Annotated in this window: 96 protein-coding genes, 1 tRNA gene and 1 riboswitch (1 of these 98 running past the window's edge); of the genes, 57 read left to right on the top strand and 40 right to left on the bottom strand. The window is 64.8% G+C overall.

From position 1 onward, the window contains the following. Positions 1–210: 210 nt before the first annotated feature. From EWV37_RS02555 to EWV37_RS02570, 4 genes are all read right to left on the bottom strand, one after another. Positions 211–1,080: a glycerophosphodiester phosphodiesterase family protein gene (locus EWV37_RS02555; protein WP_129699653.1), complete on the bottom strand. Its 870-nt coding sequence runs from the start codon at positions 1,078–1,080 to the stop codon at positions 211–213. A 36-nt stretch (positions 1,081–1,116) separates the two neighbouring features. Next, positions 1,117–1,911, bottom strand: a complete 795-nt coding sequence (locus EWV37_RS02560; RefSeq protein ID WP_129699654.1) for an HAD family hydrolase — start codon at positions 1,909–1,911, stop codon at positions 1,117–1,119. Between the two features lie 46 nt (positions 1,912–1,957). Continuing rightward, positions 1,958–2,479 (bottom strand): YbhB/YbcL family Raf kinase inhibitor-like protein, encoded by a 522-nt coding sequence (locus EWV37_RS02565; RefSeq protein WP_129699655.1) that lies wholly within the window; start codon positions 2,477–2,479, stop codon positions 1,958–1,960. Between the two features lie 119 nt (positions 2,480–2,598). Further along, positions 2,599–3,528 (bottom strand): carbohydrate kinase family protein, encoded by a 930-nt coding sequence (locus EWV37_RS02570; protein WP_129699656.1) that lies wholly within the window; start codon positions 3,526–3,528, stop codon positions 2,599–2,601. A 212-nt stretch (positions 3,529–3,740) separates the two neighbouring features. Between EWV37_RS02570 and EWV37_RS02575 the strand changes: the two genes are divergently transcribed. After that, positions 3,741–5,156, top strand: coding sequence for a glyceraldehyde-3-phosphate dehydrogenase (locus EWV37_RS02575; protein ID WP_129699657.1), 1,416 nt, complete (start codon positions 3,741–3,743; stop codon positions 5,154–5,156). 361 nt (positions 5,157–5,517) lie between these two features. Here the strand turns inward: EWV37_RS02575 and EWV37_RS02580 are convergent, their stop codons facing one another. From EWV37_RS02580 to EWV37_RS02595, 4 genes are all read right to left on the bottom strand, one after another. Next, entirely contained in the window at positions 5,518–6,798 is a 1,281-nt protein-coding gene (locus EWV37_RS02580; RefSeq protein WP_129699658.1) for an acyl-CoA dehydrogenase family protein, read from the bottom strand. A gap of 103 nt (positions 6,799–6,901) precedes the next feature. After that, a riboswitch (SAM riboswitch) is annotated at positions 6,902–6,993 on the bottom strand. 52 nt (positions 6,994–7,045) lie between these two features. Further along, the gene (locus EWV37_RS02585; protein WP_129699659.1) at positions 7,046–8,374 is read right to left on the bottom strand and encodes a M18 family aminopeptidase; all 1,329 of its coding nucleotides are present in this window, start codon (positions 8,372–8,374) and stop codon (positions 7,046–7,048) included. A 10-nt stretch (positions 8,375–8,384) separates the two neighbouring features. Further along, complete coding sequence (locus EWV37_RS02590) at positions 8,385–9,818, bottom strand: CPBP family intramembrane glutamic endopeptidase (protein ID WP_238663022.1); 1,434 nt, start codon at positions 9,816–9,818, stop codon at positions 8,385–8,387. 146 nt (positions 9,819–9,964) lie between these two features. Next, complete coding sequence (locus tag EWV37_RS02595) at positions 9,965–10,732, bottom strand: glutamine amidotransferase (RefSeq protein ID WP_129699660.1); 768 nt, start codon at positions 10,730–10,732, stop codon at positions 9,965–9,967. A gap of 198 nt (positions 10,733–10,930) precedes the next feature. Between EWV37_RS02595 and uraD the strand changes: the two genes are divergently transcribed. The 7 genes from uraD to EWV37_RS02630 all read left to right on the top strand — a co-directional run bounded on the left by uraD (position 10,931) and on the right by EWV37_RS02630 (position 19,775). Then, the gene (gene uraD / locus EWV37_RS02600; RefSeq protein WP_129699661.1) at positions 10,931–11,425 is read left to right on the top strand and encodes a 2-oxo-4-hydroxy-4-carboxy-5-ureidoimidazoline decarboxylase; all 495 of its coding nucleotides are present in this window, start codon (positions 10,931–10,933) and stop codon (positions 11,423–11,425) included. Further along, the gene (gene uraH / locus EWV37_RS02605; RefSeq protein WP_129699662.1) at positions 11,422–11,748 is read left to right on the top strand and encodes a hydroxyisourate hydrolase; all 327 of its coding nucleotides are present in this window, start codon (positions 11,422–11,424) and stop codon (positions 11,746–11,748) included. The genes uraD and uraH overlap by 4 nt, the downstream gene beginning before the upstream one ends. Positions 11,749–11,824: 76 nt before the next feature. Then, positions 11,825–12,709, top strand: coding sequence for a factor-independent urate hydroxylase (gene pucL, locus EWV37_RS02610; RefSeq protein ID WP_129699663.1), 885 nt, complete (start codon positions 11,825–11,827; stop codon positions 12,707–12,709). 87 nt (positions 12,710–12,796) lie between these two features. Continuing rightward, the gene (locus EWV37_RS02615; RefSeq protein WP_129699664.1) at positions 12,797–14,347 is read left to right on the top strand and encodes a nucleobase:cation symporter-2 family protein; all 1,551 of its coding nucleotides are present in this window, start codon (positions 12,797–12,799) and stop codon (positions 14,345–14,347) included. A 150-nt stretch (positions 14,348–14,497) separates the two neighbouring features. Further along, entirely contained in the window at positions 14,498–17,236 is a 2,739-nt protein-coding gene (gene aceE / locus EWV37_RS02620) for a pyruvate dehydrogenase (acetyl-transferring), homodimeric type (protein WP_129699665.1), read from the top strand. A 100-nt stretch (positions 17,237–17,336) separates the two neighbouring features. Next, positions 17,337–18,218 carry a glucose-1-phosphate thymidylyltransferase RfbA gene (gene rfbA / locus EWV37_RS02625; protein ID WP_129699666.1) on the top strand — a complete coding sequence of 294 codons (882 nt, stop codon included), beginning with the start codon at positions 17,337–17,339 and terminating at the stop codon, positions 18,216–18,218. Positions 18,219–18,440: 222 nt separating this feature from the next. Then, complete coding sequence (locus EWV37_RS02630; protein WP_129699667.1) at positions 18,441–19,775, top strand: aminotransferase class V-fold PLP-dependent enzyme; 1,335 nt, start codon at positions 18,441–18,443, stop codon at positions 19,773–19,775. Here the strand turns inward: EWV37_RS02630 and EWV37_RS02635 are convergent. Next, a complete protein-coding gene (locus EWV37_RS02635; protein WP_238663040.1) occupies positions 19,772–20,968 on the bottom strand; it encodes an acyltransferase family protein in 1,197 nt (398 codons plus the stop codon). The genes EWV37_RS02630 and EWV37_RS02635 overlap by 4 nt on opposite strands. A gap of 270 nt (positions 20,969–21,238) precedes the next feature. Between EWV37_RS02635 and EWV37_RS02640 the strand changes: the two genes are divergently transcribed. The 9 genes from EWV37_RS02640 (at position 21,239) to EWV37_RS02680 (ending at position 32,333) form a co-directional block, all read left to right on the top strand. Continuing rightward, the gene (locus EWV37_RS02640) at positions 21,239–21,871 is read left to right on the top strand and encodes a hypothetical protein (RefSeq protein ID WP_129699669.1); all 633 of its coding nucleotides are present in this window, start codon (positions 21,239–21,241) and stop codon (positions 21,869–21,871) included. A gap of 63 nt (positions 21,872–21,934) precedes the next feature. After that, positions 21,935–25,465 carry a fibrinogen-like YCDxxxxGGGW domain-containing protein gene (locus EWV37_RS02645; RefSeq protein WP_129699670.1) on the top strand — a complete coding sequence of 1,177 codons (3,531 nt, stop codon included), beginning with the start codon at positions 21,935–21,937 and terminating at the stop codon, positions 25,463–25,465. After that, entirely contained in the window at positions 25,462–26,220 is a 759-nt protein-coding gene (locus tag EWV37_RS02650; RefSeq protein WP_129699671.1) for a CDP-alcohol phosphatidyltransferase family protein, read from the top strand. Before EWV37_RS02645 ends, EWV37_RS02650 begins: the two co-directional genes overlap by 4 nt. Continuing rightward, a complete protein-coding gene (locus EWV37_RS02655; protein ID WP_129699672.1) occupies positions 26,217–27,143 on the top strand; it encodes a glycosyltransferase family 2 protein in 927 nt (308 codons plus the stop codon). Before EWV37_RS02650 ends, EWV37_RS02655 begins: the two co-directional genes overlap by 4 nt. Beyond that, positions 27,143–28,420: an O-antigen ligase family protein gene (locus tag EWV37_RS02660; RefSeq protein WP_129699673.1), complete on the top strand. Its 1,278-nt coding sequence runs from the start codon at positions 27,143–27,145 to the stop codon at positions 28,418–28,420. Before EWV37_RS02655 ends, EWV37_RS02660 begins: the two co-directional genes overlap by 1 nt. Next, positions 28,417–29,868, top strand: a complete 1,452-nt coding sequence (locus EWV37_RS02665) for an oligosaccharide flippase family protein (protein ID WP_129699674.1) — start codon at positions 28,417–28,419, stop codon at positions 29,866–29,868. The genes EWV37_RS02660 and EWV37_RS02665 overlap by 4 nt, the downstream gene beginning before the upstream one ends. Positions 29,869–30,035: 167 nt before the next feature. Next, on the top strand, positions 30,036–31,205 hold the full coding sequence (locus EWV37_RS02670) for a Wzz/FepE/Etk N-terminal domain-containing protein (RefSeq protein WP_129699675.1): 1,170 nt from the start codon (positions 30,036–30,038) through the stop codon (positions 31,203–31,205). Next, entirely contained in the window at positions 31,202–31,651 is a 450-nt protein-coding gene (locus tag EWV37_RS02675) for a glycosyltransferase family protein (protein WP_129699676.1), read from the top strand. The genes EWV37_RS02670 and EWV37_RS02675 overlap by 4 nt, the downstream gene beginning before the upstream one ends. A gap of 28 nt (positions 31,652–31,679) precedes the next feature. Continuing rightward, entirely contained in the window at positions 31,680–32,333 is a 654-nt protein-coding gene (locus EWV37_RS02680) for a glycosyl transferase (protein ID WP_129699677.1), read from the top strand. 75 nt (positions 32,334–32,408) lie between these two features. Here the strand turns inward: EWV37_RS02680 and EWV37_RS02685 are convergent, their stop codons facing one another. Next, positions 32,409–33,173, bottom strand: a complete 765-nt coding sequence (locus EWV37_RS02685) for an IclR family transcriptional regulator (RefSeq protein ID WP_129699678.1) — start codon at positions 33,171–33,173, stop codon at positions 32,409–32,411. Between the two features lie 202 nt (positions 33,174–33,375). Here EWV37_RS02685 and EWV37_RS02690 point away from each other — a divergent pair, with 202 nt between their 5' ends. The 4 genes from EWV37_RS02690 to EWV37_RS02705 all read left to right on the top strand — a co-directional run bounded on the left by EWV37_RS02690 (position 33,376) and on the right by EWV37_RS02705 (position 38,803). Next, the gene (locus EWV37_RS02690; RefSeq protein WP_129699679.1) at positions 33,376–34,767 is read left to right on the top strand and encodes an NAD-dependent malic enzyme; all 1,392 of its coding nucleotides are present in this window, start codon (positions 33,376–33,378) and stop codon (positions 34,765–34,767) included. Between the two features lie 138 nt (positions 34,768–34,905). Then, positions 34,906–36,513, top strand: coding sequence for a malate synthase A (gene aceB, locus EWV37_RS02695; RefSeq protein ID WP_129699680.1), 1,608 nt, complete (start codon positions 34,906–34,908; stop codon positions 36,511–36,513). A gap of 92 nt (positions 36,514–36,605) precedes the next feature. After that, positions 36,606–37,949: a DUF6986 family protein gene (locus tag EWV37_RS02700; RefSeq protein ID WP_165189214.1), complete on the top strand. Its 1,344-nt coding sequence runs from the start codon at positions 36,606–36,608 to the stop codon at positions 37,947–37,949. Beyond that, positions 37,946–38,803: a bifunctional allantoicase/(S)-ureidoglycine aminohydrolase gene (locus tag EWV37_RS02705; RefSeq protein ID WP_095797637.1), complete on the top strand. Its 858-nt coding sequence runs from the start codon at positions 37,946–37,948 to the stop codon at positions 38,801–38,803. The genes EWV37_RS02700 and EWV37_RS02705 overlap by 4 nt, the downstream gene beginning before the upstream one ends. A gap of 299 nt (positions 38,804–39,102) precedes the next feature. Here EWV37_RS02705 and EWV37_RS02710 read toward each other — a convergent pair whose 3' ends face one another. After that, the gene (locus tag EWV37_RS02710) at positions 39,103–39,822 is read right to left on the bottom strand and encodes an aspartate/glutamate racemase family protein (protein WP_095797636.1); all 720 of its coding nucleotides are present in this window, start codon (positions 39,820–39,822) and stop codon (positions 39,103–39,105) included. A 135-nt stretch (positions 39,823–39,957) separates the two neighbouring features. Beyond that, positions 39,958–41,502: an NCS1 family nucleobase:cation symporter-1 gene (locus tag EWV37_RS02715; protein ID WP_129699681.1), complete on the bottom strand. Its 1,545-nt coding sequence runs from the start codon at positions 41,500–41,502 to the stop codon at positions 39,958–39,960. Positions 41,503–41,718: 216 nt separating this feature from the next. On the opposite strand from EWV37_RS02715, the gene EWV37_RS02720 reads away from it, so the two are divergent. From EWV37_RS02720 to EWV37_RS02760, 9 genes are all read left to right on the top strand, one after another. Further along, entirely contained in the window at positions 41,719–42,504 is a 786-nt protein-coding gene (locus tag EWV37_RS02720) for a hydroxypyruvate isomerase family protein (protein ID WP_129699682.1), read from the top strand. Then, positions 42,477–43,475: a 2-hydroxy-3-oxopropionate reductase gene (locus EWV37_RS02725; RefSeq protein WP_238663023.1), complete on the top strand. Its 999-nt coding sequence runs from the start codon at positions 42,477–42,479 to the stop codon at positions 43,473–43,475. The genes EWV37_RS02720 and EWV37_RS02725 overlap by 28 nt, the downstream gene beginning before the upstream one ends. 54 nt (positions 43,476–43,529) lie before the next feature. After that, complete coding sequence (gcl, locus tag EWV37_RS02730) at positions 43,530–45,305, top strand: glyoxylate carboligase (protein WP_129699683.1); 1,776 nt, start codon at positions 43,530–43,532, stop codon at positions 45,303–45,305. A gap of 94 nt (positions 45,306–45,399) precedes the next feature. After that, the gene (locus tag EWV37_RS02735; protein WP_129699684.1) at positions 45,400–46,554 is read left to right on the top strand and encodes a glycerate kinase; all 1,155 of its coding nucleotides are present in this window, start codon (positions 45,400–45,402) and stop codon (positions 46,552–46,554) included. Positions 46,555–46,983: 429 nt separating this feature from the next. Then, the gene (gene allB / locus EWV37_RS02740; RefSeq protein WP_129699847.1) at positions 46,984–48,336 is read left to right on the top strand and encodes an allantoinase AllB; all 1,353 of its coding nucleotides are present in this window, start codon (positions 46,984–46,986) and stop codon (positions 48,334–48,336) included. Between the two features lie 226 nt (positions 48,337–48,562). After that, positions 48,563–49,393 carry a metal-dependent transcriptional regulator gene (locus EWV37_RS02745; protein WP_129699685.1) on the top strand — a complete coding sequence of 277 codons (831 nt, stop codon included), beginning with the start codon at positions 48,563–48,565 and terminating at the stop codon, positions 49,391–49,393. 385 nt (positions 49,394–49,778) lie between these two features. Continuing rightward, positions 49,779–51,044, top strand: a complete 1,266-nt coding sequence (locus EWV37_RS02750) for a M24 family metallopeptidase (RefSeq protein ID WP_202976172.1) — start codon at positions 49,779–49,781, stop codon at positions 51,042–51,044. Between the two features lie 4 nt (positions 51,045–51,048). Next, the gene (locus tag EWV37_RS02755; RefSeq protein WP_129699686.1) at positions 51,049–52,335 is read left to right on the top strand and encodes an aminotransferase-like domain-containing protein; all 1,287 of its coding nucleotides are present in this window, start codon (positions 51,049–51,051) and stop codon (positions 52,333–52,335) included. A 114-nt stretch (positions 52,336–52,449) separates the two neighbouring features. After that, positions 52,450–53,664: a M20 family metallopeptidase gene (locus EWV37_RS02760; RefSeq protein ID WP_129699687.1), complete on the top strand. Its 1,215-nt coding sequence runs from the start codon at positions 52,450–52,452 to the stop codon at positions 53,662–53,664. A 17-nt stretch (positions 53,665–53,681) separates the two neighbouring features. On the opposite strand, the gene EWV37_RS02765 is transcribed toward EWV37_RS02760, so the two are convergent. Next, positions 53,682–55,073, bottom strand: coding sequence for an MFS transporter (locus EWV37_RS02765; protein ID WP_031272991.1), 1,392 nt, complete (start codon positions 55,071–55,073; stop codon positions 53,682–53,684). A gap of 171 nt (positions 55,074–55,244) precedes the next feature. On the opposite strand from EWV37_RS02765, the gene EWV37_RS02770 reads away from it, so the two are divergent. After that, the gene (locus EWV37_RS02770) at positions 55,245–55,907 is read left to right on the top strand and encodes a GntR family transcriptional regulator (RefSeq protein WP_095797628.1); all 663 of its coding nucleotides are present in this window, start codon (positions 55,245–55,247) and stop codon (positions 55,905–55,907) included. 115 nt (positions 55,908–56,022) lie between these two features. Here the strand turns inward: EWV37_RS02770 and EWV37_RS02775 are convergent, their stop codons facing one another. From EWV37_RS02775 to EWV37_RS02785, 3 genes are read right to left on the bottom strand one after another with little or no spacing between them, the layout of a single operon-like run. Beyond that, the gene (locus tag EWV37_RS02775) at positions 56,023–57,513 is read right to left on the bottom strand and encodes an NAD-dependent succinate-semialdehyde dehydrogenase (RefSeq protein ID WP_129699688.1); all 1,491 of its coding nucleotides are present in this window, start codon (positions 57,511–57,513) and stop codon (positions 56,023–56,025) included. Positions 57,514–57,571: 58 nt separating this feature from the next. Continuing rightward, on the bottom strand, positions 57,572–60,724 hold the full coding sequence (locus EWV37_RS02780) for an FAD-binding and (Fe-S)-binding domain-containing protein (protein ID WP_129699689.1): 3,153 nt from the start codon (positions 60,722–60,724) through the stop codon (positions 57,572–57,574). Between the two features lie 8 nt (positions 60,725–60,732). Then, positions 60,733–62,010: an aspartate aminotransferase family protein gene (locus tag EWV37_RS02785; RefSeq protein WP_129699690.1), complete on the bottom strand. Its 1,278-nt coding sequence runs from the start codon at positions 62,008–62,010 to the stop codon at positions 60,733–60,735. A gap of 225 nt (positions 62,011–62,235) precedes the next feature. Between EWV37_RS02785 and EWV37_RS02790 the strand changes: the two genes are divergently transcribed. The 3 genes from EWV37_RS02790 (at position 62,236) to EWV37_RS02800 (ending at position 64,369) form a co-directional block, all read left to right on the top strand. After that, complete coding sequence (locus EWV37_RS02790) at positions 62,236–63,186, top strand: D-2-hydroxyacid dehydrogenase (RefSeq protein WP_129699849.1); 951 nt, start codon at positions 62,236–62,238, stop codon at positions 63,184–63,186. Between the two features lie 489 nt (positions 63,187–63,675). Then, positions 63,676–63,855 carry a hypothetical protein gene (locus EWV37_RS02795; protein ID WP_095797624.1) on the top strand — a complete coding sequence of 60 codons (180 nt, stop codon included), beginning with the start codon at positions 63,676–63,678 and terminating at the stop codon, positions 63,853–63,855. A 40-nt stretch (positions 63,856–63,895) separates the two neighbouring features. Further along, the gene (locus tag EWV37_RS02800; RefSeq protein ID WP_129699691.1) at positions 63,896–64,369 is read left to right on the top strand and encodes a peroxiredoxin; all 474 of its coding nucleotides are present in this window, start codon (positions 63,896–63,898) and stop codon (positions 64,367–64,369) included. Between the two features lie 170 nt (positions 64,370–64,539). Here EWV37_RS02800 and EWV37_RS02805 read toward each other — a convergent pair whose 3' ends face one another. From EWV37_RS02805 to EWV37_RS02820, 4 genes are all read right to left on the bottom strand, one after another. Next, positions 64,540–65,484: a glycine betaine ABC transporter substrate-binding protein gene (locus EWV37_RS02805; protein ID WP_129699851.1), complete on the bottom strand. Its 945-nt coding sequence runs from the start codon at positions 65,482–65,484 to the stop codon at positions 64,540–64,542. Positions 65,485–65,594: 110 nt separating this feature from the next. Then, a complete protein-coding gene (locus tag EWV37_RS02810) occupies positions 65,595–66,323 on the bottom strand; it encodes an ABC transporter permease (RefSeq protein ID WP_371514696.1) in 729 nt (242 codons plus the stop codon). Positions 66,324–66,373: 50 nt separating this feature from the next. After that, entirely contained in the window at positions 66,374–67,879 is a 1,506-nt protein-coding gene (locus tag EWV37_RS02815; protein WP_129699692.1) for an ATP-binding cassette domain-containing protein, read from the bottom strand. Then, positions 67,872–68,555, bottom strand: a complete 684-nt coding sequence (locus EWV37_RS02820; protein WP_380097592.1) for an ABC transporter permease — start codon at positions 68,553–68,555, stop codon at positions 67,872–67,874. The genes EWV37_RS02815 and EWV37_RS02820 overlap by 8 nt, the downstream gene beginning before the upstream one ends. A gap of 241 nt (positions 68,556–68,796) precedes the next feature. Between EWV37_RS02820 and EWV37_RS02825 the strand changes: the two genes are divergently transcribed. Then, positions 68,797–69,351 (top strand): type 1 glutamine amidotransferase domain-containing protein, encoded by a 555-nt coding sequence (locus tag EWV37_RS02825; RefSeq protein WP_095797620.1) that lies wholly within the window; start codon positions 68,797–68,799, stop codon positions 69,349–69,351. Positions 69,352–69,521: 170 nt separating this feature from the next. Here the strand turns inward: EWV37_RS02825 and EWV37_RS02830 are convergent, their stop codons facing one another. Both EWV37_RS02830 and EWV37_RS02835 read right to left on the bottom strand, forming a co-directional pair. Then, positions 69,522–70,619: a pyridoxal-phosphate-dependent aminotransferase family protein gene (locus tag EWV37_RS02830; protein WP_095797619.1), complete on the bottom strand. Its 1,098-nt coding sequence runs from the start codon at positions 70,617–70,619 to the stop codon at positions 69,522–69,524. 48 nt (positions 70,620–70,667) lie between these two features. Beyond that, positions 70,668–71,906 carry an MFS transporter gene (locus EWV37_RS02835; protein ID WP_129699693.1) on the bottom strand — a complete coding sequence of 413 codons (1,239 nt, stop codon included), beginning with the start codon at positions 71,904–71,906 and terminating at the stop codon, positions 70,668–70,670. Between the two features lie 221 nt (positions 71,907–72,127). Here EWV37_RS02835 and EWV37_RS02840 point away from each other — a divergent pair, with 221 nt between their 5' ends. Both EWV37_RS02840 and EWV37_RS02845 read left to right on the top strand, forming a co-directional pair. Then, positions 72,128–72,517, top strand: coding sequence for a hypothetical protein (locus EWV37_RS02840; protein ID WP_129699694.1), 390 nt, complete (start codon positions 72,128–72,130; stop codon positions 72,515–72,517). Continuing rightward, on the top strand, positions 72,514–72,993 hold the full coding sequence (locus EWV37_RS02845; RefSeq protein ID WP_129699695.1) for a hypothetical protein: 480 nt from the start codon (positions 72,514–72,516) through the stop codon (positions 72,991–72,993). The genes EWV37_RS02840 and EWV37_RS02845 overlap by 4 nt, the downstream gene beginning before the upstream one ends. Before the next feature lie 171 nt (positions 72,994–73,164). On the opposite strand, the gene EWV37_RS02850 is transcribed toward EWV37_RS02845, so the two are convergent. From EWV37_RS02850 to EWV37_RS02865, 4 genes are all read right to left on the bottom strand, one after another. After that, positions 73,165–73,629: an SRPBCC family protein gene (locus EWV37_RS02850; RefSeq protein ID WP_129699696.1), complete on the bottom strand. Its 465-nt coding sequence runs from the start codon at positions 73,627–73,629 to the stop codon at positions 73,165–73,167. Between the two features lie 81 nt (positions 73,630–73,710). After that, complete coding sequence (locus EWV37_RS02855; RefSeq protein ID WP_129699697.1) at positions 73,711–74,475, bottom strand: glycosyltransferase family 2 protein; 765 nt, start codon at positions 74,473–74,475, stop codon at positions 73,711–73,713. After that, on the bottom strand, positions 74,472–75,809 hold the full coding sequence (locus EWV37_RS02860) for a PIG-L family deacetylase (RefSeq protein ID WP_129699698.1): 1,338 nt from the start codon (positions 75,807–75,809) through the stop codon (positions 74,472–74,474). The genes EWV37_RS02855 and EWV37_RS02860 overlap by 4 nt, the downstream gene beginning before the upstream one ends. After that, positions 75,803–76,861, bottom strand: coding sequence for an acyl-CoA dehydrogenase family protein (locus tag EWV37_RS02865; protein ID WP_193554291.1), 1,059 nt, complete (start codon positions 76,859–76,861; stop codon positions 75,803–75,805). The genes EWV37_RS02860 and EWV37_RS02865 overlap by 7 nt, the downstream gene beginning before the upstream one ends. A gap of 114 nt (positions 76,862–76,975) precedes the next feature. Between EWV37_RS02865 and EWV37_RS02870 the strand changes: the two genes are divergently transcribed. After that, a complete protein-coding gene (locus EWV37_RS02870) occupies positions 76,976–77,362 on the top strand; it encodes a GntR family transcriptional regulator (protein ID WP_129699699.1) in 387 nt (128 codons plus the stop codon). Between the two features lie 215 nt (positions 77,363–77,577). Here EWV37_RS02870 and EWV37_RS02875 read toward each other — a convergent pair whose 3' ends face one another. Continuing rightward, entirely contained in the window at positions 77,578–78,189 is a 612-nt protein-coding gene (locus EWV37_RS02875) for a TetR/AcrR family transcriptional regulator (RefSeq protein ID WP_095797611.1), read from the bottom strand. Positions 78,190–78,285: 96 nt separating this feature from the next. Between EWV37_RS02875 and EWV37_RS02880 the strand changes: the two genes are divergently transcribed. Then, entirely contained in the window at positions 78,286–79,608 is a 1,323-nt protein-coding gene (locus tag EWV37_RS02880) for an NtaA/DmoA family FMN-dependent monooxygenase (protein ID WP_129699700.1), read from the top strand. A gap of 331 nt (positions 79,609–79,939) precedes the next feature. Here EWV37_RS02880 and EWV37_RS02885 read toward each other — a convergent pair whose 3' ends face one another. From EWV37_RS02885 to EWV37_RS02905, 5 genes are all read right to left on the bottom strand, one after another. Continuing rightward, positions 79,940–81,193, bottom strand: a complete 1,254-nt coding sequence (locus EWV37_RS02885; RefSeq protein WP_129699701.1) for an MFS transporter — start codon at positions 81,191–81,193, stop codon at positions 79,940–79,942. Positions 81,194–81,280: 87 nt separating this feature from the next. Next, on the bottom strand, positions 81,281–82,087 hold the full coding sequence (narI, locus tag EWV37_RS02890; RefSeq protein WP_129699702.1) for a respiratory nitrate reductase subunit gamma: 807 nt from the start codon (positions 82,085–82,087) through the stop codon (positions 81,281–81,283). Beyond that, on the bottom strand, positions 82,084–82,779 hold the full coding sequence (gene narJ / locus EWV37_RS02895) for a nitrate reductase molybdenum cofactor assembly chaperone (protein WP_193554295.1): 696 nt from the start codon (positions 82,777–82,779) through the stop codon (positions 82,084–82,086). Before narJ ends, narI begins: the two co-directional genes overlap by 4 nt. After that, positions 82,779–84,521: a nitrate reductase subunit beta gene (gene narH / locus EWV37_RS02900; RefSeq protein ID WP_129699704.1), complete on the bottom strand. Its 1,743-nt coding sequence runs from the start codon at positions 84,519–84,521 to the stop codon at positions 82,779–82,781. The genes narJ and narH overlap by 1 nt, the downstream gene beginning before the upstream one ends. Continuing rightward, positions 84,521–88,255 carry a nitrate reductase subunit alpha gene (locus tag EWV37_RS02905; protein WP_095797605.1) on the bottom strand — a complete coding sequence of 1,245 codons (3,735 nt, stop codon included), beginning with the start codon at positions 88,253–88,255 and terminating at the stop codon, positions 84,521–84,523. Before EWV37_RS02905 ends, narH begins: the two co-directional genes overlap by 1 nt. Before the next feature lie 282 nt (positions 88,256–88,537). Here EWV37_RS02905 and EWV37_RS02910 point away from each other — a divergent pair, with 282 nt between their 5' ends. Genes EWV37_RS02910 through EWV37_RS02920 form a run of 3 tightly spaced genes read left to right on the top strand, consistent with a single transcriptional unit; the run spans position 88,538 to position 90,911 of the window. After that, positions 88,538–88,930 (top strand): hypothetical protein, encoded by a 393-nt coding sequence (locus EWV37_RS02910; RefSeq protein ID WP_129699705.1) that lies wholly within the window; start codon positions 88,538–88,540, stop codon positions 88,928–88,930. Continuing rightward, on the top strand, positions 88,931–89,512 hold the full coding sequence (gene mobA / locus EWV37_RS02915; RefSeq protein WP_238663026.1) for a molybdenum cofactor guanylyltransferase: 582 nt from the start codon (positions 88,931–88,933) through the stop codon (positions 89,510–89,512). It abuts the gene before it with no gap. A gap of 22 nt (positions 89,513–89,534) precedes the next feature. Continuing rightward, a complete protein-coding gene (locus tag EWV37_RS02920) occupies positions 89,535–90,911 on the top strand; it encodes a molybdopterin molybdotransferase MoeA (protein ID WP_095797603.1) in 1,377 nt (458 codons plus the stop codon). A 149-nt stretch (positions 90,912–91,060) separates the two neighbouring features. Here the strand turns inward: EWV37_RS02920 and EWV37_RS02925 are convergent, their stop codons facing one another. Continuing rightward, a complete protein-coding gene (locus EWV37_RS02925; protein WP_095797602.1) occupies positions 91,061–91,564 on the bottom strand; it encodes a DUF456 domain-containing protein in 504 nt (167 codons plus the stop codon). A gap of 74 nt (positions 91,565–91,638) precedes the next feature. Here EWV37_RS02925 and EWV37_RS02930 point away from each other — a divergent pair, with 74 nt between their 5' ends. Continuing rightward, a complete protein-coding gene (locus EWV37_RS02930) occupies positions 91,639–94,506 on the top strand; it encodes a multicopper oxidase domain-containing protein (protein WP_238663027.1) in 2,868 nt (955 codons plus the stop codon). A gap of 279 nt (positions 94,507–94,785) precedes the next feature. On the opposite strand, the gene EWV37_RS02935 is transcribed toward EWV37_RS02930, so the two are convergent. The 4 genes from EWV37_RS02935 to EWV37_RS02950 all read right to left on the bottom strand — a co-directional run bounded on the left by EWV37_RS02935 (position 94,786) and on the right by EWV37_RS02950 (position 102,229). After that, the gene (locus EWV37_RS02935) at positions 94,786–95,604 is read right to left on the bottom strand and encodes a LysM peptidoglycan-binding domain-containing protein (RefSeq protein ID WP_129699706.1); all 819 of its coding nucleotides are present in this window, start codon (positions 95,602–95,604) and stop codon (positions 94,786–94,788) included. Positions 95,605–95,729: 125 nt separating this feature from the next. Continuing rightward, a complete protein-coding gene (locus EWV37_RS02940) occupies positions 95,730–100,775 on the bottom strand; it encodes an NAD-glutamate dehydrogenase (RefSeq protein WP_095797600.1) in 5,046 nt (1,681 codons plus the stop codon). Positions 100,776–101,066: 291 nt separating this feature from the next. Then, positions 101,067–101,639 carry a histidine phosphatase family protein gene (locus EWV37_RS02945; RefSeq protein ID WP_129699707.1) on the bottom strand — a complete coding sequence of 191 codons (573 nt, stop codon included), beginning with the start codon at positions 101,637–101,639 and terminating at the stop codon, positions 101,067–101,069. A gap of 146 nt (positions 101,640–101,785) precedes the next feature. Then, positions 101,786–102,229, bottom strand: a complete 444-nt coding sequence (locus EWV37_RS02950) for a YsnF/AvaK domain-containing protein (protein ID WP_129699708.1) — start codon at positions 102,227–102,229, stop codon at positions 101,786–101,788. A 106-nt stretch (positions 102,230–102,335) separates the two neighbouring features. Between EWV37_RS02950 and EWV37_RS02955 the strand changes: the two genes are divergently transcribed. The 3 genes from EWV37_RS02955 (at position 102,336) to EWV37_RS02965 (ending at position 104,678) form a co-directional block, all read left to right on the top strand. Continuing rightward, the gene (locus tag EWV37_RS02955; RefSeq protein WP_095797597.1) at positions 102,336–102,992 is read left to right on the top strand and encodes a tetratricopeptide repeat protein; all 657 of its coding nucleotides are present in this window, start codon (positions 102,336–102,338) and stop codon (positions 102,990–102,992) included. After that, positions 102,989–103,945, top strand: a complete 957-nt coding sequence (locus tag EWV37_RS02960) for an aldo/keto reductase (RefSeq protein WP_095797596.1) — start codon at positions 102,989–102,991, stop codon at positions 103,943–103,945. Before EWV37_RS02955 ends, EWV37_RS02960 begins: the two co-directional genes overlap by 4 nt. Before the next feature lie 178 nt (positions 103,946–104,123). After that, positions 104,124–104,678: a DUF2617 family protein gene (locus EWV37_RS02965; protein WP_129699709.1), complete on the top strand. Its 555-nt coding sequence runs from the start codon at positions 104,124–104,126 to the stop codon at positions 104,676–104,678. A gap of 13 nt (positions 104,679–104,691) precedes the next feature. Here the strand turns inward: EWV37_RS02965 and EWV37_RS02970 are convergent, their stop codons facing one another. Next, entirely contained in the window at positions 104,692–105,168 is a 477-nt protein-coding gene (locus EWV37_RS02970; protein ID WP_129699710.1) for an acyl-CoA thioesterase, read from the bottom strand. A 106-nt stretch (positions 105,169–105,274) separates the two neighbouring features. On the opposite strand from EWV37_RS02970, the gene EWV37_RS02975 reads away from it, so the two are divergent. The 10 genes from EWV37_RS02975 to EWV37_RS03020 all read left to right on the top strand — a co-directional run bounded on the left by EWV37_RS02975 (position 105,275) and on the right by EWV37_RS03020 (position 112,274). Next, positions 105,275–105,904, top strand: a complete 630-nt coding sequence (locus EWV37_RS02975; protein WP_238663028.1) for a YdcF family protein — start codon at positions 105,275–105,277, stop codon at positions 105,902–105,904. Between the two features lie 7 nt (positions 105,905–105,911). Beyond that, the gene (locus EWV37_RS02980; protein ID WP_129699711.1) at positions 105,912–106,235 is read left to right on the top strand and encodes a hypothetical protein; all 324 of its coding nucleotides are present in this window, start codon (positions 105,912–105,914) and stop codon (positions 106,233–106,235) included. Positions 106,236–106,331: 96 nt separating this feature from the next. Then, complete coding sequence (locus EWV37_RS02985) at positions 106,332–107,174, top strand: metal-dependent hydrolase (protein ID WP_129699859.1); 843 nt, start codon at positions 106,332–106,334, stop codon at positions 107,172–107,174. A 103-nt stretch (positions 107,175–107,277) separates the two neighbouring features. Then, positions 107,278–107,364: transfer RNA gene (locus EWV37_RS02990), tRNA-Leu, on the top strand. Between the two features lie 402 nt (positions 107,365–107,766). Beyond that, a complete protein-coding gene (locus EWV37_RS02995; RefSeq protein ID WP_129699712.1) occupies positions 107,767–108,666 on the top strand; it encodes a macrolide 2'-phosphotransferase in 900 nt (299 codons plus the stop codon). Positions 108,667–108,672: 6 nt separating this feature from the next. Further along, on the top strand, positions 108,673–109,314 hold the full coding sequence (locus tag EWV37_RS03000) for a maleylpyruvate isomerase N-terminal domain-containing protein (protein ID WP_129699713.1): 642 nt from the start codon (positions 108,673–108,675) through the stop codon (positions 109,312–109,314). Between the two features lie 4 nt (positions 109,315–109,318). Continuing rightward, positions 109,319–110,083 carry a VldE C-terminal domain-containing protein gene (locus EWV37_RS03005; RefSeq protein ID WP_238663030.1) on the top strand — a complete coding sequence of 255 codons (765 nt, stop codon included), beginning with the start codon at positions 109,319–109,321 and terminating at the stop codon, positions 110,081–110,083. 29 nt (positions 110,084–110,112) lie between these two features. Then, positions 110,113–110,775 carry a GNAT family N-acetyltransferase gene (locus EWV37_RS03010; protein ID WP_129699714.1) on the top strand — a complete coding sequence of 221 codons (663 nt, stop codon included), beginning with the start codon at positions 110,113–110,115 and terminating at the stop codon, positions 110,773–110,775. Between the two features lie 57 nt (positions 110,776–110,832). Beyond that, entirely contained in the window at positions 110,833–111,540 is a 708-nt protein-coding gene (locus EWV37_RS03015) for a DUF899 family protein (protein ID WP_129699715.1), read from the top strand. Between the two features lie 68 nt (positions 111,541–111,608). Next, on the top strand, positions 111,609–112,274 hold the full coding sequence (locus EWV37_RS03020) for a hypothetical protein (RefSeq protein ID WP_129699716.1): 666 nt from the start codon (positions 111,609–111,611) through the stop codon (positions 112,272–112,274). Between the two features lie 225 nt (positions 112,275–112,499). Here EWV37_RS03020 and EWV37_RS03025 read toward each other — a convergent pair whose 3' ends face one another. Together EWV37_RS03025 and EWV37_RS03030 are read right to left on the bottom strand one after the other, a co-directional pair. Continuing rightward, positions 112,500–113,903 carry a hypothetical protein gene (locus EWV37_RS03025; RefSeq protein WP_129699717.1) on the bottom strand — a complete coding sequence of 468 codons (1,404 nt, stop codon included), beginning with the start codon at positions 113,901–113,903 and terminating at the stop codon, positions 112,500–112,502. A 209-nt stretch (positions 113,904–114,112) separates the two neighbouring features. Further along, on the bottom strand, positions 114,113–114,940 hold the full coding sequence (locus EWV37_RS03030) for an arylamine N-acetyltransferase family protein (RefSeq protein ID WP_158222955.1): 828 nt from the start codon (positions 114,938–114,940) through the stop codon (positions 114,113–114,115). Positions 114,941–115,131: 191 nt separating this feature from the next. Here EWV37_RS03030 and EWV37_RS03035 point away from each other — a divergent pair, with 191 nt between their 5' ends. After that, positions 115,132–115,343, top strand: the 5' end (the start) of a protein-coding gene (locus tag EWV37_RS03035; RefSeq protein ID WP_129699718.1) for a multicopper oxidase family protein. 1,993 nt of this gene lie beyond the right edge of the window; 212 of the gene's 2,205 nt are visible here — the first part of the coding sequence; it begins with the start codon at positions 115,132–115,134; its stop codon lies beyond the right edge, outside the window.

Below are 115,343 nucleotides of genomic sequence, written 5' to 3' on the forward strand. Positions count from 1 at the left end.
CACCCCAGGGAACTACGCGGACATTCTTACGTGAGGCACCCGCTCCCGTTCCCGGACCTTTTAGCTGAGTCTCGTCGGCGGATTGAATCTGATGCATCTCCGCCTTCGTTCGATTGTGGGCGGCGCATTCCGGAGCCGAGCTCACGGATCAGTGCGCCGCGTGTTTCACCTACTTATGACATTAGAAACATCACAGGTGTGAGTCAAAGCTCACACGCGAGATGACGCGGATCGAGGTGGCCACTGACCGCTGTCGGCCAGCACCCGAGCCAGGATGTCTGCGCGGTCGGTCACCAGACCGTCCACTCCGATGGCCAGTAGCCGGCGCATCTCCTGGGCGTCGTTGATCGTCCACACGTGAACGGCAATGCCCACCCGATGTGCCACTTCCACGAACTTCTGGTTAGCCACCGCCACGGGCAGCTTGAAGCCACCCGGCAGGGAGAGTTCGTAGCTCACCGGTAGCTGAACGGTGTTGAACTCCGCGATCTTGGGGGCCCACAACTTGGTCAAAGCGGACCAGATAGAGCTCACGATCCTGGGCGAAATCTTGTCCGTCACCCGCGCCACCTTGGACAGAATCGTCAGCCCCGCGCAGCCGACGGTTCCCGCCGAAGTGAGCGGGCGTTTCCCGGTGAGCTGCGCGATCGAGGCGAGCGTGCGGCGTCGGCGAGACTCAGAGAACGAAGTCACCCGCACCCGGTCCACCGCGCCCTCGTCCGCGATCACCCGAGGAAGGGCGGCCACGGATGATTCGTCCTTGACGTCGATATTGAAGTGCAGCTCGGGCAGTTCCCGCAGCAGCTGCGCCAGAGTTGCCAGAGGCTCGGTGCCGCCGATCCGCACGTCCTCCAGGGAGGACCACGGAACGTCACTGACATCCCCGGAGGTGTCCGTCACGCGATCCAGGGTGGGGTCGTGGAAGGCGAGCACCACGCCGTCGGAGGTGGTGTTCACGTCCGTCTCGGCCCACACGAAACTCAGATCCGCGGCCGCGCGGAACGCTCGGAGCGTGTTCTCGTGGCCGTCCAGTGAGAATCCACGATGGGCAAGTGCTGTGACCTGGGGTGCAACTGACATGTACTAAACAGTAACTTGTCATTAGGGCATTAAGCGTCAGTTGCTGTTCAAGTAACTTTCAATCACCTGAGCCACGCCGTCCTCATCGAAGGGCGGGGCTGTACGGCCCACCGCGGTCACCACGCCCGGGTGGCCATCCGCCATGGCGTAACCGTGGCCGGCCCACGTGAGCATTTCCAGGTCATTGGGCATATCGCCGAAGGCCATTACCTGCTCACTGGCAATACCGTGCTCTGCCGCGAAGCGTTCCAGCGTGCGAGCCTTGGTCAACCCGCGCTGACCAATCTCGACCAGCGGCGCAGCCGCGACCGAGTGGGTGACAGCCAACCGCCCGTCCACCAGGTCACGCACGTGTTCGAAGTACTCGTTGGGCACTGCCCCGTCCAGCTTGGCCAGCAGTTTCACCACACCGGCGCCGTGGGGCAGACAGTCCCTGATGGGGGCTTCCTCGACAGGAAAAATTTCCATGCGGTCGCTGCGGGACCAACCGGGATCGGTGAATACGCGGTCCAGGGTCTCCGCCGCGTAGAGCGTCTTGGGGAAGAGCTCGCTGATCTCCCCCATGATCCCGAAGGCTTCGCGCACATCGAACAGGCTGGTTTCAATGATGCATTCGGTCCGCAGGTCGTAGACAACCGCCCCGTTGGAGCAGATGACCACACCCACGTCCTCAAGTTGTTCGTGGAGAGGGTGCAACCACCGCTTGGGACGCCCGGTCACGAAAACCACGTGGATCCCGGCGTCCCGCGCGGCGGTAATGGCTTCAACGGTGCGCGGCCGGAAACGAAAATCGGGTCCCAGAACCGTCCCGTCCAGATCGCTGGCGATCATTCGGACAGGTTGGGATTCCTCGATTCCACCGCGGGCCACTGCTGGGTTACTTGACTTCGTACACGGGGGTCAGGAAGGCCCGCCCGATCGCGTGCGAGAACAGGTTGAAGTTCACCACGGCGGGGCTGGTGTTCTCGTCCACGTCCATTTCCTCCACGTCCACGGCGGTCACGCACAGGATGTAGCGGTGCGCTCCGTGTCCCTCGGGCGGGGCCGCGCCCAGGAACTCGTCCGTGCCTGCGTCGTTGCGGTGCTTCACGGCTCCCTGGGGCGGGTTCGATGCGGCACCGGTGGCCAGTTCCGTGACCGAGGCCGGGATATTGGACAGGCACCAGTGCCAGAAACCGCTCGGTGTGGGAGCATCCGGGTCGTACATGGTGACCACGTAGGACTTGGTGCCCTCGGGTGCGCCGGACCAAGACAGTTGCGGGGAGATATCCTCTCCGCCCGCGCCCATGATTCCGGAGACCTGGGCGGTGGCCATGGTCTGGCCCTCCGCAACATCCGTTGAAGTCAGAGTGAACGTGGGAAGGTCGGGCAGGTCTGCGTAAGGTTTACGGTCAAACATCGGTATTCCTTTCGTTGAACGATTCGTACTCACGGACAATTCGTTGCCGACGGCGCTCGGCCGGGTTCACGGCCTCATCTCACCGAGCTTGCCGCTCGCCTATGAGCAGACTGGACGCATTAGTGAGCGGGCAGGTCCGCCTTGGTCGGCAGATCCGCTCCGGAGCGGGACACGGTCACGCCCGCTGCGGTGGCCGCGTAGCGCAGGATCTCGAGCACCTGGTCCTTGCTGAGTGCATCCAGTCCGCGACGAGCCTCGGCCCCCGTGAGACCGCGGTCGGTCAGTGCGGAGATCAACGCGGCCATGAAAGAGTCACCGGCACCCACGGTGTCCGCCACGTCCACCTTGGCGGCGGGGGTGTCCATGCCTTCTCGTCCGGTGCCACGACTGACTGCCCACGGACCCAGGGCACCGCGGGTCACAACCACCAAGCGAGCTCCGGCCTGCAACCAGGCACGGGCGCTGTCCTCGATGGAACGGTTCGGGTAAAGCCACAACAAGTCCTCGTCCGAGGCCTTTACGATGTCCGCAGATGCCACAATCGCCTCCGCGCGGGCGCGGGCGTCCGAGGAATCCGGGATGATGGTCGGCCGGCAGTTGGGGTCATACGAGACCAGAGCATGATCGTGGGCGCGTTCCACGGCCTTGCGGACCATGGTGGCCCCGGGCTCGAGCATGGCGCCGATGGAGCCGACGTGCAGCAGACCGGTCTCGTTCAGGAGCCGATCGATCTGCTCGTCCGAGACATCCAGGGACCAGTCCAGCTGAAAGTCATAGGTCGCAGCACCCGCCTGATCCAGCGTGGCCTGGGCGACGGAGGTGGGTTTGGAATCCGGATTGAACGGCAGATTCACGTTGTTGTCCCGCAGGTGAGCGGCCACTTGCTCGCCGTACTCGTCCTGACCGTAACGGCCCAGGAACTGCACTTCTTGATCCAAGCGGGCGAGGCCCACGGCCACATTCATGGGGCTTCCGCCCACGTGCGCGCGGGGTTCTTCACCGTCGCGTGAGACCACATCCACGAGAGCTTCACCGATCACCGTCAACATGGCACCACGGTAGCAAAGGCGACCGACAAGAAGAGGCCACCGAGCGGCGTCGTCACCTTAAGAGACACGTGCGCGAGGGGTGCGCGAGCCACGTACACTGGCGTACGACGAGCCGCCTCATCTTGTGCGGCGCCATCACGCTAGACCGCACAACGAAGCGCGGCACAACACGGCCCTCACGACGAAGTCCGGGTCGAGGAAGAAGGATGCTGATGAGCACCACCTGGTCCGATCGAGAAGCACTTGCTGAAGCACTGGTCCCCCTGGTGGGCCGTTTGCACCGCGAGAACAAGGTGGTCACCACCGTGTTCGGCCGGTCGCTGGTTCACAAGTCCGTTACCGAAATCATCAAGGCGCACCGCTTCACCCGCCGCATCCTGGGCGAAGAGCTGCCGCTCAAGGACACCCTGGACATCGTCGAGACGCTGACCAAGCTCAAGCTGGGTACCTGCAACATCGACGTGGCCAAGCTGGCACAGGGCTACAAGGAATCCGGTAGCAACGACCTCGAGGCGTACCTGCGTGAACAGCTCGCGTCCGTAGTCGATCACCAGGGCGAGAACGAGCCCGAGTCCCAGGACGTGGTGCTCTACGGTTTCGGTCGCATCGGCCGTCTGCTGGCTCGCATCCTCATCAACCGTAATGACGGCACCGGTCTGAACCTGCGCGCCGTGGTGGTTCGCAAGAAGCCGGGCAACGACCTGGTCAAGCGCGCATCCCTGCTGCGCCGTGACTCCGTGCACGGTTCCTTCGACGGCACCATCACCGTGGACGAAGAGAAGAACGTCATCACCGCCAATGGCGTGGACATCCAGTTCATCTACGCCGGCTCCCCGGCCGAGGTGGACTACACCGAGTACGGCATCGACAACGCCCTGGTGGTCGACAACACCGGTGCGTGGCGCGACGAAGAGGGACTCTCCCAGCACCTGCAGTCCAAGGGTGTCGCGAAGGTCCTGCTGACCGCTCCCGGCAAGGGCGATCTCAAGAACATCGTGTGCGGCGTGAACGACAAGGACATCCTGCCCGAGGACAAGATCCTCTCCGCAGCATCCTGCACGACCAACGCCATCACCCCGGTCGTCAAGGTCCTCAATGACCAGTACGGCATCAAGCAGGGTCACGTCGAGACCGTTCACTCGTACACCAACGACCAGAACCTCATCGACAACTGGCACAAGGGCGACCGCCGCGGCCGTTCCGCAGCGCTGAACATGGTCATCACCGAAACTGGTGCCGCCAAGGCTGTGGCCAAGGCTCTGCCGGAGATGAAGGGCAAGCTCACCGGCAACGCCATCCGCGTGCCAACCCCGGACGTCTCCATGGCCATCCTCAACCTGCAGCTGGACAAGGCACCCGAATCCGCTGACGAGGTCAACGAGTTCCTCAAGGACATTTCCATGAACTCGGCCATGCGCAAGCAGATCGACTACGTGGACTCCCCGGACGTCGTCTCCACCGACCTGGTCGGCTCCCGCCGCGCCGGCGTGGTGGACGGTCTGGCCACCATCGTCAACAACAACTCGCTCGTGCTCTACGTCTGGTACGACAACGAGTTCGGCTACTCCTGCCAGGTGGTGCGCGTGCTCGCTCGCATGGCAGACATCGCCATGCCGCAGCTCCCGTAAGCTGCCCGGCCACTACGACGCAGCCCCGGCCCCTTCCGCGCGAAGGTGCCGGGGCTGCGTCATTGGTTGTGAGGCGCGTTGGTTGTGGGGTGCTTCGGTTGTGGGGGCGTTGGGACTGTCGCGGGGCTTGCTGCGCATCTCAGGCGCCGTCCCGACCCCGCCGGGCACCTCGTGTGCCGTTAGAGCCTTTCTGAGCCTCGCCAAGGGTTCTAATGACGCATGGCGTGCGCACGGAGGTTCTAACGACGCCCGGTGCTCGTCGTTGCAGCACCCTTACCGCCGACGACGCCGCTTCGGCCGCGTAGCCGCGCATCTCAAGCGCCCTCAGGGCCCTGCCGCGCACCTGGTGTGTCCCACAGGTCTACTGGAGTTTCTCACCGGCCTGCTTGACCTCACCAATCGCGTTGAGGCCGAACATCGGGGTGCAGTTGACGCGGTAGTCGCCCACGATGCGTGCTTTGTAGATGGTCGGGTTGTGCGTGGCCACGGTGCGGGCGTTGCGCCAGAAGCGGTCCAGGGACTTGGACTTGCCCACGGCGGAGGCGCCGAGCAGGTCGAAGATCCCGTCCGTCACGTCGCGCACGAGTTCCGGAACGACCACCTGGGCATGTGCCACGGGCAGTTCGCACGCGTTGGTCAACTCCTGGGGGTTGTCGAGAAGGGGGTCCCCGCCGAGAACGCCGACGGCGGCGTCGAGCTCCCGGGCCGCTTGCAGAACGATTGCCCGCGCGGCGGCTGCTTTGGCACTGAGCTCTCCTACGCGCTGCAGGACCTGCGGATCCTCGCGCGCAACGGAGCCTGTGCCGGTGTTGAATCCGCGGGTGCGCGAACGCACCAGGTGAACACCCTCATCGATGGCGGCCTTGGCGATGCCCGCTTCAACGGCAAGGAGGACGAGCTGGAAGACAGCGGTCTCCTGGGTGGCTCGGCCATCGCGGTTGCGCACGTTGGCCGCCGGAACCTTAACCCCGCGGAAGTGCGTGGTGCCTGTGCCGGTGAGTTGCTGGCCGAACCCATCCCAGTCGTCGACCAGTTCGATGCCATCCCACGAGCTCTTCACCAGCGCATGCGAGCGCGCCTCCTGACCGGGAATCTGCGCGGTGACCTGGATCCAATCGGAGAAGATGGAACCGGTGGAGTAGTACTTGGTGCCGTTGAGCTCCCAGTCACCGTCTGCGGTCTGGATCTGGGTCAGGGTAGTGGCCGCGGTGCCCAGCGCGGCCCCGGAGCGCTCGGTCGCGGCATTGCCCACGGTCTCGCCGGCGGCGATCCGCGGGAACCAGACGTCGGACTCCTCCGAGCTGAGGCTCGCGATGAATCCCAGGTGCGAGCGGTAAACATGCGCCACATTGGAGTCCGCCGCGGCCAGGGCAATCAGCAGCTCCGCCACCTGCTCCAGCGAAGCTCCGTAACCACCCCGCGAGCGCGGAACGGTCAGCGCACCGAAGTGCCGTTCGTTGAGCCACTTGAACTGTTCGAACGGCAGAATCCGCTGCTGTTCGCGTTCCACAGCACCGGCCGCAATCCGGTCGAACACCGGTTGGAACACGTCAAATAATTCGCGGGTGCTCAGGGACCGCTGTGGGAACCCATAGTCGGCGGCGGTGTCTAATTCTTCCTTGATCCCGGTGTCAGTGCTCATGTTCTCGGTAGTCCCTCGCGTTCAGTCGCGGTGCACGCACCCGACCGAGAGGAACACAGCGCGTGCGCGGGCATGACCGTGCGAACCGCAGAAGCTGAAAAGCTGTCCATCGGTCGTGGCGGAAGCACCGTCCCGGTATCCGGGTGGTTGCTGCGGCGTTGACGAGCCACGTCTCTCGGCCGCTCTTGATGGCGTTACGGGTTCAGAGCATCACGGGCCCCGGGGGACTGTCAACGCGCGTGACGGTTTATGACCGCCAGAACGCTCCGGTCACTCGGGACAGCGCGTGAAGGTCGTCCACGTGGGCGAGTTCGCGGGCCGAATGCATCGACAACAAGCCCACGCCCACGTCCAGGGTGCGCATGCCCAAGCGGGTGGCCGTGATGGGCCCGATAGTGGAACCGCACGGCACGTTGTTGTTGGAGACGAATTCCTGATAGCTCACGCCGGCGCGATCACACGCATCCGCCCACAGCCCGGCGCCCATGGCGTCCGTGGTGTAGCGCTGGTTGGCGTTGATCTTCAGGAGCGGTCCGGATCCCGGTTCGGGAGTGTTCACGGGATCGTGATGACCGCGGTAGTTGGGGTGGACCAGGTGACCGGCGTCCGCAGACAGGCACACCGATTCAGCCAGAGAACGCCGGTAATCGTCCTGTGATTCGCCCTGCGCCGCGCTGATACGCACGAGCACGTCCTCCAGGAACGGGCCCGCCGCGCCGGAACGCGTGGCTGAACCGACTTCCTCGTGGTCGAACGCGGCCAGCATCGAAACCTGCGACGCGGATTCGAGCTCCTCCGCGTGCTCGACGAACGCATGAAGCCCCGCATAGACGGAGGACAGGTTGTCCAGTCGACCGCTCGCGAGCAGTTGCCGCCGCTGCCCGATCAATTCAGGTTTCTGGGTATCCGCGAGCACGATGTCGAAGCCCACGATGTCCTCCGGGGACACCGATGCCTCGGCCATGTCCGCGAGCAGTCCCAGCACGTCAGCGTCCTGCGCCGAGCCCGTTCCCCAAATGGGCTGCACGTGCTGCTGCTTGTCCAGCTTGAGCCCGTCGTTGGCCCCGCGGTCCAGGTGGATGGCCAACTGCGGAATCCTTGCGATGGCCTCAGTCGCGCATAAGTGTTGCGTGAGTTCGCCGTTCTCACCACGCACCACAATGCGCCCGGCGAGCCGCAGATCCCTGTCCAGCCAAGAATTCAGCAGTACCCCGCCGTAGACCTCCACTCCCGCCTGATACCAACCGTTGGAGACCGTGGTCGGCTTGGGCTTGAGCTTGAACCCGGGCGAATCCGTGTGCGCGCCCAAAATGCGAGACCCGGCGCCCGCGCGATAGTCGCGAGGGGCCACCCAGGCGATCAGAGCGCCGTCGCGAATCGTGAAGTGCCTCCCGACGACGTCGCTCCACGCCTCGGACCCGTGCAGTTCCGTGAATCCCGCGCCGCGCAGCAGCTCTGCGGCGGCCGCGACCGCGTGGTAGGAACTGGGCGAGGCCATGACGTAATCACCCAGGGCACGGGCATAGCCGAACGGGGCGCGGTGGGAGTCCAAGTCAGAAACGCTGTGATGGGCCATGCAGCACAGTCTAAGGAGTGCGGTCCTGGTTGGTAGCTGAACCGTCGCCCTGCGGTCCCAGGTTCTGGCCTTGCGGCGAGCCGTAGCTCGTGTGTTGGCTCGATGGCTGCGCCCCCGTGAACTGGCGGTCCCGCGGGTCGCCACCCTGCGACGGGCCGTTCTGCCAAGGCCCGTTCCCGGATGGTCCGTTCGGTGACTGCGGGCCCGATGTCTTCCGCACGTCCAGCAGACCCACCGGACGCCCCTGGCCGTCCCGCACGGTGTACGGGCCGTACTGCTCGGGCAGGGAGAGGTAGTTCTGGGTGCGCGGGTCCACCACGAACGCCGCGAGCGCGGTGCCGTTCTGGCCGACCACACGCTGTCGTTGCGCGAGTGCGGGCAGGCGCGGCGGAGGCGGCAGGATGATGGTGCGGGAGGTCGCGATTCGAGTCTTCCGAGCCATCCGGAACACCACCAACAGGAAAATCCCGTTGATGGCCAGGGTGAACAGCACCTCGATGGGCCCACCACTCGTATCGTTCAGGTCCGCCAATCCGACCATGGCCATGAGCGTCACCGTGCAGTTGTTGACCACGTGCAGGGCAACGGCCGCCTCCAGCCCGCCGGTGCGCCAGGTAATGACGCCCATGGTGATCGCCATGACGGCGATGGAGGCCTGTCCCCACACATCGTAGAGATGCCCGGCCACGAACAGCGGGACGGGCAGAAGAATGGCCCAGGCCGGGTGCTTCAACCAACGACCCACCGTCTGCATCAGATAGCCGCGGAAGACGAGTTCCTCCGCGAAGCACTGGATGGGCACCAGCAGGATCACCATGAGCAGCAGCCAGCCCCACTGGGGCGCCAGGGTGAACTCGATCGCTTCACCGCCGGCCACGATATCGAACAGGATGGACAGGCCGTTGATCACCACAAAGATGGCCAGTGCCGCGAGCCCGCACTGAAGCATCCATTTCCAGCGCAACCGCCCCGTCACCGAGTGGAGTAGGCCCAATGGCCGCGGGCCCATAATCCATCTGGCCAGATAAGCCGCCGGAGCCATGAGTGCAACTGAGCCGAACAGGAGTAAGAAGACCAGCGGGTCCAGCTGGTTCATGGTCTCCAGATTGTCCATGTCCATGGGGTTGTCCACGAACAGGACAAGCGGGATGGTGAACAGCACCGTAAGGACGATGTACAGGAAGAAAAAGATGGCGCCCTCAACCAAGGGCTTCCACCACTCGTGTTTGGGATCCGCGAATCCCAGGCGGTGATACGCCAGCGTGCGCAGCCGCTCCGGCGGCACCTGGGACGGGCCGGGAGCAGGAACCGGCGGGGGTACGCGACCGCCGTTCATGGTCGACGACGCCGCTGCCCGACCATCACCTCTCCCCTCACCGGGCCGCGTGGCCGGGATCGAGTGAGGTGCGGGCGGTTGGCTCCAGGGAGCGGGGTGCTGGCTCATGGTTCCACGCTATCGGTCGCCGGTGTTCTGCGAGGTGATTGTGGAGTGTGTGTACCGTGTGCCAACCGGGCAACCGAACAACCCGGCAATCCTGCAACTCACGCGGCGCAGCGAGGCAGACGGGCCCACGCGCGGCACGAAGTTCCTTAGACGGAAGCCGATTGGTGGGCCGTTGTTGCCCGCACCGCGTAACGCTCCACGAAGGCCGCCAGAATTTTCTTGGGTTGATCCACCTCAGGCCCGTCCTTGACGCGATCGATCACGGTCTGAGTGTCTTCCGGCCGGAAGTAACCCAGGTCCTTGTAGGCGATGACCCGGTTGATCAGGCCGTTCGGGTCCAGTTCCGGGTGGAACTGCGTGGCGTAGAGGTTCTGCTTGACGCGGTACATCTGCACCTCGCACACGGTTCCGCTGGCCAGCAACACTGCGCTGGCGGGCAGCGAACGAGTGCCTTCCTTGTGCCCTACGTAGGCGGTGAACTCCCCCGGCAACTGGGACAGCAGTGGATCTTTGGCGCCCTCTTCGGTCACCGTGACGGTGATCGGACCCACCTCTTCGCTGCGGGTCCGGTCCACCACTGCACCCTGATGGATTCCCAACGTACCTACGCCATAGCAAGCCCCGAGGAACGGGAAGTCCCTGGCCACCACCTCATCCAGGAGAGCACTGATCCACTTCTCGGCCCGGTGTTGCGTGGCCGATTTCTCCTCCGCGGGGTCGGATGAATTGAAGGGCGAACCGCCCACGATGATTCCGCTGTACCGGTCCAGGTCCAGCTGCGGGACCGGGCCTTTCTCCAGGCGCACGTGTTCGAGCTCCGACTCCTGCAGGCCGCCGAAACGCCGGACGGCGTCGTATTCCTCCAGTGCCACATCGTCTTCGGGCCGGGTGGCCAGCAGTACAAACGGTTTCATGACCTCATCGTAGGCACCGTTTCAGCCGCCAAAGTGCGCCTCCCACTGTGCGTCACACCACGTCACGCGTTACAGCGGCATGACACTTGGTTTCAGTTCTGAAAACTCCGGCTCGGCCCCTTGACTTCCGCCCTGTGATCCAGTTCACTATCTTTATATGGAATTTAGATTTCACATAGCGAAAAAGTAAGGGAAGCAATGACGCTCAGCGAGTTCAACGAAACGGATCGACAGACGGCGGTGGAAACCGTTCGCCCCGCTCTGGACATCCAGCGCTGGATCGAAGAGATCGTGGACGGTCGCCCCTACGAAAATACCGAGGATGCGCTGGCCGCCGCACGCGATGCTGCCAACCCTTTCACGGATGCAGAGGTCGACCAGGCTTTGTCGCACCACCCCAAGATCGGTGAGCGCGCCGCTGGGAAATCCAAAGAAGCCGACCTCTCACGCAACGAACAAGCCGGCCTGGGTGAGTCCACGGAGGTCATCAAGGCCGAACTCGCTCGCGGCAACGCCGAGTACGAAGAGCGCTTCGGCCAGGTCTTCCTGATCCGCGCCGCCGGCCGCTCACTACCCGAAATTTTGTCAGAGCTGCAGCGCCGTCTGCAGAACACCCCGGAGGACGAGCGCACCGAAGTTGCCGATCAACTTCGTCAGATTGCCCTCCTCCGCATCGAAGGGATCCTGTCATGAGCTTCATTTCCGCACACGTCCTTGATTCCGTGCACGGCTGCCCAGCCCAAGGAATCGACGTCACGCTCCTCACCGGTGAAGGCCAAGAACTTGGCACCGCAACCACCAACGAGGACGGCCGAGTCACCGAACTCGGCCCAGAGACCCTGGAGTCCGGCCATTACCGGATCATTTTCGCAACCGAGCAGTACTTCGCCGGGCGCGAGCTTGAGACGTTCTACCCGTTCGTCTCGGTGGATTTCTCGGTGCAACAGGAGCAGGGCCACTACCACGTGCCCTTGCTGCTGAGCCCGTTTGCGTATTCCACATACCGCGGCAGTTGACCCAGGAGCCGACCCAGTCGACGATTGCCGATCCACTCAGACAGCACATCAATTTTCTACACAGGAGTAGATGAAAATGACCGAAGTAGTTCTCGGAAAGAACCAGTACGGCAAGGCGCAGAACCACGTGGTTCGCATCAACCGTGACAACGACCGCCACATCATTCGCGACCTGGTGGTCACCTCCCAACTGCGCGGTGACCTGACCGAGGTACACACCAAGGGCGACAACGCCCACTGTGTCCCCACCGACACCCAGAAGAACACGGTGTTCGCGTTCGCTCAGAAGTACGACGTCAAGTCCCCTGAGAACCTGATCCTCAAGCTCTCGGACCACTTCACGAGCGAGTTCGACTGGATCTCCGGTGGCCGTTGGGCAGCCGATGAGTACCGCTGGGACCGCATCAACGACAACGATCACTGCTTCGTCCAGAACAAGCAGGAAGTCCGCACCTCGGTGCTGGTCACCGATGGCGACAAGAAGACCGTGATCTCCGGCTTCAAGGACCTCACGATCTTGAAGTCCACCGAATCCGGGTTCGAGGGTTACCCCAAGGACCAGTACACGACCCTGAAGGAAACCACGGACCGCATCATGTCCACGGACGTGGCAACCCGCTGGCGTTACAACACCACCGATGTCGACTTCGATGCCGTGTACGACAGCGTCAAGAACATCATCCTCACCAAGTTCACCGACCACTACTCCCGTGCGCTGCAGGAGACCCTGTACCTCATGGGCAAGGCCGTGATCGAGGCTCACCCAGAGATCGACGAGATCAAGTTCTCCTGCCCGAACAAACACCACTTCGTCTACGACTTGAGCTTCTGCGATCTGGGCAACAACAACGAGACCCACTACGCGGCTGACCGTCCCTTCGGCCTGATCGAGGCCACCGTGCAGCGCAAGGGCGCTGCCGAGGACGAGCACGCCTGGATGGGCATCACCGGCTTCTGCTGAGCCATCTGCTCTACCGCCGATGTGTCCCCGCCTCTTGAGGCCGAGGCGGGGACCCACCAGCTCATTCATTCTTAGGAAGGCTTCCCAATGTCACAAACCGCTACGACCGAGGTCAAGCGGCCCGAGGACGAGTACCTCGGCGCGGGTCCGAGCTTAGGCTACGGATTCCAGCACGTTCTGACCATGTACGGCGGCATCATCGCTCCGCCGTTGATCGTGGGTGGCGCAGCCGGTCTGTCCACCAATGAGCAAGCGCTCCTGGTCGCTTGCTGTCTCTTCGTTGGCGGTCTGGCGACCATGCTCCAGTCCTTCGGCATCAAGTTCTTCGGCTCCCAGTTGCCCTTGGTCCAGGGCACCTCGTTCGCCGGTGTGGCCACCATGACCGCGATCGTCAACGGTGACGGCGGTATTCAGGCGGTCTTCGGCGCGGTGATGGCATCAGCGGCCATTGGCTTCCTGATTGCACCGTTCTTCGCGCGCATCATCAGATTCTTCCCGCCGGTGGTCACCGGCGTGGTCATCACGACCATCGGTCTGTCCCTGTTCCCCGTGTCCGCTCAGTGGGCCATGGGTGGAGCCGCCGTCGCGAATGGTGGGGATGAGAACGCGATCTTCAAGAACGTGTGTCTGGCCGGCGCAACGCTGCTGATCATCATGCTCCTGTCCAAGGTGCGCAGCGCGATCATCTCGCGGCTGTCCATTCTGTTGGGCATTGTTCTGGGCACGGTCTTCGCACTGGCTATCGGCATGGCCGACTTCTCTCAGGTCATGAACGGCGCGATCTTCGCGTTCCCCGAGCCCCTCGCGTTCGGACCGCCCACCTTCCAGCCCGCCGCCATCATCTCGATGACCATTGTGGTGCTGGTGATCCTCACGGAAACCACCGCGGACATCATTGCCGTGGGTGAGATCGTGGACACCAAGGTGGACCGCCGCCGTATCGCTGACGGTCTGCGTGCCGATATGGGCGCTTCCTTCCTGGCTCCCCTGTTCAACGGCTTCACTCAGTCCGCGTTCGCGCAGAACGTTGGTCTGGTCGCCATCACGGGTGTGAAGAGCCGATTCGTGGTCACGGCCGGCGGCCTGATCATGTTGATCCTCGGCCTGCTGCCCATCCTGGGTCGCGTGGTTGCTGCGGTCCCCATGCCGGTCCTGGGTGGCGCGGGCATCGTGCTCTTCGGCACCGTGGCCGCTTCCGGTATCCGTACCCTGGGTAAGGTCAAGTACCAGGGCACTCCCAACCTGGTCATCGTCTCCACCGCCATTGGTATCGGTATGCTGCCGATCGCAGCTCCGGATATCTACAGCGGCTTCCCGACCTGGTTCGAGACCATCTTCCACTCCGGTATTTCTTCCGCCGCCGTGGCAGCCGTCCTCCTGAACATTCTGTTCAACGAGATCAAGCTGGGTAACCCGCCCAAGGGCGAAGGTTCGGTCTTCACCGCAGCCCCACCTCGCTACGTTCGCCAGGAATCGCTCGAGCATCTGCAGGGATCCTTGCGCGAGGGCGACACCATCAAGAACGGCAAGCTCGTGGATGCCGAGGGCAAGGAAATTCCGGCCATTACGGCGTCGGGCGAGGTCGTCCAGGCCCCGGTCGTGGAGAATCGGTCAGGGCCCACAGCCGGCGACCACTAGCCAGGCCGACGACGCCGCTCGCGACCTTCGCGATCGACCGCGCCGAGCGGCGTCGTCACCCGAAAAATACTCGCGGCTGCCAGGCCCCCACCGGAGCCTGGCAGCCGCACTGCCACATCGGTGAACCACCGTGACACTGCAGGAGAAACTGTGCAGCCTTCAAGTAACCACCACATTCTGAGTGGGTTGACCAACAACCTCAAAGACGCCAACTCCGAGGAAACCCAGGAGTGGATCGAGTCCTTCGACGGGCTGATCGCGGCGCAGGGAACGGAGCGCGCGGAGTACATCATGCGCGCTCTGTTGCAGCACGCGGGCACCCATTCCGTGGGCGTTCCGATGGTGACCACCTCGGATTACGTGAACACCATCCCGGTCGACCAGGAACCGGAATTCCCCGGCGACGAGGAGATCGAGCGCCGATACCGCGCGTACCTGCGGTGGAACGCCGCGGTTATGGTGCACCGCGCTCAGCACCCGGAGATCGGCGTGGGTGGCCACATTTCTTCGTACGCCGGCGTGGCCACGCTCTACGAAGTGGGCTTGAACCACTTCTTCCGCGGCCCCGAACACCCGGGCGGCGGCGATCAGGTGTTCTGGCAGGGTCACTCCTCCCCCGGTAACTACGCGCGAGCGTTCCTCGAGGGTCGAATGTCCGAAGCGGATCTCAACGCGTTCCGCCAAGAAAAGACCAAGGCTCCTCAGGGGCTCTCGTCCTATCCGCACCCGCGTTCCATGCCGGACTTCTGGCAGTTCCCCACGGTGTCCATGGGCATCGGCCCGATGAACTCGATTTACCAGGCACAGTTCAACCGCTACATACACAACCGCGCCATCAAGGACACCTCCGAGCAGCACGTGTGGGCCTTCCTCGGCGACGGTGAGATGGACGAGCCGGAAAGCCGCGGGCTTCTGCAGCTGGCCGCCAACGACAAGTTGGACAACCTCACGTTCGTGATCAACTGCAACCTGCAGCGCCTGGACGGACCCGTTCGCGGTAACGGCAAGATCATTCAGGAACTCGAGGCGTTCTTCCGCGGCGCGGGTTGGAATGTCATCAAGGTCGTGTGGGGTCGCGAGTGGGATGACTTGCTCGAGAAGGACAAGACCGGCGATCTGGTCCGCATCATGAACGAGACGCTGGACGGTGACTACCAGACGTACAAGGCCGAGAACGGTGGCTTTGTCCGCGACCACTTCTTCGGCAAGTCGCCTGAGACCAAGGAACTCGTGGCGGAGATGTCCGACGACGAGATCTGGAAGCTCAAGCGCGGCGCTCATGATTACCACAAGGTCTACGCGGCCTATAAAGCGGCCACGGAACACAAGGGTCAGCCCACGGTGATCCTTGCGCAGGCTGTGAAGGGCTACGGTCTGGGCACACACTTCGAAGGCCGCAACGCGACCCACCAGATGAAGAAGCTGACCCTGGATGACCTCAAGGTCTTCCGCGATCACCTGCGGATCCCCATCAGCGACGAGGAACTTGAAAAGGACCTCTACAACGCGCCGTACTACCACCCCGGCGAGGACTCCCCGGAGATCAAATACCTCCTGGAGCGCCGAAAGAAACTGGGTGGCTTTGTGCCGGATCGCCCGCACGAGCAGAAGGACATCGTGCTGCCCTCCGACAAGGCCTATGCCTCGGGCAAGAAGGGTTCCGGCAAGCAGCTGGCCGCCACCACCATGGCGTTCGTGCGTATCTTGAAGGACCTCATGCGCGAAAAGGAGTTCGGCCACCGCATCGTGCCAATCGTCCCGGACGAATCGCGCACGTTCGGTATGGACTCGTTCTTCCCGACCTCCAAGATCTATAACCCCAACGGGCAGAACTATCTGTCGGTGGACCGCGAGCTCATGCTGGCCTATAAGGAATCGCCGCAGGGCGTGCTGTTGCACCCCGGCATCAACGAGGCCGGTGCCACCGCAGCGTTCACCGCGGCAGGCACCTCCTACGCCACCCACGGCGAGGCCATGATCCCGTTCTACGTGTTCTACTCGATGTTCGGTTTCCAGCGCACCGGCGACTCCTTCTGGGCCGCCGCGGACCAGCTGGCACGCGGGTTCATCATCGGCGCCACTGCAGGCCGCACCACGCTCACCGGCGAGGGTCTGCAGCACGCCGACGGCCACTCCCCGCTGCTGGCCGCAACCAACCCGGCCGTGATCCATTACGACCCGGCCTACGGCTACGAAATCGCGCACATCATCAAGCGCGGCATCGAGCACATGTACGGGTCCAAGGACGAAGACCACAACGTCATGTACTACCTGACCGTCTACAACGAGCCGATCCGCCAACCAGCGGAACCGGAGAACGTGGACGTCGAGGGCATCATCAAGGGCATCTACCTGCTCAAGCCGGCCGAGAACGAGGGCACCAAGGCCCAGCTGCTCTCCTCCGGTGTGGGCGTCGCTTGGGCACTCGAGGCACAGCAGATCCTCGCCGATGAGTGGGGTGTCTCCGCCGATGTCTGGTCGGTGACCTCGTGGACCAACCTGCGCCGCGATGCCTTGGCCGCGGAGCGGGACGCGTTCCTCAACCCGGGCGAAGCTCGTCGCGTGCCCTACGTGACCGAGAAACTGGGCGCAACCCAGGGACCGGTCGTAGCGACGTCGGACTTTGCCTCCGATCTGCAGGACCAGATCCGCCAGTACGTGCCCAACCAGTGGGCGTCCCTGGGCGCGGACGGGTTCGGTTTCTCGGACACCCGTGCCGGTGCACGCCGCTTCTTCAACATCGATGCCCACTCCATGGTGGTGCGCACGTTGGAGATGCTCGCGGATTCCGGTGAGGTGGATGCGGAAGCTCCCAAGCAGGCCATTGAAAAGTACGACCTGCTCAACCCCAAGGCCGGAACCTCCGGTAACGCCGGCGGAGACGCCTGATCCCACCCGGTTCAGCTGTGGCCCCCGCCCCTCGTCGGACGGGGGCCACAGCTGTGTCCGAATCCATTCGTCTGCACGGACTGCTGCGAGAATGGGCGGTATGAAGGGGATTATTCTGGCGGGCGGCACGGGCAGCCGGCTGCATCCGATCACCATGGGCATCAGCAAGCAACTGGTCCCCATGTACGACAAGCCCATGATCTACTACCCCCTCTCCACCCTCCTGTTGGCCGGAGCGCGCGAGATCCTGATCATCACCACACCGCAGGATTTGGAGCAGTTCCAGCGTCTCCTGGGCGACGGCTCGCGGTTCGGGGTGTCGGTCACCTACACCGTGCAGGCCTCCCCCGACGGGCTTGCGCAGGCCTTCACGCTGGGTGCCGACCACATCGGCAATGACCCGGTGTGCCTGGTGCTGGGCGACAACATTTTCTATGGCCCAGGCCTGGGCACGCAGCTACGCCGTTTCAATGAGATCGACGGCGCAGCAGTGTTCGGTTATCGCGTGGCCGACCCCACCGCATACGGCGTGGTGGAGTTCGACGCCGCCGGCCGGGCCATCTCGCTCGAGGAGAAACCGTCCCAGCCGCGTAGCCCCTACGCCATCCCGGGGCTGTACTTTTACGACAACAACGTGGTCGAGTACGCCCGATCGCTGAAGCCCTCCGCTCGCGGAGAACTGGAAATCACCGACCTCAACCGCATGTACCTGGAACAGGGGAAGTTGCAGGTTCAGGTCCTGGACCGCGGCACCGCATGGCTGGACACCGGGACGTTCGACTCCCTGGCGGACGCCACGAACTTCATCCGCACCGTCCAGGCCCGTCAGGGGATGTCGATCGGCTGCCCCGAAGAGGTCGCGCGGCGAATGGGGCTGCTCTCGAACGACGACCTCCGCGAACGCGCAGCAGGGCTGGTCAAGAGCGGGTATGGCCAATATCTACTGGACCTGTTGGAGCATGAGGGAACGCATACTGAGTGAACTCGGCCCCGCGAGCGAGAGAACAGGCAACGAGAGCAGACCTTCGCGGCTAGCGTGCTGGGCGTGACGCGGAGGCGACGGCTGAGCGAACCGTGGCGGAGCGGCGTCGTCACTGAAATTTCACTCGAGGCTCCCTTACCCGCAAGTTGCCGTCCGACTGGGCGTGATGTCGGCCCGCAAGAGTGTGCTGGTCAACAAGCACACCGGGGAAGGCAGCGGGTCATGGAACTCAATCGTAGAAATCTGGTCAAGGGAACTGCGGGGCTGGGCACTCTGGCGGTCGGCGGTCTCGTGGCCTCCCCCGCACACGCCCACGAGGGCCGCGGGCACGGACGCGGTGGTCCCAAGCTACCCAACGCACCCCGGACTCCCGCGGATCGATTGGCCCGTGACGAGCGCTATTGGCGCGGCGTGGCCCGGCACTTCCGCATGGACATGCCAGTGATCAATTTTGAGAACGGGTACTTCGGCGCGAATCCGCAGAACGTGCGGGACACCTACGCGGAGAAGAACCGGATCATTCAGGAACAGAATTCGTGGTTCCTGCGCAACGACTACGAAAAGCACATCACCGAGGTGCGCGCCCGACTGGCCAAGGCCGTGGGATGCTCCGTGGACGAAATCGCGATCACCCGCGGAGCAACCGAGGCGCTGCAGGTCATGATCGGCGGGTACAACAAGCTCAAGCCCGGGGATGCCGTGGCCTACGCGGATCTCGATTACGACTCCATGCAGTACGCCATGAACTGGCTCAAAGATCGCCGCGGCGTTGACGTGATCACTACCGCGATTCCGGAACCGGCCAGGTACCAGAACGTGATCGATCACTACACCAAACTGCTCTCGGACAACCCACGCATCAAACTGCTCCTGCTGACCCACATCTCGCAACGCACCGGCCTTAAGGCCCCGATCGCGGAGATCTCCCGCATGGCCGCCGAGCGTGGAGTAGACACCATCGTCGATGCGGCCCACTCGTGGGGTCACGTGGATTTCGAGGTCAAGGACCTCAACAGCCCGTTCGTGGGATTCAACCTGCACAAATGGATCGGCGCACCGCTAGGCTGTGGATTCTTGTACATCCAGAAGGATCGCCTGGGAGACATCGACAGGCACTTCGCCGACGAGGATTTCGACGCCGACGACGTGCGGTCCAGGATTCACACCGGCACCGCCAATTCGGCCAATTACCTGTCTATCCCCGCGGCCTTGGACTTCCACCACGCAGTAGGTGCCGCCAACAAGTTCGCGCGGCTGCAGTACCTGCGCGACCGCTGGGTTCAACAGGTGTTGGACGTGCCCAATCTGACCATCCTGACCCCGGAGGACCGCCGCATGTATGGTGCGCTGACCTCGTTCCGGATCGACGGCAACACGACTCGCGAGCAGAGCGTGGCCATCACCGACTACCTCACGAACGAGTGGGGTGTGTTCACCGTGCGCCGCGGTGGGGTGACCAAGGGAGAGGTCATTCGCGTGACACCGGCCTTGTACAACACTCCGCAGGACAGCGATCGGTTGGCACGCGCGTTGAAGGCTGCGGCGAAGCGGTTCTAACCCTTCGGGTTCAACGCGGTCGTGGCTGCGGCACTCTTGGCCTTCTTACGTTGCCGCCACTTCACCACGGGTTCTTCGACACCCCACCAAACCAGGACTCCGGCTCCGGTTCCGAGAACTACTCCCAGCACAATGGTGATGGGCTCGGGCAGCCCGGCAGTGACCGGCTCGAGGGCACGAATCACGATCAAGTGGACCAAGTAGATGCTGTAGCTCGCCAGCCCCAAGAGCTGAACGATCTGAAGTTTCATGAACCGGTTGAGGGCGCGGCCCATGGGTCCTCCGGCACCCACAAGACCCCACATGATGACGAGTGCCGCAGCGACCGCTTGCATCGAGTAGCGAAGCGTTTCACGAAAAAGATCGTCGCGAATGATCAAGGACACCAGATACAAGACCAGTGCTACCCATAGGACGACATCCTTCCCCAAGAGATCGTCCTTGCGGGCAGCTACTGCTCGGGCACCCGTTGCCTCATGAGCTCGCAACCGTCTTGTCCTGAACCACAAGGCCACCAAAATGCCCATGGCAATGGCCTCAGAACGAGTATCGGTCCCGAAGTAGATACGGTCCGAGGTGGCTCCGGAGAAGAAAAGAACCGCACGGGCCAGTACCGAATAAACGATGATGGCCCAGGCCAGAACGCGCAACCCCGCTACCGGACGACGCCCCCGCACCAAGAGAAGCCAAAGAAAGGCGACCGCTAAATAAAACTGCTCCTCAATGGAAAGGCTCCAGACGACAATGGTCCCGGGGAGCACTGAGACGTCCGAGTCCACATACACCCAGTTGAAGAAAAACAGCAGCTGACCTGCGACATCCACCCAGTTCAGTGATTTGAACAGCCCGTAGACCAGTGACGGAAGAATGACGATGACCAAGAGTGGCGGAAAGATTTTCAACGCTCTACGAAGATAGAAACCACGAATATCAAAAGAATTCGTTTTTTCAAGTTCTCGCAGTAACAGGTGAGTAATAATGAATCCGGAGATGACAAAGAAAATGGTCACTCCACTGCCACCCGGGACCGCGGTGAGACCAGCGTGTGAAAACACGACCAGCATCACCGCGCCAGCGCGCATCGCGTCGATGTGGGCAAAGCCCCGCAACGGAAGCCGACGTCTCTTGGCCTCCTGCGGGGTGTTGATAGCCCGATGCTTCGAAACAGAACTCCCCATTACACTCTCCCCCATAGACACACACATGTGTCATTACGGCATCCCCCGGCGCCTCGTGACACTTTTCTTGGGCCGCAAAGCCACTTACCCCAAATGGAGTACATACACCAGCCTGTGTGCATGGTAACGTGCCAGCAAGATGTCAGCGAGTTTTAAGGGAATAGGCGTTGACATGCGGCGCTAACACACAGCGCTGCAGGACTGAGCATCCAAGGGGGCTTGCGGTGCGGTCCGTTATCTCACTGGGGAGGGATAAGTGTGGGCACTCAATCAACACGTCAATCGATGACGCGATCCACCAAGCGCACCAAGGCGATCATTCTGGGTTCCGTGGTCACGTTGGGCATCAGCGGACTCGGGTTCATGGGGCTCGCGGTGGCTCAGGACGATCCAGAAGGCAACGAGCCTTCAGCCGCGCAAGCGGAACAGGGAGAGATCAATCCGCATTTGACCACTGATTCTTTCGCGGCCGACTACGTGGTCGACAGTAAACCGGCCAATGCTCTCCCCAAGTCAACCAAACTCAACCGTAATGCTCCGCAAATGAAGGCCGTCTCCTCGTGGCTCGCGGTACCGACCACCACTGAGCAGGACAGCTCTGAGATCGCTGTTGGTCCAGCAGCTGAGCAGATGGCAAATCTCTCCGATGAATACGAACGCGAGGGCTGGAAGCAAGTTGGTGAGCCCAAAGTGGTCGGCTCACCAACCAGCGCGCCGATCACGATCGACGGTAAATCCGGCCTGCGTGTCACCGCGTGTTTGAACGACGCATCGGTCAGGGTCATGGGCCCGAACGGCCGTGTAGTGCGCCCCGAATCGCAGGGAAAGCGCGTCCTGAACACCTTTGACCTCATCGAGGAACCCGACGCTGGCTGGAAAGTTGTCGCCACCGGTTTCCCTTCTGATCCCCGCTGCTGATCCCAGCTCCACTTCACACATTCGTTGGTTGACATCATGAATATTCTGCGTCGCTTTCTTTCGATGGCCACACCCTCGGCAATGGCTGCCGCGCTCATGGTCACTTCACTGACACCCATGTCCCCCGCGGCCGCTGCACCGGCCTCCGTGGACGGGAAGACTCAACAAACTGCTGCCGCATCCTGTTTCGAAATCAAACAGCAGGATCGCAATTCGGAATCCGGAATCTATTGGTTGCTCACACCGGCCATGGATGCCCCTCAGGAGTTCTACTGCGACCAGACCACCGATGGCGGTGGCTGGGTCATGGTGGGCCGTGGCCGTGAGGGCTGGGCCGAGAACTACGAAGGTCAGGGCGATCCCGCTGCTGTTCGCAACACGGTCACCGGGCCCGAGGCATTCAAACCAGCCCAGTTGTCATCCGAAACCGTGGACGAGCTGCTGAACGGCCAGCGCCCGGACGAGTTGTCCGAGGGTCTGCGGATCCGTCGCGCCAAGGACCAGGCTGGCCGGAGTTGGCAGGAAGTCCGGCTGGACACCACCAATCAGCCGCGCTGGTCCTGGACACTCAGCGCGAGCATTCCCGTTTCCAACGCGTACTTCGACGGCGAGCGCGTAACCAACCAGCTGACGTCGTGGGCGCAGATTCCACGCCACTGGCTCTTTGGAGCCGATCCGCTCAAGGCGTTGCGCTTCACCGATCGTGAGCAGCAGGGCTACTTGCGTGGCTTTGCCTTCAACGACGGCGTGCGGGGCACTACCGACCCCAATTCCTACTTGTGGGCCCGGGACTCCAGGACGGGAGCCATCCCGTTCGCTCAGATGTATATCCGACCGCAGGTCACACAGGAGGCCTTCGCGGGCCAGGAGATTCCCGCCGCCGGAACTACTGTGCAAGAACGCCGAAACCTTCCCAACTCGGGTGCTGAGCCCACACGCTGGGGCGCGGTCGGGCGAGCCGATGGGAGCGACGGCGAATTGAACACCGAGGTGCAGGCCTTCGCCGAATCCGCGGGGTCGGTCTTTGCCGGCGGCAACTTCGCACGCATGCAACGCGACGCCAACGGTGCCGAAGCCGTCGACCAGAAGTACTTGGCGGCCTTCGACGTCAACACCGGTGAACTCCGGAAGGACTTCCGTCCCGAGCTGAACGGCCAGGTGAAAGCCCTGCAGGCGCTCCCTGGTGACCGGGTAGCAGTCGGGGGTCAGTTCTCGACCGTGAACGGTGTCTCCACACCCGGTTTGGCTGTGCTGGACGCCCGGACCGGCGAGCTGGACCCCTCGTGGAAGCTCAAGATCGAGAACCTCTTGTCCGGCGGCGTGACTCAGGTCCGTGGTCTGTCGTTGCGTGACAATGACCTCTACCTTGCAGGTTCGTTCACCCACCTGACCGGTGGCACCGATCCGTACCAGGTATATGCCCGCGGAGCCGCAAAGATCAATGCCACCAACGGCACCCCGGATCGCGCGTGGAACCCGAACTTCAACGGAACTGCAACCGATGTGGACGCTTCCGAGCGAGGTGACCGGGTCTATGCCTCCGGCTATTTTTCCCAGTCCGGACCCAATCCGGCCTTCCGCCTGGCGGCCATGTCCGCCCAAGGCCCCGCCACGTTGACCCCGTGGTCCTGGACTCCCTCCATGCCTCCTCGTGCCGGTCGTGTGGACGGTTTCCAATTCGCAGTGAAGGAGCACGGTGACACCGTGTGGGCCGGCGGCGCTGAGCATTCTATGTTCGGCTACAACCGGGACTCCCTGACCCGCACCCGGGAAAACATCACCATGGTCGGTGGCGACTTCCAGTCCATCTCGAGCAACGAGAACACCGTGTTCGGTTCGTGCCACTGCGGTCACTTCAATTACTCGGGGGCCAACCAGTATTCGGTGCCACGCGGTGCCTTCAGTGTGGCCGACCGCATCGACTTGATCGGTGCTTGGGACTCCGCGAGCGGTTCCTACCTACCCGAGTTCAACCCGCGCCTCAAGGGCCACGGTGGCTGGGGCATTTGGGGATCCATGGTCGACAGCCGCGGTGTGCTGTGGGCCGGTGGCGACATCGCCCGCGCGGACACCCAGGCCGGGTGGTCCCAATGGGCCGGCGGGTTCGTTCGCTTCGCACCCCGTGATGCGAGCGCTCCGGGCACACCCACCGAGTTCCGGGTGACACCGGAAACCGTGAACGGAACCGCGTCGCACAAGTTGAGCTGGAAGGGCACCGGCGAATCCGGAACCGTCTACCATGTCATGAGCGGGGACCGCACCGTGGCCACCACCACGGAGACGACGTTTACTGTGCCCGCAGTCGAGGGCGCGACATACGCCGTGCGTGCGGCAGATTCGAGCGGGAATCTCTCAGCCAGCACGCCGCTGACCGAGGTGGGCGCTGAGCCGACTCCGGAACCTACACCAGAGCCCACGCCTGAACCCACACCGGACCCCACTGAGGAACCCACTCCGACACCCTCGCCGGAACCCTCTGAGACAACCCCGGGCACCACACCGTATTCGGTGCTCGACGCCAAGCAACAGTGGCGTTACCGGTTCGATGCCACCGCGCCCGATAGCAACTGGCGTGCCGTGGACTTCGACGATTCGTCCTGGTCCGAGGGCGCGGCTCCGCTGGGCCGCGGTACCGCGGATCTCGGTACCCAGCTGACGGCGCCGGAGGGAACCACACCCCGGTCGTTCCAGGTCCGCCGCGAGGTGAACATTGACAAGGCCGAGGACGTGGAAAAGCTGACGCTGACCACCCGCGCCGATGACGGCATCGTGGTGTACGTCAACGGTGTTGAGGTGACTCGATCCCAGCTGCCTGACGGTCCGATCAATCACAACACCTACGCTTCGACAGCACCTCGCACCGCGGCCGCCGTCGAGAATCCGGTGACCGTAGAGGTTCCCGGTTGGATGCTCCAGGACGGCAAGAACGTGGTCTCCGCCCAGGTACATGCCAACTGGGGAGCTTCCCCGGATCTGTCCTTCGAGCTGACCGCCCAGGCCACACCGGGTGAGGCTCCCGAACCGCCCACCGAGTCCAGCGGCAACCAGCCCCTGGTTGCAGCGGGCTCCAAATGGTCGGTGCGCCATGTGAATTCGGCACCGGCGGAGAATTGGTTCGAGGGGCCCGTGGATCCCGAATGGGCTGTCCTGACCGCTCCCGTGGGGTGGGGCCAGGGTGTCAGTTCGGTGCTCAAGGCGGATTCGACGCGCCCGATCAGCACGCAGCTGATCCGTGAGTTCGATGTCTCGGATCCGGACGAGCTCCACGAGCTGCTGCTGACCACCCGCGCAGATGATGGCGTGATCGTGTGGATCAACGGCCAGGAAGTAGCCCGGGCCGGCCTGCCCACCGGGACGGTCAACTGGAACACCTACTCGACCCAAGCGCCGAGGACTGCCGCCGCCACGGAGAACCCGGTGAGCGTCGTCGTCCCCGCGTCTGCCTTGAAGGCCGGTAAGAATACGGTGGCCGTACAGATGCACGTGAACTATCGAAGCACCCCTGATGCGAGCGCAGACGTGACGCTTCAGGCCGTTCCCGAAGATGCAGCCGAGGCTCGCATGGCCGAGGCAGCCGAGGAGGAGAATCAGTGACAGTGGCCCACCGGCTGACCTTTACCGATGCCTATGAGCAATTGCGGCGCGCGCAGAAACCCGGAGCGGGAGTGCCCGCTTACACACGCTGGGTCAACCGCTCTCTGGCCCGTTACGCAGCTGCGTTCTTGGCCTCCAGGGGGGTCAGTGCGGACGGCACTACGGCGCTGAGCGCAACGTTCTCCGCGGTCGGGCTGTTGCTATTGGCCCTGGGGCCCATCTCGTGGTGGACCGGGCTGGCGGTGGCCGTGTTGTTCGCCATCGGGTACGTGCTGGATTCCGCGGACGGTCAGGTGGCCCGCTTGACCGGCACGGGCTCCCCCGCGGGTGAGTGGCTCGATCACGTGGTCGATGCGATTCGCACCCCGGCCATCCACCTCTGCGCCCTGGTCTCCTGGTACCGGCACGAACCGTTGCGTGACGATGTGAGCACCTGGATGCTCGCGCTTCCGGTGGTTTTCACGCTGGTGGCCGTGGGTCACTTCATGAGCCAGATTCTCGCGGAGCAGTTGTTGTTGCGAGTTCGCGGGGTGCGCACGAATGTCGCCTCCGACGCCGGCCCCGTGCGCTCGTTCGTCAATCTGCCCATGGATGCAGGCGTCACGTGCTGGATCTTCGTCCTGTGGGGTGCGCCCTTGGTGTTCGTTGCGGCGTACGCCCTGCTACTGATCGCCCACATCGGTATTGGGGCCGTGTCCATGCGCCGTAAGCGCCGCGCCCTGCACGCACTCAAGAACCAGGAGACCACAGCATGAGCACCCCGCCAACAATCACCGGGATCATTTGCACCATCGGTGGCCGCCCGGAAATGCTGCGCGACGCCGTGCGCGCAATCGCGGCGCAGGACATCCGCGCTGACCTCGAGATCCTGGTGGTCTTCGACCATGTAGCGATCGATGAGCTCACGGACGTTGACCTGCCTGAGAACGTAAGTCTGCGAACCATCGTCAATGACGGTCCCCGGGGCCTGGCCGGCGGTCGCAACAGCGGCGTGCGCCACGCGCGCGGTCAGTTCGTGGCCTTCTGCGATGACGACGACGCCTGGGAACCTGCCAAGCTTCGCCTCCAAGTAGCCGCCCTCGAACGGCGCCCGGATGCGGTTGCCGTTGCCGGTGGAATCGCGATCGTCACGGACTCGGGGACCGTCCGTCGTGACCCGCCCGCAGAGGCTTCCTTCAATGATTTCCTACGTTCACGGATCACCGAGATCCACCCGTCCGCGGTGCTCTATCGCACCGCGGATCTGCGCCCCAGCGGGACGATCGGCCCCGTGGACGAAGACCTGCCCCACGGCTACGGCGAGGACTACGACCTGCTACTGCGCGCCACGCGCAACGGTCCGGTGATCTCGGTTCCGGAAACCGTGTTGACGGTGCGCTGGGACCGTCCGTCCTACTTCGCGGGGAAATGGGATTCCCTGGCCGAGGGCCTGACCTACATCCTGCAGAAGTTCCCGGAGTTCGAAAGCTGCCCGCCCGGCCTGGCCCGGATCACCGGGCAGGTGGCCTTTGCGCATGCGGCGCGCGGGCGGCGTCGTACGGCCGTGGACTGGGCCCGTGCCACGCTCCGCAGGAACCCCCTGCAGCTGCGCGGTTGGGCCGCGCTTGTCGTGGCCATGACCCCCGTGCCCGCCGATGCGCTGCTGAACGTGGTTCAAAGCACCGGCCGAGGGCTGTAATGACCCAACTGCACGACCGACCAGCATTGCCCGCAGATTCGGCACCGACCTCCCAACGGTCGCTGCCAGCGTGGCCGATCCTGATCTTGTTCCACGGATTCCCGGTCATTTGGGCCATGGGCGCCCTGCAATTCGTGCCGTTCGCCCTGGCCGTCATCATGGCCGCGCTCATGGTGTTGCGCGGCCGCATGACGGTCCCGCTACCGGCATGGTTCTTAGCGGCCTTGGTCGTGTGGGCGCTCGCATGTGCCACTCAACTACCCGACGCGGGAGCTCTAGTGGGCTTCGCGCTGCGCTGGGGTAACCTTCTGGCCGCGTTGATCATCCTGCTCTACGTGGTCAATGCGCGCGACCGGCTGGGACACCATGCAATTCTGGCCGGATTGATGACCGTGTGGGCCACGGTGGTACTCATGGGCACACTGGCTCTCTTCATTCCCGAGGTCCGGCTGACCACCCCGGTGGGCATGATCCTCCCGGGATCACTGACTTCCAACGAACTGGTCAAGGACCTGGTGTTCCCGCCCATGGCGGAAGTGCAATTGCCGTGGGGAGCCCCGGAACCCTACATCCGCCCGTCGGCCCCGTTCCCCTACGCCAACAGTTGGGGGGTCGCTTACGTCATGCTGACCCCGGTGGCACTGGCCACGCTACTGACCGTGCGCACGTGGTGGGTCAAGCTGCTCATCTGCGCCGGATTGGTGCTGTCCCTGGTTCCAGCCGTGGGCACCAGCAACCGTGGCATGTTCCTGGGCCTCGGTCTCGCCTTGGGGTATGCGGTCTTCCGTCTCACTCTCTCCGGGTACTGGAAGGTGGGTCTGGCCGGCCTGCTCGCCCTGACCGCCGCGGTCATGTGGTTGATCCTGGGCGGTGTTGCGGAACAGATCCTGGGCCGCCAGGAATACAGCGACAGCACTGGCGGTCGGCTCAACCTCTATCAGCAGACGTGGGAGGCCTCCTTGGAGAGCCCGCTTCTGGGCCACGGCGCGCCCCGCTTGGAGGAAAGCGTTGGCGTATACATGGGCACCCAGGGGTACCTCTGGTTCTTCCTGTTCAGCTACGGACTGGTGGGATTGTTACTTTTCATCGGCTTCTTGTGGGGCTCCACGTGGTGGACCCGCGGCGTGAAATCACCGGCGAGCATCTTGTTGCACTCGGTCCCGCTGGCGGCGAGCGCCATTTTCGTGGTCTACAGCTTTGACATCATGCAGACCTGCATCCTGGTCGCGGTCCTAGGACTGCTCATGCGTGAGCGGATCGCCAAGGCCCGTTCATGAGCCGGGCGGGAGGCGCACGCAGCGCCGCAGTGACTTTCGGGTTCGTCATGGCCGGCGCGGTCATGGCGTTCGGCATCACGCTGAGCATGACGCACGGCTCCGGAGCCGCGGACGCCGGCAGACTCTTCCAGCTCACAGCAATCCTCGCCATCGCGACCACCGCGTGCACCGTGGGCGCCGACGTCGGGCTGGTACGCACCCTGCCAGCGCTCGCCGCACGACGCCGCTCGGACCAGCTGCGCACGGCGGTCCGAGCTGCCGTGCCGCCGCCGCTGATCGTCTCGTTGCTCGTTGCTCTCACCGCGGGAGTGGTTGCACTGGTGGGCCTGCTGGATCAGGACACGGGGTCCGCCATATTGATTCTCGGTACTGCTCTGGTGGCGGGCACCATCCTGAACCTGTGCTTTGGCGTGCTGCGTGGCCTGCACAAGGTTCCGTGGTTCTCGTTCCTGCAGAACGTGGCGCTGCCCTCCCTGCGATGGGCGGGTGTGCTGGTGGTCATTTGGGTCGGGACCTCACTGCCCGCACTGACCCTGGCGTGGTGCGTTCCCGTAATCATCGTTCTGGGATTAGCGCTGATTGTGGTCAAACGCGCGTGGCCCGACCAGGAGATCGCCGAGGATCCGGACGCTGAAGGCTTCGACAAACGGCAGTTCTGGGGTTTCTCGTCCGCCCGCGGTGTCACTGCCATGATCGAGACCCTGCTCGAATGGATCGACGTTCTCCTCGTGGGGGTCTTCCTAGGACCTGTGGCAGCAGGGGTGTACGGCGTGGTGAATCGGTGCGTGCGCGCAGGCACCATGTTGGACCACACCGCCCGCATGGTGACCGGCCCGGGCATCAGCGCGGCCATGGCCGTCAAGGATTTCGCGGCAACCAACCGGATTTACACGGTGGCCACGGCGGTTTTGGTTGCGGCAGCTTGGCCCCTGTATCTCACCCTGGCGCTGCACGGTGGGACGGTACTGAACCTGTTCGGCGAGGGTTTCGATTCCGGACACACCGCCATGGCCATCGTGTCGTTGAGCATGCTGTTCGTGGTTTCAGCCGGCGGGGTTCAATCCGTTCTCTTGATGGCCGGGCGCAGCCTGTGGCAACTGGGCAACAAGTTCTCGGCACTCATCGTGGCCGTGACACTTAACCTCTTGCTGATCCCGGTCTGGGGCATCACCGGAGCCGCGGTGGCTTGGTCGGCAGCACTCCTCACGGACGCGGGCCTGGCGCTGTGGCAAATCACCACGAAGTTGGGGATCCGCCCCGATGTGGGCCTCATCCTGCGCACCGGTGCCCTTACCGGCGGGTGGACCCTCCTGTTGGGCATCGTCACGGTCTGGTTCGGAGCTGGAACTCTGACCGCCCTGCTCATCCACGTGACATTGCTGGCGCCGGTGGTCGGCTGGGTGCTTCTGCGCCTAGCGCGCCGCTCCCCCGCCACGAAATCCGCATAAGGGAGGACACGTGTCGTCTTGATCAAATTCACAGAAATTTACTAGTCTGTTAATACACAGCTCACTTTCAAGTCACTAGGTATTTCGCGGGCGCTTGATGCCAACAGGACTTGACACGGTCGGGGGATCGTGCGGGTGGCTGTACTGCTTTCACGGGGGAGAAACATATGGGGTCGAGTACCAAGTCTCAATTCACGAGGCGCCGGAAACGCACCGGTTCACACGAAACTGCACCGCTGGAAATCAGCCAACTCGTGACGCGTGTCCTGCGCCGCTGGCCGACCGTTCTATTTACAGCTCTGCTTGTCCTGGGCCTTGTGGTGCTCGCCAGCCTTCTGGCCCCCCGCTCCTACACGGCGACCGCTTCAGTATCGGTCTCGCCCATAGTGACCGCCTCCAACCTGGGGGGCGCTACGGCCAATGACGTGGACATGCCCACGGAAATCGCCACGGCCACGTCCCGGGTGGTGGCCGAACGCGCCGCACAAGATCTGGGCGCCGGTGATGACCAGGATTTGGTATCCGAATTGCTCGAGAACACCGAGATCGGCTCGCCGTCGCAATCAAGCGTGATGCGCATCAATGTCACGGCGAACTCCGCGGAAACCGCCGCAGACCGCGCCAATGCCCTGGCCGACGCTTATCTGACTGACCGCCAGGACACCGCTGAGACACGAGCCAAGGATGCCGCAGATTCGCTGCAGGACTCACTGGGCGACATGTCTTCCGACGATCCGTCCAGGCAGTCACTGGAAGAAACCCTTATCGAACTCCGCTCGGCGTCGCCATGGCCGGGTCGTATCATCAGTTCCGCACTTCCCCCTGCGACCTCCACCGGCCCCGGCCTCAGCGCCGCAGTCCTGGCCGGTGCCCTGGGTGGTCTCATGCTCGGCCTGGTGGCCGCGCTGATTCGTGACCGGATCGCCCCGCGCGTCGGATACGCGGATCGGTTGGAGGACCGCGTTGGAATGGCCGCCGTCGATGCTAACGGTGAACCCGTACACGTGGCCGTATCGGACGCCGTTTCCGCACTCGATGACCGCTTCGGACTGGCTTCCAAGGGTCGGCTGGCCGTCACCTCTTTGAACGGTGAGACACCGGAATCCGCGGTGGAAGAGTTCGAACATCAGTTGACCACGTGGTCCGTTGCCGCCACCCCCATGGCCCAGTCCCGCTCCGACGTGCGACAGACACTACAGTCCTTCGACGCGGTAGCCGTCCTGGTGGATCCCCGCGACGACCTGGACGATACGGCCCAGCTGCTGGCCTCCCTGGATCGTGGCACCGCGAGCATCCTGCCCGTGGTCTGGAACCACACGGGAGAAGGTCGGTTATGAAAATTTTGCTCGTCGCATCCGCCGGAGGCCACCTCGCCCAACTGCAGAATCTACGCGGTCTGTGGGAGGGCCACGAGCGTAGCTGGGTGACCTTCGATCTCCCGGAGGTACGTGCCGGCCTCCACGGTGAGGACCTGCACTGGGCTCACTTCCCGACCACTCGCAACATCCCCAATGCCATCCGCAATGTGGAAGTGGCTCGAAGGGTGATCAAGGAGATCAAGCCGGACGTGGTGATGTCCACGGGTGCCGCCGTGGCCGTCCCCTTCTTCTTGGTGGCCCGCCGCCGCAGGATCCGCACCGTGTTCATCGAATGTTTCGACCGCATCACCATGCCCACCATGAGCGGCCGCATGTGTTACCCGCTGTCAGACGTTTTCGCCGTCCAATGGGACGAACAGAAGCGCCATTTTCCCGACGCCGTGAATATCGGCGCGCTGATGTAATTCGCCCCCAACGCTCGAGGAGCTCGCCATGAAGCACACCGAACAGTCCTCCGCCCAACACGTTCCGCTGCGCAGGGGCACCGCCGCCCCGGACATCGTGGTGTCATTGGGCACGGATCATCATCCGTTCCCGAGGCTTGTGGAATGGTTGGACCAAGCCTTGGAGCAACTGCCCGAGGTCTCGTGCCTGCTCCAGCATGGTTTCACCCGCCCGTCCGAACGAGCCATGAACACGCACCGCATGCCGCGGACCGAACTACTCGAGATGTACCACTCGGCCCAGGTGGTCATCGTCCAGGGCGGCCCGGGGTCCATCCTGGACGCTCGTTTGACCGGTCATATCCCGTTGGCGGTTCCGCGTCTCGCGCACCTGGGGGAGGTCGTGGACGATCACCAGGTAGCGTTCACCCGGCACATGGTTGAAGACGGAGAGGCCAGGCTCGTCGAGGGCCCCGATGAGCTGCTCACGGCCATCAAGGCCATCATGGCGCGGCCTTCGAAGTTCCGCACCGAGCCTCGGATACCTCAGCCCGAGCTGGCCTCTCAGGCACTGTTGTCCACACTGGATACCCACAAAGAACCGTGGCGCCTGCGCACCATGGGTCGCAGGTCACTGCAGACCGCCGTGGACCTGATCGGTCCGCGTTTCCGACGCGCGGGTCACCAACAGCACACGGCCTGAGCCGCTTCTCCACTCAGATACGCCGCGGCCCCGAGAAATCGGGACCGCGGCGTCGTCGTCTGTACGGGCGGTGCGTCAGGAAGCCGCCGGAACAAACTGGCTCGAGAGTTCCTGAGCAGCCTTGCGCAGCAGCGGGACGGCGCGATCGCCGAAGTCCCAGTCCACGCGCGTGGTGGGCCCGGAGACCGAGATCGCGGTGGGCGTGGGGGCGTTGGGCAGGGCCATGGAGAAGCAGCGCACGCCGATCTCCTGCTCCTCGTCGTCAATCGCGTAACCGCGTTCGCGGATCTTCTCGAGATCGGCCAGCAGATCGTCCACGGTGCCCAGACTCTTGGGCGTGGGGGTGGTCATGCCCATTGAATGCACGATGGAGACCACTTGCTGATCCGGGAGCGTGGCCAGAATGGCCTTCCCCACGCCGGTGTTGTGCATGGGTGCGCGGCGGCCCACTTCGGTGAACATACGCATCGAGTGCTGAGACTGTGCCTGACCGACGTACACGACCATGCGGCCGTCGAGCACTGCCATGTTGGCGGATTCGCCCAGTTCCTGCACGAGTTGTTGCAGCACGGGTTGCGCGTAGGTTCCCAGCTGCAGGCTGGCCGTATAGCCCAACCGGATCAGACCGGGGCCCAGCGCGTAACTGCGATTGGGGAGCTGGCGCACGTACCCCAGGGGCACCAGGGTGCGCAGCAAACGGTGAATGGTGGGTAGCGGGAGTTCGGCCTTGTTGGCCAGCTCGCTCAGGGAGGACTCTCCCCCGGAGGCAGTGATGATGTTCAGCAGGTCGAACACTCGCTCAACCGACTGGACTCCTCCCCCAGTTTTACCTTCTGCCATGGTGCCAACTCGCTTTCCGTGATGGACGGCAGCCCCTGTCTGGGGCGGCCTCTCCAATGTCACCATGTGAAATAAGTCTCACACGGGTCTTGTCTTTCGCCCTAGACTACATCTACGATTCAAGAAGTGGAAACTTTTTTCCACAATGCGGATAACGAAGTGGAGCGAGGGTTCCGCTCAGCCTGAAAGGAACTTCATACAGATGTCTACTCCCAGCCCCGGTTACTCCATGGTCCTGCGAGTTGAAGCGCCCGCCACGTTCAACTCGACCAGTGAAATCACCACCGCGGCCTCTGCGGCCGGCGCCCAGGTGACCGCATTGGACATTGTCGAATCGCACCCCACCAGCGTGGTCATCGACATCAGCTGCAACGTTTCCAACGCAGAACACCGCGACGAGGTCCGGGACGCGCTCAACGCACTGGACGGCGTGACCGTTCACAAGATCTCCGACCGCACCTTCCTGATCCACCTGGGCGGCAAGATCGAGGTCACCCCGCGCGTCTCCCTGCGTAACCGTGACGACCTCTCCCGCGCTTACACCCCCGGCGTGGCCCGCGTGTGCACGGCCATTGCCGAGAACCCGGAGGACGCTCGTCGTCTGACCATCAAGCGCAACACCGTGGCCGTGGTGACCGATGGCACCGCCGTGCTCGGCCTGGGTGATATCGGCCCCGCCGCCGCCTTGCCCGTCATGGAGGGCAAGGCCGCGCTCTTCAAGGCCTTCGCTGACGTTGACGCCTGGCCCGTGTGCTTGGACACCAAGGACACCGAGGAGATCATCAGCATCGTCAAGGCCATGGCTCCGGTCTACGGCGGCGTGAACCTTGAGGACATCGCAGCCCCGCGCTGCTTCGAGATCGAAGCCCGCCTGCGTGAAGAGCTCGATATTCCCGTCTTCCACGATGACCAGCACGGCACCGCCATCGTGACCCTGGCCGCCCTCTACAACGCACTGCGCGTGGTGGACAAGAACATCGAGGACGTCAAGGTTGTCGTCTCCGGTGTGGGCGCTGCCGGTAACGCCATCATCCAGTTGCTGCTCGCCAACGGCGTGGCCAACGTGATCGCGTGCTCCCGCAACGGCGCCATCCACTCCGGTGAGACCTACACCGATCCCCACCGCACGTGGCTGGCCGAGAACACCAACAAGGACAGCTTCTCCGGCTCGCTCAAGGAAGCCGTGGCCGGTGCTGACGTCTTCATCGGCGTGTCCGCTCCCAACGTTCTGGATGGCAATGACATCGCCACCATGGCCGACGGCGCCATCGTGTTCGCCATGGCCAACCCCGACCCCGAGGTGCACCCGGCCGAAGCCGCCGAGCACGCCGCCGTGGTCGCGACCGGCCGAAGCGACTTCCCGAACCAGATCAACAACGTGCTCGCCTTCCCGGGCCTGTTCCGCGGCCTGCTGGACGCCGCAGCCTCGGACATCACGTCCGACATGCTCGTGGCCGCGGCCAAGGCCATTGCGGACTGCGTGGAACCGGACGAGCGCAACGCGAGCTTCATCGTCCCCAGCGTGTTCGACCCCAACGTGGCCCCGGCCGTGGCGGAAGCGGTCAAGAACACCGCGCTGGGCATCGAAGGCTAGTCACGCGAAAAACCTCAGGAGCGGCGTCGTCGTTCATTCATGACGACGACGCCGCCCACCCGCCGCTTCGAGCGCAACGCAGCGATACCGGCGAGACCAAGCACTACCAGCACTACACGTACTTTCCAGGAGGCAATCATGACCATTACCCACAACAGCCCGCAGAACGTGGCCGCGGCCGGCGAGATCCTCAGCGACGAGGCACTCGCGTTCGTCGAGGCGCTGCACGAGAAGTTCAACGACCGCCGCGAAGAGCTGCTGGGCAAGCGCGAGACCGCTCGTGAGCAAGCAGCCTCTACCGGCACGCTGGACTTCCCCGAGGAGACCCGCGAGGTCCGCGAGGGTGACTGGCAGGTTGCCCCGGCTCCCAATGCACTGCAGGACCGCCGCGTGGAAATGACCGGCCCCGCCTCCCCGGCCAAGATGGCCATCAACGCGCTCAACTCCGGCGCCAAGGTGTGGCTGGCCGACCTCGAGGACGCAGCGAGCCCCAGCTGGGCCAACCAGATCGACGCGATCGCCAACCTGCGCGACGCCGCCCGCGGCACCCTGGCCTTCACATCGCCCGAGGGCAAGGAGTACAAGCTGCGCGAGGACGCGCCGCTCGCCGTGGTTGTGACCCGCCCGCGCGGCTGGCACCTTCCCGAGCACAACATCACCGTGAACGGCAAGGAAGGCTCCGGCTCCCTCACGGACTTCGGCCTGCACTTCTTCCACACCGCCAAGCAGCTCATCGAGAATGGCCAGGGCCCCTACTACTACCTGCCCAAGATGGAGTCCTACCTCGAGGCTCGCCTGTGGAACGACGTGTTCACCTTTGCCGAGGAGTACCTGGGCATCGAACACGGCACCATTCGGGCCACGGTGCTCATCGAGACCATCCCCGCCGCGTTCCAGATGGACGAGATCCTCTACGAACTGCGCGATCACGCCTCCGGTTTGAATGCCGGCCGCTGGGACTACCTGTTCTCGATCATCAAGTACTTCCGTGACGCCGGTGACAAGTTCATCCTGGCCGACCGCTCCTCGGTCACCATGACCGCACCGCTCATGCGCGCCTACACCGACCTTCTGGTGCAGACCTGCCACAAGCGCGGTGCCTTCGCGATGGGTGGCATGGCCGCTTTCATCCCGTCCCGCAAGGACGAAGAAGTCAACCGTGCGGCCTTCGAGAAGGTCCGCAACGACAAGACCCGCGAAGCCAACGACGGTTTCGACGGCTCCTGGGTCGCCCACCCGGACCTCGTGCCCGTGTGCAAGGAGATCTTCGACGGCGTACTGAACGACAAGCCCAATCAGTTGGACCGCCAGCGCCCGGAGGTCGAGGTGACCCCCGAGCAGCTGTTGGACGTTCCCTCCGCCGGCGATCAGCGCACCGAGGAAGAACTCAACGCCAATCTTTACGTGGCCATCCGCTACATTGCGGTCTGGTTGTCCGGCAACGGCGCCGTGGCCATTCACAACCTCATGGAGGACGCTGCCACTGCGGAAATCTCCCGCTCCCAGATCTGGCAGCAGATCAAGAACGGTGTGGTCTACACCGACACCGGAAACATTGCAACGCGCGAGCTGGTCTCCGCCGCTCTGGACGAGCAGCTGGAGGTCCTCAAGCAGGAAATCGACGCGGAGAACTACGAGAAGTGGTTCGTCCCGGCCGGAAAGCTCATCTCCGACATGGTCCTGAGCGACAACTACCCGGACTTCCTGACCCTGCCCGCGTATGACCTCATGGAAGGGGCCAAGTGACACAGTCCATTCTCGGGGCGCGAGTCGCCTCCGCTGCTCCCGCCGACGCCGCTCTGAGCGGCTCGGCGGGGGCCGTCCCGGTCGGCGCGAGCCTGCCCACCACGTTCTACCAGCGGGCCGACCTCGTGCTCGCCGGCACCGACGCGGACCTCGCCCGGTTCTTCCCGGGTGATTCCGGGGTCCGCCAGCCCGTGCACACGTGCTACATCCCGGCCGACCTGGTCACCGTGGACACCCCCGCCGAATGGGGCCGCGCCGCACAGGCCGCCGCCGATGAAGCGGGTGGGCTCCAGGTGCTCGCCGAACTGGCGGGGCTCACCGGGGACGGCGTGAGCGACGTCGTGAACCGTGTGGCCGCCAAGCTGCAGACCGAGCCGATCGAGGACCTGCGACTGGATCTCGAAGACGGCTTCGGCAACCGCTCGGACGGCGAAGAAGACACCGCAGCAGCCCAGGCCGCCCGCACCGTGGCGCAGTTCGCGATCAACCGGGCCAACGGATCCGCACCGGCACCGGCCTTCGCGGGCATCCGCTTCAAGTGCTTCGAAGAGGCAACTCGTGCTCGCGGTCTGCGTTCCCTGGACGTGTTCGTGAGCACCCTGGTGCGCGAGGGCGGCCTGATCGAGGCCGGCGTGAGCGCCGACGGATTGCCCGCCGGACTCGTGCTGACCCTGCCCAAGGTCTCCTCCGTGGAGCAGGTGCAGGTCATGGTCGAGGCGTGCCAGGCCCTCGAGGATGCGCTGGGTCTGCCCAACGGCCGACTGCGCTTCGAGATCCAGATGGAAACGGCCCCCATGATCCTGGGGCTGGACGGCACGTGCCTGATTCCCGCGATGCTGCGCGCTGCCGAGGGCCGCGCCACCTCGCTGCACTACGGCACCTACGATTACTCGGCGTCCCTGGGGATCTCCGCGCAGTTCCAGTCCATGGAGCACCCCGCCGCGGACTTCGCCAAGAACGTCATGCAGGTGGCCGTGGCCGGCACGGGTGTGCACCTGTCCGACGGCTCCACCAACCAGTTGCCCGTGGGTGACGCCGAACAGCGCCGCGATTCCTGGGCACTGCACGCACGACTGGTCCGCCGGTCGTTGGAGCGCGGCTACTACCAGGGCTGGGACCTGCACGCCCACCAGCTGCCCACGCGCTTCCTCACCAATTACGCGTTCTACCGCGACGGGTTCGACGCCGCCGCCCACCGCCTGGAGGTCTACTCCCGTCGGTCGGTGCCCGGCATCGAAGCCGCCGACGTGGCCGATGAACCCGCCACCGCTCGCGCCCTGGCCCGCTACATTCTGCGCGGCACGCTGTGCGGTGCGGTGACCGAGGACGAGCTGCGCACCGCCGGCTTGTCCCCGGAAACGGTGAGCTCGGTCGCGAAGACGGGCGTGGCGGCGCCGTCGAACGCTGAACATTCCGAAACAGGAGAAACACGATGAGCGAACGCACGTACTGGGCCACCCACGGTGGCCACCCGCCGCAGACCGATCTGCTGACCGACCGGGCCATGTTCAAGGAGGCCTACGCGGTGATTCCGCGGGGTACGCAGCGGGACATCGTGACCTCGTTCCTACCGTTCTGGGAAGGCACCCGGCTGTGGGTGCTCGCGCGACCGCTGACCGGTTTCGCGGAGACGTTCTCCCAGTACCTCATGGAGGTCTCCCCCGGCGGCGGCTCGGACAAGCCCGAGGACGACCCGGATGCTGAGGCAGTGCTGTTCGTCATGGAGGGCTCGCTCGAGCTGACCCTGGGCGACGAGCCCGGCGACGACGACGTCCACACCCTCAACCCCGGCGGCTACGCGTTCATCGCCCCGGGCGAGACGTGGACCGTGCACAACCGCGGCTCCGAGGAAGCCCGCTTCATGTGGGTGCGCAAGCGCTACCAGAAGGTCGCGGGCATCGAGAAGCCGGAATCCTTCGTGACCAACGAGCAGGACGTGGAACCCACGCCCATGCCCGGCACCGAGGGCCGCTGGGCCACCTCGCGGTTCGTGGACCCGGCGGACGTGCGCCACGACATGCACGTGACCATCGTGACCTTCCAGCCGGGCGGGATCATCCCGTTCGCGGAGACCCACGTGATGGAACACGGGCTCTACGTGCTCGAGGGTCAGGCCGTGTACCGCCTCAACGAGGACTGGGTCGAGGTGCAGGAGGGCGACTTCATGTGGCTGCGCGCCTTCTGCCCGCAGGCCTGCTACGCCGGGGGTCCCAAACCCTTCCGCTACCTGCTGTACAAGGACGTCAACCGGCACGCTCCCCTGTCCCTGGGAGGGCATGCGGGGCGCTGATTTCGGCCCCATGACGATTTAAGGTTCCTTATCCCCGATTTCCGCTGTGGAATCGGGGATAAGGAACCCTATTTCATGTGTAGCGCTCATGCTGCGGGACGCAGCTACTCTGCGTCGTGGCGCTGCTCGCCGTCGGCCAGATCTGAGTCATCCTTAGGCCACGGCCAAGAACTCGGGCACCTATAAGCCACTTCCACGGAGGAAATGTGGCTTATAGGTGCCCGAGTTCTAGTTGGTGGCGTAAGAGTGTCTCAGATCTTGTCCCGCTCCAAGCATCGCGGGCAGGCCGCACCGACTGCTCAGCTCAACGGGAAGCCCTTGAGGTCCTTGGGTAGCGGCGGGGCGTAGGTGCGGGACTTGGATGTGGTGAGTCCCAGGCGCACGAGCGACTGCGCAATGGTCACCGCGGCGGCCACTCCGTCCACCACGGGAACACCACACTGTTCACGCACCGCGGCTTCAAGTGCTGCCATGCCGCCGCAGCCGAGCACGATCACTTCCGCGCGGTCCTCGTCGATGGCCAGTTGTGCCTCGGCCACGATCGACTGGATCGCAGCATTCTCATCCGCCTCCAATTCCAGCACCGATGTATTGGACGCCCGCACGGACGCGCAGCGGTCCAAGAGCCCCGCCAGCTGCAGCCGATCCTCGATGAGGGGAACCGTGCGGTCCAGGGTGGTCACCACCGAATAGCTGCGCCCCACGAACGTGGCCATGGAGGCAGCGGCCTCGGTGATGTCCACGACCGGCTGCTCCAACAGTTCCTGCAAGCCTTCGCGGCCGTGTTCGCCGAATCCGGCCTGGATCACGGCGTCGAAGGGCTGGTCGTAGCTGAGCACGGCGTCCATCACGCCCACCGCGGCCAGGTAGGACTCCATGTTGCCTTCACACGAAGGCGCCCCGAAACGCGGGGTCAGTCCCACGATGTCGACGCCGGGCTCGGCCACTTTTCGCGCCGACTCCGCAATCGATTCCGTCATGGACTCCGTGGTGTTCACGTTGACCGTCAAAATGCGCATCGTCTAACTCCTTGAAACGTGAGTGATTCTCGATCGGTGCCCGGCGGGCGGCCGTACTAGAGACGGACCGCCCACCGGGCAGGACATGCGGTGGGCGGGGGCCGCCGGTCTAGCCGAACGGCCCCGCCAGGCAGGTCAGTGGGTGGTGGCCACGGCGATGGCTTCACCGTGCTGGTCCGTGTATTCCACACGCTTCTTGGCGGTGATCAAGTAGCAGATCGCACCCAGGCCAGCGCCGATGAACCACGAGAACTCACTCGCACCAGCGAAGAACGGAAGCAAAGCCACGGCCAATGACGCCAGTGATGAGGGGATGAACGCCGCAATCGCTCGCGGGTTCACACCCTTGCGGTAGTAGTACGCGCCGTCGTTGGTGTCGATGTAGAGCTGCGGAACGTTGACCTTGGAGCGGCGAATGATCCAGTAGTCGACCATGATGATGCCGAACAGCGGGCCGAGCAGCGCGCCCAGTCCACCCAGGAAGTACACGATCACCACGGGAGAGTTGTAGAGGTTCCACGGAAGAATGACCAGACCGATCACGGCGGAGACGATGGCCGCCTTCTGGAAGTTCAAGGCCTTGGGGAACATGTTGGTCAGCGCATACGTGGGCGCCACGAAGTTGGCCATCAGGTTCACCGCCACCGTGAGGATCAGCAACGCCAGGGATGCCAGCACGATCAGTGGCACGGAGGGGATGGTCTGCACGATGTCTGCGGGTGCCGTGATGATGGTGCCGTCCAACTTCAACTGCGCACCGGCCAGGGACACCACGATCAGGCCGAACAGGAGCATGTTGATGGGGATGCCCCAGAAATTGCCCTTCACAATCGCACCCCGGCTGGTCGCCGAACGCGTGAAGTCGCAGAAGTTCAGCACGAACGTTCCGTAAATGGACACCCACAGCGCGCCGCCACCCAGGATGTGAACCCACATCTCCCAGCCGGTCAGCGGGTTCTCGGTGGTCCACGCGATCGAGAAGTCCACGCGCCACAGCATCCACACGGCCAGCGCCACGAAGGTGACCAGGATGATGGGGCCGGCAAAGGCCTCGTACCGGCGAATCATTTCCATGCCGTAGCAAACGATGATGACCTGGATGATCCATAGGGCCACGAAGCTGATCCACCCCAGAGTGGACAGACCCAGGATGTCGTTGCTGTCCAACGGTGCCAACCCCGGCCACAACGCAATGAGCATCACGCGCAGCACCACGGAGGCCAAGTAGGTCTGAATGCCGAACCAGGCTATGGCCACAATGCCACGCACGGCGGCCGGCAGTTGCGCTCCGTGCACGCCGAAGGAAATGCGGCTCATCACCGGATACGGCACACCTGTCTTGTAGCCCATGAATCCGGACAGGCAGAGCAGGAAGAACAGCAGCAGAGCGCCCACGCCCAAGGCGGTGAGCACCTGCCACGCCCCGAGCCCCAGGGCGAAGAGCCCGATGGCGAATGAGTAGTTGCCCAGCGAGTGCACGTCGTTGGCCCACAGCGTGAAGATGCTGTACGCGTTCCACGTGCGTCCCTCTCGCCGTGTGGGGGCCAGGTCCACGTTGTAGAGCCGGTCGCTGGTGATGGGCGGCGGTTCGGCCTGAACCGTGCCGGGTGAATAGACGTGGTCGAATTCCGGGCGCCCGGCAGCACGTTCACGCGACAGAGCGGTCTCGTCAGTGGCCATATCCCCTCCTTAGGTGATGAGTCGATCTCCGGGCGCGGCCTTGATGACCTGGCCCGATGCGTAGTCCACCGGTGGGTGGGAGACACAGACAGAAACATCTCACACCAAAGGTTGACGTAGGTCACATTCTAACCTAACGTTTTCACCAGATAGAACTTAACTTCCACAATCCGAAAGACGGGCACCCGCGAGGGGTCACCGCACAGGAGGAACACCGTGAGCTACACCGTCAACTCTTCGATCTTGCTGACCGATCTGCCGATCAACGACCGCCCGCAGGCCGTGGCTTCCGCAGGCTTTACCCGCGCCGAGTTCTGGTGGCCGTTCCCCACGTCCACCCCCTCGGATGCCGAGATCCAGGAATTCGTGGACGCACTCAAGAACGCAGGCGTCCAGTTGACCGGCCTGAACTTCTACGCCGGTGACATGCCCGGCGGCGAGCGCGGTGTGCTCTCCCAGCCGGCTCGTTCGGATGAGTTCCAGGCCAACATCGACGCCGTGGTGAAGATCGCCCAGGCCACCGGCTGCAAGGCGTTCAACGCGCTCTACGGCAACCGCCTGGACGGCGAGGACGCCGCGGAACAGGACCGGATCGGCGTCGAAAACCTGCAGCGCGCGGCGGATGCCGTGGCTCCCTTGGGCGGCGTCGTGCTGCTCGAGCCCGTCTCCGGAACCGAGGCCTACCCGCTCAAGACCGCCGCGGACGCCCTGGCCATCATCGAGAAGGTGGGTCGAGACAACGTCAAGCTGCTGGCCGACTTCTACCACTTGGCCGTCAACGATGACGACGTGGAGCGCGTCATCGAGGACCACGCCGCTGACTTCGGTCACATCCAGATCGCCGACAACCCCGGCCGCAACGAGCCCGGCACCGGTGAGCTGCCGCTCGAGAAGTGGATCGACCGCTCCCGTGAACTCGGTTACGACGGCGTGATCGGCCTGGAGTACAAGGCTTCGCAGGAGGATCCCTTCGCGTGGCTGCCCCGCGAGAAGCGCGCCTGATCCGGCCGCCCCGTCACCTCACAAGAACTCACTACCAAGCACCAGCTACACCCGCGGATCACCGCAGAACTTCTAAGGAGAACATCATGACCAAGGTTGCTGTTATCGGATTGGGCATCATGGGCCTTCCCATGGCCAAGAACCTCGTCACCGCAGGCCACGAGGTGACCGGTTACAACCGCTCCCCCGAAAAGGCCCAGGAGCTCGCCAAGGCCGGCGGCACCGCTGCCGGTTCCGTGGCCGAGGCCGTCAAGGACGCCGAGGTCATCATCACCATGGTTCCGGACTCCCCGGACGTTCAGGACGTGGTGGAGGGCGAGGACGGCGTGTTCGCGAACGCCCCGCAGGGTGCCCTGTGGATCGATGCGTCCACCATCCGCCCGGACGTGGCCGTGAACCTGGCCGACGCCGCTCGCAAGGCCGGCATCCGCCCGCTGGACGCCCCCGTCTCCGGTGGCGAGCAGGGCGCGATCGACGCCGCCCTGTCCATCATGGTCGGCGGCGAGGCCACCGATTTCGAGGCCGCCCAGGAAGTCCTCAACGGCGTGGGCAAGACCATCGTGCACGTGGGCCCCTCCGGCTCCGGCCAGACGGTCAAGGCCGCCAACCAGCTCATCGTGGCCGGCAACATCCAGTTGCTCGCCGAGTCGGTCGTGTTCCTCGAGGCCTACGGCGTTGATACGGACGCCGCTCTGAAGGTCCTCGGTGGCGGCCTGGCCGGTTCCAAGGTTCTCGATCAGAAGGGACAGAAGATGCTCGATCGCAACTTCGATCCCGGTTTCCGCCTGGCCCTGCACAACAAGGACATGGGCATCGTCACCGCCGCCGCACGCGAGGCCGGCGTCACCATCCCGTTGGGCGCTGTCGTCGCCCAGTTGGTCTCCGCCCTGGTCGCCCGCGGCGACGGCGGACTGGACCACTCGGGTCTGTTCAAGCTCGCCAATGAACTGTCCGGCGGCGACAAGAAGTAATTCCCCGGCCCACGCGGGCACGGCGGTCTGACACAAGATTTCAAGGAGAACATCATGACCAAGATGCGTACGGTGGACGCCATTGTCGCCATCCTGAAGAAGGAAGGCGCAACCGAGGCGTTCGGTTTGCCCGGTGCGGCTATCAATCCGTTCTACTCAGCCATGCGTAACGACGGCGGGATCCGCCACACGCTGGCCCGCCACGTCGAGGGTGCCTCGCACATGGCCGACGGTTACACCCGTGCCGCTCCCGGCAACATCGGCATCTGCGTGGGCACCTCGGGCCCCGCGGGCACCGACATGATCACCGGCCTCTACGCCGCGATCGCTGACTCAGTGCCGATCCTGTGCATCACCGGCCAGGCTCCGGTGGCCAAGTTGCACAAGGAAGATTTCCAGGCCGTGGACATCGCTTCGATCGCCAAGCCGGTGACCAAGATGGCCGTGACCGTGCTGGAGCCGGGTCAGATCCCGGGCACCTTCCAGCGCGCGTTCCACGAGATGCGCACGGGCCGCCCCGGTCCGGTGCTGATCGATCTGCCCTTGGACGTGCAGTTGGCCGAGATCGAGTTCGACATCGATCTTTACGAGCCCCTGCCCGTGGCCAAGCCCGCGGCAACCCGCGCCCAGGCCGAGCGTGCCCTGGACATGCTGTTCGCTTCGGAGCACCCGGTGATCGTTGCCGGCGGCGGTGTCATCAACGCCAACGCGTCCGAGAAGCTGGTCGAGCTGGCCGAGGTGCTCGACGTTCCCGTGATCCCCACCCTGATGGGTTGGGGTGCCATTCCGGACGATCACCCCTTGATGGCCGGCATGGTGGGTCTGCAGACCTCGCACCGATACGGCAACGAGTCGTTCCTGGCCTCGGACTTCGTCCTGGGTATCGGTAACCGCTGGGCCAACCGCCACACCGGTTCCATCGACAAGTACACCGAGGGCCGCACGTTCGTGCACATCGACATCGAGCCCACCCAGATCGGTCGCGTGTTCTCGCCGGACCTGGGCATCGTCTCCGACGCCGACGCCGCTCTGACCGTCCTCCTCGAGGTGGCCAAGGAGCGTAAGGAAAAGTTCTCCGTCCCCGACTTCGGTGTGTGGGCCAAGGAATGCATCCAGCGCAAGGGCCAGCTGCAGCGCAAGACGCACTTCACCGAGGTGCCCATCAAGCCGCAGCGTGTGTACGAGGAGATGAACTCGGCCTTCGGCCAGGACGTCACCTACGTGTCCACGATCGGCCTGTCGCAGATCGCCGGTGGCCAGTTCCTGCACGTGTACGGTCCGCGCAAGTGGATCAACGCCGGTCAGGCCGGCCCGCTGGGTTGGACCGGTCCGGCCGCCCTGGGTGTGGTGCGCGGTAAGCCCGGTGAGACCGTGGTGGCGCTGTCCGGTGACTACGACTTCCAGTTCATGATCGAGGAGTTGGCCGTGGGCGCGCAGTTCAACCTGCCCTACATCCACGTGGTCGTGAACAACTCCTACCTGGGCCTGATCCGTCAGTCCCAGCGCGGGTTCAAGATGGAACAGAACGTGTCGCTGGCCTTCGACAACATCAACTCCCCGGAGACCCAGGGATACGGTGTGGATCACCTCAAGGTGGTCGAGGGACTGGGTTGCAAGGCCGTGCGCGTGACCGATCCGGACAAGCTGCAGGACGCGTTCTCCGAGGCCAATTCGTTGGCTCAGGAGCACCAGGTTCCCGTGGTGGTGGAAGTCATCCTGGAGAAGGTCACCAACATCTCCATGGGCACCGAGTTGGACAACGTGGTGGAGTTCGAGGAGCTGGCGGCACGCGGTGTGGACGCCCCCACCGCCATCGCCCTGCTCGACTGATCACGGACTGTTCTACTCTGTCCGATACCTCGCGGGCCGCTCACGGAATCCGTGCGCGGCCCGCGGTTCAGCTAAAGATTTTCGGGAGGTTCTCGTGCGCATTGTGGTGGCACCAGATAAGTTCAAGGGCTCGGTGAGCGCCGAGGAGGCGGCCGAGCACATCGCTGCCGGGATCCGCGAGGCCCAGCCGGATGCCCAGGTCACCGTTCTGCCCGTGGCCGACGGCGGTGAGGGCACGCTGGATGCCGCGGTCACCGCCGGCTACACGCGCCACGACCTCACGGTCACCGGACCCGTCGGCGAACCCGTGGCCGCGGCCTGGGCTCGTCTCGACGACACCGCCGTGGTCGAGATGTCCCTGGCCTCCGGGCTGGCCGCACTCCCCCATGACGAGAACGGGGAATCGGTCCTCGCCGCTCGCGAGGCCACCAGTCGCGGCACGGGCGAACTCATCGCCGCCGCTCTGGACGCCGGCTGCACCCAGATCATTCTGGGCGTGGGCGGCAGCGCCAACACGGACGGCGGCGCGGGCATGCTCGCCGGCCTGGGCACCCGCCTGCTCGACGAGCAGGGTAACGAGATTCCCGACGGCGGCGCCGCACTCGCGCAGTTGGCCTCCGTGGACGTGTCCGGCCTGCACCCCGGTATTTCCTCCGCACAGTTCATCCTGGCCGCGGACGTGGACAACCCGCTCACCGGCGAGCGCGGTGCCGCCGCGGTCTTCGGGCCCCAGAAGGGCGCCTCCGAGCAGGACGTGTCCGAGCTCGACGCCGCCCTGGCCACCTTCCGCGATGTCCTCGCCGAGACCTTGGGAGACTCGGCGCGCGACGCCGCGGAAGCCCCGGGCGCCGGAGCCGCCGGCGGGGTGGGCTACGCCGCGCTGGCCGTCTTGGATGCGACGCGAAGGCCTGGGATCGACGTCGTCCTCGATCTGGTCAACCTGGACGACGCCGTGACCGGCGCTGACCTGCTGATCACCGGCGAAGGCAGCCTGGACGAGCAGAGCCTGGGCGGCAAGACCCCGGTGGGTGTGCTCAAAGTTGGCCAGGCCCACGACGTGCCCGTGGTCGCCGTGTGCGGCCGCACCACCCTGGACCGCGAGACCCTGGAAGCCACCGGTTTCCGCGCCACCCACGCGCTGTCCGACCTTGCCCCGGACGCCCAGACATCCATGCGTGAAGCACCCCGGTTACTCCGTGAGGTGGGACACACGGTAGCTTCAGAACTAGCCTCGACCTTGAACGGCTGAACGGCCCGCGCCGTCACCGCTCCCGCACCCCTCCGAAAGGAACTCCCCGTCATGAACGCAACCCCTCAACAGGGCAACAAAGACTCCGGTAAGAACACCGGCAACGCCAAGAACAACCACCCCGCTGAGGACAAGAACCAGCGCACCACGGACCCGCAGGTCAACGAGGAGCGCGCCACGGAGAGCGTCAAGGCCAAGGTGGCCGAGGCGGCGTCGAACCCCGAGGTCCGCGAATCCCCGCAGGACGTGGCCCAGGAGAACTCGCAGCTGGCCGTGACCGAGGAGCGTCGCGAAGAGGTCGAGTCCGCGCGTGCCGAGCAGATCAAGCTCGCCAACGAGGTCAACAGTGCCGAACGCGTGCGCGAACTGATCCGCGCGTACAAGTCGGAGAACAAGCTCAAGGATTCGGACGAGCCCACCGAGGCCCGCATCACCGGCCAGCACGCCGGCAAGTTCGACCTGGTGGTGCGTGGTAAGCAGGTTTCGTGCGGCGATCATTTCTCCCCGCGTGAGATCGGCGTCAAGGACGGCAAGATCGTGGCGATCGAACCGCTCGGTGCGAACCTCGAGGGCACCAAGGTCGTGGAACTCGCCGACGACGAGACCCTCATTCCCGGCCTCGTGGACACTCACGTGCACGTCAACGAGCCCGGCCGTACCGAGTGGGAGGGCTTCGGCTCCGCCACTCGCGCCGCGGCAGCCGGCGGCGTGACCACCATCGTGGACATGCCCCTGAACTCCGTGCCCGCCACCGTGAACGTGGCCGCGCTCGAGTACAAGCGCCTGTTCGCGCAGCAGAACGCGTTCGTGGACATCGGCTTCTGGGGCGGTGCGATCCCCGGTAACAAGGAGGACCTGCGTCCGCTGCACGACGACGGCGTGTTCGGTTTCAAGTGCTTCCTGCTCCACTCCGGTGTGGACGAGTTCCCGCACCTGGAAGCGGACGAGATGGAGGAGGCGCTGGCCGAGGTCAAGACCTTCGACTCGTTGCTGATCGTGCACGCTGAGGATTCGCGCACCATCGACAAGGCCCCGCAGCCCAACGGTGACGTGTACGAGCACTTCCTCAAGTCCCGCCCGCGCGGTGCCGAGAACATCGCCATCGCCGAGGTCATCGAGCGCACCCGCTGGACCGAGGCGCGCTCGCACATCCTGCACCTGTCCTCTTCCGACGCGCTGCCCATGATCGCCTCCGCCAAGCGCGACGGTCTGGACATCACCGTGGAGACCTGCCCGCACTACCTGACCCTGCTCTCCGAGGAGATCCCCAACGGTGCCACCGCGTTCAAGTGCTGCCCGCCGGTGCGCGAGGTCTCCAACCGCGAGAAGTTGTGGGAGGGTCTGCTGGACGGCACCATCGACTTCATCGTCTCGGACCACTCGCCCTCGACCCTGGACCTCAAGGATCTGGGTAACGGCGACTTCGGCGTGGCGTGGGGCGGCGTCTCGTCCCTGCAGCTGGGTCTGTCGCTGATCTGGACCGAAGCCCGACGCCGCGGCGTGGGCCTGGACAGGGTCCTCCAGTGGATGTCCACTCGCCCGGCCGAGCGCGTGGGCCTGCGTTCCAAGGGTCGCCTGTCCCTGGGCTACGACGCCGATATGGCCGTCTTCGCGCAGGACGAGAGCTTTGTGGTGGACGCCAAGTCCCTCAACCACAAGAACCCCATCACCCCGTACCAGGGCAAGGTGCTCTCCGGTAAGGTCCGCAAGACCTTTGTGGGCGGCAAAGAAGTCGATTACAAGAAGCCCTCGGGCCGTCTGCTCAATCGCGGTCTGGTGTGATTCTCACGCGGTAGCGGCTGGTTAGCGGCCTATTAGTGGCCCATGAGTGGCTTGCCCGGGTTTCACGGTGGATACTGTGAAACCCGGGCACGCTATTGATATTTTTCACGTATGGTTTGCCCGGTCGACCCGCCGGAGGTGACGTGTCTGGGTTTGCCCGTCCGCGTTGGCCCGTCTGGCAGGTTCAACCACGGGGAAGGAACGGTTCCGCAGCTAGGAGCGCACCATGACAGATTTGATCGATACCACCGAGATGTACCTGCGCACCGTGCTGGAGCTTGAGGAAGAGGGCATCCCGGCCCTGCGCGCCCGCATTGTGGAGCGACTGGGGCACACCGGCCCCACCGTGTCCGAAACCGTGCAGCGGCTGTGCCGTAAGGGGCTCATGACCCTCTCCGAAGGAGACATCCGTACCCGCACCGTGTCCCTGACCGCCGAGGGCCGCGCGCAGGCCACCTCCGTGATGCGCAAGCACCGCCTGGCCGAGCGCTTGTTGGCGGACGTCATCGGGCTGGAGCTGCCCTACGTGCACGAAGAAGCCTGCCGCTGGGAGCACGTCATGAGCGACCGGGTGGAAGTTCTGCTCGAGAAGCTGCTGTCCTCGCCGACCACTTCCCCCTATGGCACCCCGATCCACGGGGCGTTCACGCAGAACCCCGAGGGTGTCTCGCTGTTGGATGCGGTGGCGCAGACGAGTGCTGCTTCTGGTGGTGCCGAGGCGGATGCTGCTGGTGCTGATTCGGTTCGGCCCGGTGGCGCTGGCACGGGTGCTGGAAATGGCGCGGATGCTGCCGAAGCTGGTGTGCCCCACTCCGACGGCGAGCGCGAATACACCTTGGAGCTGATCTCGGAGTCTGTTCAGACCCACGCGGAGTTGCTGCGCTCCCTCTACGATGCCGGGCTCATGCCGGGTGCCACCGTAGTGGTCGCCGGCTCAGCTCAGGCTGACACGGATGCCCACTCGGCTCACCCCGGCCCCGTGACACTGCGCCGGTCCGACCGCACCGAAACCGTGGAGATCCCCGGGGAGCTGGCGGCGTCGATCCTGGTGTCCTAACCGACATAGGTGCAGGGACCGGCACACGCTCAAGCTTGTCCAACCGCCCGGTCTCCCGTCATGTGTCCGCGGCGCAGCCTGTTGGCGCGGCCTATCCAGTCTGATGTGAGGAACCTGCAGCACCGCGGCCTCATGTGATGAAGATGCAGAAAAGGTGCCCGCTATCTGCATTTCCCTCCCCTGAGACTTCGCTCCTGCTTTTCCCTCACATGAGGCTCCCCGGCCGGCCATCCTGCCCCGCCTCATCCGGTCCGATGTGCCATGACCCGCAACACCCCAACTGCGCGTCAATGTCTCACGCACGCTATTGATCGCGTGACCACCCCGCCTTTCGCACAGATCGCTTGATTGTTGACAATAGGCGGATTTCCTTCAATCATGAACCATGAGCACATGGGACGTGTCTGAGGGTCATCCCTCCCCCGATCCGGCCCCCGCAACGGAGGCCGTGCCCGACCCTGCGGATGTCCGCTCGCCGCTTTTCACGGCCCTGGAGTACGAGCAACGGTTGAGATGCGTCCGCGAGAAGATGGCTCAGCAGGGGTTGTCCGCGCTGATCGTGACGGATCCGGCCAATCTCTTCTACCTGACCGGCTACGACGCGTGGTCGTTCTACGTTCCGCAGATGCTGTTCATCCCCGCCGAGGGAGACATCCTGCTGTTCCTGCGCGAAATGGATGCCCAGGGAGCCTTCCGCACTTCGTGGCTGCCTCCGCATCAAATCATCGGCTACCCGGAACGCTACGTTCAGCGCCCGCACCTGCACCCCTTCGACTGGGTGGCCTTCGCCCTACGACGGCGCGGTCAGGTCGCCCCGGCCGCCCACGGGTGCGTGGGATTGGAAATGGATGCGCACTTCTTCTCGCCCAAGGGCTATCGCTCCTTGATCAACGCCCTCCCCGAATGGCTCCTGGTCGACTGCTTCGAACTGGTCAACTGGGTGCGCTCCGTGAAGTCGGAGGCCGAGATTTACTACATGCGTCTCGCAGCGAGGGTAACCACCGCGGCCATGCAAGCGGCGATCGATGCCATCGAACCCGGTGTCCCCCAGAACAAAGTGGCCGCCCGGATCGCCGCGGCGCAGGCTGAGGGCGACGACGACGCCTGGGGTGACTTCCCGGCGATCGTCCCCATGATGCCCACCGGCGCCTCCGCAGACACACCTCACTTGACGTGGTCGGACAGGATCTTGAAATCCGGCGACGCCGTGGTGGTCGAGTTGAGCGGCGTCCATCGGCGCTACCACGTACCCCTGGCCCGCACCGTGACCCTGGGCGAACCCAGTGCGGAGATGCTCCGGCTGGAAGAAGCAGTGGCCGCAGGTTTGCAGGCCGTCTTGGACGCGATCGCCCCGGGGGTGCCCGTCCGCGAACTGGCCAGTGCCTGGAACTGGAAACTGGCCGCCTACGGGCTCGAGAAACACAGTCGTCTGGGCTACTCCGTGGGCATCGGTTACCCGCCCGACTGGGGCGAACGGACCATCAGCATTCGCTCCGAGGACGAGACCATCCTCGAAGAAAACATGACCTTCCACCTCATCTGCGGCATGTGGATGACGGGGTACGGCTACGAAGTTTCGGAGACCATCCGAGTGACCAGCACGGGGGTGGAAACGTTCACATCCTTCCCCCGCCAGATCATCAGGAAGTGAGCTCATGACCAACACCACGCCACACGTCACCACCGTCCGTTCCTTGGACCCCAATCCCACCGCGGGCATCTCGGGTCCGGCGTCCGAGGGCCTGTTCCCCCTGTCCTCCCGCGCCGACGGACTCGTGGGGTCGGTCATCGACTCCTCCACCTCCCTGCTGGCGGCCCAGACCCACGACATCGTGCGCTTTGCGATGGGCGCGCCCGCCGCGGAAGTGATTCCCACGGAAGAGTTCCGGCAGATCGCTGGCGAGGTACTCACGGACGCGAGCTTCACCTACGGTGCCACCGAGGGAGAACCGGATCTGATCACCACGGTCACCGAGCAGTTCTCGAGTGGGTCCACCGACCCCGAACGCATTGTGATCACCTCCGGTGGCATGCAGGGACTGGACCTGGCGTTCAAACTGTTCACGGATCCCGGTGACCTGGTGGTCGTGGAGAGCCCCACCTACACCAACGGCTCCGGCACCGCTCTGAGCTACGGCGCGGACGTCCTGGAAGTCCCCGTGGACGACAACGGCATGGACATCGACGCTCTCGAGACTCTGGTCGCGGAGACCGGCCGCACGCCCCGCATGATCTACACGATCCCCAACTTCCAGAACCCGTCCGGCACCACCCTGAGCGAGGATCGCCGACGCCGCTTGCTGAACCTCGCGCACCAATGGGGCGCCATGATCCTCGACGACGATCCGTACGGCGCCCTGCGCTTCTCCGGCGATCCCGTTCCCGGCTTCCGAGAGATCAGCCCGGATGACCCCCTGGTCTTCTCGGTGCGGACCTTCTCCAAGATCCTGGCCCCGGGCCTGCGCGTGGGCTGGATCAACGCGGATCCCCGCCTGCGCAATTTGCTGATCGCCGGCAAGCAGGCCATGGACACGTGCGCCAATGTCCCGGCCCAGCACATCATCAACGCCTACATCGCGCGCGGCGGCTACGGCGAGCACCTGGCCGGACTGCGCACCGAGTACAAGCGGCGCAAGGAAGCCATGGACGCATCCATCGCCAGGCACCTGGGCGATCGTGTGCGCACCACCGATCCCGACGGCGGCTTCTTCCTGTGGGTCACCCTCCAGGGCGACGACGCTCGGGTGTCCTCCTCGCGCTTGTTCGAGATCGCGTTGGCTGAGGGCGTTGCCTTCATTCCCGGTCCGGCCCTGTCGCCTTCGGGGCAGTTCGAGGACGCGTTCCGCTTGTGCTTCGCCTCGAGCACCCCGGAACGCACGGAAGAAGGCTTGCAACGACTCGCTCGTGCCCTCGACATCGCCCGCCAAGAGGTCGACGGGTAAACCTGCCCGAACCGCTCACAGGCAAACCGCCGCCGTGACCGGGGCCGAGCGCGCACGGAATCAGGAGTCGACGTGGCGGTCCTGAACAGGCACCACATATGAACGGAGATCCTCATGACCAGTGACGATGTTCAGTGCACCCCGGAGGAACGGGCCGTGCTCGATCTCATCGACCCCGATGAACTGGTCGCGCTCACGTGCACCCTGGTGAACACCGCCGGTGAGAATCCCGGGGGCAGCGAGGAACCAACCGCCCAAGCCTTGGAACGCGCAGCCGAGGAGCGAGGGTTACTGGCCAGCAGCGACGTCGTTGCCCCTGGGCGACCCAATGTGGACGTGGACCTGCCCGTGGGAGGCCCCGTGGCGGACGAACCCGGTCTGTTGTTCTTGGGCCACTCCGATGTGGTGCCCGCCGGGCCCGGGTGGACGCGGCAGCCCTACAACGCGGAGGTCGAGGACGATCGGCTGTACGGCCGCGGCGCCACGGACATGAAGGGCGGGCTGGCTGCAGTACTCGTCGCGATGGACGCGCTGCGCCGTTCGGGTACGGAACTCTCCGGGCCTGTGCGGTTGTCCTCCACCGTGGATGAGGAGGATCTGGGCCTCGGAATTCGCCACCTCACCGCACGCGGGCTGGGCCGTGAATTCCGCGGCTGCATCGTGGCCGAACCGACCGATCTGCAGACCGTGATTGCGTGCCGCGGGGATTCCTACCTCGAGGTCGAGATCACCGGCGTCCCCGCCCATTCGGGGCGTCCCGCCGATGGACGCAACGCGATCGACGCCGCCGCGGCCCTCCTCACGCTGATCAAGCAGGACCACGAGAAACACATCCACGAGCTGGATCCATTACTGGGATCCCCCACGTGGAACGTGGGCAAGATCGAGGGTGGCCGGGCTACGTCCATGGTGGCGCCGTCGTGCCACGTGTGGTTGGACCGGCGACTCATGCCGGGTGAGGACCCGGAGCAGATCGTCTCCGAACTCCGCACCGCCGTGGACCAGGCCGGAATCACCGGCGACGGGATTTCCATGGACATCGAGATCACCATGTCCATGCCGGGCTTCCGCACCGACCGCGATCATGTGCTGGTCAGCACCGTGCACGGAGCGGTCGCGGACGTGGGCGGGGCGGCGTCGATCGGCGGCTGGACGGCCGCGTGCGACGGCGGATTCATCGCTCGCGACCACGGGGTACCCACGGTGGTCATGGGCCCGGGCGGACTCAACGATCAGGCCCACCAGGTGGATGAGTCCGTGAGCGTTCGCGAGTTAACGCAAGCGGCCAGGGCATACACCCTGGCCGCGTTGCGATTGCTGTCGCGCTGATGTCTCCGCGAGAGCGCTTACCTGTTGACCACGGGCATCTTGCCCGTCTCCGGGATCTCCGTACCGCGCAGTGACGCGCCCACGGTCTCCTTCATGAACTTGGCGGCGATCAAACCGATGACACACGCACCCATCATGTAGAACGCGGGGATCAGCGGGTTACCGGTGGACTCGATCAGTGCCTCGTTGACCAGCGGTGCGGTGCCGCCGAAGATCGCGGTGGACACGTTGTAGGTGATCGCGAAGCCGGCGTAGCGGACCTGCGTGGGGAACATCGCCGGGAAGGTGGCCGAGATGCAGGCCAGCTGCGGGATGTAAAGCAGACCCAGCACCGCGAAGCCCAGCAGCGCCCACCAGAAGCCATTGGCCATGAGCATGTACATGGGGATCGACATCACGATCAGGCCGATGAGCGAGAAGTACCACATGGGTTTACGGCCGAATTTGTCGGACAGCGTTCCGGCGAACGGAATCACGAGCATCATGGCGAACTGCGCGATGAACATGATGGTCAGCACCGTCTGTGCGGACATCTCCGTCTGGCCCTCCAAGTAGGTGGGCATGTAGCTGAGCAGGGTGTAGTTGACCACGTTCACCGACACGACCAGTCCGGCCATGATCAGCATGGGCTGCCAGTACGTGGTGATGAGTTCCTTGAGGGCCATGCCCGCGGATTCCTCCGAGTGGCCAGCCTCTTCCAGCTCAAGGAACACGGGCGAGTCGGCCAGCTTGGACCGCAGGTACAGACCGATCAGACCCATGGGTCCAGCCAGCAGGAACGGAATGCGCCAGCCCCACTCCATCATGGCCTCGTTGCCGAGGATGACCTCGCCCATCAGCACGATCAGCGAACCAAGGGCGAAGCCACCCAGGGTGCCGAACTCCAGGAAGCTGCCCAGAAAGCCCCGCTTCTTGTCCGGGGCGTACTCGGCCATGAACGTGGCCGCACCGCCGTACTCACCGCCGGTCGAGAAGCCCTGGATCACACGCAGCAGCACCAACAGGATGGGGGCCGCCAGGCCGATGGTCGCGTGAGTGGGCAGGATGCCGATACAGAACGTGGCACCGGCCATCAGGATGATGGTCAGCGCCAGGATCTTCTTGCGGCCCAACCGGTCACCGAGCGGGCCCCAGAACAAACCACCCAGGGGGCGGACCAGGAAGGACAGGGCGAACGTACTCAGCGCCAGCAGGGTGCCGGCTTCACCCGGGAAGAAGTTCTGGGTGATGTAGACGACCGACACTGCATACACGCCGTAGTCGAACCACTCGGTGGCGTTACCGATCGCAGAGGCAGCCACCGCACGGCGAACCGTCTGGGCGTCCGGTTCCGGGTGGTGGGCGGCTCCGTCTGGAGTATTGGCGCCGCGTGGATCGTGCGGCGGATCAGCCTGGTGTTGCGAATTCATGGAACCCTCCATGGTGAATTCAGCGGGCACCTGATGGCGCACCGGCGCTCTACGGCCGTGACGCAAAAGACGCCCAAACCGTTTGATTGTCGACAATCCTACCCCTAGGCTTATCGGTACGTAAGACGTTGACCTGCAAACCCTTGTGTTTGCCCCGGACCGGAGGCCGCCATGCCCGGCAATCTGCTACGACCCGTGGTGCAAGAAACCACACCGTCACTGATCGCCCGGCAACTGCGACGAGCCATCGGTGACGGCGAACTGGCACCCGGCCAGCAGCTCAATGAAATGGAATTGAGCCGCTCCCTGGGCGTGAGCCGCGGCCCACTGCGCGAAGCCATGCAGCGCCTCACACAAGAAGGTCTCCTGCTCAGCGTGCGTAACCGCGGCGTGTTCGTCATCGAGGTCACCGACGACGACGTTCGCGACCTCTATCTCGCTCGGAACGCCGTGGAGCGCGCGGCCGCCGCGCGGGTCATCGCGGGCGACCCCGAGGCCGGTGCGGATCGACTGCTGGAAAAGGTCGACGAGATGTCCGCGGCCATCGAACGCGGAGACACTGCCGCGTTGACCGAGGCGGACGTCGCGTTCCACGAACTGCTCGTGGAGCTGTCCGAAAGCCCCCGTCTGATTCGAATGCACGACACCCTCATGGTGGAAACGCGCATGTGCATGACCGCGCTCGAAACCCGGTACGCGTCCCACAGTTTTCGCCTGGACGAGCACCGGGAGATCACCGAAACCATCCGCGCCGCGGATGAGGCCCGCGTGGATCTGCTGCTCCTCGATCACATGCGTGACGCCGTGATGCGCCTGACCACCGAGGACGCGTAACTCGCAACCCTAGAGGCGCTCACCAGGCACAGGAGCTGCACCGCCAATCCACGCATGGCCCGACGCCGCGCCACGGTTCCGGGGGCCAGTGCCCCGGAACCGCATCGCACCAGCCTCAGGTGCGCGGCACGGCCACGTACTTGTACTCCAGGAACTCCTCGATCCCCACGCGGCCACCTTCGCGACCGAGTCCGGAGGCCTTCACTCCGCCGAACGGCGCGGCGGGGTTGGAGACGATGCCCGTGTTGAGTCCGACCATGCCGACTTCCAGAGCGTCGCTCACCCGGAAGCTGCGGTCCACGTCCTGCGTGAACAGGTAGCCCACGAGTCCCCACGGGGTGTCGTTGGCCATCTCGACCACTTCATCCTCCGAGTCGAAAGGGATCACGGGCGCCACGGGGCCGAAGATCTCCTCGGTCATCAACTGCGATCCCGGATCCACACCGGAGAGCACGGTAGGGCTATAGAAGAACCCGGGGCGATCAGGGCGGGAACCGCCACATTCCACGGTGGCACCCTTGGCCACGGCGTCGTCCACGAGTTCCTGGACCTTGTCGAGTGCCTTGGCCTCGACCAGAGGCCCGACGTCGATCCCGTCCTGAGCGCCGTCGCCCACCGATAGCCCGCCCAGCCGCTCGGCGAGCTTGCGGGAGAACTCGTCCATGACCGAGCGATGGACAAACAACCGGTTAGCCGCGGTGCAGGCCTCGCCCATGTTGCGCATTTTGGCGGCCACAGCGCCGTCGACCGCGCGGTCCAGGTCCGCGTCCTCGAAGACGATGAACGGCGCGTTGCCGCCCAGTTCCATGGAGGAACGCATGACGTGCTGCGCGGCCTGTTCCAAGAGGCGGACGCCCACATCCGTGGATCCGGTGAAGCTGACCTTGCGAGCGATCCCGCTGGCCATCCACGGGCCGACCACCGAGGACGCCTTCTTGGTGCACACCACGTTGAGCACCCCGGCGGGCAACCCGGCCTCGATCAGGATGTCGACCAGGGCCAGGGAGGACAGTGGCGTGAGGTTCGCGGGTTTGAACACCATGGTGCAGCCGGCGGCGATGGCCGGTCCGATCTTGCGGGTGCCCATGGCCAGGGGGAAGTTCCACGGCGTGACCAGCACGCACGGGCCCACGGGTTGTTTGGAGACCATGATGCGGTTCTTGCCGTCACCGGTCATGGTCTGGTCGCCGCCGATCCGCACGGCTTCTTCGGAGAACCAGCGGAAGAACTCGGCGGCGTAGGCCACCTCACCCTTGGCTTCGGCCAGCGGTTTGCCCATTTCCGTGGTCATGATGAGGGCCAGGTCGTCCTGGCGTTCCATGATCAGGTCGTACGCGCGGCGCAGGATTTCGCTGCGTTCGCGCGGTGGAGTGGCGGCCCATTCTTTCTGAACCCGCCCGGCGGTCTCGATGGCGCGCTGGGCGTCTTCGGGTCCGCCGTCGGCCACGGTGGCGATGACCTCTTCGGTCGCGGGGTTGAGCACGTCGAAGCGGGCTCCGGAGGCAGCCTCGCCCCACTGCCCATCGATGAACGTTCCCGTGTTGACCGTGGCCACCGCATCCAGCGCGGCCTGCGAGGTGCGGTGTTCGGTGGTGTGTGTGCTCATCAGAGTTCCTTCGTTCGACGTTGGCGAGCCCGATGGCCTAGAGCCCGATGCCTGAGATTCATGTGGTTGGTGTTCCGGTGGTCCGGTTTCCAGCGGTTGGTGTTCCGGTGGTCCGGTGTCCAGCGGTCGGGGTTTCAGTAGTCGGTGTTTCAGTAGTCGGAGATCCGGGGTCCAGGATTTCGGCGATGTGAGTGCCGCGCGCGCTGGGATCCAGCTGGTTCACCTGCATCGCGCACGAAAACCCGTCCGTGAGCACCGCGGTGTCCGGTGCCGCCGCGCGCAGGGCCGGGGCCAGAGACGTTTCCGCGACCTTCATGCTGACCTCGTAGTGTTCGGCCTCGAAACCGAAGTTGCCGGCCACCCCGCAGCACCCGTTCGCCTCGCTTACCTCAGCCACTCCCGCGGCTGCCAGCGCCTTGCGTTGGGTCGCGGGGCCGAACACCGAGTACTCGTGGCAGTGGGTCTGTACGACGGCGCTCTGCGGCACCGGCCGCGCCGGTTCCGCCAACCGATCCTCGCCGGCCAGTGATGTCACGTAGGCGGCAAAACTCGTCACCCGGCGGGACACCCGCTGCGCCTGCTCGGTGTGCACGAGTTCGGGCAGGTCCTTGCGCAGTGCCGCGGCACAGCTGGGTTCGATCACCACGATGGGGCGGTCGGTGCCGTCATCCAATTCCGACGCTGCCCTGGTCAACATTTTCTTGGCAGTCCCCAACTGTCCCGTGGAGATCCAGGTGAGGCCGCAGCACACATCCGCCGAGCACTCGACCGTCTCCCCCGCCCCGGCCAGAACACGGGCAGCAGCACCGGCCACCTCGGGTCGGAAACCGCGAGTGAAGGTGTCCACGAACAACACGGCGCCGTGGGAAGGGTCGCCGCCGGTCGAGGAACTGCTCGACGTGGCGCTGCTGGAAGGGGTGGGAACGGAAGCGGCGCCATCGAACATGGACGCCGACAGGCCTCGGGAACCACCGCGTGGAAGGGTTCGAGCGGCGGCGGTGACCTTACGGCGCCGCCCGGTGCGAGCGGCGTCGTCGACCTCGGTACGCCACTGCCCGGCGGAAGCGAATTTCGGCAGCGCGCGGCGCGTGGTGAGACCGCCGAGCCACGCGGCGACCCTGCCCAGGGGCGTGGCCAGGACCGTGTTGATGAGCGGCGCGATTCTGCCCGCGATTACGAGCCAGCGCGGCAGCCAGCCCAGCGAGTAGTGGGAGCGCGGGCGGATCCGACGCGCGTAGTAGTGGTCGAAGAATTCGGACTTGTAGGTGGCCATGTCCACGCCGGCGGGGCAGTCCGTGGCGCACGCCTTGCAGGAGAGGCACAGATCGAGGGCCTCGCGCACGTCGTTGGATTTCCACCCTTCGGACACGGTCTCGGCACCGCGCACCATGTCCTGGAGCACCCGAGCGCGGCCGCGTGTGGAGTCCTTCTCGTCGTGGGTCGCCCGAAAGCTGGGGCACATCACGCCGCCGCTGTCCGCGCGGCACCGCCCCACGCCAATGCAACCCTGAACGGCGTGCACCCAGGGATCAGGCTGCGCGGCCTGCCCGGACTCGCGGGCAGTTTCCGCCGCCCCCACGGGTTGCAGGTCGAAGCTCGTGCGCCATTCCCGATCGGGGACGCCCTCCAGCGCGAGGTGCGCGTCAATGGATTCAGGTTCCACGATCGACCCCGGGTTCAGCAGCCCCGTGGGATCCCACGCGCGCCGGAACGCGGCGAAGGCGTCGAGCACTTCGGGCGAGTACATGATGGGCAGCAGCGCGGAACGGGCGCGACCGTCGCCGTGTTCGCCGGACAGCGAGCCGCCGTGCCGGACCACCAGATGGGCGGCGTCGCGGGTGAAGTTCCGGTACACCTCCCGCCCGGCTTCGGTGCGCAGGTCGAAGGTGATGCGAATGTGCATGCACCCAGCCCCGAAGTGCCCGTACATCACGCCGTCCAGGTCGTAGTCGCTCAGCAGCTCGCGCAGATCGGCCAGGTAATCGGCGAGCTTTTCCGGGGCCACCGCTGAGTCTTCCCAGCCCGGCCAGGATTCCCCGCCCGTGGCCAGCCGGGATGAGAGCCCTGCGCCGTCCTCGCGGACCCGCCACAGGTTGGCGCGTTCCTCCGGGTCGGGAACCGCGATGCCCTCCACCAGGCGGCCGTTCTCGCTCAGCCGCTCCAGCAGTTCATCCGCCTGCGCCTTGACCGCTTCCTCCGTGTCGCCGTCCAGATCCACGAACAACCAGGCGTTGCCCTCCGGCAGCGCTCTGACGGAGTCCGGCCCGCGCCGCCAGCGCATGGTTTCGACGATGGCCTTGTCGGTCCCCTCGACCGCGGCGGGCGAGAACTCGAGGATCGTGGTCACGTCGCGAGCGGCGTCGACCACCGTGTCGTAGCCCAGGCACACCAGCAGCGCGCTGGCGGGTTTGGGTACCAACCGCATGCGAGCGCCCACGACCAGCGCGCACGTGCCCTCGGATCCCACCAGGGCGCGGGCCACGTTGAATCCCTTTTCCGGGAGCAGGTTCTGCAGGTGATACCCGGAGACCTGGCGCGGGATCTGGCCGAGCTCCACCCGGAATGTGGCCAGGTGCTCTTGAGCGAGCGCGCGCAATTCTCGGCTCAGTTCCTCGGCACGCATGATCGAGGCCCGGTCGGTCGGGTCCGTGGCGCGCAGGTCGGTCGCGGTGGCGGTCAGCCTGGCACCGTCCGAGGTGACCACGTCGATCTCGACCGTGTGATCGCTCGTCCGCCCGTACCGCACGGAATGGTTGCCGCACGCGTCGTTGCCGATCGCCCCGCCCACCGTGGCGCGGTTCTTCGAGGACGGATCTGGGGCAAACGTGAGCTCGCCGCCGGTCGCGGCCTCAACCTCGCTGGTCAGGGTCGCGAGCACCACGCCGGGTTCCACGTTGACGGTCCCGGCGTCCCGGTCCACCTCCAGGATCCGGTCCATGTAACGCGAAAAATCGACGACGACGCCGCGCCCCACCGCATTGCCCGCCATGGACGTGCCGCCGCCTCGGCTGACTATGGGAGTGTGGGTTGCCGCGCAGGCGCGCACGGTAGCGACCACGTCGTCCATGGTGCGCGGAAAGACGACGGCGAGGGGTCGCACACGGTAGTTGGAGGCGTCGTAGGCGTACTCGGAGGTGCGGCGTTCGGAGGGGTCGACCTCAATTCCCACTTCGCGAAGTCGGGTGACCACCGGAATTGCTGCGGGCGTCATGGGCGCCCTCAGATCCCGGCAGCTGAGCCGGCCGACGCCGTGACGGCGGCCAGAGCGGCGTCGAACCGTTCGAGGCCCTGCTCGATCTCGCGTTCGGTGACCACGAGCGCGGGGATCAACCGAACCACGTTGCCCGCGGGACCGCACGTGAGCGTCAGGAGGTCCTGGTCGATTGTGGCCTGCTGCACGGCAGAGGCGGTGGCGGCGTCCGGTGAGCCGTCCGGGGCGGTGAACTCGATGCCCTGCATCAGGCCCAGCCCGCGCACGTTGCCGATCACCGGATAGCGGGACTGGATGTCCAGGAGTCCGGTTTGGAGCTGATCACCGCGGACCCGGGAGTTCTCGACCAGACCTTCGTCCTCAACGACCTGAAGGGTCGCCACGCCGGCCGCCGCGGAGACCGCGTTGCCGCCGTAGGTGCCGCCCTGCGAACCGGGCCAGCCTTTGGACATGAGCTCGTTCGACGCGGCGATGGCCGAGATCGGGAAGCCAGAGGCAATGCCTTTGGCCATGATCTGGATGTCCGGCAGCGCGGTGGAGTGCTGGTGTCCCCAGTACTTGCCGGTGCGCCCCACGCCGGCCTGAACCTCGTCGAAAATCAGGAGGATGCCGTGGCGGTCGGCTCGTTCGCGCAGTCCCTCGAGGAATCGCGGGGGCGTGGGGATGTAGCCGCCGTCCCCCAGTGCCGGTTCGATCAGGAACGCCGCGGTGTCATTGGGTGCGGTGCGGGTGGTCAGCAGGTAGTCGAGCTCCTGCAACGCGAAGTCCACGGCGGTGTCCTCGTCCCAGCCGTAGCGATAGGCGTACGGGAACGCGGACATGTGTACGCCGGACATCAGCGGCGAGAATCCGGCCGAGAACTTGGTTCCGGCGGTCGTCAGGGACGCCGCCGCCACCGTGCGACCGTGGAACCCACCCTGGAACACCACGATGTTGGGGCGGCCCGTGGCCATGCGAGCCAAGCGCACCGCGGCTTCCACAGCCTCCGAGCCGGAGTTGGCGAAGAACAGAGAGTCCAATCCCGCGGGCAGCACCTCACCCAGTTTCTCCGTGAACGCCAACAGCGGCTTGTGCAGCACGGTGGTGTATTGCGCGTGGATCACCTTGCCGACCTGCTCCCGGGCCACTTCCACCACCTTGGGGTGGCAGTGACCGGTGCTCGTCACCCCGATGCCCGTGGTGAAGTCCAGGTACTCCCGGCCGTCCGTGCCGTAGATCCAACTGCCCAGGGCGTGATCGACCACAACCGGAGTTGCCTGCTTCAGGAGGGGACTCAGAGATGTCATGGGTCACATTGTCCCGGCGTAATCGAATGATTGTCAACAATCAGAGGATTGCCCTAGGGTGCAAGTGTGGAGCCGAAACAGAACCCCGAGAACCGCCCGGACAACACATCAAGCAGGGCCGGAGCGACAGATCTCGCGACCCAGGGCGCCGGCGATACGAGCCGGGCACCCCAGGCAAGCAACGACGCCGCCGGGACCGAGCGACGTCGTCGCCCCAAACTCGTGGTGCTCACCTCGCCCGGCGCACCCGACCTGCCCAATGCGCGGGAGATCGAGGCACTCGCCGAGGTCGTCTACGCGGACGCCGAGCAACTCTCCGACGCCCTACCCGGGGCGCAGGCACTACTGCTCTGGGATTTCTTCTCCACGGCACTGCGCGACGCGTGGCAGTCCGCCACGGACCTTGAGTGGATCCATGTAGCTGCAGCGGGCGTAGATTCGCTGCTCTTCGACGAACTCCGCGACTCGGACATCACGGTGACCAACGCCCACGGCGCCTTTGACGTACCCATTGCGGAATTCGTGCTCGCCTCGATCCTGGCCCATGACAAGCAACTGCACCGAAGCAAGGAGCTGCAACGAAACACCGAGTGGCAGCATCGCGAACTCCAGCAGACAGCAGGGCAGCGCGCCCTGGTGGTCGGCACCGGAGGCATTGGCCGCGCCACGGCCAGACTGTTGCGCGCGGCAGGACTGAAGGTCTCGGGCGCTGGACGCACGGCCCGCGAGCGCGACGAGGACTTCGGAACGGTGATCGCCAGTTCGGAGCTCGCGGAGCACGTGGGCGAGGTCGATCATCTGGTGCTGATCGCACCCCTGACCGGCGCGACGCGGGGCCTGCTGAACGGTGAAGTCCTCCAGCGCATGAAACCGAGCGCGCACGTGATCAACGTGGGCCGCGGTGCGCTCGTGGATGAACCCGCGCTACTGGACGCACTCCGCGAAGGGCGCGTCGCGGCGGCGTCGTTGGATGTGTTCGAACACGAGCCGCTCCCCCGGGACCACCCGTTCTGGGCGATGCCCAACGTTCATATCTCCGCGCACATGAGCGGCGACGTGATCGGCTGGCGCACCACCCTGGCGGAGCAGTTCCAGGACAATCTGGGCCGCTGGTTACGCGGTGAGACCTTGGCGAACCAGGTCGACAAGCAACTGGGCTACGTGCGCGGCCACTAGTCAGAGCAATGCATCATCAGATCGGCGCGTCATCAGGTCTGTTCATAGTCACGGCAGTGCAGATGTGGGCCCCGATCGCACCACCAAGCGCCCTCCCGGCAGTCTGATGGGAGGAAGCTGCAGCCCCGCAGTCTCATGTGATGAACATGCAGAAAAGGTGCGCGCTATGTGCGTTTTCCTCCCCTGATACTTCGCGGCTGCTTTTCCCTCACATGAGACTCCGCTCGTGCAGAAACCTCACACCGCCCGCACCCTCACGCATTGACCCCTCAGACACCGCTGCCGAATGCGGTCATCTCGCCGCCCGACCCGTACATAGCCACTAGTCACAGCGGCAATGCCGTCCTACGGGCAGCCAGCCCGCGGGGTAGTTTTCGCGTGCCCGCGCAATAGCACGAAATTTTTCGGCAAACCTCTTGACCTGTGACCCAGCTTACAGTATATTTCATATTACGGAAAACAGCTTCCGGATGATGAAAGGAATGAGAAATGTCGAACGCACCTGCCACTGCAGCCCACGTGTCCTACTTCAAGTACACCGGCGACACCCTGGACCCGGATTTCTCCGCCGGTAGCAGCAAGATCGAGAACCGTTCCGCTGAAATGTGGACTCTGGCCGTCTCAGCTGCTTGCATCGGAGCAGCACTGTCCCGGATCCTGACCCGCTGATCGCGGATCCCACCGGAACCACCAAACACTAGGAGCAGCCATGTCCCGCGAACTCGCTACGGGCGATACCGCCCCCGCACTCAACCTCACCGCCCATGACGGCAACACCGTGAACCTCGGTGATCAGAACGAGCGCAGCGCAGTGGTGTACTTCTACCCCAAGGCGTTCACGCCGGGGTGCACCACCGAGGCATGCGACTTCCGCGACAACCTGGCCGCCATCAAGGGCCTGGGTTATGACGTGTACGGAGTCTCCGGGGACGCCCCGGAAGAACTCAACCGTTTCGTGGAGGAATACCACCTCCCCTACACACTTCTTTCCGACCCCGATCACGCAGCCGCCAAGGAATGGGGTGCGTGGGGTGAACGCACCATCAACGGTGAAACCTCCGAGGGCCCTCTGCGTTCCACCTTCGTCGTGAACGCGGACGGCACCCTGGCCAACGCCGAATACCGCGTCGACGCGAAGGGCCACGTGGGTCGCCTCGTGTCCGAACTCTCCAACGGTTCCTGAGAACCGTCACTAGACTCCGTCCGAACAGTGGCCTCCTGGACGGACGGAAATAGCGGCAGCCGCCTTCGGGCGGCTGCCGCCCTTTAACCCCTTTTCACGCCACGGACGACGCCGCGCGCTCGGCTTCGCGACCGACCCCGTCACCGGCCTCATCCCCGGAGCAGCAGCGATCAGCCCTCGCCCGTGATGAGCCCCTCGGACACCATCCAGTCGTAGGCCACATCCACGGGTTCCTGACCTTCCACGTCCACCTTGAGGTTCAGCTGACGCATGGTCTCATCGGTCAACAGCGGCGAGACCTGGTCGAAGACCTCCTGCAGCTGCGGGTATTCCTCCAGGGTCTCCGAGTTGAACACGGGTGCCGCGTTGTATGCCGGGAAGAACTTCCGGTCGTCCTCGAGCACGGTCAGGTCCAGTGCGTCGATGCGACCGTCGGTCGTGAAGACCTCGCCAAAGTTGCAGTCGCCGTCATCGGTTGCCGTATACACCGCGCCCGTGTCGTACACGCCGATATTGCCGTCCGGAATGCCGTTGGCCGAACCCCGCGGGATGTCGTAGGTGTCCAGCATGGGATCCAGGCCGTCCTGACGGGAGTTGAACTCCGCCTCGACGCACAGCGTCCGCTCGGCCACGGGTAGGTTCCCGATCTGCGACAGCTTGGAAATATTGCCCAGTTCGGGCACGGCCTCACTGCGCACCGCGAACGCGTACGTGTTGTTCAGCGGCGCGGGCCTACCCCAGGTGAGCCCGTTCTCCAGGTCCGCGTCGTGCACGGCCTGCCATTGTTCTTCCTTGTCCGGGATGCCGGTGGGATTGCCCATGTAGGTGATCCACGCGGTGCCCGTGTACTCGTACGTGAAGTCACCCTCGCCGGACACCATCAGTTCGCGCACCGGCTGGCTTCCGGGCACGTTGGTGAAGTCCTCCACCTCGAACCCTGCGGCCTCCGCGGTCATCACCGCGATCTTGCCCAGGATGAGCTGCTCGGTGAAGTTCTTGCTCACCACCGTGATCTGTGCGTCCTCGGGCAGTCCCTCCACAGGCTGGATCGCGCCCGGCTGCACCTCCGGCACGAACGACGTGGCCGGTTGCAGACCGCAGCCGGCCAACAGCATCACGGCGAGTCCCGCACCCAGTCCTGCGACGGCGCGCGTGCGCTTTCGGTTCGACGACGCCGCCCCGGCCACCGGCCGTTGCCTTCGTCCCGTTCGATTAGACGTTGCCATCACAGTCCCTTCGGGCGCGCGACGTATTCCACGAAGCGCCCCAACCAATCCACGAGCAGAGCCAACAGCGCGACCAGCAGGGAACCCGCGATCAGCACCTTGATCAGGTTCAGGTTCACGCCGGTGGTGATCAGAATGCCCAGGCCACCGCCGTTGATGAACGTGGCCAGTGTCGCGGTTCCCACCAGCAACACCAGGGCCGTGCGGATACCGGACAGCATCACCGGCACCGCGAGTGGGAGTTCCACCCTGAAGAGCACCGCCGCCGCGCTCATGCCCATGCCGCGGCCGGCTTCGACAAGTCGCTGATCAACCTGCTGCAAACCCACCATGGTGTTCCGCAGTACCGGCAGAATCGCGTAGGCCACCAGGGCAACGACAGCCGCCTTGAACCCGAAACCCAGCCAGAAGGACAACAACACCACCAGGCCGATGGCCGGTGCCGCCTGTCCGATATTGGCCACGACCAGGACCGGTCCGGTGAACTTGCGCAGCGGCCCGCGGGTCAGCAGGATCCCCAGCGGGATCGCGATGAGCAGCACCAACAAGGCCGCCACGGCGGTCAGTTTCAAGTGCTCCCACGTGTAGCCCCACAGCGCGTCAGGTGCCAGGGTCGCCCGTTCCGTGTCGGTCAGGTCGCCGAAAGCCAACCATGCGAACAGCGCCGCGATGGCCACGAGGATGACGGCCAGCTGAATCCACAGTCCCTTGGACGACCCGCCCGCGATCGCCGCGGTGGTCGAGACGGCGTCCGGGTTCTGCACTCCGGTCGTCGCGCTCACGGCCGATCCCTCGTTTCCGTCAAGTTCTCTTCGCCGACGTCGCCCCGGTCCGTTGCGCTCGAGTCCCGCCTGGTCTCGTCCCACGGGGCACGGTGGCCGTTCGTGGTGGTGTGCCCATTCACCGTGTCGTGATTTTCGGCATGGGGCTCGCGAGCATCATCGCGCGGTCGCGAAGCATTCTCGGAGGTGGCCGCGACTGTGGACCCAGCCGCGGCGGCGTCGCCCTCGGTGTTCGTTGCAGCGTGGCGGTCGGTGGCGGCGGCGTTGACCGGGGCGTCGTCGTCGGAAATCTGCGGGATGGAGCCGGTATTCAGGCCGACCGGTGCGTCGCCGTCGCCCTGGGCGGCAGCCTGACCGGCCGAGATCGCGTCCATGACCGTGTTCACGGTGATCAGGCCGGTGAACGCGTCTCGTCGTCCGGCGACCAGCGCCGCGCTGGTGCTCGCAACCAGCATGGCGTCCAGGGCCTCGTTGAGGGTGGACTGTTCGTTGACGAGCGGCAGGTTGGGATCCGCGGCATCCGAGATGACCTGCATGCGGGAGAGCTGGCGCTGCGACAACCACTGGATCGCGCGGCCGCGGGAATCCAGGATCACCACGTTCTGCTGACCAGCTTCTTGCAAGCGGGCGATGACTGCTTCCGGTGACTCACCGGGCGCCGCGGTCACGGCTTTCTGCTGCTCGACCTCGTGCACGCGGTTGAGCGTGAGCTGCTTGAGACCTGCACCTGAACCAATGAAGTTCTCGACGAACTCGTTGCTCGGGTTGGCCAGGATGCGCTCTGGGGAGTCGTACTGCTCGATCTGGGCACCCTCGTTGAAGATGGCGATCCAGTCGCCGAGCTTCACGGCCTCGTCGAAGTCGTGGGTGACGCAGACGATCGTTTTCTGCAGCTCGGCCTGGATATTGAGCAACTCGTTCTGCAGGCGTTGGCGGGTGATGGGGTCAACCGCCCCGAACGGTTCATCCATGAGCAGGATGGGCGGGTCCGCGGCGAGCGCACGGGCCACGCCGATGCGCTGCTGCTGACCACCCGAAAGTTCCTTGGGGTACCGATTCCGATAGACCGTGGGGTCCAGGGACACCAGTTCGAGGAGCTCGTCCACGCGAGCTGCGATCCGGTCCTTGTCCCAGCCGAGCATCTTGGGCACCAAACCGATGTTGGCCGCAACGCTCATGTGGGGGAACAGACCTCCGGCCTGGATCACGTAGCCGATCTGACGGCGCAGCTTGTCGCCGTTCATGTCCGTCACGTTGTCCCCGTTGATCACGATGGCCCCGTCCGTGGGCTCGATCAGGCGGTTGATCATCTTGAGCGTGGTGGTCTTACCGCAACCGGAGGGTCCCACGAACATCACGATGCTGCCCGCGGGGATCTCCATGGTGAGCCCACCCACCGCGGGCTTGGTCTGGCCGGGGTACTGCTTGGTCACCTGATCGAGCAGGATGGATGCGCCGCTGACGTTCTCGGCAGAGTTCTGGATGGTTTGTGTTTCAGACACGGATACCTCGCGAGGTTGTCAGACGGCTCAGGACCACCAACAGGAGGTCCAAGATGATGGCCAGCAGGATGACACCGACGACTCCCACGACCACGGATTCAAAGGCGTTGGCCCCACCCAGGCGGGAGAGACCAGAAAAGATGAAGCCACCCAGGCCGGGGCCCAGGGTGTAGGCGGCCACGGCAGCAATGCCTATGACCATTTGCGCGGAAACGCGGATGCCCGCCAGGATGATGGGCCACGCCATGGGCAGTTCCACGGTGGCCAGGGTGCGGAATCGACTCATGCCGATACCGCGTGCGGATTCGACCACGGATGCCGGGATGCTGTTCAGCCCCACCACAGCGTTGCGCAGGATGGGCAGGGTCGCGAAAAACGTGACCACGATGACCGCCGGGAGCACGCCGAAACCGAACGGTGCGATCAAGAGACCGATCAGCGCGAAGGACGGAATGGTCAGACCCATGGCCGAGACCCCGTTGGCTAGTGCGCTGGCCGTCTTGCTCCGGTAGACCAGAGCCGACAGCACGACGGCCAGGACAGTGGCGAGCACGAGGCACTGCACCACCAGGCTGAGGTGCTGCCACGAGGCGAACAAAATCTGTTGATAACTATCTCTGACAAAGTCCCACACGCGCGTACCGTCTCCACCCTCACCGTAGGCAGAGGGCTGCATCGTCCATAGTGGTCAGATTGCTGTTGATTCCTGTTCAGGTTGGGACCGAACTGCTGCATTCGTGTGCATTGAGCCACACAATCTTCGCATCGTGACCCGTTCGTGACATTCGTGAGCACACCCTCTGACGCCTCCTGGCTGGGGCGGTGTCGCTCATAGCGGACAGCCCCAGGGTTTTCTTGCCAACACCGGCGGACGGTGGAACCATAGAACCACAAGCGAATCGAAAGGAGCCTTACCAATGGCTGATTTGACCGGTAAGAAGATTCTCTCGCTGCAGACCAACCGCGGCGTGGAGCAGGACGAGCTGAAGGTCCCCCTGGAGAAGCTGCGTGAAGCGGGCGCCACCGTGACCGTCGCGTCTCAGGAGAACGGCGAGATCCAGAGCCTCGTGGGCGACTGGGATTTGGGTGAGACGTTCCCCGTGGATCAGAAGATCTCAGACGTGAACGAGTCCGAGTACGACCTGCTGCTGCTCCCCGGTGGCACCCTCAACGCTGACACCCTCCGTCTCGACGAGGATGCCCAGAAGATCGCCCAGGCCTTCGCGTCCTCCGGCCGTCCCATCGCATCCATCTGCCACGGCCCGTGGTTGCTGGTGGAGACCGGACTGGTGAATGGCAAGACCCTGACCTCGTACGACTCCGTCAAGGTCGACATCACCAACGCCGGTGGCACCTGGGTGGATGAGCCCATGAAGCGCTGCCCCGCCAAGGACTGGGTGCTCATCACCTCGCGTAACCCCGGTGACCTGGAGCCGTTCGTCCAGGCCATCGAGGATGAACTGACCGCCTGAGATTACTGGGCGAGATCCGTGCTCAAGGGGATCTCAACGAAAGCCAGAACTGCCCCGGCCGCATGATGCGGCCGGGGCAGTCCTGTTGCCGAACTTGGTGCCGGTATCGGTTCTATGCCGTTCTGGCGCCGAACTCGATCCGGTCTCGGCCCAGCGTCTATTCGTCAGTGCTACTTACCCAACACGTCCTTCAACGCGCCGAGCACGAGCGCCACGGAATCCGGGGCGGCGTTGGGGCCCATCAGGCCGATGCGCCACACGGTGCTGGCGAACTCCTTGACGCCCGCGCCGATCTCCAGGTTGTACTTCTCGAGCAGTTCCTTGCGCACGGCGGCGGAGTCCACGCCCTCCGGAACCTTGACGGTGGTCAGCTCGGGCAGGCGGTGGCCCTCGGCAGCGAACAGTTCGAGGCCCATGGCCTCCAGGCCGTCCTGCAGCGCTTGGCCGGCTGCGTAATGACGGTTGCGAACGGCGTCGAGCCCTTCGTCCAGGATGCGCTGCAGACCGGCGTCGAGGGACGCGATCATGGCGACCGGTGCCGTGTGGTGGTAGGTGCGTGAGGCGCTACCGGAGGTCTCCCCCACGTAGCCGCCCAGCATGCCCAGGTCCAGGTACCACGAGCGCGGGTTCTCCACGCGGCGCTCCCAGGCACGGTCCGAGACGGTGAAGGGTGCCAGGCCGGGGGCCACGCCCAGGCACTTCTGGGTACCGGCGTAGCCGATGTCGATGCCCCATTCGTCGGCCTTGAGTTCTATACCGCCGATGGAGGTCACGGCGTCCACGAGCAGCAGAGCGTCACCCTTGATGGCACCGAGGGCGGCGATATCCGAGCGCACACCCGTGGAGGTTTCCGCGTGAACCGCGGCGATGATCGTGGGGTTGGGGTGAGCGTCGGCCACTTTCTGTGCGTCCACCGGCTGACCGAACGGGAAGTCCACGCGGACCACCTCGGCACCGCAGCGCGCGGCGACATCGCACATGCGCTCACCGAACAGGCCGTTGACGGCAATGACCACCACGTCACCGGGGTTCACGAAGTTCACGAACGCCGCTTCCATACCCGCCGAGCCCGTGGCCGAGATCGGCAGGGTGCGGCGGTTGGAGGTGCCCCACACCTGACGCAGACCATCACACGCGCGGTCCATGATCTCGAGGAACTGCGGGTCCAGGTGGCCCAGGAGCGGCCGGGCGAGTGCCTCCGTGGCCTCCGGGTACGGATTGGACGGGCCGGGGCCGAACAGGTGGCGGGCGGTCAACGTGTTGGTCATGCGGGGCCTCCTCAGGCTGTCCACGTGTGGGGTGCGTCTCGTTCAACCCTAGTCGCCGCTGGGCTGCACGGCCTCCGGTGTGACGGGCCGGCGCAGGAACACCACGGTCAGGGCGATCGCCACCGCGATCAGCGCACCGATGAACGCCACCGCGCCGTTCCAGCCGAAGCGCGTGAGGAACAGGCCGGCCACGTAGCCGAACACGGACGAGCCCCCGTAGTAGAACAGCGTGTACAACGACGACGCCTGGGCACGTCCCACGGTCGCTCGCGCCGGCACCCAGCCGTTGGCGATGGAGTGCGCCCCGAAGAATCCGGCGGTGAAGATCAGCAATCCCACGACCACGGCGGGCAGCCACGGGATGAGCATCATGAGGAGCCCGCCCAGCATGATCAGCGAGGACGTGATCAGTACCTTTCGACGGCCGAACCGCGCGGCGATCCGCCCCGCCTGGGCCGAGGACCACGTGCCGGTCAGGTAGGACAGGAACAGCACGGACACGATCGACGGCGGCACGTTGAACGGCTCGTCACCCAGGTGGAAGCCGATGAAGTTGTAAACGGCCACGAACCCGCCCATCAGCAGGAATCCCTGCATGTACAGGGACACCAGTCCGGGATCCTTGAGGTTGACCAGGAGCCGCTCGTGCACACCACCCGGACCGGTCAGCCGGACTGCTTGCGGCCTGAAGCCCTTTTGTTTCGGAGCCAACAGGATGAACGCGACGGCCGCCATGGCCGCGTAAATCGCCACGACGAGGGTTCCCGCGCGCCACCCGAAGAAGTCCGCCACCGGGGCCGCCACGATGCGACCCGAGAGTCCTCCCAACGTGGTTCCGGAGATGTAGCTGCCCGCGGCGATCGCGGCGTGCACCGGGTTCACCTCTTCAGCGAGATACGCCATGGCCACGGACGGGATACCGCCCAGCGCCATGCCTTCCAGGAAGCGCATTCCCACGAGCAACTCGAAGGACGGCATGAGGCTCATGGCCACGCCCAGGATGGTGGCCGCAATGACCGCGGTGACCATGGTCCTGCGGCGACCGAATCTGTCCGACATCAAGGACCACGGGATCACCGCAACCGCCAAACCGAGGGTCGCGGCGGACACGGCCAAGGAGGCTTGGGCGGCGTCGATCTCCAGGTCCCGCGCCATGATCGGAAGGACGCCCTGCACGGAATAGAGCTGGGCGAACGTCGCGATGCCCGCGCACAACAGCGCGATCAAAATCCTTTTGTACCCGGAGCTGCCCCGCTCGTAGCCTTCCCATGTCCCCGCGGACTGCATGCCGAGGCGCTCCCTCTCCCGTGGTTGGTGTCGCTGACGTCCTGGACCAGGGTACGCCGCACGCCGCGCAGTCCCACGCCGGCCGGGAGGAACACATGTGTTTCCCTCGGCTAGTCACACCCCCTACAGTATGAACACATCATCTAGTTCAACTTGGGGGAGTCGAACTCATGAGATTTTCACGGGGACCATTCTGGGCTGTGACAGTCATTCCGTTAGTCATGGGGACCTTGCTGTTCACCGCGGCGGGGGCCGCGGTAGCCGCGCCCACCACGTCACCGGATGCGCCGGACACGGAGGCCGATCTGGCTTCACCGGCCGCGCCGGGCGAGGACCCGTTGCGCGAGAGGACAGGGATCTCCGCCGGCATCCCGATCTGGGGCGCGTGGTGCGGACCCGGTCACGGCGGTGGGGAGCCGGAGGACACGTTCGACACGTTGTGCATGCGCCATGACCGCTGCTACATCGAACGCGGTTATTTCGACTGCTGGTGCGATGCGCGGTTCCGCGATGAGATCCGTCGGTTCGGTCCCCGGATGGAAACCGACGAACGAGTGGTGGCAGCCGCCACCACCGTGTGGTTCACCGTGACCCCGTGTGTGCCGCGATGAGCCACTTCGCCGCGCAGGCATCCGCCGAATCCCGGTCACATCGGTCCCGGCCGGGCGAGTCCCGATCGGATCAGCCCCGGCCCGTCGACTCCCGTCGCGCCGCGCGCCTGGCATCCCAAGCGGGTGAATCCCGGCGAGGATCCCACCGGGCGTCACGCCGCGAATCCCAGTCGGGGCCACGCCACTCCGCTCGCAATCACCGCCCCGCCCACGGTGAACGCGGCCACTACACGTCACTGCTCGCGGTCGTCATGTTCTTCGTGGCCGTGGGAATCACCCTGATCCTGCCGTTCGGTCAGTACATGGGCCCGTGGCTGCCGTTGCTCCTGCTGGGGATCCCGTTCCTGGCCGGCGGGTGCGGCACGGGGTGCGCGGTCCATTGCAACCGGCCTGGGTGGGGCATCGCCAATTTGGCCATAGCGATTCTGTACCTGCCGACTCTGTTCGTGTTGATCACCCTGGTCAGCGGGCCATAGCTGCCCTCTCATCACCACGGGGACGCGGCGGTAGCCCGCGCCGCTCAGTGCGTCGCGGCACCAAGGCATCGCCCGCGACGTACCGAAACGCAACGACGACGCCGCCCGGGCCCGCGCTGTGCGGGCGACCGAGCGGCGTCGTCGTCGTAAAAATGCTGCGGGAGTAGCGGCTTACTTGTCGCTCACCGCGGCGGCGAGGTTCTCCAGCGACTCCTCGAGCACGGACTCCGGGAACGCCGGGAAGCTCACCTTCTTGAGGAGTTTGGGGTGCACGTCCGACCACGCGTAGGTCAGCGTGACCTGGGTGGAATCGGGACCCTGGGGCTGGAGTTCGTACATCCACTCCCAGCCGTTGTGCTCGATGGGGGTGCCCTCCTGGCACGGCTTCCACGCGATCAGCTTGTTGGGATCGAAACCGGTGACGTGGTTCTCCATCTTGTAGTCACCGCCCATGGCCTCCGCGTGCATGTTCATCACGAACACGTCGCCGGTCTGCTGAATGCGCTGGTCGGTGCCGGACACCACGGTGCCCGAACCATCTACCTGCGGGTGCTTGGCGGGCAGGGAAAGCACCTCGAAGATGTCCTCGGCCGGGGCGTCAATGACTCGGGTGGCGCTGATGCTGGTCTCGCTCACGAGAAACCTCTTTCTGTCGATCGACAATGGGACGTTCTGCTACTCACTCTAGGCAGTGCCGGGCCCGCCGAGGCAAGACCTTCAGCGATCGGCGAAGCCCTCGACCGGTCCGTGCTGCACTCCGTGGTGGGCGCCGTGCTGGGCCGCCAGGTTGCGCAGGTGGTACGCGAAACCGAGGGCGGCTCGGCCGCGCAACCGCCCGGAGGTGATGGCTCGGATCCGGTCCGTGGCCTCCACGCGCGCGCCGTGGGCTCGCAAGGCTTCAACCACGGCCTCGTCCTCGCTGCATTCCACGTTCGGAAAACCGCCGGCGGCCTGGAACGCACCGGCCCGCACGCCCATGTTGGCCGCGTGGATATAGGGGTGACCTTCGGACAGGTCGTGCTCCAGATGCCACAGCCTGAACACGTGCTCGGGGCATTCGGTCGGGTCCGGTTCCACGGTGCCGAGCACGGCATCGGCCCCGGTCCGCGCGCGTTCCACCTGGTAGCTGAGCCAGTTCTGCGGGACGGCGGTGTCAGCGTCGGTGGAGGCGATCCAGTCCGCCCCGAGACGCAGCGCATGGTTCGCTGCGGCCTGCCGAGCCCCACCCGCACTTGCCCAGGTGCCCTCCAGGACCTCCAGTTCCGCATGCCCGTTCAAGACCGACGACGCCGCAGCCCACGCCTCCCGCGCGGCCCCCACCGTGCGGTCGGTGCAGCTGTCCGCGGCGAGAATCACGGTCACTCGCGCATCTGATTCGGCACGCAGCAGGGCGCGAACGGCCCCCGCCACCGACTCGACGCACCGGACCACGCGCTCCTCCTCGTTGCACGCGGGTATCGCCACTGCCACCCGCTGACTCATGCGCGGCCGCGCTTGGTACGCGCGTAGATGTCGATCTCGAAATCCTCTTCGCGGTGCTCCACCAACCGCGTGAGGTTACGGCGCCGCCGGGCCTCACGATGCACGTCATCCCCGTCCAGCGGCCAATCCTTGATGGGGTGGCGCCAATGGCACAACACCAAATGCCCGTCGGACGAGAGCGCCTTGGTGCACAGAGACAACAGCTTTTTCCATTGTTCGGGTGAGCAGAAGTACCCCACCTCGCTCACCACGATCAGGTCCAGGTCGGTCCAGTCGGGGTCCCATTGTTCGGGCAGAACGGCGTTGCGCAATTGCACGTTCTTGAGGCCCCGCTCGGTGAGGCGCGTGCGGGCCTTGCCCAGGGCGACGTCGCTCGCGTCCACCGCGGTCATCACGCCCACGCGCGCCGCCAACTGCGCCGTGAGGGCACCGGTGGAGCAGCCGATGTCCAGGGCGCGAGGGTACAGCTCGCGCGGCAGGCTGGCCGTGAGCACATCCCGCTTGCGGTGTTCGTAGCGGGAACTGTCCACGCTCCACGGGTCCTCGGATTCGGTGTGAACGCGGTTGAAGACCGGGGTCTGATGGGGAGCGGCCAGGATGAAGTATTCGCGTTCCCGCTCGAAATGTTCCAGGATATGCGGACCGAGCAGCACCTCGTCCCCGGGTTGATCCGAAAGTGGACGCACCTGGGAGACGTGGTGTTCCAGAGCCTGCTGTTTGGCGTCCCGGTCCTCGTCCGAGAGTGGCACGTACACCAGGCCGCGTGGAAGCTTGCCGGGTGTCCCCCAGTGCCACCACCAAATGGGGTACTGGACGCAGCGCACGGCCGCCGCACCCGCGGCCTCCTGCACCTGAGCGGCGAGGATCTCGTGATCCGGGTGGCCGTCCTTGACCCACGTCACCACGGCCAGGGGGTGCCGGCCCTGAGCCAACCATGTCATGGCTTCGTTGACGGGGTCTGCGAGCGCCTCGGCCGTGAGTCCACCGTCGGGCAGGGCGAGGTACTCGGGAGTGACACAGCCCGCGGTGATCGCACCGACTGCTTCCGACATTTCCAGATGGCGCACGCGTGACAGCGTTGGCTGAGTGTGCGTCGGCGAATCGGGGTGGGACTTCTCCCCCAGCGTGGCCACGATGACCCGCACCGAGGAGCCCGCCTGATTCAACCGATGAACGGTGCCACCGGCGCCCAAGGTCTCATCGTCCGGGTGCGCAGCGAAGACGACCGCGCGGTCCACGCCCTCCAGGTCCAGCTCGGGCGCGGTGCGCAGGGCCTTGCTGTCCGCCCATTTCTGTTCGGGAGTTCCGGGCTCCCGGTGGTCGAAGGTCACCATGGTGTCCCCTCCTCGCCCGCGGGAGCCGCGGCCAGCAACAGCTCCCCGAGCGCCTTGTTGTCCCGCTCCGCATGATCCTGACGGATGTACACCTGCAACGACATCACACGCCTAATGTGGGCGGCGTCCCCGGTGAGGGGCCCCGGCCCGGTCGCCCGGGAGACCTCGCGCAGCACTGTTTCCGCCGCGTCCGCCACGGTGCGGCGAACTCGCAGCGCCCACAGTGCGCCCTTTTCGCCCGTGGCATCACCATTGTCGACGGCGCACGCCGCTCGATCCAGCACTGCCGACGCCGCGGTCAGGGCCAGGTCCACGCGACCGAGGTGGGCGAGAGCGACGTCGTCGAGCGGTTTGCGTGGTTGTCTGGAGCGTTGCCAGAGGAGGTCCGCAACGGACTGCGCGCCGCCCAGCCAGATCGCGGCCACTCCCATGCCGCCCCATGCGAATCCGGGGCGGGTCAGGTACCACTCGTCCTCACCGAGTGGCTCGGCGGGCACCTCACGGAAGTCCACGGCGGTGGTGGGGACGTCCGCGAGGCCCTGGGCAACCCACGTGTCGTTGTGCTCGGGCAGGAACCCAGCATGGTCCGTCGAGATCACGAACGCGCGGCGGTGGCCGGTGAGCTCCCCGCTCTCGTCCGCGACGTGTGCGGTGACCACGGCGCGGCTCACGAAGTCCGCGAGCGAGCACCACGGCTTGGTACCGGAGAGCGTCCACCCGTCTCTCGACGGCGTTGCGGTCTGTGGGGTGCCGGGGCCCTCCGCAGCCCACACGGCCCAGGTGTCCGAGTCGGTGAGGAGGTCACGGCGGCCGGCCTGATCGATGATGGCAGTGGCATCCAGGTGGGGTTCGACGATGCGCGCCAGGGCAAGGTCTTGTCTGGCCAGATCGCTCATTCGTGCCCAGAGCTCACGCGTGCTGCCCTGACCGGGCAGGGGCAATTCGCGGGTCAGAGTGGTGGCCTCGGCCAGACCGTGGCGGACGAACTCCTGGACCTCCCGCTGATCGGGTCGAGGAGTCTGAGGGATCGGCAACGTCGACTGGTCAAACACAGTAATAAGCCTACGTGCTTTGGGCCCGCGGCCGCGTACGGTGTTCCGCGTGGAACCGGGTTTGTATCATTGCTAGTAACACTGACCGTGGTTCACCGTCCGAAGGGGCCCCTCATGTCCACCACCGCAGGAATCTTCACCGTTGACACCACGTCTACGGTGCCGGTGTACGAACAGCTCGTTCAGTGCGTCACGGACGGCATCGCTTCCGGATCTCTGGAAGCCGGTGACAGGATTCCCCCGGTGCGCGCACTGGCCACCGACCTGGGCTTAGCGGCCGGAACCGTGGCCAAGGCCTACCGCACCATGGAGGCCAGCGGCGTGATTGAAACCCGCGGCCGCAAGGGCACCTTCATCGCCCAGTCCTCCGACGACCGCCACGCAGCCGCCTGCCGTGCCGCCTCCGAGTTCTTGGACCGCGCAGCGGGAGACCTGCACTACTCCCCCGAGGAATGCCTGCAGATCGTGCAGCGGATGCTGGACCAGCGCGCCGCTGGCTGAGGCCCGCGGTCCCGACGATCACCCAGCACACGGCGAGGCCGCACCAATCGGGCCGGTGCCAGCTACCTAACACCGTTTTGGCCAACCCCAAGTGCCCCGCCCGACCATGCAAAGGCCGCGCACCATTTGATGCCGTCTTACTGCACGGTAGGGCGGGTTACTTTGCAGTAAGGCCGGATGAAATGGCGTCCGTCGGCCGCTGGACGGCGCGCAGCCTACGAATCGACCCGCCAACCGGACCGGAGTAGGTCATCCAATTCGTGACCGGTCGAACCGTCCGCGGACGGAGTGCCCAGGGCCCACGCGGCAGCCAGCGTCGCGAGGTACAGGTTCCGACCGGTGAGTCCTTCACGCGCATGCCCATCCTTCTGGGCTGCCTGCAAGAACTCACCTGTTGTGTCGATGACCTCTTGGCACGTGAGCCGCAATGGAGAGTCCTGCTCGCCCAGCGCGGTTCGTAGGGGTTCGGGCAGGCCCTCGTAGGCTCGCATCCAGCGACTCACGGCGTCGAGCCAGCGCTCCAGTGCGGCACCGGAGTCGACGGAGTTATTCTGGATGACTTCGGCCTCGGCGCTCAGGTCCGGCTGGTGGTTCTCCAAGACAGCAGCAACCAGTGCGTCCCTGGTGGGGAAGTGACGGTAAAGGGTCCCCGCACCCACCCCCGCCCACTTCGCGATGGCATCCATGGAGACATCCAAACCCCCGTCGGTAAACGCCAATTCGGCAATCTCCACTATGCGCGCTCGGTTTCGACGGGCATCAGCACGAATGGGTCGCGTGACTGAGGAGCTTGGGTGCGACGGGCTTCCGCCTGCGGCTGAAGTCATGACGGGAACCGCCTTACTGATTGATTAACGGAGAGCCTCTCCGTATTTTGGATCACGAACCGGAGAATGTCTCCTAATATCTCGCAAAGGACTGCCATGAGCAAACGACAAATGATCCTCGGCATGCAACTGGGTAACGGCTACGGATCTCAGCCCATGGCCTGGAAAGCACCGGGTGTCGATCCCGCCAACTACACCAACTTTGACGCCCAGGTGCGGTACGCCCAGGCCGCCGAGCGGGGCAAGTTCGCGTTCCTCTTCCTCCCCGATTTCGCCGGAATGAGTAAGGGTCCGGAACAGGAAGCTCCCATGCTCACCCTGGACCCCATGATGACGCTGGCCGCGATTGCCCGCGGCACCGAGCGCATCGGGCTGGTCGCCACCGGATCCACCACGTTCAACGAGCCGTACAACACCGCACGCCAGTTCAAGACGCTGGACGTGATGAGCCACGGCCGCGCGGGATGGAACGCGGTGACCACGAGTGATCCCCTGGTGGCCGCGAACTACGGTCAAGAAATCGCTCCTCGACCCGAACGGTACGAACGCGCCCACGAAACCATCCAGATCGCCCAGGCCTTGTGGGGCAGCTGGGAGAAGGACGCGTGGATCAAGGACCCGGCCACGTCTCAATTCGCTGACGCGGGCAAGATCCAACCGATCAACCTGCAGGGAAAGCACGTGGCCTCCCGCGGACCGCTGCCGATTCCGCCCTCCGAGCAGGGCCAGCCGGTGGTCTTCCAGGCCGGTGGTGGTGACTACGGATTGGGGCTCGCGGGTCGGTACGCGAACGCCGTCATCGGTGCCACGTTCACCATTGAGGATTCCAAGGGTCAGCGGGATGCTGTGCGGAAGGCCGCCGTAGATGCCGGCCGCGACCCCGATGAGATCAAGTACTTTGCAGGGGTCATGCCCGCCATTGCGGGCAGCAAGAAGGAGGCCCTAGACCGCCGCGTGGCCCTGGGCCGCGAGGTCTTCCCCGCCCGCGTCCCCTACCTGGGAGCGATGCTCGGCTTGCCGTTAGACGTGTCCCAGATAGATCAGCCGCTGACTCGGGAGCAGCTGGAAGCTGCTCGCCCCAGCCCCTTTGACCCCCGGTCGCAGCGGGCCTACGAGGTCGCTCAGGAAGGCTGGAGCATTCGGGACATCCTGGCCCACGGCGTGATCGGCTATCACCCCACCCCCGTGGGCACGGCAGAGGAAACCGCGGACCACCTTCAGGAATGGTTCGAGGCCGGTGCCGTGGACGGGTTCTGGGTCTCCATCGACGTCTACGAGGACGGCATCGACACGTTTGTGGATCAGGTGGTGCCCATCCTGCAGGAGCGCGGGCTTTACCCCACCGACTATCAGGGAACCACGCTCCGCGATCACCTGGGCGTTCCCGAGCAGTACGGCCAGGATCCGCGCCTGAGCTGACAGGGCCCGCCATTCCATGACGCCTTACTGCAGGGTAAGGGCCCCTACCCCGCAGTAAGGCCTCATCAGATGGTTCCCGCTCAGTGGGCCTCACGGGTTGGGGCGTCGCGGGCTCGGCGGACCAGGCTGCACAGAGGACGACGACGCGAGCGGGCTGGGAGCTCGCAAGATCGGCGCGGCCAGGTGGTACAGACGACGACGCGAGCGGGCTGGGTGCCCACTCGCGCCGTGTGGTGTGGAGCGTCGTCGTCGTTCGCGCGCGTTGGTGTAAAACTGCCGTGGTCCCGCGCGCGGTTTCAGGAGGCCGACGCCGCGGGACGTCGCGCCTCGGTTACTTGACCGGCGCCTGTTCGACCGGCCTGTCGTTCTCGTTGGTCTTGCCGCCGTTACGCACCACGAGCGACAGCAGGAACGCCAGGGCCGCGAACACGGCCAGCAGCGTGAGTCCCACGAAGTACGAGCGGTTGTCCGGGTTGTAGGTCGCGCCCATGACGAGCGGCGGGAAATAACCGCCCAGGCCGCCAGCAGCGGCGATGATCCCGCCAATGGTGCCCACGTCCTTGGCGGGAGCGGCACGTCCGACCCAACCGAAGACACCGCCGGTGCCCAGACCCAGGAACACGGCCATGGCCAGGAACAGTGGACCGTAGACGTGCTCGGCGTCGGGCTGGAAGGCCACGAGCATGGCCAGCACGATGGTGCCGCCGAACGAGGTCAGGGTGACGATCTTGGGGCCGAACTTGTCCGCGAGCGTGCCACCGATGGGACGGGCAACCACGGCCGCGAGCGCGAAGCCGGCGGTGCGGGTGCCGGCGGCGGTGGGGTCGTACTCGTACACGTTGGCCAGGTAGGTCGGGAGGTAATTGGAGAAGGCGACAAATGCGCCGAAAACCACGGCGTAGAGGAAGCACAGCTGCCAGGTGACCTTGAGGCTGAAGGCCTGTTTGAGCTTGGGCATCATCGGTTCGACCTTGCGACCGGCACGCGCAGGGGAATCACGCAGCATCAGCCAGCACAGCAGCGCGCTGACCGCCACGATCGCGGCAATGATGATGTGGGTGGTCATGTACCCGGTAGCCGCCACGAGCCGCGGGGTGAAGAACGCGGAGACCGCGGTACCCACCATGCCGGCGCCGAACACACCGGTCGCGAAGCCCTTGCGATTGGACTCGTACCAGGCGGAACAGAACGGGATACCGATTGCGAACACGGTGCCCGCAATGCCCAGGAAGAACGCGACCGCGACCAGCAGCGGGAAGTTGTTGAGCTGACCCACCAGGCCCGTGAGCAACACCAGCGGTGCGGTGATACCCAGGATCACGGTGAACATGACGCGCCCGCCGTACTTGTCGGTGAGTGCACCCACCGGAACGCGGGCGATCGAACCCACGAAAATCGGCATGGCCACCAGGATGGCGGTCTGCCCCGGGGTCAGCGACATCTCACCGGCGTAGCGCTTGGACAGCGGTCCCACGATGGTCCACGCCCAGAAGCCCACGGTGGACGCCAAGGTCGCGAGGACCAGGTTCTTGAGTTGACCCTGCTTCAAGTTCGGTGCCGCTGAGGCGGCTTCAACGGAGGACATGACGCTCCTTCTGCGAAAACTGCGAGTGCTGAGACGTAGTGGGCAGGGAGGCGCTCCGACAAGGGCGCCTCCTACACCGGAAGTGACTTACTTGACGCGCGTGGAACCGGAATGTTCGCGCGGAGGCCGAGTGCGGCGTCGTCCGCTGTCGCGATCCTGGGTACCGATCGGCTCCCAACCGCGGCGCACCGGGGCGGAACCGGTGCGGGGGCTGGAACCGCGCGTGCGGTAGACGATGTACGGACGGAACAAGTAGTGCAGCGGCGCGGTGAACGCGTGCACCAGGCGCGTGAACGGCCAGATCGCGAACAGTGCCATGCCCCACAGCACGTGAATGTGGAACGAGGTGGACGCCGCCGCCATGGCACCGACATCCGGCTGCAGGATCCACAGCGAACGGAACCACGGGGACACCGTGACTCGGTAGTCCACGGAGTTCGGGTCGAACACGGCCAGCACGGTGGTGGCCAGGCCGGCCAGGATGGCACCCAGCAGCATCACGTACATGAACTTGTCGTTACCGGTCGTGGCCATGAACACCGGTCCGGTGCGGCGCCGGCGAACGATCAGCATCACGATGCCCACGAGCGTGCCCACGCCGGCAACCGTGCCGATGGACAACGCCAGGAAGTGGTAGGCTTGCTCGGACATGCCCACGGCTTCGGTCCAAGATTTAGGAATCACCAGGCCCACGATGTGCCCTACAAGCACCGCCAGGATGCCGAAGTGGAACAACGGGGAGGCGATCCGCAGCATGCGGGATTCGTAGAGCTGGGACGAACGGGTGGTCCACCCGAACTGGTCGTACTTGTAGCGCCAGATCAGCCCGCCGATCAGCACCGCCATCACCACGTACGGCAGCACGCCCCACAGCAGAGTGTCGAGAATGTTCACTGGTTTCCTCCGGTCATGGGCAGGAGTCGGGGGTCGTAGGCATCCAAGCCCACGGATTCGGTGGGCGGACCGTAACCCGCCATGCGCGCCACCGCGGATTCGTCCTCCGGGGACGGTCCGGGCAGCGTTGAGCAGACCAGTTCCACCACGCACGCGTGGGGCAGGTTGTCGCGCAGCAGTGCGAGCCGCAGCAGTTCCAGAGACGGTCGGTAGCGCTGCAGCAGCTCGAAACCGTCCTCGGGTGAGACCCGCGCAGCGAATTCCAGCACCACGGGCAGGTGGTCGGGCAGTTCCTCGTCCCCGAACACGCACCCGTGGGCGCGGTAGACCTGCTTGAACGCGGACAGCGCCTCGCCGCGACGGCGCGTGTCACCGTCCGTCCAGTAGGTCAGGTGCAAGCTGTGGCGGCGCGAGAGATCGTACTCCTGGACGTAGTCACCCTGAATCTCGCTCAGGTCACTCTCGCGCAGCCAACGGGTCAAGGGTTCGACGGCGCTCGGGGCCACCCCGACCTCGGCCAGGGCGTCCTCGAGCACGGGCAGTTGGTCGATCAGTTCTCGATCCGGGTAGCCCAGCAACACCGCAGCGGCCTGGCGGATGACCGCCGAGCGCTGCGGATGACGGTCCCGGTACTCGGGAACGTTCACCGTGCCCTTGGTGGCCTTACCCAGCAGGGTGGAGAGCAACCCCATCATCGGCCCCCGTCGGAACCGGCGGTGTCGTGATCGGGACGGGTCCACGGATCACGCGACGTGGTCGAGAGACTGTCGGCGTCCTCGCGATTCCGGGCCGGGAACAGCCCGTCCGGGCTGCCGTTGCCGTCCCAATTGAGCAGGTTCACGCGACCGGCCAGTTGCTCGTTGCCCGTGGGGTCCTCCCCCATCTGGCGGGAGCGCAGCGCCTGGAAGTTCTCCACGGCCACCGGCATCGGGCGACCCGACGCCTCACCGAACACTCCGGTCTGACCCATACCGGGTCCACCGTCCACGTCCAGCGAGCAGCCGATCTCCTCCAGATTGTGGGCGTCCTCAACGTGGGCTGTGGGAATAACGTAGCGCTCGTCATACTTGGCGATCGCCATGAGCCGGTACATCTGCTTGATCTCGGCACCGGTCATGCCCACTGCCTCCGCAATGGACTCGTCCGGAGCGTCACCAAGGGTGATGTTGCGCATGTAGGCGCGCATTGCGGCGAGCTTGCGCAACACGTCGGTCACGAGTTCGGTGTCACCCGCGGTGAACAACTCCGCCAGATACTCCACCGGGATGCGCAGGCTCTCGATCGCGCCGAACAGGTTCTCCGGATCCTCGCCATCGTGACCCTGTTCCTTGAGCAGGTCCACGATGGGCGACAGCGGGGGCACATACCAAACCATGGGCATCGTGCGGTACTCGGGGTGCAGCGGCAGGGCCACGCGCAACGTCTTGGCCAGCGCGTACACCGGCGACTTGCGAGCGGCGTCGAGCCAGTCCTCCGGGATGCCCTCCTGACGAGCGGCGGCAACGACCTCTGGGTCGTTGGGATCGAGCATGAGGTCCAGCTGGGCCTCGTACAGATCCTGCTCGTTGGGTGTCGCGGCGGCCTGGGTGACCTTGTCTGCGTCGTACAGGAAGATGCCGATGTAGCGCATGCGGCCCACACACGTCTCCGCGCACACGGTGGGGATACCCACCTCGATGCGGGGGTAGCAGAACGTGCATTTCTCGGCCTTGCCGGACTTGTGGTTGTAATAGATCTTCTTGTACGGGCAACCGGTCACGCACTGGCGCCAACCGCGGCACTGGTCCTGGTCCACCAGCACGATGCCGTCCTCGGCGCGCTTGTAAATGGCGCCGGAGGGGCACGATGCCATGCAGGACGGGTTCAGGCAGTGCTCGCACAAACGCGGCAGGTAGAACATGAAGGTCTGTTCGAACTCGAACTTGATCCGGTCGTTGGCTTCCTTGTGGAGCTTCTGGATGATCGGGTCCAAGTGACCCATCTCCGTGGCGCCGCCCAGGTCGTCGTCCCAGTTGGCCGACCACTCGACCTTGGTGTCCTCACCCGTGATCAGGGACTTGGGCCGTGCCACCGGGAAATCATCACCCGCGGGAGCGTTGACCAGGTTCTCGTAGTCGTAGGTCCAGGGCTCGTAGTAGTCCTTCAACTCCGGCTGCACCGGGGAGGCGAACAACTGGGCGAGCTTCTTGAGCTTGCCGCCGGACTTCAACTTGAGGTTGCCCCGCTTGTTGAGTTCCCAGCCGCCCTTCCAGGTTTCCTGGTCCTCGTAACGGCGCGGGTACCCCTGACCGGGGCGGGTCTCCACGTTGTTGAACCATACGTACTCGGTACCGGCACGGTTGGTCCATGCTTGTTTACACGTCACCGAACAGGTGTGACACCCGATGCACTTGTCGAGAGTCATCACCATGGCGACTTGAGCCATGACACGCATCAGTACTGAACCTCCTGCGAGCGCTTGCGGACAATGGAGACGATGTCTCGCTGATTTCCGGTGGGGCCCATGTAGTTGAAGGCCCAGGACAGATGGGCGTAGCCGCCGATCATGTGGGTGGGTTTGACCAGGATGCGCGTGACGGAGTTGTGGATACCGCCGCGCTTACCCGTGGTCTCGGACTTGGGAACGTCAATGGTTCGCTCCTGGGCGTGGTGCACGTAGACCACACCCTCGGGCATGCGGTGGGAGACCACCGCGCGTCCGACGAACACGCCGTTGGTGTTCACGCACTCGACCCAGTCGTTATCGGAGACCTCGATGGCCGTGGCGTCCTGCGGGGACATCCACACCGAGGTGCCGCCGCGCGAGAGCGACAGCATGAACAGGTTGTCCTGGTACTCCGAGTGGATCGACCACTTGTTGTGCGGGGTCAGGTAGCGCACCGCAATAGACAGCTCACCCTTCTCCCCGAGCTTGGGCTCACCGAACAGCCGGTGCATGTCCAGCGGCGGTCGGTAGGTGGGCAACATTTCACCCATGTCCTTGAGCCAGTCGTGATCCAGGAAGAAGTGCATGCGGCCACTCAGGGTGTGGAACGGCTTGAGCCGCTCGATGTTCACCGTGAACGGTGCGTAGCGCCGGCCTCCGGTTTCCGAACCGGACCACTCCGGTGAGGTGATCACCGGAACGGGTGCCTGCTGAGTGTCCTTGAACGTGATGCGCTTTTCCTCCGAACCGCGCGCCAGATCGGACAGTTCCTTGCCCACGCGCTTCTCGAGCGTCTCGAAGCCCTGCGTGGCCAGCTCACCGTTGGTCGTACCCGAGAGCATCAGGATGGCCTCGGCCATGCGCTGATCGGTGTCCAGCGCGGGGCGGCCCTCCGCAGCACCGGAATCGAACACACCGTGCAGGCGACCCAGCTGGTCGACCTGGTGCTTGACGTCGAACGTGACGTTCTTGGTGGTCAGACCCAGCTTGTCCGCCAGCGGTCCGAGCGCCACGAACTTGTCGCCGATCGCGGTGTAGTCGCGCTCCACGATCTTCAGGTTGGGCATGTTCTTGCCCGGGATCGCGGGGAGGTCCGTGCCCTTCCACTCCGGCGCGTGACCGCCCGGTTGGGCAATCTCCCCCGGGGTGTCGTGGGTGAGCGCGGTGGCCACCACGTCCTTGCGCACGCCCAGGTGATCGCGGGACTGCCGCGCGACCTCGTCGGCCAGCAACTGGAACATCTTCCAGTCCGTCTTGGCCTCCCAGGGCGGGGAGATCGCCGGGGTGAAGGCGTGCACGAACGGGTGCATGTCGGTCGAGGAGAGGTCGTACTTCTCGTACCACGTGGCCGCCGGGAACACGATGTCCGACAGCAGCGTGGACGAGGTCATGCGGAAGTCCGCCGAGATCAGCAGGTCCAGCTTTCCTTCCGGGGCGTCCTCGTGCCAGCGCACGTCACGCGGCTTGGAGGCCACGTGGTCCTCGCCCTGCACACTGTTGTGGGTTCCCAGCAGGTGCTTGAGGAAGTACTCCTCACCCTTGGCCGACGAGCCGAACAGGTTGGAGCGCCACAACACCAGCGTGCGCGGCCAGTTCTCCGGGGCGTCCGGGTCCTCCACGGCAAAGTTCAGCTCGCCGTTCTTGAGCTTGCTCGCGATCCACTCGGGTTCGCTGCCCGCCTCACCGCGTTCGACGGCGCTCGTGGCGGCTTCTGCCACATCGAGCGAATTCTCGTGGAACTGCGGGTAGAACGGCATCCAGCCCAGCCGCGTGGACTGCGCGATCACGTCCGCGGTGTGCATGCCCTTGAGGTGGCCTTCTGCGAGAGGTGACTGCAGCGAATCCGATGAGTAGCCGTCGGAACGGAACTGATCGGTGTGCATGTACCAGAACGCGGTGCCGATCATGAAGCGCGGCGGGCGCACCCAGTCGCTGCCGGAGGCCATGGTGGCCCAGCCCGTAATCGGGCGAGCCTTCTCCTGACCCACGTAGTGCGCCCAGCCTCCGCCGTTGCGCCCCTGGCAACCGCACAGCATGAGCATGGCCAGGATCGCTCGGTAGGTCGCATCACCGTGGTACCACTGGCAGATACCGGCGCCCAGGATGATCATGGACCGGCCCTCGGACTTCTCCGCGTTGGCGGAGAACTCGCGGGCGGTACGGATCACGGCCTCGGCGGGAACCGAGGTGACCTCTTCCTGCCACGCGGGGGTGTAGGCGGTGTCCACGTCGTCGTAGCCCTTGGACCATTCGCCCGGCAGGCCCTCGCGACCCACACCGTACTGCGCGAGCATGATGTCGAAAACGGTGGTGACGGTGCGGCCGGCCACCTCGGTCACGGGCACTCCGCGGTGGATGACCGATCCTTCACCGGTCGGATCCGTGAACGCCGGCAGCGCCAGGTCGCTCACCTCACCCCGGTAGCCGGAGGCGTCCGCGATCGACAACGACGGCGTGACTCCCTCCAGATCGAGGTTCCACTTGCCCTCGTCGTGCTCGTTGTAGCGGAAGCCCATGGAGCCGTTGGGAACCACCGGCTGATGGGTGTCGCGATCCAGCAGCACGGTCTTGAACGCGGGATCAGCCTGCGAAGCGGCGTCGTCGTCCCCCGCGTTCGCCAAGTCCTGGGCGGTGAGGAACTTGTCCGCAACCACCGTGCCGTCCTCGCGGCGGGACAGTGAGACCAGGAACGGAAGGTCCGTGTACTGGGCGACGTAGTTCTCGAAGAACGGGACGCGGCGGTCCACGAAGTTCTCCTTGAGGATCACGTGCCCCATGGCCATGGCCAGGGCGGAGTCGGTGCCGGCCTGGGCGGGCAGCCATTCGTCCGCGAACTTGGTGTTGTCCGCGTAGTCCGGGCTGACGGAGACGACCTTGGTGCCTCGGTAGCGCACCTCGGCCAGCCAGTGGGCATCCGGGGTGCGGGTCACGGGAATGTTGGAACCCCACATCATCAGGTAGGTGGCATCCCACCAGTCACCCGATTCGGGAACGTCCGTCTGGTCGCCGAACACCTGCGGCGAGGCCACCGGGAGGTCCGCATACCAGTCGTAGAAGCTGTTCATCACACCACCGATGAGGTTGATGAACCGGGCACCTGCGGCGTGCGAGACCATGGACATCGCGGGGATCGGCGAGAAGCCGATGCAGCGGTCCGGGCCGTAGGCCTTGATGGTGTGCACGTGGGCGGCGGCGGCCATCTCCACGGCTTCCTGCCAGCTGGAGCGCACCAGTCCGCCCTTGCCGCGGGCCTTCTGGAACGTCTCACGCTTGACGGGGTCGTTGACGATGGACTCCCATGCGAGCACCGGATCCGAGTGGATCTGCTTAGCCTCGCGGTACATCTCCAACAGCACGCCGCGCACGTACGGGTAGCGCACACGCGTGGGTGAATAGGTGTACCAGGAGAACGCGGCGCCGCGGGGGCAACCGCGTGGTTCGTATTCGGGGCGATCCGGGCCGACCGACGGATAATCCGTTTCCTGGGCCTCCCACGTGATGATGCCGTCCTTGACGTACACCTTCCACGAGCAGGATCCGGTGCAGTTCACGCCGTGGGTGGAGCGGACAACTTTGTCGTGACTCCAGCGGTTGCGGTAGAAGGCGTCGCCCGCGCGACCACCCTCCCGGAACACGGCGCGACCGTCCTCCGTCTCGTCCCAGCGGGAGAAGAATTTCCCGAGTTTCAATAACGCGTTCGACGCCGGGCCATCGACCCCGGCGGGGGTTTCGGTGGTAGCCATGGAGCCACCGTACCCCTAATCAACATTCAAAATGCCTATTTAACGCGCCGGTAACCCGAAATCCATCTTTTCGGGGCTGACTTGGGAATATGGTCATAAGTTCGTGCGCTAATCGACCGTTTGGTTGGGCCTGCCGGGGTGACTTGGGGCAGCGCACCATTTGGTCAGGCCATACTGCACAGTAGGGGTCCGTACCGCGCAGTAAGCCCTCACGAAATGGTTCGACGGCGAACCAGACCCCGGTTCGTACGACACGCCGCACCCCACCTAGACTGGTGCCCCATGAAGTCCATGATTGCGCCGATCCTGCTTGTCGTCACCGCCCTGATTCAGTCCATGGGGTTGTTCCCCTATCACGGTGACGGCATCACGCTCGCGGGACAGCTGTTGTTCCCCATCCTGTTCGCCCTCATGGCCATGTACCTGTCCACCAAGGGCCTGCCCGGCGCGTTCGCCACGGTGCACCTGGTGATCCTGATCGGGTCCGTACTTCTGCTGATTCTCTCTTTGGTCGGCATGAACCTGACCCTCCCGCAGCTCTACCCGACCATGATCCTGTACTACATCGCGTTCGTCCTGGTGGCCGTGGAGTGCGGTTTGCGGATCGCGGGAATGCCCAAGAAGCGCCGCCCCAAGGACCGCGCCGAACTCAATGATTCGGAGACCACGGTCTAGGTGCTGCGCTTCGACAGCGTGATCGTTGCCGGGGGTCGCTCGTCTCGCTTGGGCGGCACCCCCAAGGCCGGACTTCGCAGGGGCGACGAAAGCCTGGTCGAGATCACGGTGCGTGCTGTGGCCGAGGCCGGGAGCGCCGTCGTCGTGGGGCCGGAAAACCTGGACGTACCGCACGGCACGCTGCGAACCCGCGAAAATCCGCCCTTTTCGGGGCCGGCCGCAGCTATCGCCGCCGGGCTGGATCTGCTCGCGCACCAGCCCGACCGTGCGGCCTGGACCGCCGTGCTTGCGTGCGACATGCCGGCCATTGCCGGAGCCGTCCACACGCTTGCCGACGCCGCTCGCGACCTTCCGGACGAAGCCGACGGGTTGATCGCCACGGCCACCGACGGCCACCGCGAGAACCTGGCCGTCATGATCCGCACCGCACCGCTCACCTCGGTGTTCTCCGAGCACCACGCGCGGGACCGCTCCGTACGGTCCTTTTGGAAACACCTGCGCTTGATCGAGGTGCGTGCCCCGGCGGGCTCTACGCAGGACGTGGATACATGGGAAGATGTGACCAGGTTCGATCTGCACTGAATCCACACGTTGAGGAGATGGCATGCCCGGACTTCCCACCCCGCACGAACACTTCAATCAGGACGCCGACCAGACTCCCCCGGAGACCGAGGGTCAGGAGCCCACGCGCCAGTGGGTCGATTGGGACGAAGCACGCCAGATCGCCCATCGCATCCCCGAGCCGCTCCCCAGCCGGTTGCTGCCGCTGACCGATGCGCTGGGCGAGACCCTGGCGGAGACCATCACGGCGATCATGCCGGTCCCCCATTACGCATCCGCCGCGATCGACGGCTGGGCCGTGGCCGGTGAGGGTCCGTGGCGGATCCGCACTCCACAGCCCGCAGAGACCGATGAGCGTCTCCTGCTGACCCTGCCGCCGGACGAGCGCATCCTGCCCGTGGTCGAGCTGCGCCCCGGTGAGGCCACCCAGGTCAACGTCGGTTCGGCCGTGCCGGTGTACACCAAGGCGGTGTTGTCCGGTCACCGCGGTCACGTGGTTCCTGCACAGGCACCCGTGGACCACATGGAGGAGTACCACCCGCAGGAGGGCGACACCTTGGAGGACGCCACCCCGGCGGCCTCGCTGATCCAGAACCAGGACGTGCGCGCGCTCGGCCAGGAAATTTCCGAGGGTGACGAGCTGCTGCGCATCGGCTGCCACCTCAACCCCGCGCACATCGGGTTGGCCGCGAGCGCCGGTCACGACATGCTCCCGGTGTTGCGCCGCCCGCGCGTGACGGTTTTACTGGGCTTCGCGCACGTCGTGGAGGACGGCATTCCCGGCCCGGGCGAGGTCCGTGACGTCCTGGGGCCGCAGATTCCGGCCATCATTCGGGACCTGGGCGCCAACGTGGATCAGGTGCGGCGCGTGCCCGACGGCGCACAGGGCGTGCTCACCGCACTCACCGAGTCGCCTTCCGGCGCAGGCTCGCTGTTGGATGCCCGCGCGGAAATCGTGGTCACCACCGGCGGCACCGGCCACGGCGAGGACGATCACGTGCGCGAGGCCCTCACCGAGCTCGACGCCCACCTGATCATCGACGGCCTGGCCCAGGAACCCGCGCACGGCGTGATCCTGGCGCAGCTGCCGGACGGCGGACCTGTGGTGCTGGCGCTGCCCGGCAGCCCGTTGTCCGCGGTCACAGGATTGCTGAGTGTGGGCCACGCGTTGATCGCCGGTGCCACCGGTCAGCCGCTGCCCGAGGTTCGCACGGCCACCTCCGGCGCCGAGATCGAGCAGACCGGGCGCGTGCGCGTGATTCCCGCGTACTTCCAGGAGGGCCGCGTGCTGCCCGAGCCCGCCGTGGGCCCGGCCATGCTGTCCGGCATGGCGCACGCTGATGTGCTCATGGTGGTTCCGGCCGAGGGCGTGCGCCCCGGTCAGGACGTCAAGGTGCTGGGGCTTCCCTGGCGCCGGTGACCAGGCTTTAACCGCCGACGACGCCGCTCCGGCTGGAGCGGCGTCGTCGCGGTTTAAGGGTGGCCGGGCCAGTCGTCGTGGCCGGATCGGAACGACGACCGGACCGCTGGACCGCTGGTCCTGGCCGTGTGTCAGAACGAGGCGCGCGGTCAGGCCGCCGTGACGAAGAAGACGATGGCCCCGATGATGAACACGCTCGAGGCCAGCAGCGCGCAGCTCAGCTCCAGGATGATGCCGATACCCGCGGCCTTCAGCGCAACCCACGAGGTGTCCAGGGCGGTCCGGAAGTTGCGATTGCGCACCGTCTCGGATGCCAGAAGTCCCACGATGAAACCGATCACCAGACCCACCACCGGGATCACGAACATGCCGATCACGGCACCTATGACACCGAACAGCAAGGTGCGGTTTGGGATGGCGCGGCGTTTCAGGCGGGTGCCCGTCAGCACCAGGCTCGCGGACATGCCCGCCAGCAGCAGCGTGCCGCCGAGCGCGAGGACCACCCAGCCCTCCACGGATTGCACGACCACCGCCCAGATGATCAGACCGATCAGCGCGGTGATGGACCCCGGCAACACGGGGATGATGATGCCCAGGCACCCAATGATGATGAGTACCGAGGTCACAATGGTGGCAATTATCTCTGGGGTCACCGTCACATCGTACGGCCACGGCGAGCGAACTATACTTGCATTTAAATCGCCAATATTTGTGGATCGGATGGACGGTGCCCACTCTCGCCAAGCCCCAGGACCCCGCGCTCACTCAGAAGAAGCACGGAAGATCCTGGCACCGCACCGCCGGTAAGCCCGTGCGCTGGTGGATGATCGCCCTGATCCTGGTGATCGGTTTCCACCGGTGGATCCCCGAGACCCGGTGGCTCATGGTCCACATGGTCACGCTGGGACTGATCACGACGTCCATCATGGTGTGGTCGCAGCACTTCACCGAGGCGCTACTGCACAACCGGCTCCCCGACCGCCAACGGCCTCGCCAGATCCTGCGCATTTACGGGGTCACCGCGGGCACGGTTCTGCTGATGGTGGGCATGCTCGCGGACTGGTGGTGGCTCACGTTGGTGTCCGCCACGGTCATCGGCGGGCTGCTCACGTGGCACGGACTCTCCCTGCTCTCGCAGTTGCGTTCAGCCTTGCCCGCGCGGTTCGGGATGACCGTGCGGTGGTACGCGGTGGCCGCGTTCTTCCTGCCCGTGGGGGCAATCTTTGGCGCAATCCTGGCTCTTGACCTGGCCGATCCCTGGCACTCTCGACTGCTCCTGGCCCACCAGGCCGTGAACATCTTGGGTTTCGTGGGCCTCACGGTGTCCGCGACTCTGCTGACCCTGTGGCCGACCATGGTGCGCACGCGCATGGAGGAAGCGGCCACGAGCCTGTCCCGCATCGCGCTGCCGACCATGGCTGCGGGCAGTCTGGTTGCCGCTGCCGGTGCCCTGGGTGGCTGGGTCCCCGTGGCGCTCCTGGGGCTATTCGCCTATCTAGTGGGTGTGGGACTGGTCGGTCGGATCTTGATCCGCACCGGCATGCGCAAACTGCCCGAGGGCTACATGGGATGGTCCGTGGCCTCCGGCATCGCGTGGCTGTTCATCACGGTGGTGATCGCACTGATTCTGGTGGCGGCCCAGGGCATTCAAACCAGCGTGATGGGCGCACTGACCATCCCGTTCGTGGCCGGCTTCCTGCTGCAGACGCTGCTCGGTGCCATGAGTTACATCCTGCCGTCCACGATGGGCGGCGGCCCCGCCACGGTGCGCGCTTCCTTGGCGGCCATTAACCGCGGTGGCATCTACCGGGTCACGGTTTTGAACCTGTGCATCGCGTTGTTCGCCCTGCCCGCCGGGATGTTGCCCTCGTGGGTTCGGGCCATGGTCTCGATCGTGGGCGCGGTGGCCTTCGCCGCGTTCATCCCCCTGATGATTTCCTCCGCCAAGGTCTCGATCGCCGGACGACGCCGCCTGATCCCCCAGCGCGCGGCCAGCCAGTCCCCCGCGTCGGGCACCGCCGACGCCGCCGCGGGTTCCGTGACGCTGGGCATGCCCAGCACTGTGGGGCGGCCGTCCTCCGCTGACGCTGGCGCATCGCAGGTGGATGCGGCCACGAGGGCCGGCGGATCTACTCGTGTGGCGGCCGGCACTGACACTCCTGAGCGCAAGCCCAACCCCCTGCGGCAGATCGTGGCAGGTGTGCTCACGGTCTTGCTCGCAGTGGGCGCGGGTATTGCCGTGGCGCCGCAGTCAGCGGGGATCGGATTGAGCGATGGCGCGCAGAATGCCGTGCAGGCCACGGGCAACACCACCGAGGTGACGATGCATGCCAATCAGGACATGCGCTTCGACCCAGGCGAAATCGAAGTCCCGGTGGGCGACCGCCTGGTGGTCACACTGATCAACGACGACCCGACCAACGTGCACGACCTGGTCTTTGCCAATGGCGCGACATCCGGCCGCGTGGGTCCCGGGGAAACGGCCGAGGTTGACGCCGGAATCATCACGGACCACGTGGAGGGTTGGTGCTCCGTGATCGGCCACCGTTCCATGGGCATGACCGTGAACGTGATTCCGGTGGACGAGCAAGGCAACCCCGTGGGTGCGGCGGACCACAAAAATCATGGTGCGGGAGCGGCGTCGGCGGCGGATGACGCGCAAGACCCGGCCGCGGGAGTGGACTTCAATGCGGCACCCGGCGAGGCCTTCGAGGTGCGCGATCCGGCGCTGGATCCGGCACCCAACGAGACCGTGCACGAGTTGACCTTGGATGTGCAGGAAGTCGCCCGCGAGGTGGCACCCGGCGTGACCATGGATGCGTGGACCTTCAACGGCGACTACATGGGACCCACGCTGCGCGGCAAGGTGGGCGACGTGTTCGAAGTAACGCTGACCAACAGCGGGAGCATGGGTCACTCGGTCGATTTCCACGCCGGAGATGTCTCACCGGATGACACCATGCGCACCATCGCGCCGGGTGAGTCGCTCATGTATCGCTTCGAGGCGGTGCGATCCGGGATCTGGTTGTACCACTGCTCCACCGCTCCGATGAGTACACATGTCGCTGCGGGCATGTTCGGGGCGGTCATCATCGACCCGCCCGACCTGCCGAAGGTGGATCGTGAGTACCTGCTCGTGCAGAACGAGACCTATCTGACGGTGCCGCCCGCGGATCAGCCTGATCTGCCCGAGGGCGCGAACGCAGTGGTGGATCCCGCGGGGATCGCGGCGGGAACGCCGTCACTGACCATGTTCAACGGTCACGCAACGCAGTACATGCATGAGAAGTTGTCAGCTCACACGGATGAGCGCGTGCGGATCTGGGTGCTGGCGGCCGGACCGTCCAAGGGCTCGAGTTTCCACGTGGTGGGCGGCCAGTTCGACACCGTCTACAAGGAGGGTGCGTACCTCTTGTCGCCCACGAGTCCCGGCATTCCGAGTGGCACCGGTGGCGCGCAGGCGCTGGATCTCGCACCGGCGCAGGGCGGATTTGTTGAGATGTCGTTCCCCGAGGCCGGCACCTACACGTTCGTGAACCACTCCTTCGCGGAGGCCGAACGCGGCGCACGGGGCCAGATCGAGGTGACGGAGTAGCACTAGGGGCCGAGAAGCCGGACTCCCCCGTGCCCAGTGCACTCTGATCGACGCTACGACCGATTCCACCAAGCGGCGCGCACTCTGATCGACGCTTACGCCCCCGCATGGAGGGCCGCCGCAAATCAGTCGACTTTACAACCCGCAAAGTGCGATTTTCGGGCCGTAACGTCCACTGATTTACAGAGCTGGCATGGCCCGGGCCGTAACGTCGGCTGGTTTACAGAGCTGGCATGGCCCGGGTCATAGCGTCGATGAGACTGCGACCCGGGCCGGGCATCAGCGCTGGGGGATCGTGATGCTCTGACCCGCGCGGATCAGGTGGAGCTGGACCTTGTCGCGATTGGCGGCGTAGAGCTCATCCACCGTCACGCCGGAACGCTGGGCGATGGAGCCAAGGTTGTCACCGGCCTGAACCGTGTATTCACCGGCGGGAATGGTGCCCGTGCCGTTGTCGATCGGCTCGTAGCCCGCGCCGCCCGAACCTGCACCGCCGCCAGCTTCGGCAGCTCCGGAATCCGCACCCGCGCCCGCCTCAGCAGATCCCGAACCGTCGCCGCCTGATCCCGAACCGCCGCCGGCACCAGCTCCGGCACCCGCACCCGAACCGTCAGCACCTGCACCAGAGCCACCGGCGCCGGCCTCAGCTGAACCGCCGCCTGCGCCCGCCTCACCCGAACCGGAACCGCCCGGACCGTCCGCGCCACCACCGGCACCGCCAGAGCCCTCGGTTCCGGCGCCGCCGGAACCATCACCACCGACACCGACACCGTCGCCAGAGCCGGATCCGCCCTCCGAGCCTGCCTCTCCCGCGGCAGCGCCGCCGGCGCCACCCGCCGCGCCACCCTCAGCGCCAGCAGTGGCATCATCGCCCGCACCTTCACCGGACCCTTCGCCCGAACCACCGGTCGCACCACCTGATGCTCCGTTACCGGCACCTTCGGATGCGCCACTTGTGGCGCCACCCGTGGCCCCGGCGGTCGCGGCGGCGTCGGTGTTCGAATTCTCCGCATTCTCGCCGCCGCCGCCGCACGCCGTCAGCGCCAATGCTGCGGCGAGCGCGAGAGGGGCCAAGCCCTTGTAAGCCTTTTTCTGCATGATGTCTCCTATCCCTCGAACGAGGGGTCATCAGTGTCAGTTGTGATGCAGCTCACGCTACCGGACGGGCAACGAAAAACCCGGGCCGACGCACACGCGCCAACCCGGGTTTCCCTAGCTGTGAGTTACTCCGTCAGGGCGCTGCGCATGGTGCGCAGGGCCACGGAGAGCGCGGCAAGTTCCGCACCGGCGTCACCGCCGGACGACATGCCCTCGATCTCGCCGAGCACATCGCGCAACCGCGCCAGACGGTCCTGGTTGTCCTGCTCCCAGGACGCCACCTTCTCCTGCGCATTGCTGCCCGGGGATTCCAGTGCCTGGGCCGCCAGCGCCACGAGTGTGGAGTAGAGGTCCTCGCGCATGGAGATCCGTGCCATGTTCTCCCACCGAGTGGTCTGCGGGAGCGCGGTGATGCGATCCAGCAGATTCTCCAAGCCGTAACGGTCGAACAGGGCGAAGTAGACCTTGGCAATGGTCTCCACGGTCACGTGCTCATCGCCCTCGGACGACGACGCCGCGTGCTCACCGGCCCGCTCGCCCGCCACCTGAACGCCGCCGGCCTGAGCCAGGCGTGCGACATCCAGCAGTGCGAACGCGTCGAGGAGCTCGGCCCATTCGACCGCCAGGTCCTTGGGCACACCCTGACGCTCGGCCAGTTCGGTATCCGCGCTAACGCGCTCCTGGGACTGCGAGCTCATGAGCTGCTGTTCGCCGAAGCGCAACTGCACGGTGGGCTTGTAGGCATCCACGAGTTCCTGGATGGTCGCCTCGGAGTCGCTGCGGTTGAGGAACCAACGCACCACGCGGTCCAGCAGACGCCGCATGCGCAGGGTCAACTTGTTCCACATCTCCAGCGGAACGTCCGTACCCAGCTCGGCGTGACGGGCTACGTAGGGCTCCAGCTCGAAAATCTCCACGGCGGCGGTGAACACCCGTGCCAGATCGGCCAGGTTGGCGCCCGAGTCATCCACCACGCGGTAGGCGAAGGCGATGCCGCCATAGTTGATGATCTTGTTGGCCACCATGGTCGCGATGATCTGCTTGCGCAACGGGTGGGTCTGGATGTCCTCGCCGAACTTCTCCCGGATCTGCGTGGGGAAGTAGTTCTCGAGTGTCGCGTCGAACCAAGGATCGTCCGCCAGGTCGCTGTGGGTGAGCGCTCCCGTCAGCTGAATCTTGGTGTACGCGGTGAGCACGGACAGCTCCGGACCGGTCAGGGACTCACCGTTTTCCGCTCGCTCGCGCAGCTGCTCGTCCGTCGGCAGGAACTCGAGTTCCCGGTCGAGGTCGGCTTCGTCCTCGAGCCAGTGCATCAGCCGGATGAACGTTTCCGCGAACTCCGGTCCGCGAGCGCGTTCGGTGGTCAGGAGCACGTTCTGCGCCACGTTGGTGCGCAGCACCAGGTCCGCAACCTCATCGGTCATGGACTCAATGAAGTCCGCGCGCTCGTCCTGACTCAACTTTCCGGCTTCGACCATACGGTCCACCAGGATCTTGATGTTGACCTCACGGTCGGAGGATTCCACACCGCCGGAGTTGTCGATGGCGTCCGTGTTGACGAGAATTCCGTTGCGAGCAGCCTCGATGCGACCCAGTTGAGTGGCGCCCAGGTTGCCGCCCTCGCCGATCACCCTGACGCGCAGGTCTTCACCATTGACGCGGATGGGGTCATTGGCCTTGTCCCCCACGTCCTGGTTGGTCTCAAGGGATGACTTCACGTACGTGCCGATTCCGCCGTTGTAAAGCAGATCCGCCGGGGCCAGCAGGATGGCTCGCACCAGTTCCTGCGGAGCCATGGCTTCCACGCCTTCCTCCAGGCCGAGCGCATTACGGACCTGCGGACTGATCGGAATGGACTTCTCCTGGCGCGAGTACACGCCGCCGCCCTCGGAGATCACGGACTTGTCGAAGTCCTGCCAGGACGTACGGCCCGCGTTGAACAACCGCTCGCGTTCCTTGTACGACGCCGCGGTGTCCGGATTCGGGTCCAGGAACACGTCGCGGTGGTCGAAAGCTGCGATCAGCTTGATGTGCTCGGAGAGCAGCATGCCGTTGCCGAACACATCGCCTGACATGTCGCCGATGCCCACCACGGTGAACGCCTCGGACTGGGTGTCGACACCGAGTTCGAAGAAGTGCCGTTTGACCGACTCCCACGCGCCACGAGCGGTGATGCCCATCGCCTTGTGGTCGTAACCGACCGAGCCGCCGGAAGCGAACGCATCACCCAACCAGAAGTTCCGGTCCAGTGAGATGGCGTTGGCGGTATCGGAGAACGCTGCGGTTCCCTTGTCCGCCGCGACCACCAGGTAGGAGTCGTCCTCGTCCCTGCGGATCACGCGATCCGGGTGCAGGACGGTGTCCCCCTGGGGCGTCTCCGGAGCCTCGGCGGCGTCCTTGGAGTCATCGTCGGAGACCTCCGCATTGGGCTCGGCGTTGGAGTCATGGGTGATGTTGTCAGTGACGTCCAGCAGCGAGGCGATGAACAGCTTGTAGGCCTCGCGGCCTTCCTCGAGCCACCCTTCGCGGTCCTGCTGCGGGTCCGGGAGCTGCTTGGGGAAGAACCCGCCCTTAGCGCCGTCCGGCACGATCACCGCGTTCTTGACCATCTGCGCCTTGACCAGGCCGAGCACCTCGGTGCGGAAGTCTTCACGACGGTCGGACCAGCGCAGACCACCGCGGGCCACGTGTCCGAAACGCAGGTGCGTGCCTTCGACGCGCGGGGACCACACCCAGATCTCGAATTTCGGGCGGGGATGCGGGGCCGCGTTGATCGCCTGCGGGTCCAGCTTGAACGCCATGGTGGGGCGCTCCTGGTACACGTTGGTGCGCAGCGTTGCACCGACCACATTGGCCAGGGCACGGAAGAGCCGGTCCGCATCCAGCGAGGGAACGTCGTCCAAGACCTTGTCGAGGCGTTCCCGGGCGGATTCGCGTGCCTGCGAGCGTTCCTCACGCCCCTGTTCGGTGTCCTCGAAACGCTCCGGATCGAAGCTCGAGCGGAAGTACTCGGACAGTTCGCGAGTGGCTTCCGGGTAGTCCAGCAGGGTGTCCGCAATGAACTCGAACGAGTTCGCGTAGCCCAACTGCAGGAGGTAGCGCACGTAGGACCGCAGTACGGCCACGGCGCGCCAGCTCATGCGCTCGGTCAGCACCAGGCGGTCCAACGAATCCGACTCGGAACGGCCGGAGAGGATCGCGCACAGGGTGTCCTCGATGAGGTCCTCGGTCTTGGCGTCCTCCGGGCCGTGGGTGTCCACGCCCGCGGGCAATTCCACACCGAAGTCGTACAACTGGAATTCGCGCCCGTCGGACGGGGTCACAGTGTACGGGCGCTGATCCAGCACCTTCAGCCCCATGTTGTGCAGCAACGGCAGCAGCTCGGTCAGCGACAGCGCCTGGGTCAGGTAGATGTTCAGACGCACTTGACCGTCGTGTTCGGCTACGCGCACCTCCGCGGGGAAGTCCGGGTCCCGGCCCCACAGCTCTTCGCAGCGCTGCAAGTCTTCGACGGCCTCGTCGATCTCGTAGTCCTCGCGGTACGCACCCGGGAAGGCGTGGGTCCACAGGGGAGTCAGCCGAGCGGCGTCGTCGGAATCGAAACCGAGGCGGATGGCGCGGGTGAGCGTATCGGGCCACGAACGAACGGCCGCGCGCAGGCGGTGCTCGAGGTTCTCCTGATCGAATTCACGCACCTCGCCGGTGTACGGCAAACGGATGCGGAAGAAGAGACGCGCCAACGAGGACGAGGTCAGCCGCACCTCGAAGTCAATGGCCTCCGCCTGGAACACATCCTGCAACTGCTCCTCGATGCGTTCGCGCACGGAGGTGTTGTAGCGGTCGCGCGGCAGGAAGACCACCGCGGACATGAAGCGGCCGAACGTGTCCTGACGCAGGAACACCCGTGTCTGGCGGCGTTCGTTGAGCCCCAGCACACCCTTGGCCGTCTCGTAGAGCTTGTCGCTGGTCATGTGGAAGAGCTCGTCGCGCGGGTAGTCCTCGATGATGCCCATGAGGTCTCGCGCGGAGTGGCTGTCCGGGAGGAAGCCGAAGCGCTCGATCACGGTCTCCACCTTGTCCCGCACCACGGGCGTCTGGTGGGCCGGGACCGAATAGGCCCGGCGGGAGAAGAGGCCAAGGATCAGGTACTCGCCGGTGACCGTGCCGTCCTTGGCGAACGTGCGCACCCCGATGTAATCCAAGTACTCACGGCGGTGGATGGACGAGCGGCGGTTGGCCTTGGTGACGAACACGACCTGGTGGTCTTCAGCGTGGATGCGCCCCAGACCTGTGAGCTTCTGCGCGTGGCCCTCCGCACCCGCTTCACGGAGCAGGCCGAGCCCGGTCTGCGGGCGCGAGTGCAGGGCAGCGTCGTCGCCGTTCGTCTCAAGGTCGTAGCGCTTGATGCCCATGAAGACGAAGTTGCCGGCCCTCAACCAGTCGAGGAACTCCTTGGCGGAATCCACGTCCGGCAATTGGGAACCATCCTCGAACTGGATGTCACGCAGGCCGTCCAGGGTCTGTGCAAGCTCCGCGACCGTGGCGTGCATCTGGTCTTGGTCCTCGTCCACCCGGCGAACGTCCGAGACGAGTTTACCCAAATACTGCTTGAGGTCCTCGCGCTCCGACTCGTTCAGATCGCTTTGCAGTTCCATGCGGATCCAGGACTCGATGACCGTGGTGGTGGACCCACCCTCGCTCGAACGCGGCGTGGCATTGGGAGTCAGAGGGACCAGCGGAATGGCGGTCGTATCCCCGGAAGAGGCCGTTGAGATGTTGGGGACCTGGTCCAAGGACTCCAGCTCGTGCTCGGAACCCATTCGGGTGGCGAGCAGCAGGGGGTGAAGTACCAACCGGGCACCGCCCCACTTAGCGGCAATCTCGGTGGTCAATGTGGAGACCAGGAACGGCATGTCGTCCGTGACCATGTAGAGCTCCGTGCCGTTGGAGCCCTGTCGAACATCCACGCAGAGTTCACCCTTGTTTCGGTACTTACCGACTTCGCGGTGGTGCTCCGCGAGCTTGCTCAAGGTGTCCTGACTGTGGGTGGCCACATCAGCATCCGGAACCGTCCGGTAGTACTCGGTGATCCACTGCTGGTCTCCGCTCCACTGCGGGCGTTGCCACACCGCCGGGATCACTTGGGTGTCGGTCGCTTCGGGAGAGGTCACGTCTGCATCACGCCTTTGCTCGCAGTCGATTCGAGGTGGGTACGCACGGCCGCTGGAAATCCAAACGCGCGGCCACGCCCTCTTGGGCAGCAGCACGCGCGGTCGGCCGCATTGCCGAGTCTCATCCCAGCCTATGACTCCCCGAGACCAAGGGCCACCATTGGAGTTGAGCGGGGAGTGAACGCGCGGGAGTGCGACGACCGCCGGTCGATTCTCGAGGGTTCACTCATTAACCACAGATCCATGGTTGGCTATCCCCCTTTTCCGGCTCGTTTCGCGGGATAGCGAACCTTATTTCACAGCGCCGCCCTGGACTGACGACGCCGCTGCGGTCACCTCATCCGCCGTCACGGTCACCACTTCCCCGTTTTCCAGGCTGCGCAGTTTCCGGTTCAGGATGTGCCCGGCCGTGAGGCGAATGAACGATCCGTGGCTGACGATCATCACGTTCTGCCCTGGGTAGTCGTCGATGATCTGCTGGAGCACCGCCACCCCTCGGTCCACCAGGTCCGCAGTGTGTTCACCATGCTGTTCCATGAACGCGTGGCGCTCTTCCTCGGTCATGTGGCTGCAGTCGTAGCCCTCAATGTCGCCAAAGCTGCGCTCGATCAGATCGTCATACACTCGCGAGACTTCAAGACCGACCGCTTCGCCGATGATTTCCGCAGTCTCCCGAGCACGGGACAGCGGCGAGGAAACCAGTACGTCCCAGTGCTCTTCCGACGCCGCCAGCTCGCGGCCCACTTCACGGGCCTGTTCTCGGCCGGTCTCGTTGAGGGGGATATCGGTGCGACCCTGCAGCCGGCGAGCGAAGTTCCAGTCGGTCTGACCGTGGCGGATGAGGGAAAGAGAGGAATCAGTCACGCCTCAACGCTACCCGCAGTCACGAACTTGTCCTTTCTGCACCCGCCACCCACGAAAATGCACATGCGGAAAAGAACACACATAAATGAGTGTGGCCCGGAGCCTCCGTCGATCGGAGATTCCGGGCCACATAAGAAAACAAAAGACTAGGCGCGGCGATCATCCGTCTCGATGTCGATGCGCTCCTTGCGGAGGGTGTCCTCAATGACTTCGGTGCGCTCGGTGCGTTGGGCCACCAGGCGGACACGCTGGTAGGGAACGCGCACGGTCTGGACCTCGGCCTCGGTGCGGTACAGGATGAGTTCGTCCTCGCCCAGGGGCAACTCGCGACCGTCCAGGAATGACTGGCGTTCCTCTTCGGTAATGGGGGTGCGAACCACATCGGGCTCGTCGTGTCCGACGGTCACTTCCTGACGGACAGGCTCTTCAATCACGTACTTGCGGAGACGGAGCTTGCCGGTCTCCTCCTGCTGACGGTTGATCACCAGGCGCTCTTCATGACGAACCACGGATGCGGCCTGGTCATCGAGCATTTCTTCACGATGCGAATCCCGCGGGTCCTGCCCGGGAACGCTGTTCTGTACTGCCATCCTGACCTCCTGAAAGAGTGTGTTCTAGAGATTATCAGCCGGGTTATGTTGCGACCTACCGTGTAGCATTTGGAGCTACCCCGGTGGGTCCCGAAAGGATGAGCTGATGAGCTATTCGGATGATGGCAACGGTTATTTCACACGTGCCCTGGACGCCGAGGACCGGGGCGAACTCTCGCAGGCCGAAACCGCATACCGGCAGGCGATCGAGTTGTTCAAGGAGACCCAACAGACCCAGCGTGAGCTCGCAGCGTGCCACTACAATTTGGGCCACCTGTACGTGGTCATGAACGTGCGGGACAAGGCGATCACCGAGTACCAGCGCTGCTTGGAGTACTTCGGACAGATTACGGACAGCAGCAAACCCAAGGGTCGCGCGCATTTGATCCTGGGGTCGTTGTTCGTGGAGGACCGAGACTACCCCCGCGCTGAGTCCCACTTACTGGACGCCCTGGGGCAGTACTTGGACGCGCCGCACGAGCCCAAGGATCAAGCGGAGTGCTACGTCAACCTGGCGCGCGTCTACAACGCCACCAAGCGCCGGGCCCAGTCCGTCACCGCGTACAACCGCGCGTTGGATTTCTATCAGGCAACCCCTGATTCCCAGCGTGACCAGTCCGATTGCTACACCGAGTTAGGCATCGTCTACCAGTACCTGGGCAAGATGGAGGAGTCCGCTGCCGCCTATGGTGAGGCCGCACGTTTGCGCCAGCAGGCCTCCCACCACCATCGCCACCACAAACACAAGGGTTCCGATTCATGAGCTTTCCGCTGATTTACGGTTGCATGGCCCTGGGCGGGCCGTGGGATCGTTCCGAGATCACCAGCACCCAGTTCGACGCCGCTCACACCGCCGTGCGCGCCGCTCACCAGACCGGGTTCGACCTTTTCGACCACGCTGACATCTACGCCGCAGGAAAGTCCGAGACGATCTTCGGCCGCATCCTCGCGGAGGATCCGGAGCTCCGCCAAGGGATCAAGCTGCAGACCAAGTGCGGCATTCGCATCCCGGGCAATACCGGCCCCGAAGATTCCCCGGTGCACTACCGCCTGGATCGGGACACCATTCGCGCGAGCCTTGAGGGCTCGTTGGAGCGGTTGGGCGTGGACAGCGTGGAACGGCTGATTCTGCACCGGCCGGACCCGTTGACCACTCTGGGTGAAACAGGCCAGGCCCTGGATGATCTGCGCTCAGAAGGCTTGATCAACTCCGTGGGGTTGTCCAACATGACCTTGCGCCACGTCGCGGCGTTCCAGCAGGTCCTGTGCACTCCGCTCACCGCCGTTCAAATTCAGATGAGCCTGGCCCACCGTGACTTCGTCGAAACCCAGATCCTGGGCAATCAGACCGAGGGCACCGAGTACAACTTTCCCGAGGGTCTACTGACTCATTGCGCGGCGGACGAGATCGAAGTCCAAGCATGGGGCGCCATGGCGGACGGCATCTACTCCGGCCGCCAGGCACCCCAAGGTGACCGGACCGCGGAGGCCACGAGCGGCGTCGTCGAACGCCTGGCTGAACGCATGAATGTCTCCCGCGAGGCCGTGGTCGTGGGCTGGTTGCTGCGCCACCCGTACGCGATCCGCCCGGTGGTGGGGACCATGAACCCGGAGCGGATCCGCGCGTGTGCCCAGGCACCGCAAGCCGCCGAGGACATGACTCACACGGACTGGTATGAGCTCTGGACGGCCGCGCGCGGTCATTCATTGCCGTAAGTGTCGTGTCCTGGGGTTCCGAGCGAAAAGAGTATTGTCCGAAGTGAGGCCTGACTAGGGCACGAAGTGATCGTCACCAAACGGTGACCTTCATAAGCTTGCTCCTGGCAGCCCACATGGCTATTTTCTTTTGTAAAGGAGCCGTCGCGGGCTGCGACGGTTGACAGGGAGAGTATCCATGAACCGACCTTGGCTTACCCGCACGCCTGGGCACGTGGTGTGTGAACCGGATGAGTTCAGTTATCGCACCGACCTTCCCGTGGTGGAGGCGACCGCAACTCGGTCCTACGCGATCGATGAACTCACCACCGTGGAATTACGGGTCGCCCCCGGCCAGCACCAACTGGTCATCACCCACGGCGACGATCATTGGGTGGAGACGATCGGCCTTTTCGACGACGCCGCCCCGGACCTGCCCATTCTCCGGCGCCTTCCCAACCCCACAGGTTTCGCGACCGATTTCGAAGTGGGCTGCACGGTGACCTCGCACTCGCAGCGCGGACTGGCCAAAACGTTGAAGCAGCTACGTGATCGGCTCGACAACGCGCCTCTCGCGCTGTGCGTCCAGGATCCCGAGGAGCCCACCGCGATTACCGCGGCGTGCTGTCACATGGATCCGGTGGAAAACACCCTCATGTGGTGGACGTGGCGAACCCTGCCGGAATCCGGCTGTATGGTTCGCACCCGCGCGCAGTTGCACCTCACGGCGGCGCCGCAGGGAGTGGCTGCGTAGCCACTCTCCGCGCTCAGAACGGTGACGGCGCCGTGTACGGCTCCAACAGTTCCCGCTGTTCCTTGTTGAGCCGCAGAACTGTTTGTGTTTCCGGGACGAACAGCGCGAGTTGGGTCAGCGCGCGAACGCAGGGAGCGCCGTCGGCGGCGTCGACAATTTCGAATCCAAGCTCGAGCGTTGCCGCCTTGGCCGAGACCACCCAGACGCGCACCTCCGTGGGGACGTTGCGGTAGGCCAGCGGGCGCAGGTACTTGACCCGGTGCTCGGCAATGAGTGCCTGGGTGCCCTCCGGGAGCACCGAGAAGAGGGGAATCTTGGCCGGGGCCACCTGCTCGCCCGTGCCCACCGGAACGCCGAAAGTGGCGATGCGGGCTTCCTCGAGTACGCGGATGACCTCAACGTTGTTGACGTGCCCGTACGGGTCCATGTCGCCCCAACGCAACGGGACCTGACAGGTGACGGAGCGTTCCAGGTACTCGTTCGATCGCATATCGGCGCTCCTCACGTGCAGATTTGTCATGTTGGCCGGTAGCCGGCGGGCTTGCCGGGGATGAATGAGATGATATCCGCGTCCGCGTTCTGATGGGGGTATTTGGGTGACGGTTCAGGGGTCCGCCGGTACCAAGCGGCGTCGGTGGCCGGCGCGATCGGCGGCCGCGTTGGTACTGGCCGTTGCCGTATGGCTGGCCGTGTGTTGGGCCGTGCTGGAACATCCCCGCACGGATGAGCCCGCGATGTCGGACGCGCTGCTCGTGCTCGGACCTCCGGACACCCAACGCATGGCCACGGCGCAGGGATTGATGGAGCGTGGCATCGCGCCCGTGCTGGTGATCGCGACCCCGGATGCCCAGCCCTATGATCCGCCCGCCTTGGTGCAGTACTACGAGGACAAGGATTTCTGCACCCCGCGCACCGATTACGAAGTCATCTGTTTCCAGCCCAATCCCTCCACCACCCAGGGCGAGGCCATGAGGCTCCGCGATCTGGCCGCCGAACGCGGTTGGGACACCGTGACCGCCGTGACGTTCAAGCAGCACGTACCGCGGGCGCGCATGATCCTGGAGCGGTGCTATCACGGTGAGCTGCGCATGTCCGCGACAGACTACGAGTTCGCCCCGCTGCGCACCCTGCGGCAGTATGTGTATCAGAGCGGCGGATACGTGAAGGCCTGGCTCACTCCCGGTTGCGAACAGCAGTTGCCAGGCAACCCGAAAGAGTTGGATTGAGGTTCTCGTGAGTGATCTCCAGTGCCCCGCAACGATAGTTTTCGTCGCCGACGCCGCCGCGGCCGATTCCCTGCCCAGCTCTCGTTTTCGTGTGGCCCAGGTGATGTCTCCGTACGTGCGTACTCCGGTTGATCTGGTGGGAGCCGTCGAACAGGCTGCGGACGAGTACCGAGGGGAATGCGTTACCGTGGTCGCGCCGCGATCGCTGGTGAATGAGGCGCTGGACGAGGCCTCCGCTAATGGGACTTCCGCCATTCCTTCCCCCGATGCCCCGTGGGTCGCGGTCGAGGTGGATGCCACCGGGTGGAAGCTGCTACCCGCCGAATCCTGAGGGTTCTTATGCGTGTCTGACCACGTTCCTAACGTGGGGCTTCATGACTAATGACCCCGCGATCGGAGAATTCGTGTTGACCGTGATGCCCCGGTGATGGGGCCGAGCCATGCGGCGTGTGGTGCTGCCGCGTGGGTGGCGCTGACCGCCGACTACACCCTGCAAGTGAGCGGCTATTCCGTACCCGTCGGATTCGGTGTGCTCCCTGTGGGTGACGCGGGCGTGGTGACCGGTGCACTGATCTGCGCCGGTGCCGCGCTGTTGCCCGACATCGATCACCCGAGTGGAACCGTGGCGCGTTCCCTGCCGCCGTTCTCGGGGTGGCTGGCGCGGATCGTCGCTCGGTTGTCGGGTGGTCATCGGCGAGGAACTCACTCCGTGATCGGCCTGCTCGTGTTCACACTGCTGGCTTGGTTGTCGCAGAACGCCGCGCTTCCCGTGGGTGACGGACTGCGGTGGTTGGCGGAGTCGATTGGCGATGATTCTGCCCCCGCCGTTGTTGCGGCGCTACCCGGGCAGGTGTGGCCACTGGCCGCCGTGCTATCGGTATTGATGATCGCGTTCGCGGTGAAGGTCCTGGCGTTCATTCCGGACCAGATCTCGCATGCCAACTGGTTGGTGGCCATTGGGCTGGGAATCGTGGTGGCAACCAATCCCCCGGAGCATCCGTGGTGGTTCGTGATCGCCGTGGCATTGGGATGTGCGGTGCACATGATCGGCGACATGGTGACCACGCAGGGCATCCATCTGCTGTGGCCGTTGCGCCCCCGTTTGCCGGTACCGTCCACGTTCTACCGAGGCAGATCCTTTGTGCGGTTTCCCGTTTTGGGCAAGGCGGGCTCGGGTATGGAGCTCGCAGTATTGACCCCCATCAGCGTGTATGCGGTGCTCGGTCTGGCGTGCGCTCTAGCCGCGTGGGGTGGCGTGACCATGACCTGAGTCGATTGCGGTGGGCCACCCGTCACGGCGATTCGCCAAACGGCTCACGCATCGGGTAGGCTACTCAACGTTGTTCACCGGCGGAAGCTGAGTGAATAAACAAGCGCGAGTGGCGGAATAGGCAGACGCGCACGGTTCAGGTCCGTGTGCCCGAGAGGGCGTGGGGGTTCAACTCCCCCCTCGCGCACCACAGTAAAACCGGCTGTTGACAAGGCGAAATGCCTTCTCGACAGCCGGTTTTTCGTTGTCCGCCAAGGCACATGCTTGCGGGGTTGGCAGTCCGTGACATCTGAGGTCGAGGTACGTTGCGTTAACGCGGCCTAGTGTGCGTTCTCGCGCCACAGATGTTAGGGCTTTCGGAACTCGCATCGGAGGGAATCCCCCCGAGAACCTCGTGACCGATGTTGCGCCCGATGAAAGGGCCGCAGTGCACACTCATCGACATTCCGACCCGGGTTCCCGGGCCCCTGCATTCTGATCGACCTTCGAGCCCAAAATCAGCTGACTTCTGGCGTTACCGTCAACCGCAGTGCAAGCGGCTCTGGGTCAAGGGCTTTACTGTCGACCAGGGTGCGGGTGGGAGAATCGACTCATGTGCACACTCGATGACGTCTTGGGCCTGGCTGCCTTACATGCTCTACCCCTATCCCCCAACGGCGCCACCGTGGTTGAGGCTGGCTTGGACTACCGCGTCATCATGGCTACCGACGAAACTGGGCGTCGCTGGGTGTTGCGGGTTCCGCGCCGCCCGGACGTCTCCGAGGGCATGGCCGCCGAGATCCGCATTCTCGATTTCGTGGCTCCCACGCTCCGCTCGGAGAAAGTTGCGGTTCCGGACTGGCAGATTCGCACTCCGGAGCTGATCGCCTACCCCGCCCTGCCCGGTGCCCCCGGCCTAACTCTGTCCGACGCTGGAGAACCGATTTGGCATATGGACCCCGCGAGTCAGGACTATGCCGTCCGCCTAGGGCGCCTGCTGGCACGGTTGCACTCACTCGATGCGATGGAAGCTAGAACCGCAGGCATTGAGGTCCGTTCCCCCGAGCAAGTACGTCAGACATGGCAGGACGACATCAACCGTGTGAGCAGAGAATTCACCGTGGCCCCTGCTCTCAGCGAAGCCTGGCATTCATGGGTTGGGGACGATATCTGCTGGCCCGACCGGACCGTCATGACGCACGGCGAAATCTACCCCGCCCATGTCCTCCTCGACCAAGACGGCGCGATCACCGGCGTCCTGGACTGGACCACCGCACGCGTGGACGACCCCGCCCGTGACTTCGCCTTCCAGTACGGTGCCGCCGGGGACGAAATCTTGCAGGTCACCCTCGACGCCTACGAACAGGCCGGTGGCCACTTGCACCCGGGCCTGGCTGCCCAGTCCCGCCACCTGTGGGAAGCCTCTCCGCTCGGCTACGCGATCTACGCGCTAACCACCGGTGCCGAGGCCGATCGTGCCGCTGCCGCAGCCATGCTCAACCCGGAGGCGTGACATCCCATGAGCCATGCAGACACACCGGACCATGCCAACCTCGCCGCAGCATTGGAGGACGCACGCGAACACTTGAAACTCGTTCCCGACGACGGGTGGGCCACGCCGGCCAATGGCCTCGATTGGACCTGCCGCGAAACCATGGCCCACATCTTGGATGATCTGGGGTTCTACGCGATGCTTCTTTCCGGCGCCCACCGTATTGAAGGCTATGCCCCTCTGATGGAGTTCACCCCTGTACCTGGCCGCATCGAGGGAACGCTCTGGCCGGAAGAAGATGCCGGAACGGAGATCATGCTCAATTGCCTGGATGCGGTTGGCGGTCTGCTGGTAGCCGTGGTCGCGACAGCGCCGCCGGACCGGATCGGTTGGCATCCATACGGTAACCCCGATAGATCAGCTCTGGCCTCCATGGGAATTGTGGAATTGGTTCTTCACACTCATGACATTCTGAGCGCACACAGCATCGATTACCGAGGTCTCGCGGAGGTCGTTAGCCCAAGCTTGGATCGCATCTTTCCCCACGCCACCCGTACAGATGATCCTTGGCACGACCTCCTGACCGCGACAGGTCGCACACCGGCTACTCGTGGGGCGGCTTGGAAGTGGGATTCAGGTTCACGCACCGGAGGTGATCGCGTTGAGTGAGGCCGTGAACCAGAGGCCCACCAACCGAGGCAGCTCCTGGCGAGCGCCACTGATCTTCCTCGTGATCGGGGGGTTGATCGTCGGAGCACTGGTCTGGCTGGGACCAACCATCGCGAACAACGTACGTGTCAGCGAGGGTCGTCTTTACGTCGGCGCAGAGTGCAGTGTCGAGACCCAGGACGGCACAGTCGACCTCAGTCGCGATGAGGCCAAGCTCGCAACCACGGCAGTTGCGCTGGCCGCGCGAGGTGCGGAAACTCCAGACACGTCCGACATCGACCCGGCGGTCCTCCAGCGCCTCGCGGATGGGCCTACCGACGACGCCGGTCCAAGCCTTCGCTGCGAAGGCACCGCCGCCGAAGAGCTGCCCGAACAAGAACTGACACCCACTGGCCTGACGCCGCGAGCTCAGCAACTGCGTGACGACATGACCGCGGTCTTCGGTGATCAGCCACTGGGTGGGTTCGCCCCCGGAGGTGTGAGCCAAGGCCATGGGGCCGAATCGACCCACTACAGCGGTCGCGGCGTCGACGTCTTCTTCCGCCCGATCACCGAGGAGAACCGCCGCGAGGGGTGGATTCTCGCTCAGTGGCTGATCGCCCACGCAGATGATCTGGACATCCAGTACGTGATCTTCGACGACCAGATCTGGAGCGCCCACAGCTCTCGGGGACACTGGCAAACCTACGAGGCCCCCGAGCCGGCCAATGACATCCTGCGGCACCGGGACCATGTACACGTGGACGTTCTCCGCGGCGAACCCCGGTAGAGAATTTCCACGGTCGTCTGGCAACGCCCATGACCGCGCAGGCCGCGCCCGCGGCGAAAGAAGCCAACGAGTACATCGCGGGCGGTGAACCCGCGCAGAACCGCGCGGTGGTCCAACTCGAGTTCACGCAGAATGGCGGCCTTGCGCGTCCCGCGCCGTCCAGAAGCAAGTCCTCCCAACCCGAAAGCCACCAGATGATTTCCGCTCCCCCACTGCGACTCAAACCCTTTGACGCCGCCGATGTGCCGTTTTTCACGAGCATGGCTACCGACCCTCGGGTCACGAAATACGTGGGCGACGGGAGGACCTGGGATCAAGCCACCATTGCGGAAAAGACCAACAATGCCCTCCGAGACGCTCCTCTGAATGAGCTGGGTGTGGCCCGTTGGTTCACCGCCCACAGAGACGATCAGCCCGTGGGCGTCTTCGTCTCCACCCGACGAGAATCCGCTGTCGAAATCGGCTACTGGGTACCGCCGGAGCGTTGGGGGCAGGGAATCGCGGGGGCCATGATCGATGCAGGGCTGGAGATCATTCCGCGACTATTCAACACGAACATCCTGATCGCGCACGTGGACCCGAACAATGCGGCGTCGGCGCGGGTGCTGACCCGGCGAGGATTCCACACAACGGTGCGGGAAAATGGCTTGGATCGCTATATCTGGCAGGTAGGCCCTTTCGCCGGTAGGTAATCAGGCGTTGACTGGGTCGCAGTAGGAACAGTCGACGAACAATGAGGGACACAGGCCATGACTCGCGACGACCCAGAACGCATTGCCGCCCAGCCCAAACTGAATCAGCCCGATGCCGCACCGCCGGTGGTGGACCGGAATGCCTTCGACGCCGCGTTGGCGGAGCAAGTGGCCCGCGAGAAGGAAGTCACGCGACACAACGACCGGGTCTCGGCCGAGCGGCGTCGGCTACCGATGGTCGAGGTCGAGAACTATACGTTCGAGGGCCCGGACGGGCCCGTGAAGCTGACCGACTTGTTCGGCGAGCGCTACCTACTGCTCGTGCAGAACGTGATGTTCGGCCCGGACTGGGAGCAAGGCTGCCCCAGTTGCACCTGGGCCGTGGACAACCTGCCGGCCAACATGGGACGGATCACGGAGAACGGGATCGCGTTCGCGCTGATCTCCCAGGCGCCCATCGACAAGCTCGAGGCCTGGCGAGAAAAGAACGGCTGGCCGCACCTGTGGGTCTCCTCGCATGACACCAGCTACCACTATGACTGGGGCTGGACCCGCACGAATGACCAGGGCGAGGAAGGGCAACTACCCGGGTATTCGTACTACCTCCTCAAGGACAGCGTGCCGTACCTGACGTACATGACGACGGCGCGCGGCACCGAAGCCATCCTGCCCACCGCGCACATCATGGACCGCACGGTTTATGGACGCCAGCAAGATTGGGAGGACAGCCCCGAGGGTTGGCCGCAATACCCGACATACGGCTGACTCTGAGCGGCAGCGACCGATTCACGGGATTACCAGGACGGGAATTGTTCGCGACTTATAGTTGTCCCGTGGCTCCCCTCCCCCGCGTGATCCGATTCCTGATCAGCCCCAATCGTGGTCTGCTCCTACTGGTCGTCTTAATCGGCATACTGCTGTTGCTGGTCTTCAACGCAGAAGTTGCCCTGATGTGGATCTCCGCTGCGCTATTCGTGTTGCTGGTCGCCTTCATTCTGGTGAGCGCAGTGCTACCGCCACCCAAACCGTTTCGCGAGAGCCGCATTCTCACCAAGTTCATTTATCAGATCCTGCTGACCACGTGGAAGGGCCTCATGGTGGGTGTTGCCGCGTACCTGGGCGCGCTGGTGAGCATTGAGATTCAGCAGGCCTCGTCCAAGCCGGAAAATACGTTAGAGGCATTTGCCACGAGTATCACTGGCACCCTGCCTTTGGTGCTGACCATTGCGCTGACCGGCGGTCTTCTGACCTTCCTGCTCGCGGCGTCATTCGACGTGCACCGCACACCGCGAGGCGTCAAGCGTCAGGCCATGGCAGCTGCTGCGAGTAAAGCGCGCGGAGTATTCGGACGAGGTCGAGCGTCAGGTATATCTGAGAATTCGCTCGCCATTCAGTGGTGGGATGCAGCTACCTCCGGGTTGTGTTTGGCTGTCACGGCTTTTCTCACCGCTCCCGTGTTTCTCTTCACATCGCTCTACCGGATGGACATCTTCTCCTAGCCGCCTCCATCCCAGGGAGTGGCCTCGCAATTCCCAGCAACTTGAAAGTGGAACTCGACGCCCTGGAGCGCGAACTTGCGATCCAGCATGTTCGTCAGGGAGTCGGTAACGACCTTGATGATCAGGCCCCTCTCGTCCCACCAATCGGTGAGATGAGAGGGGCCTGATGTCGTCCTGAACAGGGCCGGCACGCCTTGGGCAACGCGCCATATCGGACCTACCGCATCAGCCGCGCGTGACGGTCACCCGTCCGGTGCTGCGGTCCCACGTGGCCACGCGTCCATTGGAGAATTTCTGCTGGACGCCGCGCGCCACGGTGTATTCGTTGGTCACCGGGTAACCCCAGTTGCGTTCGTAGCCGGCGGCCCGCCACGCGGCACCGATGCCTCCGGTCATTTTCACGATTCGCACGCCGGTTTTCGGTGACCACATCGCACGGTTGACGACGACGCCGCGACGGTAGTCCTGATAGGCACCGCCCGACGCGGACCGTTCCGCGTGCGCGGGGTAACCCCACGCGCGCTCGTAGCCTGCGTTCTTGAAGGAAGCGCCAATCGCACCACTCCACTTCACGGGCGCCGCTGCGGTCTGCGGACTCCAGTAGTAGGTGTATCCGCGAGTGAACCCCTGGTACACACCACCGAGGAAACCGGTCCGCCGCTCCGCCGAGGTGGGCTGACCGTATTTAGCGGCCCCGCCCGTGTTCAGGTAGCTGGTTCGAATGGCACCTTTGACGAGGGAACTGGTCTGCGCCACCGCCGTGGTACCGCCCACGTTGGGCACGGCCTTGAGGTCGTGGCCGATCAGAGCGGGGTGGTTGTAGCCATAGTGGTCCACTCCTTGCAGGGTGCGCAGGGTTGCCCGGCCGAAGCCGGCATTCTTGTAAACCTTCTGGCCCTGGGCAGCCGCTGATTTGGCCGACCACTCGGGCGGATTGGTATTGCCCACCACATCCTTGGAACCGGCGTGCCACGTGATGGAAAGACCGCGCACCGCGGCGTTGGGGGCGGTCTGCATCCCGTTTGCGCCACCACCACCGATGATCGTGGCACCGCCACCGCGGATCCAGTTCTGCTGATCGGCCAACACCTCGTAGGTGATGAACTCGGCACCGCCGGAGTAACCGGCCAGCCACACGCGAGTCGTGTCCAGGCCATAGCTGTTGACCAGCGAATCCTTGAGCGAACGGAAGTACTGACCGTTCTTGTCGATGTCCTCCCACCAGGTGATGCCATCGCCGGTGGTTTTCTTATCGGGAGAGATCGGGACCACCAGAATCATGTTCTTCTTCCGAGCCTCGGAGGCCATGGCTTTCAACTGGGATCCACCGGGGTTGTGAACCCAGGTTTCCGAAGTTTTCCAGTAGTCACCGCCAAAGTAGAACATCACGCCAACGGGTTTGGAGCGATCAATGCCGTCCGTGTAGATGTGGTAGCTGGACTTCATGCCGTGGGCGGAGAAGGGTTTGAAATACGTGGTGGCCGGTGGATTGGCTGTGGCCACCTGCACCACGGGAGCCTCCGCGATGTGCGGAGAGGCGGGAGCTGCAGTCGCTGCGGGGGCCAGCGAGACCACGAGACCCAAAGACAAGGCTGCAGAGGGCAGCACAAAAGAGCGTAAGAAGCGCATGGGGGAGATGCTTTCTAACGAAGGGATATGAAGTTGTAACGGACCACGTGCCCCGGGGGAGGACACACTGGTGGCAAGGCGTTATCAGGGGGAATCGGCCGAGCCGAGAGCAAATCTTGCCAGGTCAGAGGCCCCCTGAGAAGAGGTTGAACGAACTTTAATTACCATTCAGTAAGTAATCTCACAGCGAACACCGCGCCCGGGTCCTGTCAGCCCCTGAGCCGCGCCACAATCTGAATCAGCTGCTCCGCTTCCTGGTCGGTCAGCGCGACTCCCAAAGCGCGCACGTTTACCACCACCTGGCCCGGTTCTAACGACTCCTGAACCGTGGGTTTTCCGGGTACTCGGACAGTCATGCCCGTCTCGGTGACCGTCACGTGTCCCTCCGGCGTGTGCTTCATGACCATTAGGTGGTTGAGGAACACCGATTCCGGGTCCGTGGAGGTTTTCAGATGCCCCATACTCACGTCAGCGGCATGAACGGTGGATTCATCCAGCACGTGCTCCATCTCGCCATCTCGTTGGAAGGCCCACAGTGGCCAGCCCTCATCCTCAATCCGACCGATGGAGAACTCCCGGTCCCCTTCGTCGCGCACCGCCCCTTCGACCAGTGGAATTGGGCCGGTCACGCTGAACCCGAACCCTGGGTCGCACAGGTAGCGAACGCCGTCGACGTCCACGAGCACGGTCATGTGCGTGCGCGGGCTCGCCAAGGCGCGCACGCGGCCGAGCGCGCGCCGCACGCTGAATCCCAGCGTTTCGAGCGCGGCGGCGAATAACTGGGAGTGCTCGAAGCAGTAGCCCCCACGACGCCGCTCCACGAGTTGGGTGCCCACGGTCGCCGGCTTCACGCCCGGGTGGTCACCGAGCAGGACTTCCACGTTGCTGAACGGGAACGTGAACATGTGGGCGCGGTGCAGTTGCTCGAGTAGGCCCAGGCTCGGTGGCCCCGGGGTGATGTCAAGAGCGCTGAGATAGCCGGGAATGTCGAACTCGTCGATTTCCCAGTCTGAGTTCGTGGCGCTGCTCTTCGACATTGGAATCTCCTCGTTGAATCGTCCCGACTGCACATTTGCCCAACCCCTGACCAGACCCATTTTGTGGCCATATGTGCGCTCCCCTGGCCCTGCTCTGCGTGTCCCCCAGACCCTAAAATTCATGTGGGCAGTTTGATCCGCTGCCAATTCTGGGGGAGAAACTACAGCACTGATTGGGGAGGGGCTTTCTCATGGAATTGTCTCGTCGCTTGTTCTTCAAATCCACCGCGGCCGGTGGTTTGGCGCTCTACGTGTATGGCGCCAACGGTATGCCGGAAGCTGTGGGCGCGGAGATTCCGGGAGGCAGCCTGCCCGCTACGAACATCCGGCAATTCGTGAACCGGTTGACGGTTCCGCAGATCCTGCCTCGTAAGGGCACCCGGTCCACTCCGTACGGAACGGC

It is taken from the genome of Kocuria carniphila, assembly GCF_004136555.1.
Classification (GTDB): Bacteria; Actinomycetota; Actinomycetes; order Actinomycetales; family Micrococcaceae; genus Kocuria; species Kocuria carniphila.

What these genes read in the sequence shown, in the direction of transcription:
- EWV37_RS02555 (WP_129699653.1), bottom strand. Translation starts at nt 1,080, where the DNA reads ATGTCAGTTGCACCCCAGGTCACAGCACTTGCCCATCGTGGATTCTCA.
- EWV37_RS02560 (WP_129699654.1), bottom strand. Translation starts at nt 1,911, where the DNA reads ATGATCGCCAGCGATCTGGACGGGACGGTTCTGGGACCCGATTTTCGT.
- EWV37_RS02565 (WP_129699655.1), bottom strand. Translation starts at nt 2,479, where the DNA reads ATGTTTGACCGTAAACCTTACGCAGACCTGCCCGACCTTCCCACGTTC.
- EWV37_RS02570 (WP_129699656.1), bottom strand. Translation starts at nt 3,528, where the DNA reads ATGTTGACGGTGATCGGTGAAGCTCTCGTGGATGTGGTCTCACGCGAC.
- EWV37_RS02575 (WP_129699657.1), top strand. Translation starts at nt 3,741, where the DNA reads ATGAGCACCACCTGGTCCGATCGAGAAGCACTTGCTGAAGCACTGGTC.
- EWV37_RS02580 (WP_129699658.1), bottom strand. Translation starts at nt 6,798, where the DNA reads ATGAGCACTGACACCGGGATCAAGGAAGAATTAGACACCGCCGCCGAC.
- EWV37_RS02585 (WP_129699659.1), bottom strand. Translation starts at nt 8,374, where the DNA reads ATGGCCCATCACAGCGTTTCTGACTTGGACTCCCACCGCGCCCCGTTC.
- EWV37_RS02590 (WP_238663022.1), bottom strand. Translation starts at nt 9,818, where the DNA reads ATGAGCCAGCACCCCGCTCCCTGGAGCCAACCGCCCGCACCTCACTCG.
- EWV37_RS02595 (WP_129699660.1), bottom strand. Translation starts at nt 10,732, where the DNA reads ATGAAACCGTTTGTACTGCTGGCCACCCGGCCCGAAGACGATGTGGCA.
- uraD (WP_129699661.1), top strand. Translation starts at nt 10,931, where the DNA reads ATGACGCTCAGCGAGTTCAACGAAACGGATCGACAGACGGCGGTGGAA.
- uraH (WP_129699662.1), top strand. Translation starts at nt 11,422, where the DNA reads ATGAGCTTCATTTCCGCACACGTCCTTGATTCCGTGCACGGCTGCCCA.
- pucL (WP_129699663.1), top strand. Translation starts at nt 11,825, where the DNA reads ATGACCGAAGTAGTTCTCGGAAAGAACCAGTACGGCAAGGCGCAGAAC.
- EWV37_RS02615 (WP_129699664.1), top strand. Translation starts at nt 12,797, where the DNA reads ATGTCACAAACCGCTACGACCGAGGTCAAGCGGCCCGAGGACGAGTAC.
- rfbA (WP_129699666.1), top strand. Translation starts at nt 17,337, where the DNA reads ATGAAGGGGATTATTCTGGCGGGCGGCACGGGCAGCCGGCTGCATCCG.
- EWV37_RS02630 (WP_129699667.1), top strand. Translation starts at nt 18,441, where the DNA reads ATGGAACTCAATCGTAGAAATCTGGTCAAGGGAACTGCGGGGCTGGGC.
- EWV37_RS02635 (WP_238663040.1), bottom strand. Translation starts at nt 20,968, where the DNA reads ATGGGGGAGAGTGTAATGGGGAGTTCTGTTTCGAAGCATCGGGCTATC.
- EWV37_RS02640 (WP_129699669.1), top strand. Translation starts at nt 21,239, where the DNA reads ATGACGCGATCCACCAAGCGCACCAAGGCGATCATTCTGGGTTCCGTG.
- EWV37_RS02645 (WP_129699670.1), top strand. Translation starts at nt 21,935, where the DNA reads ATGGCCACACCCTCGGCAATGGCTGCCGCGCTCATGGTCACTTCACTG.
- EWV37_RS02655 (WP_129699672.1), top strand. Translation starts at nt 26,217, where the DNA reads ATGAGCACCCCGCCAACAATCACCGGGATCATTTGCACCATCGGTGGC.
- EWV37_RS02660 (WP_129699673.1), top strand. Translation starts at nt 27,143, where the DNA reads ATGACCCAACTGCACGACCGACCAGCATTGCCCGCAGATTCGGCACCG.
- EWV37_RS02665 (WP_129699674.1), top strand. Translation starts at nt 28,417, where the DNA reads ATGAGCCGGGCGGGAGGCGCACGCAGCGCCGCAGTGACTTTCGGGTTC.
- EWV37_RS02670 (WP_129699675.1), top strand. Translation starts at nt 30,036, where the DNA reads ATGGGGTCGAGTACCAAGTCTCAATTCACGAGGCGCCGGAAACGCACC.
- EWV37_RS02675 (WP_129699676.1), top strand. Translation starts at nt 31,202, where the DNA reads ATGAAAATTTTGCTCGTCGCATCCGCCGGAGGCCACCTCGCCCAACTG.
- EWV37_RS02680 (WP_129699677.1), top strand. Translation starts at nt 31,680, where the DNA reads ATGAAGCACACCGAACAGTCCTCCGCCCAACACGTTCCGCTGCGCAGG.
- EWV37_RS02685 (WP_129699678.1), bottom strand. Translation starts at nt 33,173, where the DNA reads ATGGCAGAAGGTAAAACTGGGGGAGGAGTCCAGTCGGTTGAGCGAGTG.
- EWV37_RS02690 (WP_129699679.1), top strand. Translation starts at nt 33,376, where the DNA reads ATGTCTACTCCCAGCCCCGGTTACTCCATGGTCCTGCGAGTTGAAGCG.
- aceB (WP_129699680.1), top strand. Translation starts at nt 34,906, where the DNA reads ATGACCATTACCCACAACAGCCCGCAGAACGTGGCCGCGGCCGGCGAG.
- EWV37_RS02705 (WP_095797637.1), top strand. Translation starts at nt 37,946, where the DNA reads ATGAGCGAACGCACGTACTGGGCCACCCACGGTGGCCACCCGCCGCAG.
- EWV37_RS02710 (WP_095797636.1), bottom strand. Translation starts at nt 39,822, where the DNA reads ATGCGCATTTTGACGGTCAACGTGAACACCACGGAGTCCATGACGGAA.
- EWV37_RS02715 (WP_129699681.1), bottom strand. Translation starts at nt 41,502, where the DNA reads ATGGCCACTGACGAGACCGCTCTGTCGCGTGAACGTGCTGCCGGGCGC.
- gcl (WP_129699683.1), top strand. Translation starts at nt 43,530, where the DNA reads ATGACCAAGATGCGTACGGTGGACGCCATTGTCGCCATCCTGAAGAAG.
- EWV37_RS02745 (WP_129699685.1), top strand. Translation starts at nt 48,563, where the DNA reads ATGACAGATTTGATCGATACCACCGAGATGTACCTGCGCACCGTGCTG.
- EWV37_RS02750 (WP_202976172.1), top strand. Translation starts at nt 49,779, where the DNA reads ATGAGCACATGGGACGTGTCTGAGGGTCATCCCTCCCCCGATCCGGCC.
- EWV37_RS02755 (WP_129699686.1), top strand. Translation starts at nt 51,049, where the DNA reads ATGACCAACACCACGCCACACGTCACCACCGTCCGTTCCTTGGACCCC.
- EWV37_RS02760 (WP_129699687.1), top strand. Translation starts at nt 52,450, where the DNA reads ATGACCAGTGACGATGTTCAGTGCACCCCGGAGGAACGGGCCGTGCTC.
- EWV37_RS02765 (WP_031272991.1), bottom strand. Translation starts at nt 55,073, where the DNA reads ATGAATTCGCAACACCAGGCTGATCCGCCGCACGATCCACGCGGCGCC.
- EWV37_RS02770 (WP_095797628.1), top strand. Translation starts at nt 55,245, where the DNA reads ATGCCCGGCAATCTGCTACGACCCGTGGTGCAAGAAACCACACCGTCA.
- EWV37_RS02775 (WP_129699688.1), bottom strand. Translation starts at nt 57,513, where the DNA reads ATGAGCACACACACCACCGAACACCGCACCTCGCAGGCCGCGCTGGAT.
- EWV37_RS02780 (WP_129699689.1), bottom strand. Translation starts at nt 60,724, where the DNA reads ATGACGCCCGCAGCAATTCCGGTGGTCACCCGACTTCGCGAAGTGGGA.
- EWV37_RS02785 (WP_129699690.1), bottom strand. Translation starts at nt 62,010, where the DNA reads ATGACATCTCTGAGTCCCCTCCTGAAGCAGGCAACTCCGGTTGTGGTC.
- EWV37_RS02795 (WP_095797624.1), top strand. Translation starts at nt 63,676, where the DNA reads ATGTCGAACGCACCTGCCACTGCAGCCCACGTGTCCTACTTCAAGTAC.
- EWV37_RS02800 (WP_129699691.1), top strand. Translation starts at nt 63,896, where the DNA reads ATGTCCCGCGAACTCGCTACGGGCGATACCGCCCCCGCACTCAACCTC.
- EWV37_RS02805 (WP_129699851.1), bottom strand. Translation starts at nt 65,484, where the DNA reads ATGCTGTTGGCCGGCTGCGGTCTGCAACCGGCCACGTCGTTCGTGCCG.
- EWV37_RS02820 (WP_380097592.1), bottom strand. Translation starts at nt 68,555, where the DNA reads ATGCAGCCCTCTGCCTACGGTGAGGGTGGAGACGGTACGCGCGTGTGG.
- EWV37_RS02825 (WP_095797620.1), top strand. Translation starts at nt 68,797, where the DNA reads ATGGCTGATTTGACCGGTAAGAAGATTCTCTCGCTGCAGACCAACCGC.
- EWV37_RS02830 (WP_095797619.1), bottom strand. Translation starts at nt 70,619, where the DNA reads ATGACCAACACGTTGACCGCCCGCCACCTGTTCGGCCCCGGCCCGTCC.
- EWV37_RS02835 (WP_129699693.1), bottom strand. Translation starts at nt 71,906, where the DNA reads ATGCAGTCCGCGGGGACATGGGAAGGCTACGAGCGGGGCAGCTCCGGG.
- EWV37_RS02840 (WP_129699694.1), top strand. Translation starts at nt 72,128, where the DNA reads ATGGGGACCTTGCTGTTCACCGCGGCGGGGGCCGCGGTAGCCGCGCCC.
- EWV37_RS02845 (WP_129699695.1), top strand. Translation starts at nt 72,514, where the DNA reads ATGAGCCACTTCGCCGCGCAGGCATCCGCCGAATCCCGGTCACATCGG.
- EWV37_RS02855 (WP_129699697.1), bottom strand. Translation starts at nt 74,475, where the DNA reads ATGAGTCAGCGGGTGGCAGTGGCGATACCCGCGTGCAACGAGGAGGAG.
- EWV37_RS02860 (WP_129699698.1), bottom strand. Translation starts at nt 75,809, where the DNA reads ATGGTGACCTTCGACCACCGGGAGCCCGGAACTCCCGAACAGAAATGG.
- EWV37_RS02870 (WP_129699699.1), top strand. Translation starts at nt 76,976, where the DNA reads ATGTCCACCACCGCAGGAATCTTCACCGTTGACACCACGTCTACGGTG.
- EWV37_RS02875 (WP_095797611.1), bottom strand. Translation starts at nt 78,189, where the DNA reads ATGACTTCAGCCGCAGGCGGAAGCCCGTCGCACCCAAGCTCCTCAGTC.
- EWV37_RS02880 (WP_129699700.1), top strand. Translation starts at nt 78,286, where the DNA reads ATGAGCAAACGACAAATGATCCTCGGCATGCAACTGGGTAACGGCTAC.
- EWV37_RS02885 (WP_129699701.1), bottom strand. Translation starts at nt 81,193, where the DNA reads ATGTCCTCCGTTGAAGCCGCCTCAGCGGCACCGAACTTGAAGCAGGGT.
- narJ (WP_193554295.1), bottom strand. Translation starts at nt 82,779, where the DNA reads ATGGGGTTGCTCTCCACCCTGCTGGGTAAGGCCACCAAGGGCACGGTG.
- narH (WP_129699704.1), bottom strand. Translation starts at nt 84,521, where the DNA reads ATGCGTGTCATGGCTCAAGTCGCCATGGTGATGACTCTCGACAAGTGC.
- EWV37_RS02905 (WP_095797605.1), bottom strand. Translation starts at nt 88,255, where the DNA reads ATGGCTACCACCGAAACCCCCGCCGGGGTCGATGGCCCGGCGTCGAAC.
- EWV37_RS02910 (WP_129699705.1), top strand. Translation starts at nt 88,538, where the DNA reads ATGAAGTCCATGATTGCGCCGATCCTGCTTGTCGTCACCGCCCTGATT.
- EWV37_RS02920 (WP_095797603.1), top strand. Translation starts at nt 89,535, where the DNA reads ATGCCCGGACTTCCCACCCCGCACGAACACTTCAATCAGGACGCCGAC.
- EWV37_RS02935 (WP_129699706.1), bottom strand. Translation starts at nt 95,604, where the DNA reads ATGCAGAAAAAGGCTTACAAGGGCTTGGCCCCTCTCGCGCTCGCCGCA.
- EWV37_RS02950 (WP_129699708.1), bottom strand. Translation starts at nt 102,229, where the DNA reads ATGGCAGTACAGAACAGCGTTCCCGGGCAGGACCCGCGGGATTCGCAT.
- EWV37_RS02955 (WP_095797597.1), top strand. Translation starts at nt 102,336, where the DNA reads ATGAGCTATTCGGATGATGGCAACGGTTATTTCACACGTGCCCTGGAC.
- EWV37_RS02960 (WP_095797596.1), top strand. Translation starts at nt 102,989, where the DNA reads ATGAGCTTTCCGCTGATTTACGGTTGCATGGCCCTGGGCGGGCCGTGG.
- EWV37_RS02965 (WP_129699709.1), top strand. Translation starts at nt 104,124, where the DNA reads ATGAACCGACCTTGGCTTACCCGCACGCCTGGGCACGTGGTGTGTGAA.
- EWV37_RS02970 (WP_129699710.1), bottom strand. Translation starts at nt 105,168, where the DNA reads ATGCGATCGAACGAGTACCTGGAACGCTCCGTCACCTGTCAGGTCCCG.
- EWV37_RS02985 (WP_129699859.1), top strand. Translation starts at nt 106,332, where the DNA reads ATGGGGCCGAGCCATGCGGCGTGTGGTGCTGCCGCGTGGGTGGCGCTG.
- EWV37_RS02995 (WP_129699712.1), top strand. Translation starts at nt 107,767, where the DNA reads ATGTGCACACTCGATGACGTCTTGGGCCTGGCTGCCTTACATGCTCTA.
- EWV37_RS03000 (WP_129699713.1), top strand. Translation starts at nt 108,673, where the DNA reads ATGAGCCATGCAGACACACCGGACCATGCCAACCTCGCCGCAGCATTG.
- EWV37_RS03010 (WP_129699714.1), top strand. Translation starts at nt 110,113, where the DNA reads ATGACCGCGCAGGCCGCGCCCGCGGCGAAAGAAGCCAACGAGTACATC.
- EWV37_RS03015 (WP_129699715.1), top strand. Translation starts at nt 110,833, where the DNA reads ATGACTCGCGACGACCCAGAACGCATTGCCGCCCAGCCCAAACTGAAT.
- EWV37_RS03025 (WP_129699717.1), bottom strand. Translation starts at nt 113,903, where the DNA reads ATGCGCTTCTTACGCTCTTTTGTGCTGCCCTCTGCAGCCTTGTCTTTG.
- EWV37_RS03030 (WP_158222955.1), bottom strand. Translation starts at nt 114,940, where the DNA reads ATGTCGAAGAGCAGCGCCACGAACTCAGACTGGGAAATCGACGAGTTC.